The sequence below is a fragment of the Corynebacterium sp. KPL1995 genome, assembly GCF_000477935.1.
Classification (GTDB): Bacteria; Actinomycetota; Actinomycetes; order Mycobacteriales; family Mycobacteriaceae; genus Corynebacterium; species Corynebacterium pseudodiphtheriticum.
Map to the genome: position 1 here is coordinate 754798 of NZ_KI515715.1, position 115343 is coordinate 870140.

Annotated in this window: 92 protein-coding genes, 3 rRNA genes and 7 pseudogenes; 65 read left to right on the plus strand and 37 right to left on the minus strand. The window is 56.1% G+C overall.

From position 1 onward, the window contains the following. The first annotated feature begins 127 nt into the window (after nucleotides 1-127). The 5 genes from dnaB to HMPREF1292_RS03370 all read left to right on the plus strand — a co-directional run bounded on the left by dnaB (nucleotide 128) and on the right by HMPREF1292_RS03370 (nucleotide 5717). Nucleotides 128-1675 carry a replicative DNA helicase gene (dnaB, locus tag HMPREF1292_RS03350; RefSeq protein WP_023018756.1) on the plus strand — a complete coding sequence of 516 codons (1548 nt, stop codon included), beginning with the start codon at nucleotides 128-130 and terminating at the stop codon, nucleotides 1673-1675. Nucleotides 1676-1858: 183 nt separating this feature from the next. After that, entirely contained in the window at nucleotides 1859-2236 is a 378-nt protein-coding gene (gene trxA / locus HMPREF1292_RS03355) for a thioredoxin (protein WP_023018757.1), read from the plus strand. A 340-nt stretch (nucleotides 2237-2576) separates the two neighbouring features. Continuing rightward, a complete protein-coding gene (gene sucC / locus HMPREF1292_RS03360) occupies nucleotides 2577-3755 on the plus strand; it encodes an ADP-forming succinate--CoA ligase subunit beta (RefSeq protein ID WP_024272810.1) in 1179 nt (392 codons plus the stop codon). Between the two features lie 18 nt (nucleotides 3756-3773). Beyond that, nucleotides 3774-4661, plus strand: coding sequence for a succinate--CoA ligase subunit alpha (gene sucD, locus HMPREF1292_RS03365; RefSeq protein ID WP_021353268.1), 888 nt, complete (start codon nucleotides 3774-3776; stop codon nucleotides 4659-4661). A 237-nt stretch (nucleotides 4662-4898) separates the two neighbouring features. Further along, nucleotides 4899-5717, plus strand: coding sequence for a PspA/IM30 family protein (locus HMPREF1292_RS03370; RefSeq protein ID WP_023018758.1), 819 nt, complete (start codon nucleotides 4899-4901; stop codon nucleotides 5715-5717). A gap of 158 nt (nucleotides 5718-5875) precedes the next feature. Here the strand turns inward: HMPREF1292_RS03370 and HMPREF1292_RS11530 are convergent. Both HMPREF1292_RS11530 and HMPREF1292_RS11535 read right to left on the minus strand, forming a co-directional pair. After that, a pseudogene (locus HMPREF1292_RS11530) lies at nucleotides 5876-6214 on the minus strand (NYN domain-containing protein); the annotation flags it as partial. Nucleotides 6215-6973: 759 nt separating this feature from the next. Next, nucleotides 6974-7411, minus strand: a pseudogene (locus HMPREF1292_RS11535) (NYN domain-containing protein); the annotation flags it as partial. A gap of 853 nt (nucleotides 7412-8264) precedes the next feature. On the opposite strand from HMPREF1292_RS11535, the gene HMPREF1292_RS03380 reads away from it, so the two are divergent. The 5 genes from HMPREF1292_RS03380 to crtI all read left to right on the plus strand — a co-directional run bounded on the left by HMPREF1292_RS03380 (nucleotide 8265) and on the right by crtI (nucleotide 16225). Beyond that, nucleotides 8265-9780, plus strand: a 16S ribosomal RNA gene (locus tag HMPREF1292_RS03380). A gap of 375 nt (nucleotides 9781-10155) precedes the next feature. Continuing rightward, nucleotides 10156-13210: ribosomal RNA gene (locus tag HMPREF1292_RS03385) — 23S ribosomal RNA — on the plus strand. A gap of 139 nt (nucleotides 13211-13349) precedes the next feature. After that, nucleotides 13350-13468: ribosomal RNA gene (rrf, locus tag HMPREF1292_RS03390) — 5S ribosomal RNA — on the plus strand. Together the 16S, 23S and 5S rRNA genes form the textbook arrangement of a ribosomal RNA operon. A gap of 124 nt (nucleotides 13469-13592) precedes the next feature. Continuing rightward, entirely contained in the window at nucleotides 13593-14531 is a 939-nt protein-coding gene (locus HMPREF1292_RS03395; protein ID WP_023018760.1) for a squalene/phytoene synthase family protein, read from the plus strand. Next, nucleotides 14528-16225, plus strand: coding sequence for a phytoene desaturase family protein (gene crtI / locus HMPREF1292_RS03400; protein WP_023018761.1), 1698 nt, complete (start codon nucleotides 14528-14530; stop codon nucleotides 16223-16225). Before HMPREF1292_RS03395 ends, crtI begins: the two co-directional genes overlap by 4 nt. A gap of 10 nt (nucleotides 16226-16235) precedes the next feature. Here the strand turns inward: crtI and HMPREF1292_RS03405 are convergent, their stop codons facing one another. Continuing rightward, nucleotides 16236-17240: a pseudouridine synthase gene (locus HMPREF1292_RS03405; RefSeq protein ID WP_023018762.1), complete on the minus strand. Its 1005-nt coding sequence runs from the start codon at nucleotides 17238-17240 to the stop codon at nucleotides 16236-16238. Nucleotides 17241-17258: 18 nt separating this feature from the next. Between HMPREF1292_RS03405 and HMPREF1292_RS11470 the strand changes: the two genes are divergently transcribed. The 4 genes from HMPREF1292_RS11470 to HMPREF1292_RS03420 all read left to right on the plus strand — a co-directional run bounded on the left by HMPREF1292_RS11470 (nucleotide 17259) and on the right by HMPREF1292_RS03420 (nucleotide 19592). Next, nucleotides 17259-17390 carry a hypothetical protein gene (locus tag HMPREF1292_RS11470; RefSeq protein WP_021353439.1) on the plus strand — a complete coding sequence of 44 codons (132 nt, stop codon included), beginning with the start codon at nucleotides 17259-17261 and terminating at the stop codon, nucleotides 17388-17390. Between the two features lie 229 nt (nucleotides 17391-17619). Next, nucleotides 17620-18516 carry a universal stress protein gene (locus HMPREF1292_RS03410; protein ID WP_023018763.1) on the plus strand — a complete coding sequence of 299 codons (897 nt, stop codon included), beginning with the start codon at nucleotides 17620-17622 and terminating at the stop codon, nucleotides 18514-18516. 3 nt (nucleotides 18517-18519) lie between these two features. After that, entirely contained in the window at nucleotides 18520-18777 is a 258-nt protein-coding gene (locus tag HMPREF1292_RS03415) for a GlsB/YeaQ/YmgE family stress response membrane protein (RefSeq protein WP_021353441.1), read from the plus strand. Between the two features lie 188 nt (nucleotides 18778-18965). Further along, a complete protein-coding gene (locus HMPREF1292_RS03420; protein ID WP_021353442.1) occupies nucleotides 18966-19592 on the plus strand; it encodes a TetR/AcrR family transcriptional regulator in 627 nt (208 codons plus the stop codon). Here HMPREF1292_RS03420 and yidC read toward each other — a convergent pair. Further along, nucleotides 19589-20851: a membrane protein insertase YidC gene (gene yidC / locus HMPREF1292_RS03425; protein ID WP_023018764.1), complete on the minus strand. Its 1263-nt coding sequence runs from the start codon at nucleotides 20849-20851 to the stop codon at nucleotides 19589-19591. The genes HMPREF1292_RS03420 and yidC overlap by 4 nt on opposite strands. Before the next feature lie 109 nt (nucleotides 20852-20960). Here yidC and HMPREF1292_RS03430 point away from each other — a divergent pair, with 109 nt between their 5' ends. Continuing rightward, the gene (locus HMPREF1292_RS03430) at nucleotides 20961-22283 is read left to right on the plus strand and encodes a sensor histidine kinase (RefSeq protein WP_021353444.1); all 1323 of its coding nucleotides are present in this window, start codon (nucleotides 20961-20963) and stop codon (nucleotides 22281-22283) included. A 53-nt stretch (nucleotides 22284-22336) separates the two neighbouring features. Beyond that, on the plus strand, nucleotides 22337-22975 hold the full coding sequence (locus HMPREF1292_RS03435; protein WP_021353445.1) for a response regulator transcription factor: 639 nt from the start codon (nucleotides 22337-22339) through the stop codon (nucleotides 22973-22975). A gap of 9 nt (nucleotides 22976-22984) precedes the next feature. Here HMPREF1292_RS03435 and HMPREF1292_RS03440 read toward each other — a convergent pair whose 3' ends face one another. After that, the gene (locus HMPREF1292_RS03440; RefSeq protein ID WP_023018765.1) at nucleotides 22985-23620 is read right to left on the minus strand and encodes a DUF6474 family protein; all 636 of its coding nucleotides are present in this window, start codon (nucleotides 23618-23620) and stop codon (nucleotides 22985-22987) included. An 86-nt stretch (nucleotides 23621-23706) separates the two neighbouring features. Here HMPREF1292_RS03440 and HMPREF1292_RS03445 point away from each other — a divergent pair, with 86 nt between their 5' ends. Further along, nucleotides 23707-25365, plus strand: coding sequence for a TM0106 family RecB-like putative nuclease (locus HMPREF1292_RS03445; protein ID WP_023018766.1), 1659 nt, complete (start codon nucleotides 23707-23709; stop codon nucleotides 25363-25365). Here HMPREF1292_RS03445 and HMPREF1292_RS03450 read toward each other — a convergent pair. After that, nucleotides 25362-26570, minus strand: a complete 1209-nt coding sequence (locus HMPREF1292_RS03450) for an MFS transporter (RefSeq protein ID WP_023018767.1) — start codon at nucleotides 26568-26570, stop codon at nucleotides 25362-25364. The two genes, HMPREF1292_RS03445 and HMPREF1292_RS03450, sit on opposite strands and share 4 nt — an antisense overlap. A 1117-nt stretch (nucleotides 26571-27687) precedes the next feature. Here HMPREF1292_RS03450 and HMPREF1292_RS03460 point away from each other — a divergent pair. The 3 genes from HMPREF1292_RS03460 (at nucleotide 27688) to HMPREF1292_RS03470 (ending at nucleotide 29499) form a co-directional block, all read left to right on the plus strand. After that, the gene (locus tag HMPREF1292_RS03460) at nucleotides 27688-28014 is read left to right on the plus strand and encodes a type II toxin-antitoxin system HicB family antitoxin (RefSeq protein WP_023018771.1); all 327 of its coding nucleotides are present in this window, start codon (nucleotides 27688-27690) and stop codon (nucleotides 28012-28014) included. A 50-nt stretch (nucleotides 28015-28064) separates the two neighbouring features. Next, nucleotides 28065-28772 (plus strand): recombinase family protein, encoded by a 708-nt coding sequence (locus HMPREF1292_RS10670; protein WP_232218005.1) that lies wholly within the window; start codon nucleotides 28065-28067, stop codon nucleotides 28770-28772. Between the two features lie 214 nt (nucleotides 28773-28986). Continuing rightward, complete coding sequence (locus HMPREF1292_RS03470; RefSeq protein ID WP_034645711.1) at nucleotides 28987-29499, plus strand: hypothetical protein; 513 nt, start codon at nucleotides 28987-28989, stop codon at nucleotides 29497-29499. A 254-nt stretch (nucleotides 29500-29753) separates the two neighbouring features. Here HMPREF1292_RS03470 and HMPREF1292_RS10395 read toward each other — a convergent pair whose 3' ends face one another. Then, entirely contained in the window at nucleotides 29754-29933 is a 180-nt protein-coding gene (locus tag HMPREF1292_RS10395) for an integrase core domain-containing protein (RefSeq protein ID WP_084521303.1), read from the minus strand. A gap of 713 nt (nucleotides 29934-30646) precedes the next feature. On the opposite strand from HMPREF1292_RS10395, the gene HMPREF1292_RS11540 reads away from it, so the two are divergent. Both HMPREF1292_RS11540 and HMPREF1292_RS03480 read left to right on the plus strand, forming a co-directional pair. Next, entirely contained in the window at nucleotides 30647-31054 is a 408-nt protein-coding gene (locus HMPREF1292_RS11540) for a phospholipase A2 (protein ID WP_084521305.1), read from the plus strand. A gap of 8 nt (nucleotides 31055-31062) precedes the next feature. After that, a complete protein-coding gene (locus HMPREF1292_RS03480; RefSeq protein WP_034645040.1) occupies nucleotides 31063-31470 on the plus strand; it encodes a hypothetical protein in 408 nt (135 codons plus the stop codon). 141 nt (nucleotides 31471-31611) lie between these two features. On the opposite strand, the gene HMPREF1292_RS03485 is transcribed toward HMPREF1292_RS03480, so the two are convergent. Continuing rightward, a complete protein-coding gene (locus HMPREF1292_RS03485) occupies nucleotides 31612-32214 on the minus strand; it encodes a superoxide dismutase (protein WP_018121637.1) in 603 nt (200 codons plus the stop codon). 188 nt (nucleotides 32215-32402) lie between these two features. On the opposite strand from HMPREF1292_RS03485, the gene msrA reads away from it, so the two are divergent. The 5 genes from msrA (at nucleotide 32403) to HMPREF1292_RS03515 (ending at nucleotide 36928) form a co-directional block, all read left to right on the plus strand. Then, nucleotides 32403-33065 carry a peptide-methionine (S)-S-oxide reductase MsrA gene (gene msrA, locus HMPREF1292_RS03490; protein WP_023018775.1) on the plus strand — a complete coding sequence of 221 codons (663 nt, stop codon included), beginning with the start codon at nucleotides 32403-32405 and terminating at the stop codon, nucleotides 33063-33065. A 35-nt stretch (nucleotides 33066-33100) separates the two neighbouring features. Next, nucleotides 33101-33826, plus strand: a complete 726-nt coding sequence (locus HMPREF1292_RS03495; RefSeq protein WP_023018776.1) for a glycerophosphodiester phosphodiesterase family protein — start codon at nucleotides 33101-33103, stop codon at nucleotides 33824-33826. 397 nt (nucleotides 33827-34223) lie between these two features. Continuing rightward, nucleotides 34224-34877: an ABC transporter ATP-binding protein gene (locus HMPREF1292_RS03505; protein WP_023018777.1), complete on the plus strand. Its 654-nt coding sequence runs from the start codon at nucleotides 34224-34226 to the stop codon at nucleotides 34875-34877. Further along, the gene (locus HMPREF1292_RS03510) at nucleotides 34864-35718 is read left to right on the plus strand and encodes a hypothetical protein (protein WP_023018778.1); all 855 of its coding nucleotides are present in this window, start codon (nucleotides 34864-34866) and stop codon (nucleotides 35716-35718) included. The genes HMPREF1292_RS03505 and HMPREF1292_RS03510 overlap by 14 nt, the downstream gene beginning before the upstream one ends. Next, complete coding sequence (locus HMPREF1292_RS03515; RefSeq protein ID WP_023018779.1) at nucleotides 35699-36928, plus strand: FtsX-like permease family protein; 1230 nt, start codon at nucleotides 35699-35701, stop codon at nucleotides 36926-36928. Before HMPREF1292_RS03510 ends, HMPREF1292_RS03515 begins: the two co-directional genes overlap by 20 nt. A gap of 243 nt (nucleotides 36929-37171) precedes the next feature. Here the strand turns inward: HMPREF1292_RS03515 and HMPREF1292_RS03520 are convergent, their stop codons facing one another. Continuing rightward, nucleotides 37172-37387 carry a transposase gene (locus tag HMPREF1292_RS03520; protein WP_023018780.1) on the minus strand — a complete coding sequence of 72 codons (216 nt, stop codon included), beginning with the start codon at nucleotides 37385-37387 and terminating at the stop codon, nucleotides 37172-37174. Nucleotides 37388-37564: 177 nt separating this feature from the next. On the opposite strand from HMPREF1292_RS03520, the gene HMPREF1292_RS03525 reads away from it, so the two are divergent. Together HMPREF1292_RS03525 and HMPREF1292_RS03530 are read left to right on the plus strand one after the other, a co-directional pair. Next, nucleotides 37565-38485, plus strand: coding sequence for a DUF5926 family protein (locus tag HMPREF1292_RS03525; protein WP_034645049.1), 921 nt, complete (start codon nucleotides 37565-37567; stop codon nucleotides 38483-38485). Between the two features lie 118 nt (nucleotides 38486-38603). Then, a complete protein-coding gene (locus tag HMPREF1292_RS03530) occupies nucleotides 38604-39692 on the plus strand; it encodes an alkene reductase (RefSeq protein ID WP_034645716.1) in 1089 nt (362 codons plus the stop codon). 47 nt (nucleotides 39693-39739) lie between these two features. Here the strand turns inward: HMPREF1292_RS03530 and HMPREF1292_RS03535 are convergent, their stop codons facing one another. Beyond that, complete coding sequence (locus HMPREF1292_RS03535) at nucleotides 39740-41599, minus strand: LCP family protein (RefSeq protein ID WP_023018783.1); 1860 nt, start codon at nucleotides 41597-41599, stop codon at nucleotides 39740-39742. A gap of 60 nt (nucleotides 41600-41659) precedes the next feature. Further along, nucleotides 41660-42784: an amidase gene (locus HMPREF1292_RS03540; protein ID WP_023018784.1), complete on the minus strand. Its 1125-nt coding sequence runs from the start codon at nucleotides 42782-42784 to the stop codon at nucleotides 41660-41662. Between the two features lie 24 nt (nucleotides 42785-42808). Between HMPREF1292_RS03540 and pheA the strand changes: the two genes are divergently transcribed. Beyond that, complete coding sequence (pheA, locus tag HMPREF1292_RS03545; protein ID WP_023018785.1) at nucleotides 42809-43732, plus strand: prephenate dehydratase; 924 nt, start codon at nucleotides 42809-42811, stop codon at nucleotides 43730-43732. Between the two features lie 2 nt (nucleotides 43733-43734). After that, complete coding sequence (locus HMPREF1292_RS03550) at nucleotides 43735-44388, plus strand: histidine phosphatase family protein (RefSeq protein ID WP_023018786.1); 654 nt, start codon at nucleotides 43735-43737, stop codon at nucleotides 44386-44388. Nucleotides 44389-44434: 46 nt separating this feature from the next. Here the strand turns inward: HMPREF1292_RS03550 and HMPREF1292_RS03555 are convergent, their stop codons facing one another. Both HMPREF1292_RS03555 and HMPREF1292_RS03560 read right to left on the minus strand, forming a co-directional pair. Continuing rightward, entirely contained in the window at nucleotides 44435-44782 is a 348-nt protein-coding gene (locus HMPREF1292_RS03555; protein WP_023018787.1) for a metallopeptidase family protein, read from the minus strand. 59 nt (nucleotides 44783-44841) lie between these two features. After that, nucleotides 44842-45864 (minus strand): septum formation family protein, encoded by a 1023-nt coding sequence (locus tag HMPREF1292_RS03560; RefSeq protein WP_034645052.1) that lies wholly within the window; start codon nucleotides 45862-45864, stop codon nucleotides 44842-44844. 44 nt (nucleotides 45865-45908) lie between these two features. On the opposite strand from HMPREF1292_RS03560, the gene serS reads away from it, so the two are divergent. Genes serS through HMPREF1292_RS03580 form a run of 4 tightly spaced genes read left to right on the plus strand, consistent with a single transcriptional unit; the run spans nucleotide 45909 to nucleotide 50476 of the window. Continuing rightward, nucleotides 45909-47159 carry a serine--tRNA ligase gene (serS, locus tag HMPREF1292_RS03565; RefSeq protein WP_024272848.1) on the plus strand — a complete coding sequence of 417 codons (1251 nt, stop codon included), beginning with the start codon at nucleotides 45909-45911 and terminating at the stop codon, nucleotides 47157-47159. Further along, the gene (locus HMPREF1292_RS03570) at nucleotides 47156-48052 is read left to right on the plus strand and encodes a 1-acyl-sn-glycerol-3-phosphate acyltransferase (protein WP_023018790.1); all 897 of its coding nucleotides are present in this window, start codon (nucleotides 47156-47158) and stop codon (nucleotides 48050-48052) included. Before serS ends, HMPREF1292_RS03570 begins: the two co-directional genes overlap by 4 nt. A gap of 17 nt (nucleotides 48053-48069) precedes the next feature. Next, entirely contained in the window at nucleotides 48070-48903 is an 834-nt protein-coding gene (locus tag HMPREF1292_RS03575) for an HAD family hydrolase (RefSeq protein WP_023018791.1), read from the plus strand. Nucleotides 48904-48910: 7 nt separating this feature from the next. Continuing rightward, entirely contained in the window at nucleotides 48911-50476 is a 1566-nt protein-coding gene (locus HMPREF1292_RS03580; protein ID WP_023018792.1) for a glycerol kinase GlpK, read from the plus strand. Here HMPREF1292_RS03580 and HMPREF1292_RS03585 read toward each other — a convergent pair. Then, the gene (locus tag HMPREF1292_RS03585) at nucleotides 50473-52623 is read right to left on the minus strand and encodes an N-acetylmuramoyl-L-alanine amidase (protein WP_023018793.1); all 2151 of its coding nucleotides are present in this window, start codon (nucleotides 52621-52623) and stop codon (nucleotides 50473-50475) included. The two genes, HMPREF1292_RS03580 and HMPREF1292_RS03585, sit on opposite strands and share 4 nt — an antisense overlap. 326 nt (nucleotides 52624-52949) lie before the next feature. Between HMPREF1292_RS03585 and glf the strand changes: the two genes are divergently transcribed. From glf to HMPREF1292_RS03640, 11 genes are all read left to right on the plus strand, one after another. Continuing rightward, nucleotides 52950-54140: a UDP-galactopyranose mutase gene (gene glf, locus HMPREF1292_RS03590; RefSeq protein ID WP_021353469.1), complete on the plus strand. Its 1191-nt coding sequence runs from the start codon at nucleotides 52950-52952 to the stop codon at nucleotides 54138-54140. A 94-nt stretch (nucleotides 54141-54234) separates the two neighbouring features. Continuing rightward, complete coding sequence (locus tag HMPREF1292_RS03595; protein WP_023018794.1) at nucleotides 54235-56169, plus strand: glycosyltransferase; 1935 nt, start codon at nucleotides 54235-54237, stop codon at nucleotides 56167-56169. Further along, nucleotides 56159-56689: a phosphatase PAP2 family protein gene (locus HMPREF1292_RS03600; protein WP_023018795.1), complete on the plus strand. Its 531-nt coding sequence runs from the start codon at nucleotides 56159-56161 to the stop codon at nucleotides 56687-56689. The genes HMPREF1292_RS03595 and HMPREF1292_RS03600 overlap by 11 nt, the downstream gene beginning before the upstream one ends. Beyond that, nucleotides 56690-57673, plus strand: a complete 984-nt coding sequence (locus HMPREF1292_RS03605; protein ID WP_023018796.1) for a decaprenyl-phosphate phosphoribosyltransferase — start codon at nucleotides 56690-56692, stop codon at nucleotides 57671-57673. Nucleotides 57674-57879: 206 nt separating this feature from the next. After that, nucleotides 57880-58902 (plus strand): alpha/beta hydrolase family protein, encoded by a 1023-nt coding sequence (locus tag HMPREF1292_RS03610; RefSeq protein ID WP_021353473.1) that lies wholly within the window; start codon nucleotides 57880-57882, stop codon nucleotides 58900-58902. 326 nt (nucleotides 58903-59228) lie between these two features. Next, nucleotides 59229-61226, plus strand: a complete 1998-nt coding sequence (locus HMPREF1292_RS03615; protein WP_023018797.1) for an alpha/beta hydrolase-fold protein — start codon at nucleotides 59229-59231, stop codon at nucleotides 61224-61226. Continuing rightward, complete coding sequence (locus HMPREF1292_RS03620; RefSeq protein WP_023018798.1) at nucleotides 61226-61852, plus strand: hypothetical protein; 627 nt, start codon at nucleotides 61226-61228, stop codon at nucleotides 61850-61852. Before HMPREF1292_RS03615 ends, HMPREF1292_RS03620 begins: the two co-directional genes overlap by 1 nt. Before the next feature lie 64 nt (nucleotides 61853-61916). After that, nucleotides 61917-62828, plus strand: coding sequence for a cutinase family protein (locus HMPREF1292_RS03625; protein WP_023018799.1), 912 nt, complete (start codon nucleotides 61917-61919; stop codon nucleotides 62826-62828). A gap of 272 nt (nucleotides 62829-63100) precedes the next feature. Beyond that, complete coding sequence (locus HMPREF1292_RS03630) at nucleotides 63101-64945, plus strand: FadD32-like long-chain-fatty-acid--AMP ligase (protein WP_023018800.1); 1845 nt, start codon at nucleotides 63101-63103, stop codon at nucleotides 64943-64945. After that, nucleotides 64946-70009 carry a polyketide synthase Pks13 gene (pks13, locus tag HMPREF1292_RS03635; protein WP_023018801.1) on the plus strand — a complete coding sequence of 1688 codons (5064 nt, stop codon included), beginning with the start codon at nucleotides 64946-64948 and terminating at the stop codon, nucleotides 70007-70009. Then, nucleotides 70010-71554, plus strand: coding sequence for an acyl-CoA carboxylase subunit beta (locus HMPREF1292_RS03640; RefSeq protein ID WP_018121549.1), 1545 nt, complete (start codon nucleotides 70010-70012; stop codon nucleotides 71552-71554). It abuts the gene before it with no gap. Here HMPREF1292_RS03640 and HMPREF1292_RS10680 read toward each other — a convergent pair. Beyond that, nucleotides 71547-71813 (minus strand): hypothetical protein, encoded by a 267-nt coding sequence (locus HMPREF1292_RS10680; protein WP_023018802.1) that lies wholly within the window; start codon nucleotides 71811-71813, stop codon nucleotides 71547-71549. The genes HMPREF1292_RS03640 and HMPREF1292_RS10680 overlap by 8 nt on opposite strands. Nucleotides 71814-72339: 526 nt before the next feature. Here HMPREF1292_RS10680 and rarD point away from each other — a divergent pair. Beyond that, complete coding sequence (gene rarD / locus HMPREF1292_RS03645; RefSeq protein ID WP_018121547.1) at nucleotides 72340-73308, plus strand: EamA family transporter RarD; 969 nt, start codon at nucleotides 72340-72342, stop codon at nucleotides 73306-73308. Here the strand turns inward: rarD and HMPREF1292_RS10685 are convergent. The 5 genes from HMPREF1292_RS10685 to trmB all read right to left on the minus strand — a co-directional run bounded on the left by HMPREF1292_RS10685 (nucleotide 73222) and on the right by trmB (nucleotide 78636). After that, a complete protein-coding gene (locus tag HMPREF1292_RS10685; protein WP_023018803.1) occupies nucleotides 73222-73620 on the minus strand; it encodes a DUF3054 domain-containing protein in 399 nt (132 codons plus the stop codon). The two genes, rarD and HMPREF1292_RS10685, sit on opposite strands and share 87 nt — an antisense overlap. A gap of 5 nt (nucleotides 73621-73625) precedes the next feature. Beyond that, a complete protein-coding gene (locus HMPREF1292_RS03650) occupies nucleotides 73626-74663 on the minus strand; it encodes a YbhN family protein (protein ID WP_023018804.1) in 1038 nt (345 codons plus the stop codon). A gap of 12 nt (nucleotides 74664-74675) precedes the next feature. Further along, entirely contained in the window at nucleotides 74676-77051 is a 2376-nt protein-coding gene (locus HMPREF1292_RS03655) for an MMPL family transporter (protein ID WP_018121544.1), read from the minus strand. Between the two features lie 8 nt (nucleotides 77052-77059). Next, a complete protein-coding gene (locus HMPREF1292_RS03660) occupies nucleotides 77060-77719 on the minus strand; it encodes an NYN domain-containing protein (protein WP_018121543.1) in 660 nt (219 codons plus the stop codon). Between the two features lie 131 nt (nucleotides 77720-77850). Beyond that, nucleotides 77851-78636, minus strand: a complete 786-nt coding sequence (gene trmB, locus HMPREF1292_RS03665; protein WP_026168083.1) for a tRNA (guanosine(46)-N7)-methyltransferase TrmB — start codon at nucleotides 78634-78636, stop codon at nucleotides 77851-77853. A gap of 277 nt (nucleotides 78637-78913) precedes the next feature. Here trmB and HMPREF1292_RS03670 point away from each other — a divergent pair, with 277 nt between their 5' ends. The 3 genes from HMPREF1292_RS03670 to HMPREF1292_RS03680 all read left to right on the plus strand — a co-directional run bounded on the left by HMPREF1292_RS03670 (nucleotide 78914) and on the right by HMPREF1292_RS03680 (nucleotide 81975). Continuing rightward, complete coding sequence (locus HMPREF1292_RS03670; RefSeq protein ID WP_018121541.1) at nucleotides 78914-80746, plus strand: phosphoenolpyruvate carboxykinase (GTP); 1833 nt, start codon at nucleotides 78914-78916, stop codon at nucleotides 80744-80746. A gap of 238 nt (nucleotides 80747-80984) precedes the next feature. Then, nucleotides 80985-81332: a hypothetical protein gene (locus HMPREF1292_RS03675; RefSeq protein ID WP_018121539.1), complete on the plus strand. Its 348-nt coding sequence runs from the start codon at nucleotides 80985-80987 to the stop codon at nucleotides 81330-81332. Between the two features lie 214 nt (nucleotides 81333-81546). Continuing rightward, nucleotides 81547-81975, plus strand: a complete 429-nt coding sequence (locus HMPREF1292_RS03680; protein ID WP_026168082.1) for a hypothetical protein — start codon at nucleotides 81547-81549, stop codon at nucleotides 81973-81975. Nucleotides 81976-81980: 5 nt separating this feature from the next. On the opposite strand, the gene HMPREF1292_RS03685 is transcribed toward HMPREF1292_RS03680, so the two are convergent. Beyond that, nucleotides 81981-82754: a class I SAM-dependent methyltransferase gene (locus HMPREF1292_RS03685; protein ID WP_018121536.1), complete on the minus strand. Its 774-nt coding sequence runs from the start codon at nucleotides 82752-82754 to the stop codon at nucleotides 81981-81983. Between the two features lie 374 nt (nucleotides 82755-83128). Between HMPREF1292_RS03685 and HMPREF1292_RS11010 the strand changes: the two genes are divergently transcribed. After that, a complete protein-coding gene (locus HMPREF1292_RS11010; RefSeq protein ID WP_126844759.1) occupies nucleotides 83129-83569 on the plus strand; it encodes a hypothetical protein in 441 nt (146 codons plus the stop codon). 22 nt (nucleotides 83570-83591) lie between these two features. Here the strand turns inward: HMPREF1292_RS11010 and HMPREF1292_RS03690 are convergent, their stop codons facing one another. The 6 genes from HMPREF1292_RS03690 to HMPREF1292_RS11545 all read right to left on the minus strand — a co-directional run bounded on the left by HMPREF1292_RS03690 (nucleotide 83592) and on the right by HMPREF1292_RS11545 (nucleotide 88310). After that, nucleotides 83592-84302: an IS6-like element IS1628 family transposase gene (locus HMPREF1292_RS03690; RefSeq protein WP_011069225.1), complete on the minus strand. Its 711-nt coding sequence runs from the start codon at nucleotides 84300-84302 to the stop codon at nucleotides 83592-83594. Between the two features lie 138 nt (nucleotides 84303-84440). Next, the gene (locus HMPREF1292_RS11015; RefSeq protein WP_126851384.1) at nucleotides 84441-84659 is read right to left on the minus strand and encodes a hypothetical protein; all 219 of its coding nucleotides are present in this window, start codon (nucleotides 84657-84659) and stop codon (nucleotides 84441-84443) included. 464 nt (nucleotides 84660-85123) lie between these two features. Then, a complete protein-coding gene (locus tag HMPREF1292_RS03700; RefSeq protein WP_001389365.1) occupies nucleotides 85124-85888 on the minus strand; it encodes an IS6-like element IS6100 family transposase in 765 nt (254 codons plus the stop codon). A gap of 182 nt (nucleotides 85889-86070) precedes the next feature. Then, nucleotides 86071-87060 (minus strand): IS481-like element IS5564 family transposase, encoded by a 990-nt coding sequence (locus HMPREF1292_RS03710; protein WP_011113072.1) that lies wholly within the window; start codon nucleotides 87058-87060, stop codon nucleotides 86071-86073. After that, nucleotides 87060-88235: a chloramphenicol efflux MFS transporter Cmx gene (cmx, locus tag HMPREF1292_RS03715; RefSeq protein WP_023018806.1), complete on the minus strand. Its 1176-nt coding sequence runs from the start codon at nucleotides 88233-88235 to the stop codon at nucleotides 87060-87062. The genes HMPREF1292_RS03710 and cmx overlap by 1 nt, the downstream gene beginning before the upstream one ends. A 21-nt stretch (nucleotides 88236-88256) precedes the next feature. Continuing rightward, a complete protein-coding gene (locus tag HMPREF1292_RS11545) occupies nucleotides 88257-88310 on the minus strand; it encodes a chloramphenicol resistance leader peptide (protein WP_011113070.1) in 54 nt (17 codons plus the stop codon). Nucleotides 88311-88480: 170 nt separating this feature from the next. On the opposite strand from HMPREF1292_RS11545, the gene HMPREF1292_RS03720 reads away from it, so the two are divergent. Then, entirely contained in the window at nucleotides 88481-89191 is a 711-nt protein-coding gene (locus HMPREF1292_RS03720; RefSeq protein ID WP_011069225.1) for an IS6-like element IS1628 family transposase, read from the plus strand. 334 nt (nucleotides 89192-89525) lie between these two features. Continuing rightward, nucleotides 89526-90378, plus strand: a pseudogene (locus HMPREF1292_RS10705) (transposase); the annotation flags it as partial. A 100-nt stretch (nucleotides 90379-90478) separates the two neighbouring features. On the opposite strand, the gene HMPREF1292_RS11025 reads toward HMPREF1292_RS10705, so the two are convergent. Beyond that, nucleotides 90479-90733 (minus strand): hypothetical protein, encoded by a 255-nt coding sequence (locus HMPREF1292_RS11025; RefSeq protein ID WP_023018809.1) that lies wholly within the window; start codon nucleotides 90731-90733, stop codon nucleotides 90479-90481. A gap of 848 nt (nucleotides 90734-91581) precedes the next feature. On the opposite strand from HMPREF1292_RS11025, the gene HMPREF1292_RS03735 reads away from it, so the two are divergent. The 8 genes from HMPREF1292_RS03735 to recR all read left to right on the plus strand — a co-directional run bounded on the left by HMPREF1292_RS03735 (nucleotide 91582) and on the right by recR (nucleotide 100497). Next, nucleotides 91582-92772 carry an ABC transporter substrate-binding protein gene (locus tag HMPREF1292_RS03735; RefSeq protein WP_023018810.1) on the plus strand — a complete coding sequence of 397 codons (1191 nt, stop codon included), beginning with the start codon at nucleotides 91582-91584 and terminating at the stop codon, nucleotides 92770-92772. Nucleotides 92773-92781: 9 nt separating this feature from the next. Further along, a complete protein-coding gene (locus tag HMPREF1292_RS03740) occupies nucleotides 92782-93705 on the plus strand; it encodes an ABC transporter permease (RefSeq protein WP_023018811.1) in 924 nt (307 codons plus the stop codon). Then, nucleotides 93698-94522, plus strand: coding sequence for an ABC transporter ATP-binding protein (locus HMPREF1292_RS03745; RefSeq protein WP_023018812.1), 825 nt, complete (start codon nucleotides 93698-93700; stop codon nucleotides 94520-94522). Before HMPREF1292_RS03740 ends, HMPREF1292_RS03745 begins: the two co-directional genes overlap by 8 nt. 151 nt (nucleotides 94523-94673) lie before the next feature. Then, entirely contained in the window at nucleotides 94674-95942 is a 1269-nt protein-coding gene (locus HMPREF1292_RS03750; RefSeq protein ID WP_023018813.1) for an aminotransferase class I/II-fold pyridoxal phosphate-dependent enzyme, read from the plus strand. Further along, nucleotides 95923-96501: a suppressor of fused domain protein gene (locus HMPREF1292_RS03755; RefSeq protein ID WP_034645066.1), complete on the plus strand. Its 579-nt coding sequence runs from the start codon at nucleotides 95923-95925 to the stop codon at nucleotides 96499-96501. The genes HMPREF1292_RS03750 and HMPREF1292_RS03755 overlap by 20 nt, the downstream gene beginning before the upstream one ends. A 78-nt stretch (nucleotides 96502-96579) precedes the next feature. Next, entirely contained in the window at nucleotides 96580-99372 is a 2793-nt protein-coding gene (locus HMPREF1292_RS03760) for a DNA polymerase III subunit gamma and tau (RefSeq protein ID WP_023018815.1), read from the plus strand. Nucleotides 99373-99498: 126 nt separating this feature from the next. After that, entirely contained in the window at nucleotides 99499-99837 is a 339-nt protein-coding gene (locus HMPREF1292_RS03765; protein WP_021353519.1) for a YbaB/EbfC family nucleoid-associated protein, read from the plus strand. Then, nucleotides 99838-100497, plus strand: coding sequence for a recombination mediator RecR (gene recR, locus HMPREF1292_RS03770; RefSeq protein ID WP_021353520.1), 660 nt, complete (start codon nucleotides 99838-99840; stop codon nucleotides 100495-100497). Between the two features lie 56 nt (nucleotides 100498-100553). Here the strand turns inward: recR and HMPREF1292_RS03775 are convergent, their stop codons facing one another. The 5 genes and pseudogenes from HMPREF1292_RS03775 to leuA form a co-directional block, all read right to left on the minus strand. Next, a complete protein-coding gene (locus HMPREF1292_RS03775) occupies nucleotides 100554-101465 on the minus strand; it encodes a siderophore-interacting protein (protein ID WP_198010701.1) in 912 nt (303 codons plus the stop codon). A 55-nt stretch (nucleotides 101466-101520) separates the two neighbouring features. After that, nucleotides 101521-102369 (minus strand): type 1 glutamine amidotransferase, encoded by an 849-nt coding sequence (locus HMPREF1292_RS03780; RefSeq protein WP_232218007.1) that lies wholly within the window; start codon nucleotides 102367-102369, stop codon nucleotides 101521-101523. A gap of 3 nt (nucleotides 102370-102372) precedes the next feature. Then, the gene (locus HMPREF1292_RS03785; protein ID WP_023018818.1) at nucleotides 102373-103809 is read right to left on the minus strand and encodes a Mur ligase family protein; all 1437 of its coding nucleotides are present in this window, start codon (nucleotides 103807-103809) and stop codon (nucleotides 102373-102375) included. Between the two features lie 363 nt (nucleotides 103810-104172). Then, nucleotides 104173-105294: pseudogene (locus HMPREF1292_RS03790) on the minus strand (DNA polymerase III subunit epsilon); the annotation flags it as partial. Between the two features lie 116 nt (nucleotides 105295-105410). Then, nucleotides 105411-107234 carry a 2-isopropylmalate synthase gene (gene leuA, locus HMPREF1292_RS03795; protein ID WP_023018820.1) on the minus strand — a complete coding sequence of 608 codons (1824 nt, stop codon included), beginning with the start codon at nucleotides 107232-107234 and terminating at the stop codon, nucleotides 105411-105413. A gap of 334 nt (nucleotides 107235-107568) precedes the next feature. Here leuA and HMPREF1292_RS03800 point away from each other — a divergent pair, with 334 nt between their 5' ends. The 3 genes from HMPREF1292_RS03800 to HMPREF1292_RS03810 all read left to right on the plus strand — a co-directional run bounded on the left by HMPREF1292_RS03800 (nucleotide 107569) and on the right by HMPREF1292_RS03810 (nucleotide 110736). Beyond that, nucleotides 107569-108834, plus strand: coding sequence for an aspartate kinase (locus HMPREF1292_RS03800; RefSeq protein WP_023018821.1), 1266 nt, complete (start codon nucleotides 107569-107571; stop codon nucleotides 108832-108834). Between the two features lie 44 nt (nucleotides 108835-108878). Further along, complete coding sequence (locus tag HMPREF1292_RS03805; RefSeq protein WP_023018822.1) at nucleotides 108879-109916, plus strand: aspartate-semialdehyde dehydrogenase; 1038 nt, start codon at nucleotides 108879-108881, stop codon at nucleotides 109914-109916. 109 nt (nucleotides 109917-110025) lie between these two features. Next, on the plus strand, nucleotides 110026-110736 hold the full coding sequence (locus HMPREF1292_RS03810) for an IS6-like element IS1628 family transposase (protein ID WP_011069225.1): 711 nt from the start codon (nucleotides 110026-110028) through the stop codon (nucleotides 110734-110736). A 352-nt stretch (nucleotides 110737-111088) separates the two neighbouring features. On the opposite strand, the gene sul1 is transcribed toward HMPREF1292_RS03810, so the two are convergent. Then, entirely contained in the window at nucleotides 111089-111940 is an 852-nt protein-coding gene (gene sul1 / locus HMPREF1292_RS03815; protein WP_000946487.1) for a sulfonamide-resistant dihydropteroate synthase Sul1, read from the minus strand. 101 nt (nucleotides 111941-112041) lie between these two features. Between sul1 and intI1 the strand changes: the two are divergent. Then, nucleotides 112042-112797 (plus strand): annotated as a pseudogene (gene intI1 / locus HMPREF1292_RS03820) (class 1 integron integrase IntI1); the annotation flags it as partial. Between the two features lie 54 nt (nucleotides 112798-112851). Here intI1 and HMPREF1292_RS11035 read toward each other — a convergent pair. From HMPREF1292_RS11035 to HMPREF1292_RS03835, 3 genes and pseudogenes are all read right to left on the minus strand, one after another. Beyond that, nucleotides 112852-113028: pseudogene (locus tag HMPREF1292_RS11035) on the minus strand (IS6 family transposase); the annotation flags it as partial. Between the two features lie 549 nt (nucleotides 113029-113577). Further along, nucleotides 113578-114726 carry a hypothetical protein gene (locus HMPREF1292_RS03830; protein WP_018121658.1) on the minus strand — a complete coding sequence of 383 codons (1149 nt, stop codon included), beginning with the start codon at nucleotides 114724-114726 and terminating at the stop codon, nucleotides 113578-113580. An 81-nt stretch (nucleotides 114727-114807) separates the two neighbouring features. Beyond that, nucleotides 114808-115140: pseudogene (locus tag HMPREF1292_RS03835) on the minus strand (transposase); the annotation flags it as partial. Between the last annotated feature and the right edge of the window lie 203 nt (nucleotides 115141-115343).

A 115343-nucleotide genomic window follows, 5' to 3' on the forward strand; every position in this document is an offset into this window, starting at 1 on the left:
TTTGTGAATGAGTACTCGGAAGGGTGTTTGTATAGTTGGCCTAGATGCTGTTTTGCGAAGCTTGCAGTGTTGGTTGGCTCGTTAGAATGAACTCCACAGAACAATCTGCCATGGGGAGGAGACCCAAATGAGCCCGGAAGCCAACGCAAATTTTTCGGATGATTATCAGCTTCCGGAGCCACCACCGGAAGAACCAAGTTTCGACGTCCCAGATATTCATGATGCTGGATTCAGTGCATCCGATCATGATTTTTCGCGAAATAGCTTTTCCGGGAATGATTCTAAGTATCGTTCCCGGAACAAGGGCGGGCGTGGCAAATTCCAACAAGATCAGCCAGAGGCTTATGGTGATTTCCGGCAGCCTCCGCATGACCGAGAAGCTGAACAAGGCGTCCTTGGCGCGATGCTGATGAGCCCCAATACCGTCATGGAAGTCATCGAGGAGCTTGACCCCGAGGATTTCTACTACCCTGCGCATAGCCTGATCTACGAGGCGATGCTGGATCTTTATGCCAATGGCGAGCAAATTGATCCCGTGATTGTTTCGGGGCGTTTGGACCGGTACAACAATTTAGAACGCACCGGCGGCGCGGTATATTTGCATACCCTCATTTCTTCGGTGCCGACCGCCGCGAATGCTTTGTATTATGCGGAGCTGGTCGCGGAAAAGGCAGTGCTGCGCAAGCTTGTCGACGCCGGCACTCGGGTAGTCCAGCTGGGATTTGCTGGCACGGAGGACGCCGAGGTCACCGACGTGATAGACCGCGCCCAGCAGGAAGTCTTCGCGGTCTCGCAAAAGCGCAAAACCGAAGACTACCGTGCGCTGAGCGACTTAATTAAACCGACAGTAGACGAGCTGGCCGCACTCGAGCGCGTCGGCGGTTTGGAGTCCGGTGTACCAACGGGCTTTATCGACCTGGACAAAGTCACCAATGGGCTGCACCCCGGTCAGATGATTATCGTTGCGGCGCGCCCTGGTGTCGGTAAATCGACGCTGGCGATGGATTTTATGCGCTCCTGTTCCATCGAAAACGGCAAAACTTCGGTGATTTTTTCGTTGGAAATGTCGGCGTCTGAGATCGTTATGCGTCTGCTTTCTGCGGAAGCAGAAATCCAATTGACGGATATGCGGTCCGGCAGGATGGATGAACGCGCCTGGGAAAAGCTCACCGACAAACTTAATACGGTGCAAAATGCTCCGATTTTTATCGACGATTCGCCAAACTTGACGATGATGGAGATCCGTTCAAAGGCCCGCAAGCTGAAGCAACAACATGGTTTAGACCTGCTCGTTTTGGATTATCTCCAGTTGATGAGTTCGGGCAAGCGTGTGGAATCGCGGCAACAGGAAGTTTCTGAGTTCTCGCGTCAGTTGAAGTTGTTGGCGAAAGAACTGGAAGTTCCAGTGGTGGCGATTTCCCAGCTGAACCGTGGGCCGGAAGCCCGTACGGACAAAAAACCTCAGCTGGCTGACCTTCGTGAGTCGGGCTCGTTGGAGCAGGATGCGGATATGGTTATGTTGCTTTACCGCCCCGATTCGCAAGACAGGGAAGATTCGCGTGCTGGTGAAGCGGACATCATTCTGGCTAAACACCGCGGTGGACCAATCGATACAGTTACCGTGGCGCATCGTCTCCGTTTTTCGCGATTCGACAATTACGTGCAGCGGGTTTAGCAGCAGCTTTGGGTACAGGGCTAGTGGCGTGGGAATAGCGTCGGAAAGTTTGTTGTTGTGTCATATGTCAGCTACTTCAGCGGATGCTGCGTGCGCGAAAATCAGCGTCGAAGCGTACCGTGGGAAGTCTGCGAATAATGTACTAACGCACTCAATGAGATTTATTGAAGGAGAAACCCACTCATGGCAACCGTAGACATTACTGAAGACACCTTTGAAAGCACCGTTGCTGATAATGATGTCGTTATCGTCGATGCTTGGGCAGAGTGGTGTGGCCCATGCCGCCAGTTTGCGCCGACTTTTGAGAAATCTTCGGAACAGCACGGTGATATCGTGCATGCGAAATTGGACGTTGATAACAACCAGGGAATCGCCGCTGCTTTAGAGATTCAGTCGATCCCGACATTGATGATTTTCCGGGATTCCATCATGGTTTTCCGGGAAGCTGGCGCATTGCCACCAGCGGCTTTGGAAGACGTTATCCAGCAGGTGAAGAAGCTGGACATGGATGACGTACGTAAGCAGCTGGCTGAGCAGAATGCGCAGCAAGACAACTCTTAACACCCTATAGAGGAGGCTCCGGCAGCGTAGCTGTCCTAGCGACGGTGTCTGGAACTCATGCTATGCAGCCGACGAGCTGAGGAATAAATGGCCTGCACGGTGCGATTGAAGCCGTGTAATGCTTTAGGTTTCCCGGCTCGTCGGTTTGTTTATTCAGTAGGGTTCTCTAGCCCGTGCTCTTATTTAGTGCTGGCTTAGGTCACAGCTTGTGGGGAGACTCGCCACATATGGTCGGCAGGACCTGGCATTTATGCGTTGGGTCACTGAAAAGCCACCAAATTTTCCGTATTATTTTTGGAGTACGGCGATAGACGAAATTCGATTTCGGAATGGAGCAAACGTGGATCTATACGAGTACCAAGCTCGTGACTTGTTCAGCGCACACGATGTCCCTGTGCTGCAGGGCATTGTCGCAACGAACCCAGAGCAGGCAAAGAAGGCTGCAGAAGAGATCAATGCCGATCTTTTCGTTGTGAAAGCGCAGGTGAAAACCGGTGGCCGTGGCAAAGCCGGTGGTGTGAAGCTGGCTAAGAGCCCGGCTGAGGCTGCGGAAAAGGCAGAGGAAATTCTCGGCCTGGATATTAAGGGCCACACCGTTAACACCATCATGGTTGCTGAAGGCGCAGATATCGCTGAAGAGTACTACTTCTCGATTCTGTTGGACCGCACCAAGCGCAGCTACCTGGCTATGTGCTCCAAGGAAGGTGGCGTGGAGATTGAAACGCTCGCCGAAGAGCACCCAGAAAAGCTGGTGCGTAAGAACTTCTCACCACTGGAGGGGCTGACCGAGGATATCGCTCGTGATATCGCCAAGGAAGCCGGTTTCAGCGATGAAGAAACCGAGCAGTTGGTTCCTGTCTTCCGTAAGCTTTACGAAGTTTATGAGAAAGAAGACGCACAGCTGGTCGAGGTTAACCCATTAGTCAAGACCGACGATGGTCGCATCATTGCACTCGACGGCAAGGTTTCTCTCGACGACAACGCAGTGTTCCGTCATGAAGACCACGCGAACCTGGAGGACGCCGCCGCGGCTGATCCTTTGGAGCGTCGCGCCAAGGAATTGGGCCTGAACTACGTCAAACTCGACGGTAGCGTTGGCGTGATTGGTAACGGCGCTGGTCTGGTTATGTCTACGCTGGACGTTACCGCTTACGCCGGTGAAGAATTCGGCTCGAAGCCAAAGCCAGCGAACTTCCTGGACATCGGTGGCGGTGCCAATGCCTCTGTCATGGCTAATGGCCTCGAGGTCATCTTCAGCGATGAACAGGTGAAATCCGTATTCGTTAACGTTTTCGGTGGTATCACCGCTTGTGACGAAGTAGCAAACGGCATTGTGCAGGCCAACAAGATCCTGGCTGATCAGGGCGTGCAGGCGAAGCCAATGGTCGTCCGTTTGGATGGCAACAATGCAGAGTTGGGACGCAAGATCCTCAGCGAAGCTGGCTTGGCACACGTTGAACAGGTAACCACCATGGACGAAGCAGCACGCCGTGCAGCCGAACTGGCTGACCAGGCTTAAGGAAGGGGCATAAAAACAGTGTCTATTTTTCTAGACTCAGATTCGAAGATCATCGTTCAGGGCATGACTGGCTCTGAAGGTATGAAGCACACCCAGCGCATGCTGAATTCCGGAGCCAACATTGTTGGTGGTGTGAACCCGAAGAAAGCCGGCGAACAGGTGGAATTCGAAGGCGGCAAGACTGTCCCTGTCTTCGGTTCTGTCGAAGATGCCAAGAACGAGACCGGAGCTAACGTCTCTGTACTTTTCGTTCCAGCGAAGTTCACCAAGGCAGCTGCTGAAGAAGCTATCGACGCAGAAATGCCACTTGTTGTTGTGATTACCGAAGGCGTTCCGGTCAAGGACACCGCGGAATTCCACGCTGCGGCGAAAAAGAGCGGCAAGACCCGAATTATCGGACCAAACTGCCCTGGTCTGATCTCCCCAGGCAAGTCCAATGCAGGCATCATCCCAGCAGAGACTGCTCCAAACCCAGGCAAGATCGGCTTGGTTTCCAAATCCGGTACCTTGACCTACCAGATGATGTACGAGTTGCGTGACATCGGATTCACCTCTTGCGTTGGTATCGGTGGTGACCCAGTTATTGGTACTACCCATATCGATGCTATCGAGGCATTCGAGAACGATCCTGAGACTGAAGCCATCATTATGATCGGTGAGATCGGTGGCGACGCTGAGGAAAACGCTGCGGAATACATCAAGGAAAACGTCACCAAGCCAGTTGTTGGTTACATTGCTGGCTTCACCGCTCCAGAAGGCAAGACCATGGGCCACGCTGGCGCTATTGTTTCTGGTTCTTCCGGAACCGCAGAAGCTAAGAAGCAAGCTTTGGAAGCTGCTGGTGTTAAGGTCGGCAAGACTCCAACCGATGCTGCCAACCTGATGCGCGAAATCATTGGTGCCTAAACAACAGACAATGTCTAGACAGGAGTTCCTGTAGCTTGCAGGCTCGCAGAAATTGCGAGCGCGTGTAGGACTCGTAGAAATTCCGGCCCGTTTCATCCCGTCGAAGAGGATGGAAGGGCCGGTTTTCTATTTCTATTGGCAGTCTAATTGGCCTGGTTCTTTCCGTATCATGGGCTGCAAGAACCGTAACTAACTAGGCAGGTGCAACTGCACTTGAAACCAAGGAGTGAACTGATTATGGCCAATCCCATCAGTAAGGGCTGGAAGTATCTCATGGCGTCATTCGACAACAAGATTGATGAGCATGCGGATCCGAAGGTACAGATTAAGCAAGCCGCTGAAGCTGCAAAACAGCAGCACCGGGAGATCTCCGAGCAAGCTTCGAAGGTAATAGGCAATAAGAAGCAACTCGAAATGCAATTGAACCGGCTATTACAAAGCCAGGACGAGTATCAGTCCCAAGCTCGTGAGGCCTTGCAGGCTGCAGACCAGGCTGAAGGCAATGGTGATGCCGAGAAGGCACAGCGCTTTAATGAAACAGCAGAATTGATTGCATCCCAGCTTGTGGGAGTGGAAAAAGAGCTTACGCAGACTAAAGAAATGTACAATTCTGCGCAGCAGGCTGCGGAACAAGCCAAAGCAGAGCTGCAAAAATCAGAAGCTCGGTTGGAAGAGCAACTCAATGAAGTTCGTCGTTTAGAGCAGCAGGTCGAGCAAACAAAAATGCAGGAAAAGACCAGCGAAGCAATGAACTCAATGAATTCGCAAATCGGTGGAGATGACTCTACCCCGACTTTGGACGGGGTACGCGACAAGATCGAGCGTCGTTACGCGAATGCATTGGGGGCACAGGAACTTTCCCGTAATTCGGCCAGCGATGCAATGGCTGAAATTTCCGCAAGTACTTCGGCGCGCGATGTGAAAGCCAACGCTAAATTAGATGAAATTCGTGCTTCGATGGCCGCTGGTTCATCTGAGGAGAATAAAGCTATTGGTGCAGGTGAAAGCAGCGATGGTGCTGATAGCAGTGATTCGGCAGAACAGAAAGATTCTTAACCTGCACTGGCCGCTGAACTGATTTATCCCTTCGAAAGCTGCGGGGAAACAGAACCGCCCGCAAACTGCAGGGCGCAACATGACAGCCCGCAAGCTGCAGGGCAAAGTTAAAGCGCGGACCGAGCGGTCCGCGCTTTTGTGTAAGGCGATGCGGCAGTCTAGCTATCGCGCGAAGCGTTGAGTAAAATACCGCGAATTCCGGAATGGAATCCGTCGCGTAATTTCACCCGCTGCGTCTCGCTCAAGGTGTACTCATGCAGGGTCTCGCAGGCGAATTGCAGGAGTGGACGATCCACCTCAGGCGGTAGACCGCCCCCGGAAAGTAGGTGGGCCTGGTCACGTTGCTCAGGGGAGGCCGCATTGTCGTACCACCAGCGAGCATATTGTTGACCGACGTCGAAAGGCGTTTGAAAACCGGCGGATGTCCAGACTTCTTCTGGCAATGGGACGTAGCGTGAGCGCAGTTTGCGACGCGGTGCCATCATCGATGGTGAGGGGCGCGGAGCGCTAGGCTTGGGGCTGGCCGGTGAGCCACCAGGTGCGTTGTCCTCGTTGTTGTCGGAAGCATTGTCCCGGTGGGAGTCGCTGGTAGCTCGGCTGTATGCGCGCAGCTCGGCTTCGACTTCCGACGGGTCCTTGTCGTCGTCAAGCGCCTCGCCCGGAGGGGTCTCAGATTGTGTAGTCGGAGCAGCGGGAGTGATATTTGGCGCCGGTTGGTTGCCCCCGGGTGTTGCCGGAGGAGTGGCTGCGACATCCTCTGGTGCGAGTGGAGCATCCTGGACCTCAGAAGCCTGCGCATGAGGACCGGGCTTGGGGGTGGGGTCGAGTTTCTCGGCGAATTCATCGCTGTCGGGCTTCCGGGGGGATTCGCCGGGCTTTGGGATACGGGATTTTTCCGGACCGTGCGTCTCGGCGGTTGGTTGCGAAGAATCGGCTTTCGCGGTTTCGTAGTCGCCTTCGGAGGTGACTGTTCCGTGCGTCTGGACGCTCGTACTAGGTGCATCAGGCGAGCCGGTTTCCTGGGAGTGCACCACAGAAGATTTGGCACAATCGTCGCCGACGCTAGGTGCGGCCGATTCTTCTCCCTCTGTATCACACACAGGTGATTCTTCGGAGTGGTGGTCGCGTACCGTCGGTGGTAGCGGACCTTCCAGCACCTGGAGTTCCATGGCGCCGGTGAAGTCCTCCCGAGGATCGAGGATGGTCGTTGTATCGCAGGCATGGCGTAGCGCGGCTGACATGGAGTCCCAACCAAAACCGTAGAGGTGTACTCGGATCCCAGCATTGGTTGCTTCCTGGACGCCAGGGATCATGTCGGCGTCGCCAGAAACCAGCACCATGTCAGTGAATTGCTGTTTGCAGGCGGTTGTCACCATATCTGCCACTAAGCGCGTGTCGACGGCTTTTTGTGTGCGCCTTTCGCCCCATTCAATCAATTGCCCGGTTCGTAACTGCACTCCTTCACAAGTACGAAGTGCGCGCTGATAACGATGTGGACCAGTATCTGGGATGCCGTCGTACCAATTCTGGCGATGTACGCGTTGCCCTAATTGGTTGGAAATCATGCCATCCAAGATGGCGACGACCTCAGGTAGATCAATTTCTAATTGTGCACGGGCGCCGATTTCCCATGAGTTATAAAAGCTCGCAAGCAAATACGAGGTATCGACATACACAACTGTGCGTTCAAGCATGACTCCTAAATCCGTTTCTCTAATAGATTTAAATAAGTTTCTCTATCTAGTTTGCCTGAATACGGGCTATGAGTCGATAAATCCCGCACCTTAACAGCCAGACGCTAGGAGAAAGCCAGACTAAACGCCGTTACTGGCCTGTATTTCAGTGACGGCTATGGCGCGAGTGGCTAATCATTCGCAGTAATGAACAGCAGAAGGGAGTGGCGGAATATTAGATCGTGGTTTGGCGAAAGTTCGACACTTATAGCGTCGTTATAGCGCGGTTATCGTGATGGTTGGTTACGGAAGAAAGTGGTCTCTAACCAGGGCAAATGAAACCGTTGAACAATCGATTTGCATTGTGTTTTGTTATCGCTTAAGCTTATCCAAGTCGCCGCGAGGGGCTGACAGAGAAAATAACTTCACAGGATTTTGGTTCTGGTGGTTGTGTTCTTTGTTTGTCTGGTGGTGATGGTGATAATTTTATAGGGCTGATGCTCGCTGGCTTTCGGATGGTTTTTGCTGTTTGTTGTGTTGGTGGGTGGCGCTGGTTGTGGGTGCTTTCTGGTTCCGGTTGTTGTGATGAACGACACAGTGTTCTGGTTTGTGTTTCTACAACGTGGTGTGTAACATCGGTCTGGCTGCTTTACGGAAGGGTGCTCGTTGATAAGGGTGCTTGAGTAGTGGGGTGGTGGTGTTGTGTGAGAACTCAATAGCGTGTCAATGTACTTATTATTTTTGATACTTACTTGATTAGTGGGATGTGGATCCTTTTTGTTTCTGCATTTGATTAATCGTTTTGAGTAAGTGTTGCTCTTTGATTTTTCTTTTGTAGTTTTTTGACTAGGTTATCAGACTCTTTTTCTGATTTTTTATGGAGAGTTTGATCCTGGCTCAGGACGAACGCTGGCGGCGTGCTTAACACATGCAAGTCGAACGGAAAGGCCTCTTCGGAGGTACTCGAGTGGCGAACGGGTGAGTAACACGTGGGTGATCTGCCCTGCACTCTGGGATAAGCCTGGGAAACTGGGTCTAATACCGGATAGGACCATGCTTTAGTGTGTGTGGTGGAAAGTTTTTTCGGTGTAGGATGAGCCCGCGGCCTATCAGCTTGTTGGTGGGGTAATGGCCTACCAAGGCGGCGACGGGTAGCCGGACTGAGAGGTTGGTCGGCCACATTGGGACTGAGATACGGCCCAGACTCCTACGGGAGGCAGCAGTGGGGAATATTGCACAATGGGCGCAAGCCTGATGCAGCGACGCCGCGTGGGGGATGACGGCCTTCGGGTTGTAAACTCCTTTCGCCAGGGACGAAGCGTTTTGTGACGGTACCTGGAGAAGAAGCACCGGCTAACTACGTGCCAGCAGCCGCGGTAATACGTAGGGTGCAAGCGTTGTCCGGAATTACTGGGCGTAAAGAGCTCGTAGGTGGTTTGTCACGTCGTCTGTGAAATTCCACAGCTTAACTGTGGGCGTGCAGGCGATACGGGCTGACTTGAGTACTGTAGGGGTAACTGGAATTCCTGGTGTAGCGGTGAAATGCGCAGATATCAGGAGGAACACCGATGGCGAAGGCAGGTTACTGGGCAGTTACTGACGCTGAGGAGCGAAAGCATGGGTAGCAAACAGGATTAGATACCCTGGTAGTCCATGCCGTAAACGGTGGGCGCTAGGTGTAGGGACCTTTTGGGGTTTCTGTGCCGTAGCTAACGCATTAAGCGCCCCGCCTGGGGAGTACGGCCGCAAGGCTAAAACTCAAAGGAATTGACGGGGGCCCGCACAAGCGGCGGAGCATGTGGATTAATTCGATGCAACGCGAAGAACCTTACCTGGGCTTGACATACACTGGATCGCTGCAGAGATGTAGTTTCCCTTGTGGCTAGTGTACAGGTGGTGCATGGCTGTCGTCAGCTCGTGTCGTGAGATGTTGGGTTAAGTCCCGCAACGAGCGCAACCCTTGTCTTATGTTGCCAGCACGTTATGGTGGGGACTCATGAGAGACTGCCGGGGTTAACTCGGAGGAAGGTGGGGACGACGTCAAGTCATCATGCCCCTTATGTCCAGGGCTTCACACATGCTACAATGGCCGGTACAATGCGCAGCGAGCCTGTGAGGGTGAGCTAATCGCTTAAAGCTGGTCTTAGTTCGGATTGGGGTCTGCAACTCGACCCCATGAAGTCGGAGTCGCTAGTAATCGCAGATCAGCAATGCTGCGGTGAATACGTTCCCGGGCCTTGTACACACCGCCCGTCACGTCATGAAAGTTGGTAACACCCGAAGCCGGTGGCTCAAACTCGTTTAGGGAGCCGTCGAAGGTGGGATCGGCGATTGGGACGAAGTCGTAACAAGGTAGCCGTACCGGAAGGTGCGGCTGGATCACCTCCTTTCTAAGGAGTTTTTATTGTGCACTGATTGTTTCCACAGTTGTGGGTGGTCAGTGTTTTGCTGTGATTGTTGTTCATGCACCTGTATGTGGGTGTGTGGGTTGCAGCGTTATTATTTTTTGTTTGTGGGTTTGCATTCTGTTTTCACTTGGTTGAGTGGGTATCATTTTTTTGTGTGTTGGCACGTTGTTGGGTGTCTCGGGCAGCACTTGTGTGTTGTTCGTTGACCATCATGGCTGTGGGTGAACGTTTGTGTTTGCTTGTGGTTGTGGTTGGTGTGGTGTGTGAGAACTGTATAGTGGACGCGAGCATCTGTGCGCATGATGCAGCTTTTGTTGTGTTGTGTGTGCTGTAATTTTTTTCTTTTGTGTTTATTTTGTTGTGTGTTGTAAGGGCACATGGTGGATGCCTTGGCATGCTAAGCCGATGAAGGACGTGGAAGGCTGCGTTATGCCTCGGGGAGTTGTCAATCGAGCGTTGATCCGAGGATGTCCGAATGGGGAAACCCGGCTGTGGTTATTCGCAGTCACCTGCTGGTGAATTTATAGTCAGTATGGGGGTTACGCGGGGAAGTGAAACATCTCAGTACCCGTAGGAGAAGGAAACAATAGTGATTTCGTTAGTAGCGGCGAGCGAACGCGAATGTTGGCTAAACTGCATGTGTGTGATACCTGGTAGGGGTTGCATGTGTGGGGTTGTTGGGAGCAATTGTTCAGTCACTACCATGGCTGTGCTGGTGCGTGCGTGTTAGGTGAAGTGGTTTGGAATGGCCCACCGGAGTAGGTGAGAGTCCTGTAGTTGAAGGCATGTGCGTGTTGGTTGTTGTTTCCCGAGTAGCGGCGGGCTCGTGGAATCTGCCGTGAATCTGCCGGGACCACCCGGTAAGCCTAAATACTTAGTGTGACCGATAGCGGATAGTACCGTGAGGGAATGGTGAAAAGTACCCCGGGAGGGGAGTGAAATAGTTCCTGAAACCATGTGCTTACAATCCGTCAGAGCACCTTTTGTTGTGTGATGGCGTGCCTTTTGAAGAATGAGCCTGCGAGTCAGCGGCATGTCGCGAGGTTAACCCGTGTGGGGTAGTCGTAGCGAAAGCGAATCCTAATTAGGGTGTTGTAGTGGCATGTCCTGGACCCGAAGCGGGGTGATCTACCCATGGCCAGTGTGAAGCAGCTGTAAGAGGTTGTGGAGGCGCGAACCCACGTAGGTTGAAAACTGCGGGGATGAGCTGTGGGTAGGGGTGAAAGGCCAATCAAACTCCGTGATAGCTGGTTCTCCCCGAAATGCATTTAGGTGCAGCGTCGTAGGTTAGCTTGGTGGAGGTAGAGCTACTGTTTGGTTGAGCGGGACTATCATCTTAGCAACATCAGACAAACTCCGAATGCCATTGAAGTGTTCTACGGCAGTGAGACTGTGGGGGATAAGCTTCATAGTCGAGAGGGAAACAGCCCAGATCGCCGGCTAAGGCCCCTAAGGGTGTACTAAGTGGAAAAGGATGTGGGATCGCGATGACAGCCAGGAGGTTGGCTTAGAAGCAGCCATCCTTGAAAGAGTGCGTAATAGCTCACTGGTCGAGTGGTTCTGCGCCGACAATGTAGTGGGGCTCAAGTACACCGCCGAAGCCGCGGCAACTATTTTTAGTTGGGTAGGGGAGCGTCGTGCATGAGGTGAAGCATGAGTGTGAACACGTGTGGATTGTGTGCGAGTGAGAATGCAGGCATGAGTAACGAATTGTAAGGTGAGAATCCTTACCGCCGGATGACTAAGGGTTCCTGGGTCAAGTTCGTCTTCCCAGGGTGAGTCGGGACCTAAGGCGAGGCCGACAGGCGTAGTCGATGGATAACCAGTTGATATTCTGGTACCCGAGTGTGTGCGTCAATGGTAAAGCAGTGATACTAACCACGTGTGAGACTCATTGATTATGCTCTTTGAGTGTGTTGATGGGTTGAGTTTGTGGGGCCTGATCTGTGGTCCAAGTGATGGGGTGACGCAGTGGGGCAGCCACGCCGCTTATTGGATTGTTGGTGTAAGCGTTGAGGTTGGTGCCATTGGTAAATCCGGGCACTGTTTGCTGAGGCGTGATGCGTAGCCCTTTTTTGGGTGAATGTGGTGTGCTTATGCTGTCGAGAAAAGCCTCTAGCGAGTGCATATTCGGCCCGTACCCTAAACCGACACAGGTAGTCAGGTTGAGAATACTAAGGCGTTCGGGTGAACTGTGGTTAAGGAACTCGGCAAAATGTCCCCGTAACTTCGGGAGAAGGGGAGCCCCACCGGGTTTTGCTTGGTGGGGCCGCAGAGAATAGAGGGGTCCGACTGTTTATCAAAAACACAGGTCCATGCGAAAACGTTAAGTTGATGTATATGGACTGACGCCTGCCCGGTGCTGGAAGGTTAAGAGGACCTGTTAGATCTTTTGGGTCGAAGCGGAGAATTTAAGCCCCAGTAAACGGCGGTGGTAACTATAACCATCCTAAGGTAGCGAAATTCCTTGTCGGGTAAGTTCCGACCTGCACGAATGGCGTAACGAGACCCCTGCTGTCTCAACCACAGGCCCGGTGAAATTGCAGTACGAGTAAAGATGCTCGTTACGCGCGGCAGGACGAAAAGACCCCGGGACCTTCACTATAGCTTGGTATTGGTGTTCGGTTTGGCTTGTGTAGGATAGGTGGGAGACTGTGAGGCATGCACGCTAGTGTGTGTGGAGTCGTTGTTGAAATACCACTCTGGCTTGATCGGATACCTTAACCTTGGCCCATGATCTGGGTTGGGGACAGTGCCTGGTGGGTAGTTTAACTGGGGCGGTTGCCTCCTAAAGAGTAACGGAGGCGCCCAAAGGTTTCCTCAGCCTGGTTGGCAATCAGGTTTTGAGTGTAAGTGCACAAGGAAGCTTGACTGTGAGAGTTACTGCTCGAGCAGGGACGAAAGTCGGGACTAGTGATCCGGCACCTACTTGTGGATGTGGTGTCGCTCAACGGATAAAAGGTACCCCGGGGATAACAGGCTGATCTTCCCCAAGAGTCCATATCGACGGGATGGTTTGGCACCTCGATGTCGGCTCGTCGCATCCTGGGGCTGGAGTAGGTCCCAAGGGTTGGGCTGTTCGCCCATTAAAGCGGCACGCGAGCTGGGTTCAGAACGTCGTGAGACAGTTCGGTCTCTATCCGCCGCGCGCGTAGAAACTTGAAAAAGGCTGTCCCTAGTACGAGAGGACCGGGATGGATACACCTCTAGTGTGCCAGTTGTCACGCCCGTGGCATGGCTGGTTGGCTACGTGTAGAAGGGATAACCGCTGAAAGCATCTAAGCGGGAAGCCTGTTTTGAGATGAGGTTTCGTTATTAGGTGCCCTAGAGACTATGGGGTTGATAGGCCAGATCTGGAAGCGTTGTAAGGCGTGGAGGTGACTGGTACTAATTCACCGAACTACTACAACATGCCGGTTTTTGGCTGGTGTTTTTCGTGAGAGATTAATTTTTGTTGTGCTTTGCGTCCACTATGCAGTGTTTGACACACCACGCCGTGTTTGTGTGGTTGACGGGCACATGATTTGTTTGTGTGTTGTCTGGTTGGTTGTGTCGGTGGTTGATAGCGGCAGGGAAACGCCCGGTCCCATTCCGAACCCGGAAGCTAAGCCTGCGTCGCGCTGATGGTACTGCACTCGGGAGGGTGTGGGAGAGTAGGTTGCTGCCGACACTGTATAATTTCATGTTTGGTTGTTTGTTTGGCCCGTGGTTGGGTGCACCTTGTTGGTGCATTCGACCACGGGCCACAAACATATCCACAGTTAGATTCTTGAATATAGAGAGGCGACGAATGGATGAGCGACAACGTTAGCCATGAATCCCTAAGCCTCTACGATGCTACAGCCGACAAAGCTGCCAGCGCCGTCATAAAACAGTATTCAAGCAGCTTTCATATCGCGACCTGCCTGTATCCGAAACCTATTCGGCGAAACATCCGCAACCTCTACGCGGTAGTCCGGATAGCGGATGAAATAGTTGATGGAACCCTGCGCAAAGCAAACTCTCTCGCGGGCAATACTGAATGCATAAGCAATGCGTTAGCCTCTTATGAACAGACCATCCTTAATGCACCGGACAAGCGTTTTCATACCGACCCGATTGTGCACGCTTACGCCAATACTGCCCGACGGTGTCGATTCCCAGAAGAACACATGCAAGCATTCTTTCGCTCAATGCGCATGGACCTGAGCACTACCAGCTTCGCCGAACCCGAGCTGCAAGAATACATCTATGGTTCCGCGGAAGTCATAGGACTGCTATGCCTCGATATTTTTTACGCCGAGACACCACGCCCAGATTCAGCTACCTGGTCACGGATACAGGAGGGGGCACAACGCCTCGGCGCCGGCTTACAAAAAATCAATTTCCTCAGAGACTACACTGAAGACACTACAGTTCGTCGGCGCGATTATTACCCTCGCTTGTCCGCACCGTCCGCAGAAGAAGCATTCAACAGCATCTTGGCAGAAGCTCGCTCCGATCTGCTAGCAGGCGCACGAACGATCAAATTACTCCCTCCCAAAGTGCAACCGGCGGTAGCCGCGGCATCCGAAATTTACTTGGAATTAGCGGGCAAACTCTGCCGGCACCCGGAAGCGGTTATCGGTGCAGGCACTAACAAACGCAGGCTATCGGTCCCGAAGCCGGTTAAAACCCGGATAGTCAGTCAGGCAATATTTCGTTCCGGTTATGGTGCCGCGCTACACAAACTGACCCGGAAGGCAGGCGCATGAAACGTCAAGTGTTGGTGATAGGCGCAGGTATCAGCGGGCTTGCTACCGCCGGGCTTCTGGCAAGGCGCGGGTTTGCGGTTACGGTCGTCGACAAGAACGAGTCCATTGGTGGCAGAATTGGCGAGATATCCGACTCCGGGTTTCGGTTTGAAACCGGCCCCTCGTGGTATTTGATGCCAGAAGCATACGACCAATTTTTCCGCATCATGGGTACAAGTACCGCTGCGCAGTTATCACTGTCGGTGCTTGATCCGGGTTACCGCGTGTGGACAGACGTCGGCGAATACGTCGATGTGCCCCGTGGGGCAGACAAGGTCACGGAGTTATTTGAATCGATTGAGCCAGGGGCAGGAGCACGCTTGCGTCGTTACCTGGCATCCGCGCACCTGGTTTATTCCGTTGCTCTCAGCAATTTTTTGTACACTACCTTCCGTTCAGCGTCTGCGTTTTTTCAGCCAGAGGTCCTGCGCCGTTCCGGGCATCTGCTCCGGTTTTTGTTGGTTCCCCTACAGCAGTTCGTCGAGAAGCAATTTCACGATCACCGCCTGCGTAAAATTCTGCAATATCCAGCGGTGTTTCTTTCGACCCAACCAAGCACGGCCCCGAGTTTGTACCACTTGATGAGCCACACTGACTTGGAACTGGGGGTGCGATATCCAACCGGTGGTTTCCGGGCTATTGTAGATGCAGTCGCACAATTGGCGCACGAGCATGGTGTCCGCTTCGAATTAGGATCCGAGGTTGTTCGTCTGGATTGCGCGGATCGCAATAACAGCCCACGACGCTCCAGCCAGCAGGACCGCAGCACGTTGTACTCCGGTGCACAGGCGGATAAGGCTCATATCAAGCGCGTCGAGGTGCGGACAGCGGAGGGTAGCCAGACTTATTACCCTGACCTCGTGGTGTCCACGGCAGACCTGCACCACACTGAAACTGTGTTGCTTCCTCGCAAATACCAAAGTTACCCCGAAACGTATTTTGCGAAAAAAGACCCTGGGATCGGCGTCGTACTGGCCATGTTGGGCGTTCGCGGAGCGCTTCCAGAATTAGCTCATCATTCATTGCTGCTGTCCCCGGAGTGGCAGAGGGATTTTTCTGCCGTATTTTCGGCAACCGGCGCGCTTCCCGAAAATAAGAGTTCATTATCGCTGTACGTGTGTAAGCCCTCGGCAACCGATGCGACAGTGGCTCCTGCCGGTTACGAAAATCTTTTTGTACTAGTACCTACAGCGGCCGATCTGGGGATTGGCTACGGTTCTGGCGATCATGCCGACGAACGCAATAATGTTGCTTTTGCGCAGCAGGAATCACCGGCGGTAACAGCTATCGTCGACAAGGCTGTGGCTCGGATTGCCCAAGTGACAGGCGTTAATGATTTGGCGGAGCGAATTGTGGTGCGGCATACGCTCGCGCCAGGAGATTTCGCGAAGGATTTCCATGCTTGGCGCGGTGGTGCTCTGGGCCCGGCGCACACGCTAGGGCAATCTGCGATGTTTCGACCGCAGAATAAGTCGAAAAAACTCTCCAACCTTTACTACGCCGGTGCGACTGTCGCGCCCGGGGTGGGGGTGCCGATGTGCCTGATTTCGGCCGAAAATGTTCTCAAACGTATCGATGGGCGGACAGATTCCCGTCCCATGCTTGCCGACGAAGTGCTGCATGGCAGCCACTGTAAGCGAAATCGCAGCCACTAAAAACGAATCTTTAACTTTGCTGCAAGGTATCGAGCACCCCTAGCTTGGTACGAAAACTGCGCTGCCGGCCGTTTAACGGATCGGTGAAAGAGATTTCCCGGGCGATGAGATGCATGGGCACCGCAAAATCTTCTTCATCCTCTTTATAGATCCGCGGATAAACAGGATCGCCCAAGATGGGTACTCCTGCCGCCCACATATGCAGGCGCAGTTGATGTGTTTTGCCGGTGACCGGGGCCAATCGGTAGCGCGCCAGTGGTGGCTGCGGGCCGTGGATTTTTTCCAGCTCGGTTTGTTCTGCCGGGCTGCACGGAGTGATGGCATCTACATAGGTGATCGCATTGGTTTCGCCTTCCACGAAGCGACCCTGCAATTCGCCAGGGTGTTTTTCCAGCCGGGAACGCCAGCTAAGCCGACCGTCGTGAGCAAGCGAGTCGGCCAACTCTGGATCATAAGCCGCGACGGCCTCGTACACCTTGGATACCTGACGTTGCGCGAACAGGGTTTGATACGGCCCGCGCAGTTCGGAGCGGGTGGTGAACACGACCAACCCGGAGGTTAAACGGTCCAGCCTGTGGGCAGGGGAAATCTCCGGGATACCGGTGAGCTGACGCAACTGCACAGTCGCGGTTTGCACAATGTGGCGAGCCCGCGGCATCGTAGCCATGAACGGTGGCTTGTGGACCACCAGCAAGTCATCGTCGCGGTGGATTATCGTGAGCTGGTAGGGAATTTCGGCTTCCGGGGCAGGGGTTTTGTAGAAGAAGACCTCACAATTTTCGGGTAGCAGCTCGTTGGGGGAAAGCGGGGCGCCGTTGTGGCGCACCACCTCGTGATCGCGAAAGCGTTGGTAAATCGCCTCCCAATTATCGTCTGGGTGGCGATGTCTCTGGGAAAAAATTACCTCGGCGACGGCATCGACAGCTCGAATTCCGGATGGTGGGGCGCCTTGAATGCGGATGCGCGTGGGGTTCAGACCATCTTTGATGGGTAACGGGGTGGACTTTCGGCGCATGTCGTTTATTATATCGTTATGGATTTAAACGCATTCTTAGAACCAATCACCAACTTCTTTGCCTCTGAAATTGGCGCCACCATCTCACGTGTACTGCACAGTATTTTCCAGCTTCTTTACCCAGCTAACTCGGAAGCTGCACACAAGTAAAAGTTTTCCCACTCCTCCCACGCCTTGTCGCTTTACAAGGCTTTGGTTTTGGACGCGATGAAGAGCACGAAACAGCCGTGGTGTGCATTGTAAATCTACGGACAGTATCGGTGATCGCGGTTATACTGGGTGGTGGAAGGGATATTTTCGCCGGATTTGCTCATATCAGGTTCGGTCAGAGGTATTCACCAGTTATGGCTGAAAACGACCTGGAGAAAGGGCGGTCACAATGTCCAAAGAAGATATCATTGTAGTAGCAGTAGACGGATCCGATGCTTCCAACGAGGCTGTCCGTTGGGCAGCAAATGCAGCGGCAAAGCGTGGGGTTCCTCTACGTCTGGCTTCTAGCTACACGATGCCACAGTTTTTGTATGCAGAAGGCATGGCTCCGCCGAAAGAGCTTTATGACGAGCTGCAAGGCGAAACTTTAGACAAGATTGAAGCCGCGCGGAAGCTGGCTTTAGAAGTGGCTCCTGAAATTAAGATCGGTCACACGGTGGCCGAGGGCTCTCCGATTGACATGCTATTGGAGATCTCCAATGACGTCACCATGATTGTTTTGGGCTCCCGCGGTCTGGGCGGTTTGTCTGGCATGGTTATGGGCTCTGTTTCTGCTGCGGTAGTTTCCCACTCCACCTGCCCAGTCGTGGTGGTTCGGGAAGATTCCGGAGTTACCGAATCCTCCAAGTATGGCCCAGTCGTCGTCGGTGTGGATGGTTCTGAAGTTTCCCAAAAAGCTACTGAATACGCCTTTGCCGAAGCGCACGCCCGTGGCTCTGAGCTGATTGCGATCAACACCTGGATGGATATGCAGGTGCAGGCATCGCTGGCAGGCTTGACGGCTGCGCAGAAGGAATGGGAACAAACTGAAAAAGAACAAAAGCAGATGATGGATGAGCGCTTGTCTGCTTTAGTGAAGAAGTACCCAGAGGTACCGGTGAAGAAGGTCGTGACCCGGGATCGTCCGGTGCGAGCATTGGCGGAAAACGCGGAAGACGCTCAGCTGCTGGTGACCGGTTCACATGGCCGCGGCGGATTCAAAGGAATGCTGCTAGGATCGACTTCTCGTGCACTGTTGCAATCCGCGCCGTGCCCAATGATGGTTGTTCGCCCAGAATCGGAGTAAAAAATGGAAACCCTTAGCTTGGGAATTATCGCCTGGATTATTATCGGTGGTTTGGCAGGTTGGATCGCCGGTAAAATTAAAGATTCTAGCCAGGGTTTCTTCGGAAACATCCTTGTCGGCATCGTCGGCGGTCTACTCGGTGGTTGGCTACTGAGCCTGCTCGGCTTCGATGCTGCTGGCGGTGGTTTCTGGTTCAGCCTGCTCACAGCCATTCTTGGTTCAGTGATCCTGCTGTCTATCCTGAATGCGATTAAGAAATAATGCTGCGAAAGTAGCTGCACTAAGCCAGTCGGTTTCTACCGGCTGGCTTTTTTAGTGACCAGAATCTGAATACAAAAAGTCTTACTAGTGCGCGCGAACTGAACCGGGTGGTCTATATTGTATGAAGACCGACTAGTGCAGGTGCGTGGTCTGATCGCGCATACGGCTGAGAACAGGAAGGAGCCGGAGTGAGCACCGCCAAGAAGAAGACGACGGCTAGCCGTCGCCAGAACCGCCCGAGTCCCCGCACTCGGTTGCTCAACTCTGCCACCAAACTTTTCGACACTGAAGGCATCCGTGTGATCGGTATTGACCGGATTTTACGCGATGCAGATGTTGCCAAAGCCTCGCTATATTCGTTGTTTGGTTCCAAAGACGCGCTGGTGACTGCCTATATCGAGAAACTTGATGAGGACTTTCGGGAAGATTGGCAGCAGCGCACGGCAGAACTCACCAATGTGGAAGACAAGCTTTTGGCTTTCTTCGATAAAGCCATCGACGATGAACCAAAAAAGGATTTTCGCGGCTCGCACTTTCTCAACGCAGCTAACGAATATCCAAAGCCAGAGACTGACTCTGAACGGCAAATCATTTCTGCGTGCATGAACCACCGTAGCTGGGTGCATGACACCATGACCACGCTGTTAAACGAGAAAAATGGCTACCCGTCCGCAACCCAGGCCTCGCAGTTGCTTATTTTCCTCGATGGCGGGCTTGCCGGGGCACGCCTGACCCGCAGCATCAACCCGCTGGTGACAGCACGAGACCTGGCGCGCCAGATGTTAGCGGCGCCACCAGCGGACTATTCGATTTAGTCGCGCCTACCTTCCCCTGGGGTATCGCTCGCGTCGCTAGAGGTATTTTCGGTAGTGGTATCCTGCGGAGCGTCGGCATTTGTAGATTTAGCCTGGGCAGCCTTCTTTTCGGCCTTTTCCGCCCGGCGCTGACGCGAAATCTCTAGTCGTGCTTGCTGCTGCTTTTTCCGCAGCTCCTTTTTCTCGGCGCGCTCCTGCTCTGCAGCGCGTTGCTTTTCTGCGCGGGTGGCGGCGAGTTCTTTTGCATACTCCGGATCTTTTCGCGCACGCTTATTTTCTTGTTTGCGTTCCCGTTTGCTCTGCTTACGGTCCTTTTTCCGCTGCCGGAATAATTGATGTGACTTACGTCGAGCCTCGTGATGCTCTTCTCGCAGTGGGTAGCGCACACGTACCAGCACAATGAACAATAGTGATTGCACCAAGGTCCACAAGTTATTAATGAACCAATAAATGATAATGGCCCAAGGGATCGGCAGGTTAAAAGCGACAAAGAACAGCATGATCGGCACAAATACCGACATCACGATCAAGAATTTGAATAACCGGCGCGCGATAGCATTCGACCATTCAGTGGTATAGAACGCGCGGAAGGTACTGATCACCAAGTTGATTGTGGTAAATGCAATAGCCAGTAGCAGCGCGGGCATCATCCCAGAAATGACTTCCGCGGTGCTAATACCAAAGGCCTGCTCTAGGTCTGGGCCCATCGAGGCGAATGCCGGAAGCGGAATGCCTAAAAATTCTGTGTGACGGAAATCGCTGACCTCCGCGGCAGTTAATAAGCCGATTGATTCTGCCGGCGCAATGCCCGTTTCTGCGCCAGAGCTGCCCGCAGCGCCTGCCTGTCCGGAACCGCCTTCTAGCGGGTTCGCCATTAATAACAGCAGCCGATACAGGCCGATGAAAACCGGAATCATGATCAATGGCGGGATACACCCCATCACTGGGCTGTAACGGTATTCGTCGTAAAGCGCTTGTTTTTTCTTTTGATATTCGCGAATCTCGTCGGTGCTGGTTACTTCCGCGTATTGTTCCTCAAGAGCGTTTAGGCGCGGACGAAGTAATGCGATGACGCGCCCAGAACGGGCGGAATACCAGGTCAATGGTGCGATCAGCCCGCGGACAGTGACGATGAGAAATGGAATGGAGACCAGCCATGACACGGAGTCTTCTAGCCCAAAGATATTTTGAAAGATCAGGTGCCATAGTTTCATGACCGCCGAAACTGGGTACATGAACAAGTCATATAAAGCTTCCATAGAAAGAGCGCGCTTCCTTCCGACGAGGATCGTTTCTGCCGGGGATTAGGCAGAAAAATACCGGCCGTTTAAAGTCTAGCCGTACGGCTGCACTGGGTAAGCTGTGGGCATGAGCAGCCCGGATCTTGTTGCAAAAAACGGTGATACTGACGTTGTGTCCGAATCCGATTTACGTGTGCCGCGTTCGGTAGCGGTGACGCCTGATTCCGCAGCAGAGGCAGAGGCCGCGATTGCCGATGTAGTAGCTGATCGTGATGTGCTGGGTGATGGCATTCATGTGCTCACCGCCGTGTTGTTAGTGGTTGGTGTGGTCGGTTCATTGCGTATGCCGTTGCCCGAAGCCAGCTTGAACCTCATTTTGTACACTGCTTTTGCCGCAATCTATTTTGCCGGTTCGGTGTATCTGGATGAGAAAGAAGAAAGCGTCCAGCTATTTTGGCTTTTCGGTCTCCTGGCAGTGTGGATGGCGATTATGTTCGTCACCCCAATGGGGGCCTACCTGGCGTTTACTATTTTCTTTTTGTTTCTGCGGGTGCTCGATGGGGTACGTGGGATTGTCTCCGTCATGTTTGCCACCAGCATCACGGTGATCATGCAGATTCCCTCTGGACTCACCTTGGGCGGCATCATGGGGCCGACGGTCTCTGCTATTGTTACCGTCGCAATCTATTTCGCCTTCACGACGCTGTCCCACATCAGCCGCCAACGCGCCCAGCTGATCCATGAGTTAATGGAGACTCGTGAGCAGCTAGCGGAATCCGAACGCGAAGCCGGAATTAATGCCGAACGCCAGCGTATCGCCCACGAAATTCACGACACCCTGGCGCAGGGGTTGTCCTCCATTCAAATGTTGCTGCACGCGGCGGACCGGGGCTTAGATCGTATCGACGCCGCGCATGAGGGCGATGAGGCAGTGGATTCGTCTCAACCGCGCCACCACATTGAACTTGCTCGCACCGTGGCCGCTGATAACTTGCAAGAGGCCCGGGCTATGATCGCCGCGTTGCAGCCGGCCACATTGGCGGAGACTTCCTTGCAACAAGCCTTGGAACGTGTTGCGCAGAATTGGGCAGACACCAGCGAGATCGTCATTGACGTAGAGGTGGACGGTACAGCGCGGCAGCTGCCGATGAAAACCGAGGCCGCGTTGTTGCGTATCGCGCAGGGGGCAACCGGCAACGTCGTCAAGCATGCTGGGGCTAGCCGGGCGCGCATTACCCTGACTTACGACGAGGACATAGTGCGTTTGGACGTGGTGGATAATGGAGCTGGTTTTGATCTTGCCGACGTCGACAAGCGCCCTAGTGGGTTGGGGCATGTGGGTTTGGCAGCTATGCGGCAGCGGGCCGCCGAGCAAGGCGGACAGATGGAAATTGAAACCGAACCTGGGCGCGGGACCGCGGTATCGGTGACGATGCCGTGCACGGAATAGCCGGGGAGTAAGATAAAGCTAAGTAACCGTCAGAAAAGGGGTAGTTGTCCACCATGATCAGAGTCTTGCTGGCAGACGACCACGAGATCGTACGCCTTGGGCTGCGCGCAATTTTGGATGATGCGGAAGACATCGAAGTTGTTGGCGAAGTTGCCACCGCCGAGGCCGCGATTTCTGCCGCGCATGCTGGTGGCATTGACGTGCTGTTGATGGATCTTCGATTTGGCGCTGGCGCGGAAGGTCACCGGGTAACGGGTGGGGCAGAAGCCACGCGCACGATTAAAACTTCAGTGCCACACCCACCAAAAGTACTGGTGGTGACGAATTATGACACGGACGCAGACATCCTCGGCGCAATTGAGGCCGGGGCAGTGGGCTATTTGTTGAAAGATTCCCCGCCGGCGGAATTGTTGGCTGCGGTGCGTTCGGCAGCAGAAGGTGATTCTGCGCTGTCGCCGGTGGTTGCGGATCGTTTGATGACACGCGTACGCACCCCGCGCAGCTCGCTGACCCCGCGTGAGCTGGAGGTGCTGAAGCTGGTGGCCTCGGGTTCGTCGAACCGTGACATCGGCACCGAGCTGATGTTGTCGGAAGCCACCGTGAAGTCTCACTTGGTGCACATCTATGACAAGTTGGGTGTGCGCTCCCGGACCTCGGCGGTAGCCGCTGCCCGGGAGCAGGGAGTGCTTTAACGGCGCGCGTTACCCTTCAGCGATATTGCGCTGAATATCCTCGGTGATTAAGTCAATATCGTTGCTGACGCTGCGGTGCGCGCGACGACGCTGCTGGTCGGTCATGAACTCCGCGTTGTCGACGGCTGCCTTCAGCTCGTCCAAGCGCTCGTTAATATCGCGCTTGTACCCTGGCTTCACGCTGGTGTCCTGCAGCGAATTGCGGATTCCCTGGATACGCGCCTTCAAATCCGCACCGTGCCCGCTAAACTGCGCCATCTGTTCTGGGGTGACACCAGAGCGCTGTGCGGTGCGTTTGCTGAACTGATCCTGCGCAGCAGTAATACCACGGTAAATTAACGGCAGCGCCAGCGGCAGCAGCACGCGGGAAGCACCGGCGAAACGCTTGACGTTATCGGCGTTGAATTTGCCGGTCTGCAGCTTATCCAGCTCCATCTTCGCCATTTTTTCCTGGTGCTTGCGTTTGGATTTCAAGCCCTTGTTTTCGTCTTTAATAATCGCGCGTTTTTGCTTTGCCAGTAGTTTTTCGCGGCGGGCGCGTGCCTTCGAATCAGCTTTGATCTCTGCTTTCGCGCGGGCCTTGGCAGCTTTAACGGCGGCTTTGGCATCGCTACGGCGCTTACGGAGTGACTTCATCAAGCCCATGGTGTGCTCACCTTTGCTGAAAATTGTGTATTCTTACCAGTTGCTGATTCAACAATACCTGGTGGTCTCGACTAGGCTGACCACCTGTGATCGGCTGTCGGGATTTTGTGGAAGCGCATGACCTCGTCGGCTGCCATTATCGCCTGGTGCAAGCCCGCCGTTACCCCGAGACCCCGGCGACGGAATCTTCCCAAGAACGTGCGTTGCGCAGCGCCGATGCCCGGGCAGAGGTGGCTGCCTTATTGCCGGTAGCCCCCGCGCTTGGCGACGGCCGCCGCCGGAATTTCCGGCGAATAGATTTAGGTCCGCTGCCTGCTGGTGATGCTGCGGCGGTGGAATGCCGGGAGTTTGACACCTTAGAAGCCCTTGCTTGGCAGCCAGATCTGATTACCGGCGCGGTGCTGGCGGGAACCACGGGTAATCCTGAAACCGGGGACACCGCCGGAAGCATGGGTACGCCTGGCGGGGCTGATACTCCGCACAACGGGCAGGCTGGCAACGATGGCAACACGCCTGTGGAGTGGAAAGTCTCCGTCGACGCTTTGGTGCGCACAGGGGACAACGCCTACCTGCCGGTGATGGTCAGCAACCATCGCGTGGCGCGAGAAAAAGCCGGTGGTGCGGTGGCTGTTCTTCCCACTCACCGCGCCGGGCTGGGCCGACCCATCACCGAGGAATTTGCGCTGCGCCAGCATTCCGTTGACGGTTATCGGTTGGGCCTGGCAGCACGTGCGCTCGACGAACTCGGGCTGGCTACCGGTCGTGGTGGTTTGATCGGGCAGGATCGTCGCCGGATTTTCCTGATGGATACCCAGCGGTTCCAGCGCGGGTTGTCTAATGCGCTTGCTGCTGTGCAGCCGGAGGAATTACCGCAGGGGCCGCGGCGTCGAAAAGAATGCGCGAGCTGTCGGTTTTGGGTCTATTGCGAGCAAGAATTGCAGGACACCGACGATATCAGCCTGTTTTTATCCGGTGACCGGGCTGATCATCTGCGTGAACGCGGGATCACTACCGTGGAGGCGCTGCGTCGGGCAGATCCCGCTGTGGCCGGTGATTATGCCCAATTGGCGGATGCGTGGCGGCGTGGAATCACCTTTTTAGCCCGCAGGCCAGCAGAAGAGATGCGGATACCGCGTGCCGACGTCGAGCTGGACATCGACATGGAAGCCTACCTCGACCAAGGCGCGTACTTGTGGGGTGTGTGGGATGGCGCGAACTACCACCCGTTTGTCACCTGGGACGAGCTCGGTGGGGCGGCAGAAGCGCGTAATTTCGCGAAGTTCTGGGAATATCTGTGCCAGCGGCGTCGGCAAGCAGAATCGGTGGGCCTTAGCTTTCGGGCATATTGCTACTCTGCGCATGGGGAAAATCATTGGATGCGCATGTCAGCGCGACGTTTTGCAGGCCAGCCAGGTATTCCGAGCATGGAAGAGGTCAGCGCGTTTATTGCCTCCGAGCAGTGGGTGGATGTGTTCCGCTATGCCAAGCAGTTTTTGGCCGATACCGCGGGCATGGGGCTGAAACAGGTGGCGGCGACGGCAGGGCATCGTTGGCCAGATGATGACGTGGATGGCGAACAGTCGGTGAATGCGCGCCGCAAAGCCGTGGGCGATGGGCCGGAGGCAACCCGCTCCCGGGAGCAGCTTTTGGGATATAACCAGGGCGATTGCCAGGCCACGCGGGTGGTGCGGGATTGGTTGTGCGCGGGTGCGCCGGGCGTGCCACGGATGCGGAGTGTTCGCTAGTCAGCGTTAGGTGTTTCCTTGGCGTGCGCGAAAATCCCGAGCGCCAGCATCGCACCGGCCAACAGCGCAAGCGTGCCGACGAAGCCCCACCACGGTAGGGCGGTAAAAACCAAGCCGGATAGCGCGCCGACGACCGACGAGCCCAGGTAGTAGCACAGCACGTACATGCTGGATGCTTCGGCGCGGTTGTGTTCTGCGATGGCGCCCACCCAGCCAGAAGCGATGGAATGGGCGGCGAAGAAGGAAGCGGTAAAAATCAGCAAGCCGGTCAGGGTCAGCCACAGCCACGGGGTGGCAGTAAGTAGCAACCCGATGATGAATGCGGTGGTGGAAAATACCAGCACTGTGCCGCGGGAGAATCTTTCCGCCAGTACACCTGCCCGGGCAGCGGAATAAGTGCCGCTGAGGTAAGCCAAAAATGCCAGTGCGACGATGCCTGGGGACAGCTCGAAATAGCCGATCAAGCGGAATGCCAGGAAGTTATACAAAGAAACGAACACGCCCATGGCCAGAAATGCAATGAGAAACATGGCTGCCAGCGATGGCGTTTTCCAGTGCGTGACCATGGATTCGTATTCGGTGCGAAACCGCAGGGCTTTCGGCTGGAAGAACTGCTGGCGCGGCAGAGTGAGCGCCACGATGATGGCGAAGCCGAGAGCTAGGAGGGATGCACACAGGATTGCTACGCGCCAGTCGGTGACTTCCAGCAGCATTGACGGGATCAGGCGGCCGGTGAGCCCACCGACGGAATTGCCAGCGACGTAGACGCCCATGGCGCGGGCCAGGAAGCGGTGGTCGAGTTCTTCAGCCAGCCAAGCCATGGTCACCGCGGGCGTACCAGCGATGAAAGCACCGTGCAGCAAACGCAAGGCGATGAGCTGGTGGATGGTGTGTGCGAGCGGAAGCGTCAGCCCGATAAGCGAGGCCGCGATGGCGGAGATGATCAACACCCGGTTGCGGCCAAAGCGCTCCGAGAGGATGGAGGCCGGAACCACGCAGATTGCCAGCATTCCCGTGGCGACGGAGACTGTCAGCGCTGCGACGGTTGGTGTGGTGTCGAAGGCGTCGACAAGCGCAGGCAGCATAGCCTGGGTGACATACAGCCCATTGAATACGGCCAGCCCCGCTGCCAAGACCGCGACGGTGGCTAGCCGGTAGTTGCGTTCTCCCCGTTGTAGGCCGCGTGCGGGTACTGTTTGTGCCATATATTACATGGTGTCACGTTTTTCACTGCGCGGTGCTGGTTTTCCGTTTCTTGTTGGCGCATTATTTCTTCTGGCCACCGCTATCTCGGTTGTGCTTATCGGGATAAATATTTCACTCTGGAGCCACAAGCGGGCGCGGTATCGTTCATCCGCGATAGGAAAAATCGGCGCGTGGATAATTACCACCGGAATTGTTGTGGACTGAGCAGAAACGCTACATGTTGTTGACAAGCCTAGAGCACACCAAGGCGTTGATCACAACCAATGTCATCGACGCCGACACCACCACCCCGGCAGGCAAGGAGATTGTAGCCTAATGACCAACCACACCCCGGCCCGTGTGCCGGACCCGATCCTTGCTAACAGATCACTGACGATTCGAAAGAACTCATATACCACCTACGCGGACTTGACCCGCCACTGGTGATCCGTTGCTTGAAAAGCTTGAAATGGTCGGGGTCAATTTGCTCGATATCCATCGGATATGATGCTGACGTCTCTGTTTGTTTCGGAGACTGGTCGCTGGTCACTGACGTATTGAACAAACTGGTCATATTGCTCGTTTTGGAGGGCATTTGAGAGAACTCGGGTTCCTACTGGTGCGGCGGCTAAACATGCTAATGCTGTAGCCAGTGCGATTAGCTTCTTTTCATTGATTTCTCCTGGTGTGCTGCGTCGTTTTCAGTTGAGCTCTTGTGCTTTACTTGCAAGCTCTCCCCTGGAGGGGCGTAAGGCGACCGTCAAACGCTGGTTTGTGCCGTTGCTGAAAAACCACGAAGTTCCACTAGGCAGGCCGGCGTTTGTCTCTGGCGCAAAATATGGCGACTTAGGAGCCCTAACTGGCCACTTTTTCTGCGTACCGTCAGGACGGCGTGGCCAAAATTTCAGGTAGTACCATATATGGTACTATTACGTTGTGGGAAAAAGTCTGCGATCACTACTTTGAAAGACGCAATACGAAGAGGACGTCGCATCGCACCTACAAGACCCCGTGGCTGGGTGATCCTCGTGTCAATATTCAAAACGCGAAGGGCAAGGCCAAGCCGTATCAGGTCCATCAAGTTCTAGAAGTGATTGAGAAATTGGGCGCACAGAAGAAGGAATCGGAGTAGTCAGCATGGACATTAACAAGTACACCTATCAAGTCTCCTGGTCGGAAGAAGATCAAGAGTTTGTGGCGACCGTGGCTGAGTTTCCCTCATTGTCGTGGCCGGATGCAGACCGGCAGCAGGCCGAGCGTGGTTTGCTTGAGCTTGTTGCTGAGGTTGCTGAGGACATGGAGGCCTCCGGCGAGGCGGTTCCTGCTCCGTTGGGCAGTCGTAGCTACTCGGGGAAGTTCAACGTGCGTACGTCTCCGTCGTTGCATCGGCGGTTGGCTATTGTTGCCAAGACGGAGGGCATTTCTTTGAACGCCTTGGTCAATCAAAAACTCGCGTCCGTCTAGTCAGCGGCACTGTGAAGAAGGGGGTGTGTCATGCCATTGGGTATGCGCGTGTGTCTACGGAGAAGCAGGATTTACAGGTTCAGCGTGAGAAGTTGGCCGCTTATGGTGTGGACGCGGAGCGTATCTATTTTGATCATGGCCGCTCTGGTCGCAACATCGAGCGCGCCGGCCTTGGGCAGGTGATTGTGGCGTGCCGTGCGGGGGACACGCTTGTTGTGACGAAGCTGGATCGGCTGGCTCGTAGTGTCCACGATGCCTCTGGCATTGCGCAGGACTTGCAGCAGTGCGGAGTCGCGCTGCAGATAGGCCGTGATGTCTATGATCCGGATAATCCCACGGGGCGCTTGCTGTTTAATGTCTTGACAATGGTTGCCGAGTTTGAATCTGACCTTTCCCACACATTGTCTGGATCTAATCCACGTAGAGGGGCAAACGTCCACAGCAAAGACGCGGCAGGCGCGATCAGGTCAACCCGATCGGCATACAACAACGAGCTTCGAACAAAGCGGAGTTCATTGTGCAAGGCAACCGCACCACTAGCACTCCGACTTGTGGGAGCGGCCCCCACCGTGAGCGTAAAACCGCGGTCTAACCGCTGCTGTTTCCGGCGAGTATGGCGCGAGGGCCGACCTGGCTTCTTTCCCATGGAATCATTATCTCACCGCGGTAGCCCCCACCCGTCCTCGCTTCGAAAACAACAGGGCCGCTTTGCTTGGTGCCATCTCGTCACGGAACGGCTACAGCCGAAAAGCGGCTAGTGTCCTGGCGGTAAAAGCACCTTCTTCTCCTTATGCACGGATAGCAGCTGTCTAATTCCGCGGTGGCTGTTTCCTGGCCGCAGCTCTCGTGGTTTGCACCCCACCATCATGGACGTTGGGTGTGAACACTGGCTACAATTTCAGGGTGGAATCCCAGCTAGTCGCCTACATCGATGAGTCCTCCGCCCTCAGGCCCCCAGACCGGCAGGAGTACATGGTGTGTGCGGCCATCATCGACGCTCAAGACCTGGAACGAGTACGCGAGGAGCTGCGTCCACTGCGCCTTCCCGGCCAGGTCAAACTTCACTGGACCGACGAACGCAATAGCCGACGCCGGAAAATCGTGGAAACACTTTCTGGAATCGACTCTATGCACGCGATCATCACCCACCAGAGCGAAGTAAGCAAGAAGACGGAGAGACACCGCAGGAAATGCTTGGAGCAGATGTACTTCGAGCTCTCCGAGATGCACGTCCATAACGTCACTTTGGAAAGCCGGCAAGAGGCACAAAACAAGCGAGACCTCGCCCATATCGTTGCTTTGCAGGGCCAGGGGCAAAGTGCTGGCATCCGGCTACGACACGTACGTGGTGGCGATGATCCACTGCTCTGGATTCCAGATGCCGTTCTCGGAGCACTTAACTCCGTTCATCTGGGCGAGGAACAGTACTGGGAGAAGCTGCATGAGAAAGTGGTCCTCAACCGTCCCACCCCCGGATTCCTCTAGAGACAGGCGAAGGCCCTGGGTCCAGTCGTCCGGCTGGGGTCCCAGGGTCTTCTTCCGATCCTGTCGTAACAGGTGGCAATAACCCTAGGTTAGCACCCTTTGTCACCCTTTGTCACTGCCATACAGAACCAGCTCGTCGTCGCTTACCTGGACCGGCGGCCTCATCCTGATTTTCTGACCGCACTGAAGTGCCCCGGGTTTTGTTCCTAGGCATCTGCCTTGATTTCCATTATTTCTCGACTGGGGTGGTGTTCTCAAAATTCGGCTTCGACTTCAGCCGGGGTGCGGTAGCCCAGACTTTGGTGGAGCCGTGATTCGTTCCACCAATTGCCCCACTCGAACGTGGCGATTTCCACATCCACAACATCGCTCCACCTGCGGGCATGGATCAGTTCGTTCTTGTGAGGGGTCGTTGACATTCTCAGCCAAAGCATTGTCGTAGGAGTCGCCCACCGTCCCGGTAGACGCACTAATTCCGTGTTCTTCCAAGCGCTGGTTGTAGACAATGCTCACATACTGCCAACCGTGATCTCAGTGGTGAATCAGACTCGTCGTTTCCTTCTACTCAAACGGAACAAAACCTGGGACACTTCAGGTGCTGGTTTTCCGACCTTAGATTAGGAGTGGGGCAGGCATCGACGGATCTTAGTATTAGTCGCTAACCCTAGGGTAAATAACGTGGATCATTATAGGTTAAACAAGGGGGTCTTGACTTTGTGGCCCTTTTCGGTATTCTCCGCTTAAGTGATTAGAGTCACTTAAGCAAGATTTGTTAATCAAGGAAAGAGGTAAGGTCTCATAATCGAACGTTTGAAAGGTTTGGTTATTTTTCATGCTTGATGAATGTGTCGAAGTCCGGATTTTGGGACGTTTTTCGTGTGAACTGACTGCGGAAATTGCTGCATGAGGTTTATCAGTTGGAAATGGTCCGTCAAGGGATTCAACGCCTTGCGGGGCTGAAGTGGTGAGCCTTAAAGTCCACCAATAAGGAATTTTTAGTTATGTTTAGTAAGGTATCGAAAAAATATCGTTAATTATTATTAGCCGGGGAGTTGCTCTCTCTTGGGCGCAAGCTGCATCAGCTGAAACTTCTAAGGTTTTGCCGACGAGGTCTGCTGTAATTGAGGAAAACTATACATCACTGAGTATGTTCTTCTCGGACGATGGGCTTAGCGCCTTGGATGAAATTTCAACGACTATCGAAATCGAACAACTTGTGGCTGTCATTGAGGATCCTGAAGTAGTTGGGCAAAATAAAATTGCTACACGTGCTGTAGCCACTCGACAAAATGGTTGCTCGTTTACGCCAGATCGGTGGGGAAGTGCCAATTTTAAACCAATTTGTGACCGGCATGATATTTGTTATGGCCCTTCGAGTAGGACAAACCGTATCGACTGTGATAAACGATTTCGTGCGGGGCTGATAGCTGAATGCGTCCGGGCGTATGGATCGGGAGTTCGATCAGGGGCCTGTAAAGGAGTGGCTGAGGCTTATTATCGCGGCGTTCGTGCAGCCGGCTCGAGATTTTATAAGGGGCGAGGGCTCAACAATTAGGGAGTGGAATGAACATGCTGAAACCTCTGGAAAGCATCACAATTCTTTCGGTACTCGTGGCCCTCGCGCTCTATGTATTGATTAGCATTATTGCTGCCTCGGGTGACGGATTTCCGTTTCTTGTTGGCGCATTATTTCTTCTGGCCGCCGCTATCGCGGTTGTGCTTATCGGGATAAATATTTCGCTCTGGAGCCATAAGCGGGCACGGTATTGTACATCCGCGATAGGAAAAATCGGCGCGTGGATAATTACCGCCGGAATTGTTATTGCAGTTGCTGCCGTTATTACTCAGCTGTTTCGTGCCGGTGGTTTTTGGGAACCGCTGTTTAGTGAGCTTTTATGGGTAATAACTGCAGCTACCGGACTATTGTGGCTGGGGTTTATTCTACTTATGGTTTCCGGGAGAACTCGCTAAGCCAGAACGGTTGCCTGCGAGATAAAACCATCGAAGATAAAAACTGCCACTAAAAACCGCGATGAAAAAACGCCGTGCCCGGCACGTAAAGTGCGCGGGCACGGCGTTCGCGTAAGCCGCAGCGATGCTGCGGCGGAAGGTTTACTTCTTCGCTGCTGCGAAACGCTCTGCAACGTCGTCCCAGTTGAAGACGTTCCAGACAGCCTTGACGTAATCAGGCTTGACGTTCTTGTACTGCAGGTAGAAAGCGTGCTCCCACATATCCAGCATCAGCAGTGGGGTGAAGTTCACGGAAGTGTTGCCCTGCTGATCGGTCAGCTGCTCAACGAGCAGGCGACCAGCAATGTGGTCGTAACCCAGCACGGCCCAGCCGGAACCCTGCAGGCCGAGTGCTGCTGCGGAGAAGTGCGCCTTGAACTTCTCGAAGGAACCAAAGTCGCGGTCGATAGCCTCCGCGAGCTCACCGGTTGGCTCGCCGCCACCGTTAGGGCTCAGGTTCTTCCAGAAGATGGAGTGGTTGGTGTGGCCACCCAGGTTGAAAGCCAAGTTCTTGGACAGCGCACGGATGCGGTCTGGGTTGGCTTCGCCGTTGCGCTCTTCTTCCAGGGCGTCCAAAGCTGCGTTAGCACCCTGTACGTAAGTGTTGTGGTGCTTGGAGTGGTGCAGCTCCATGATTTCGCCGGAGATGTGTGGCTCCAAAGCGTTGTAGTCATATTCGAGTTCTGGGAGTTCGTAAACAGCCATTATCGCTAAATCCTTTCGTTGGGTACCCCGCCCATAATAGGCACGTATAAGAATTTCGCAACATTTTTATGACATAAAACTATTCACGCGACACCAAGCATCAGAGGATGCTCTTATAAACAAATACACAGCTGCACGCGAGCTCCTTTCACAGTATTTAGCGAGCTACGCGGGCGTAGAATATCGGCATGTGGATGTTTGGAAATAACCCAGAACTCGTCGCCGAAGAAGACGCCCTGCATGGCGGAAAGCACCCGGTCCTAGAAAACCCACGCCCGCATGCCGTGTTGGGTACGCCAATTACTGGCATCTGGGAAGACGGCCAGGCCAGCCTGATTGTGGGCTTGGGGTGTTTCTGGGGCGTGGAAAAGCTTTATTGGAACCTCGACGGCGTGGTGTCTACGTCGGCTGGTTATGCCGGTGGCGTGACGCCGAACCCGACGTACCGGGAGGTGTGCACGGGGCGCACCAATCACGTGGAAGTTGTGCGCGTGGTTTATGATCCTTCCCAGATTTCCCTCGAGGAGCTGGTGCGCGTCGGGCTCGAAGCACACGATCCGACTCAGGGCTATCGCCAAGGCAACGACGTGGGCACGCAGTACCGCTCGGCGTTTTATACCGAAGGCCCAAACGCGGCGGAAGAAAAACAGGCCGTCGACAAGCTTGTCGACGCCTACGGTAAGAAATTACAGGCCAACGGCTACGGTGAAGTCACCACGGAGATCGCTACGCTGGCCGAGACCCCGGCGGGCGAATACTATTTGGCTGAGGACGAGCATCAGCAGTACCTGGAGAAAAACCCACAAGGCTATTGCCCGCACCACGGCACGGGCATTGCCTGCAGCATCTAGAGTTGTTCGCGCACACTAGCGCAGGCGCAAATACTATGTTGACCGGCTGTCATATCGTTGCCCACCGTGGCTATTCCGGGAAGTACCCGGAAAATTCGCCCGAGGCGTTTCAACAAGCCTTGCAACTGCCTATCCATGGCCTGGAATGCGATATTCGCGCCAGCCGCGATGGGCAGGCGGTGGTGATCCATGATCCCAGCGTGGACCGCACCAGCACTGGCACGGGCATGGTCGCGCGCATGATGTGGCCCGAGCTCCAGCGGCTAAATATCGGTACCGAGGATACGCCGCAGAAACTCATGCTTGTCGACGATTTGCTGCGCATGCTCGGGAATAACCCGCACCACCTTTATATTGAGACCAAACCGCTGGTGCGGCAGGGCGCGGCGCTGGAAAAAGCTCTGGCGCGGGCGTTGCATCGTACCGGGATGGTTGCGGATCCCCGCGTGCACATTATTTCTTTTTCGCATGCCTCGTTGCGCAGGCTCGCGAGTCTCGTGCCGCAGGTGGACCGGATTTATTTGCGCCGCGGTTGGGAACGGCGGTGGAACAGCCGCGATTTGATGCTGTCACGCCCGCATGCGCTGGGGCTTTCTCTGGACCACGGCAAAGCCAACCCGGCTGCGATTGGTGTGGGAGGCCGTCGGACGTACATGTGGACCGTCGATAAACCGGAAGATATGCGCTGGGCGCGCGATCACGGGGTGAACCTCTTGGCGACGAATTGGCCGGAGCTTGCGCTTAAAGCGCTGCGGGAATGAGAAGGGGCTAAAGCGGGTGGTCTCTTTCGTATACCGAAGGGACATCACTATTGTCTCTTAAGTCATCGGTAACTAAATTTAGGTTTAGCACAGCAAAAATCTAGTGGTGCTGTTCACTGTTTCTCTCAGAAAGGGGAAAACATGCCTAGCTTCGTTCTTCGAACCGTGTCCACCGAATCCACTCGTAATCTGAATCTGCATGCAATCACTGCGCCTGCAGAATGTTGCGGGTGCCCATTGGAAAGCCGTTGTGCGGCCTATTGTCGCGATAATTACGGCTCTCGAGGCGGCTATTGTGAGGGCTTTCTCGATCTTCGTTGCGTCTGCATTTAAGAAAAACAACGGGTGATGCGTTTTCGATGCGTAGCGCATTATCTTTTGGAGGAGAGTAGTTTGCATGCTTGAAATCAGTGGTATTAAAAAAGTAATTGCAGGAAAACAAATTTTACACGATGTGCATTTTCGTGTACGGCCAGGACAACTTGCAGCTGTGATAGGCCCTTCCGGGAGCGGTAAGACTACTCTGCTTAAATGCATAACCGGTATTGCTACTCCCGATGCAGGTCAAATTTCTTTGGGGTCGGAAGTTTACTCAGAATATTCAGAACGGCAGCGACGGAATTTTCGGCTTCGTAAAATCGGCGTGGTTGATCAGGAGAATCGATTAGTTGAGGATCTCACGTGCCGTGACAACATCAGATTGATTGCTGAATTAGCACTGAAAAACAAACGGAAGAGTCATGAACTAGCAGACGATATTCTTGTGCGATTAAATATGGAATCACACAAGAATTGTTATCCTGGCTCGCTCTCCGGTGGGGAGCGACAAAGGATAAGTATCGGATGTGCACTCGCCAACTCGCCGTCATTAATTGCAGCAGATGAACCAACTTCCAATCTTGATGACGCATCTGCCGATAATGTAATAAGTATTTTTATAGAACTTGCTCAGTACATGCAGATTCCCGTGGTGGTAGTAACTCATGATTCGAGGGTAATTAAACGAGCAGATTTCGCTTACAAGATTAGTGGTAACAATGATCCTAGTTAATATTGCAAAACGAAATTTAAGCGAAGCGTTTGTCACCGGATTCTTTAATCTTGGTTCATTGGCTGTTATATTGCTTCCTCTTATCGGGGTATTGATGCTGTGGAACTCAGATGAGCGTGTGGGCTGGCGTGAATCTGCTGAAGCACAAGAGAAGCTGTCTAATTGGTCGATAAATTCGGGTGATGGCGTGATTGAGTTTTCACTTGCTTCTCCGGGCTATCTGAAAGAAATTCCAGTGCAAGGCGACGGCGAGATTGTAAATTGTGCAGTCGGTATTGGCCGTGATGCGCCCGAAAGATTTGTTCGTTACGCTGAATCATTACGGTGTAATGTGACGCTTAAGGATAGCTCAGTGACAGATGATAAAACTGTCAATATTGTCTTTGTGGCTGATGATCTAGATAGTCAAAACAAGAATACAACAACAGAAGAATACCGTTCCTCTATCGATGCAACAGTCATATACTTGCTCTTGGTCTATCTGATTGTGATTATCGTGCCATGTCTTATTTGTTTTTGGAATATATCTAAAATCTTCGATATGAAATGGAAATCGACGGCCCAAACACTTTTGGTTCGTGGGGTTCCGAATAGAAAGCTGATGGCTTTGTTATGTGCTGGCGCCTGGGCAGGGCTCATAATTAGCTGCATCGTGTCTTTTGTTCCCCTCTATTTTGTATCTCGGGCGCTGGAAAACGTGGTATGGGAAGGGACTAGATTTCTGCCGCAAGACTCTCTCGTCGGTTACTTTGGTGCACTTATAATTGCCGGCTTCATCACACTTACCGTCGCGGTAGTAATTTATTTAAGAAGGATGCGTTATGTTGCAGAAATACTCTAAATGGAGAGTGTTGGGTTTTCCGCTCGGCATAGTCGTAGCGATGGTTATGGCCGTAGCCTCAGAAATCTTTGCCGTCCCCATTTTAACTCCGTTAGCATTCCTTCCAGTCATCATTGGACTAATCGCACTCGCTCCGCTTCTATCGGTGGGAGCAGGAAAGTGTTATGAAACAATATTTAAAGGAGGCATTCAAGGGACGATTATTGCCGCTTCGCTTCGGTACCGTGCATCGTCGATTGGCTTGAGCGTGGTCTTATTATTTTGTGTTTGCACAGTTTCGACTGTAACCGTCGGGTTAGCAAATGCAGGATTAGGCCAAGTTACTGAAGGACAAAGCTTTTGGCGGCCTGGAATTCACTGGGGCAGTATACGTGATGATGCGAATGTAAAAGAGATTTATAGAGGCGTACTTATGCCGGGAGTGCTAGGGACTTTTGGGCAGGGGCGCATTGTGTCTGAGGAGAAAGGTACGAGCACTAACGCGTTTATTATGAGCTGCAAAGAGTACTCGCTAATATCGGCGGACGCTCCTGTTTGCCCATTAGATGAAACTGACTCAATCATGATCCCCGAAGGAAGTGATTCCACAAAGATTTCAAATGTTTTCTATTCGCCGGTTGATGATAAAGAAATTCAATTGCCGTCGCTGAGTGTCAAAGAAGTAAGCGGCTTAACGGAAATTATAATTTCTACTTCTGATGATGAGCTAAATAAACTAGGGCAATACGTATACGCGGATCTCAATAAAATCCCTATCGAGTTACTATATCCTATCGTAACGAATACCTACAATGGTCTTACATCGCAAGAACGAATAGATGGCATCAATGCTGAGACAGTATCAGGTTATAGAATAGCTGCTTTGACCCTGGTGCTAAGTATAGTGTTGTTTGGCCTTGCATCTATTATCGGTATTGTCATTGCGGCTCTACGAGACCGGCGAGATTTAATGGAGACTCTGACAATTCGAGGTATTGAGAAAGCCGTCGCGAAGAAATTAATTCGCATTGAAACTGTAAGCCTTACCCTGCCATTTGTAGTGTTTGGCTGTGCTGCAGGCGTGATCTTAGCTGCGGTGATTGCGAAGGCATCAAGCTTAGAACCGAGTGACACCATTACTCCATATATATTATTGATTCTGTTTCTTTACCTGGTCTCCGTCCCCGTCACCACTGAAGTGTGGCTTTACAGGATGAGTCGAAAAAAATGATGAATCCTTCATGGTTAGTCCAAGCAGTAGGCCTTCGCGCTGTAAGTAAAAACCGAATGACCCACAAATGGATAAGAGCACAAAACCCAGGGCACTTCAGCACATCCGTGTGAGCCGAATACTCGGTTCGGTGGTCATAGACAAACTGGAAGCGGTTCACCAGTGAGTCTGCTTTAGGCAAAGTACTGCACAGCCTTACGCAGAATATCGCGTTCTTCGCGCAGCTTAGAGACTTCTTTTGTCTCACTGCCGGATGCGTTCGGAATCATTCGCGACGTGGGCTTTATAGTGTAAGGCTTTCGTACGGAAGCGTTTGCCGGTGCCGTGCTTTTTGCCCCATGAATGTAGCGATGCCTGGTTGATACCGAGCTCTGTTGATGCTGACTTCAGCGAGAGGTCCTCATTGTTTTCGCACAGGGCCACGGCATCGCGTTTAAATTCATTGGAATACCTGGACATGGTGGTAGATTGCCTTTCTTCCCGGCCCAAACGGAGTGGGGTGGGTGGCCATCAAACAGGGGCCAGGTTCGGTTGATTGTCTAAGATTCTTAGCCATAGGGACGACGCGAAATTAGCGATCGGAAAGTTACGGCGCTATGGAAAATGAGCAGGCAGCTATGTCGTAAACTGGCGCGCATGGCGAAGAAGAAAAAGAAGCAAGAAGACCTCCCCGAGGGAATGTCGCGTCGACAAGCAAAACTTGCAGCCCGGGCTGCGGAACGTGCCAAGCTGGAAAAAGATCCACGCCCTTTCGCTGGGTTTGCGTGCGAAGCCGAACTAATTGCACTGCAAGAATTTGTGCCCTCCGGTTACGCGAAAGCGGATATCGCAGGCATCGATCGCACCGTGTGGCTGTGTAGTGTTTTGCCGGGAGCATCCGCAGCGATGATCCGCGATGAGCAATACGGCGGAGATGCCTTTGTCGCACTGCAGGTGCAAGCCCACGGCGTGAACCCGCACCATGACCTGGCCTACGCCCTGAACTGGGTGAAAGAGCATTCGGCTGGCGAATCGCTGGTGTCCACGGCAGCCGACGGCAACCAGCCAGAACTCACGGAACTGCTGCCGCACGACACCACGCTGGACATCCAGCTCGAGCAAGACTTTTCCTGGTGGATGCCAGAAGGCTCGCCCATGCCGGAACAGGTTGCGCAGTCGATGCAAATGGCCAACGATTCCGTCATCGAAACCCACGCGATCGATGCCGACGCGCAGGGTGCTTTGTGGTGGTCGGATACCGGCAGCGGTAAGGCGCACATCCGCTGGGTACGCCCGGTGGACAACGAAAATGATTTCCTGAACGCCCTGGCACGCGTGGCCGCCCGCGGTGACCTGCACGTGGGGGAAGACACCAAGTTTGCTGGTGTATTCCGCACTCACGGCGTGATTGCCCCAGTTTTTGATGTCACTCCGGAGCCAGCCGCGGATTCCTACCGAGAGCAGCTGGAGCGTGTGAACCAGGCTTTGGAAGAAGAAATCTCCAACGATGCACAGCTTTCTGCCGATGAGCGCAAGCAGCTACAAAACATTAAATCGCGGCAGGTAACCATCCGCTAGTGCCGCGGGGCAGCGGCTGCAGCCTCAGAGCGGCAGGTCGCAGCCGCAGTGATCTGCGGTTTAGCGGCCTGCCGGAAGTGCGTGGAACAAAGACGTGCCAAAGATGGTTGTAGTTGACATGACATCATTATTTACGACTCTGGAACTTGGCTGCTTTAGATTGAAAAACCGCATGACCATGGCCGCGCTGACGCGTCAGCGCGCAGGCCATAGCGGGGTGCCGAGCGATATGCATGTTCGGTACTATTCTCAGCGTGCTAGCGCAGGTCTCGTAGTCACAGAGGGCACCTTCCCCGCATGGACAAATCGCGCGTTTCCGGGCCAAGCAGGTATCGCAGATGATGAACAGGCGGCCGGTTGGCGCGAGGTAGCTAACGAAGTGCACAACAGTGGCGGTGTCATTTTCATGCAGCTCATGCACGGTGGCCGCACAAGCCACCCGGATCTTATCGATGGAGCCCAAGCAGAAGCACCCAGTGCACTGGATTGGGGCGGAGAAGTCCGTGGGTTTTCCGGCAAAATGGACGCGCCGATGCCACGTGCACTGGAGACCAAAGAAATCCCACGCATCGTCGAAGAATTCCGCGCTGCTGCACGTCGCGCCGTAGATGCTGGAGTTGATGGCGTGGAGATTCACAACGCCAACGGATACCTGTTGCATGAGTTTTTGGCACCATCCGCCAACCAGCGTGACGATGAATTCGGTGGTAGCCCCGAAAACCGATGGCGATTGCCTGAAATGGTCATTCGCGCGGTTGTTGATGAAATCGGGGCTGACCGCGTCGGAGTGCGCTTTTCCCCAGGGCACAACGTGCAAGGAGTCATCGAAGAAGACGAAGCAGACATGGTGGCTACATATGGCGGACTCATAGATGCCATCACGCCACTAAACCTGGCTTATGTTTCCTTCCTGCACGCGGAGCCGGAAGGTGAGCTGATGTCGACCTTAGCGAACAAAGCGCGCGCTAACGGTGTGACCAAAGTACTGATGAATGATGGGTTTGGCACCGTTACTACAAAGGAAGATGCCCAGCGGGAGCTGGAATTAGACTACGTAGATGCTGTTGTAGTCGGGCGACAGTTTATTGCGAACCCAGACTTGGTGCGGCGGTGGCACGAAGATTTGGTGCTGAACGAACCAGATCAAGCCACGTTCTATATGGGCGGCGAACGTGGCTATACAGACTACGAGACAATCGCGGATTAACCACTAGCTCTGTAACCGATGAATGCGCCCCTGCACTAAGCAGGGGATTAGCGCAGTGAGTTCCAGAGGTTTTCTGCCTCAATCTCGTCCCATAGCACCACGTTTCCGACGTCGGTATCAGCAAAACCACCGACCGGTACCGTCTTGGTTTCCACCCCGGTACCCATCGACAATGCCAGGCGGGCCAGGTGCCATACGTGATCGCTTTCGCCGACGGTAAACGACTTTGATACCGAGCTGATCATCGGGAATACGTCAAAAGGGTTGAGCAGCGTCGACGGGTTCGTAGCCTCGTGCATCAGCGCAGAGAAAAACTCACGCTGGCGTTCTACACGGTCCAAATCACCCATCGCGGTGGCACGGGTACGCACATAGCCCAGTGCGTTGGCACCGTCCATTTCTTGGCATCCTGCGCCAACATTGAGATTGGCCAACGGATCGTCGATCGGTTCGGAAGGACACAATTCCACCCCGCCGATAGCGTCGACAATATTGGCCAAACCGCCCATGCCCACTTCGGCGTAGTGATCAATGCTGACTCCGGTGTTGGCCTCCACGGTTTGCGTCAATAGCTGTGGGCCGCCATAAGTAAATGCCGCGTTGATTTTGTCTTGCCCAAAACCAGGCACGTCGACGTAGCTGTCGCGAGGAATGGAAATCAGCTGTGCACTGGTGCCTTCCAGGTGCAGCAACATGATCGCGTCGGTGCGGCCGGTTCCAATATCGCCACCGGTGCCTAGCCGGGCAATATCTTCTTCGCTTAAGCCCACGCGCGAATCCGAACCAACCAGCAGCCAGTTCGTGCCCTTGGTGGATCCGATAGGTTGCTCCGGTTCCGAGGCCACGCGGGTGAGCTGGGCATCCGCCCAAAAAGCAATAACCAGCAGCAGAACTATGAGCACTGCCAACGGCCAGCCCAAGCATCCAACACAGCCGAATTTCGGGCGGCGCAGCTTCGAGCGCAACCCGGCCGCACTAAACTTTCCGAAACCACGGCCACCGTGCGCGCCGGGGTGTGGATTGCGTACATCGGCGTAAGCTTGCTGGTACTGCTGGCTCGGTTGCCCATACCCACCGGGTTGTGGATAGTACTGTCCAGGTTGTTGGGCATAAGGTTGCCCCACATAATTTTGTGGCGGCCGTTGCTGTGGTGGCCGTTGCTGTTGTGGAGGCTGCTGATACGGAGATTGCTGCCCAGGAGGCTGTTGCCCTGGCTGCTGTGGAAATTGCTGTGCGGAACGAGACGGCACTTCACCGTGACGGTCCTGCCCTGCCGCGCGGCCCTGCGCGTACCCTGCCGCGGCACCACCGACAGCACCGCCCGCTACTGGTCCGCCCAAGTCCATGCGGGTCGGCTCCGAAGGGATCCGCTGTTGGTTGCGCGACTGGTGCAGTTGCTCGCGGTTGACCGGACGAGCACCCGGGTGGTTGTGCCCGGAGACCGAACGTGCACCATGCCCAGCATCGTGATTTGTGCTCTGCCGAGCAGAATTAGCCCGTTGCGCATCATAAATAGCGCGTTCACGGCGCAGCTTTTCCCGGTCAATCGGCGGGCGGTTCGCCCGCGAATCTTGCCGGTTGGTGCGCACCGGGTGTTCAGAGCGCGCAGAGTGTGCAGAACGCTCGGAGCGTTTAGGCCGCTCAGGCCGTTCGGAACGCGGCGGACGTGCAGCACGCGGGGCACGCGAAGCTTCCTGCGGAGCTTCCGGCTTGGCATGCCGCCCGCCGCCAGCGGAATGCCGGCCACTTTCCCGTGCACGATCGGGCGCCGTGCGTGGACGCCGTCGTACTGGCCGACCGTAGCGATCCAGCAGCGGCTTACCGTCGCGCCCCAGGACGACGTCGCCTTCTGCAGGCCCGTGGGATCCCCCGTGCCGTCCAGCTGGCCGTTCTCCGCGATCTGTCATGGCAGATATTTTACCTATCCTTGCTTGTGCAGTGCCCGCTTAGTGTCCTTTAGTAAGTAATCACGCATGCACATCAAGCGCGAGCCCGAGCAGCTCGTCGTCGGCAAGCGTGATGGACCCCAAATGAACCCCAACTGGTGGGCGTCCAGGCAAAGCCCAAGGAATCGAAATAGCGGGCCTTCCCGTCATGTTAAATAGCGAACACCATGGTGACCAGCGGGTTTGCTCGGCAAAACAACGTGAGTGCTCCATCGCGGCAAAATGGCCCACCGGCGGCGGATCATGGGTGAGCGTGGGCGATAACACCACGTCAACATTCCAAAAAGAATGCAACAGACCATTCAGTGCCGCGGCGTGTTTTTTCGCTGCCTGCACCTCCGCTGGTGCTTGCCGACGCCCGAGCTGCCCCACCCAGTGCGGGTAGCCGGCGATGCCTGAGCCCGACGCTAGCGTGTCGTCGGCAAGCGCGGTGGCGAGCGCGGAGCTAAAAATCGTGCGGAAGGCGTCTAGGGTACGCTCACCGGGAAACGCAGTGATCGGGATAATCTGGTGGCCCGCGGAATCAAGCGCTTCGGCGGCTAGCTCTGTGGCCTGCAACATGGGATCGGCAATCTCGGCGTCTGTCAAAATTGGGTCCGTCAACAGGCCGACGCGCATACGAGAAACGCTGGGGTTGAGCGCGTGCAAGAAAGCGGAATCAGCCACCGTGGTGGTGACAAATCCCTGCACCGCCAACGCCCCGTTCTGCATCCCCGGTGGCCGCGGGGTGGTGGGTTTGAAGCCGACAAGCCCGCAGGCCGCAGCCGGAACACGGATCGAACCACCGCCGTCCGAGGCATGCGCGGCGCGCACAGTACCGAGTGCGACCTGTTCTGCAGCACCGCCAGAAGAGCCACCCGGGGTAGCTCCCGGCCACAGGGGATTTGTCGGGGCGGGCAGGCCTACCGGCTCGCAATCAATGCGTAAGCCCAGCTCAGATGACGCGGTTTTCGACTCTATGCGCGCGCCCTGGGCCTGCAGATGCGCCAGAAACGGCTCGGTGCGCTGGGCAATATATCTGCGGGAGATATTGCCCAAGGTGGTGGGAAGCCCGGCGACGTCGTAAAGATCCTTTGCTGGGATCGACCAACCCGCCAGCCGCTCGGGGTTGGGGAGGTGCGCGTGTTGCGCCCGCGGAAAGACCATGCAGATCAGGGTAATCTAGCGGGCATGAGCACCGTGGCATACCTGGGACCCGCCGGAACTTTCACCGAGGCTGCACTGCACAAGCTACAGCGCGCCGGGGTGTTTGCTGGGGCGGGACACGATGCAGAGGCTGGTGTTACCGCTGTTCCGGTGGCTTCGCCGGGTGACGCTTTACGACGCGTCAGCACAGGCAAGGCCGACTATGCCGTTGTAGCCGCAGAAAGCTCCGTCGAAGGCGCAGTGACTGCCACGCACGACGCGTTGGTGGAAAACCCCGGGTTACAGATTTTTGCTGAGGTTACGCTGGATATTCAATTCAGCATCCTGACTGCTACCGAAGAAATCGCGGCGAAGCCGCAAGCGATTACCAGCATTGCCACGCACCCGGTGGCGTATCAGCAGATCCGCACCTGGGTAGAAAACCACCTGCCGAATGCCGAGTTCATCCCGGCCTCATCCAACGGGGAAGCCGCACGCATGGTCGCGCAAGGCCGCGTTGATACCGCTGCCGCCCCGGATAATGCTGCGGATCTGCATGGGCTTGCGCGGCTAGCACAAGGGGTGGCGGATGTTTCCGGCGCCCAGACTCGTTTTATTGCACTTACTGCGGTTTCCACGGATCCTGTGGACGCTGGGGCTGCTGCGGACACCACCGCCTTGCAGCGAAGCGCTGCACCCCGCACGGGCAACGATCGCACCGGAATCATTTTTCACGTGCACAACGAACCCGGCGCACTGGCTGGCGTGTTGCAGGAAATCGCTGGGCACGGGGTAGATTTGTCCCGCATTGAATCCCGCCCGACGCGCACCGGACTAGGGACTTACCGCTTTCATATCGACATGCATGGCCACATCGATGACTTACCGGTGGCCGCGGCGCTTGCGGCACTTGAACGGCGCTGCGAGAAAGTGCAATTCCTCGGCTCCTGGCCCAAGGCAGGGGTTTAAGCATGGGAAAAATCATTTTGCTCCGCCACGGGCAAACACACTCCAATATCCACGGCTACCTGGATACCCGCCCGCCGGGAGCAGAACTCAGTGAGCTGGGGCGTCGACAAGCCCACGCTGTTGGTGAGGAATTCGCCCGTGATCTGGGAGAAATCCCGCAGTGGTGGTCGTCGATGGCCATCCGCACGCAGCAAACCTCTGAGATCGCTGCCCGTGCCTTCGAACAATTCCGTGGGCTCGAGCCCTACACCATCCCAGTGCAGGTGACCCCGGGGCTGTTTGAGGTATTCGCTGGTGACTACGAAATGAGCCAAAACATGGGGAAAATCGCCGAATACCATCAGTGTTTGCTGCGGTGGCTCGAAGGCGACGAACAAGCAGCAACCCCTGGCGGTGAAACCTACCCCGAGATTCTGGCGCGCTATTTACCAGTGATGGAACAAGCCGCAGCCAGCGACAACACCACGGTCATTGCCAGTCACGGCACCGTTATCAGAGTCGTGGCGCGCTACCTCACGGGCCTGGACCCGAGGCAAGCATTTGAATGGTATCTGCCCAACTGCCGCTACATCGTGCTAAACCCGGCAGGGCGGGAGTTTGGGCAGTGGAAGCTCGAGCGCTGGGGCGACTATGATCTGGGGGTCCTGCATACCTGAGCCGTGCTGCTTACGGCAGCCGAAAGAGCCGGGCGGTGCGGAAATTTTAGCCAAAACCAGCGGCATGCAGCTGCTCTTCGTCCATACCGAAATAATGCCCGACCTCATGAAACACAGTCACCTCGACTTCGTCGGCAAGCTGCTGGATACTGCTGCAATATCGCTTCAGGGCTTCGCGGTACACAAAAATCGCATCCGGCAGAAAACCTGTGTGGTGGTGGGTGCGCTCCACCAAGGACACGCCCTCATACAGGCCTAAAATCTCGGGGTTTTCCGGGTGAAAATCCTCAATCAAAATGGCAACATTACGCAGGCGATACGCGAAATCATCCGGGATTTTATCCAGCGCATCTAGCACTAGCTCCTCGAAATCCTCGTCGCTAATTTCAACCATTGCCCACCACCTTTGCACCTTTGCCGGAAGCGGAATGATTTCCGCTGTCATCGCAGTTGTTAGCGCCTTGGATTACGCTCTGGACGTTCCTCTGGTGGGCCACCGTCGATAGTCAACGCCCCACGGCCTTCGCGTGCTGTGCCTTCAATGGTGGAAAAACCGCCGCCATCGCGGGCGTGCACCAGCGTGCAATTCACGGAATAGGAACCATTACGCCAGGAATCCTCGCTAATCGCACCCCAGTATGGTTGCAGCGTGGACTGGTACAGGTTTTCCTCGCCGCCTAAATAATCCTCGCCTGCGCGGGTGCAGACGTCGGCAAGAAATTCATCCTGGGCTTCGCCGGCCGGGTATCCATCCGGGAAATTCTCCCGCAAATTGACCGTTGAGGTGACCTCCATGTGGTGCGGTTCGCCGCAGGCGACCTCGGTCAGGGTTTGTGATTCCTCGATGCGTAGGCAGGATTGTGCGCTATAAACCCGGGCTTGATCGCGCTCCGAAACCTTGCCGGTGGTCAGCTGCGGCACACCACGCGCATCTGTGGTTTGCAGGCCGCACAGCATGGTGCGATCGCCATTCTCCCAGGCAGGAGCCGGCGGGAGGATAGGGGCGATGGAATATTTGCCGGTCGGATCAAAACGACCATCTAAGTAGCGCAGGGTGGGTGCGCGGCAGAGCTCTTCGCGTAGCTGGGCTTGGCGTGCGGTGCCGGGAACCCCCGCTTCCAGGCCGAACTCGGCAGTAGGATAAGCACTCAAATCCTCGCGCGCGGAAACTTCAAAACGGTGTTCTTCCGCGCAGTCGGCTTGTTCGAAATTGGTGATTTTCCCCTCCGGGGTAATATCCCAGCTCAGACAGGCGCCAGCATCAGCGGTGGTGAACGATGCCACCTTTGGCTTTGGTTTCTGCGTCGATTCGGTCGCAGGGCTGGCGTTGACGGTGGTGTCGTTTGCTTGACCAGTGCTGCTGGAACCGGAATCCGAAAACAGCCCATAGCCGGTTAATGCCGTTGCGCTGGCAAGGGCAGTCACCAGTGCCGTGCGCACTGCTGCTGCTGATCGCCATGGTGACTGAGTACTCATCGGCAGCTAGTTTACCTTGTCGTTTCACGCTAGACTCTGGAGGCGTGATTGATCTGAAGCTTTTGCGCGAAAACCCTGACCTTGTCCGACAGTCGCAGCGCACCCGCGGCGAGGACCCGCAGCTTGTCGACGAGCTGCTGGCTGCAGACGAAAAGCGCCGTCGCGCTATTGCCACCGCAGATGATCTGCGTGCGGAACAAAAAGCATTCGGTAAAAAGATCGGTCAGGCTTCCGCAGAAGAACGCCCAGCGCTGCTGGAGGGATCTTCCGAGCTGAAACTAAAGGTCAAGCAGGCGCAGGAAGAGCAAAAGGCCGCCGAGGATGAAGTAGCCGCCATCCAGTACCGTTTGTCGAACATCGTGGAGGGCGCACCTGCCGGTGGCGAGGAAAACTTCATTGAAATCGAACGCGTCGGAGAAATCCCTAGCTTCGATTTCGAACCGAAAGACCACCTGGAGCTTGGGGAAAAGCTCGGGCTTATCGACATGACTCGCGGTTCGAAGGTCGGCGGCGCACGTTTTTATTACCTCACCGGTGATGGTGCTTTCTTACAACTGGGCATGATGATGCTCGCTGCGCAAAAAGCGCGCGAAGCCGGATTCCAGCTGATGGTGCCTCCGGTTTTGGTGCGCCCAGAGATCATGTCTGGCACGGGCTTTTTGGGTGAACACTCCGACGAAATTTATTACCTGGAACGCGATGACATGTATCTGGTCGGTACCTCGGAGGTGGCGTTGGCGGGCTATCACAAAGACGAGATCATCGATCTTGCCGACGGCCCAATCCGCTATGCCGGCTGGTCTTCGTGCTTCCGTCGGGAAGCCGGTTCGCACGGTAAAGACACCCGCGGTATTTTGCGTGTGCACCAGTTCGACAAGGTAGAGATGTTCAGCTACTGCAAACCGGAGGATGCAGCAGCGGAACACCAGGCTTTGCTGAACCTGGAAAAAGACATGCTTGCCGCCATCGAGGTTCCATACCGCACCATCGACGTTGCCGGGGGCGATTTGGGCAGCTCCGCAGCACGCAAATTCGATAACGAGGCCTGGGTGCCATCTCAGCAGACTTTCCGTGAGCTGACTTCCACCTCGAACTGCACTACCTTCCAAGCCCGACGCTTGTCGACGCGTTACCGCGATGAACAGGGCAAAACCCAGACTGCTGCGACGCTCAACGGCACGCTAGCCACCACTCGTTGGCTGGTTGCGATCCTGGAAAATCACCAGCAGGCCGACGGCACCGTGGTAGTCCCAGAAGCCCTACGCCCATTCGTCGGCAAGGAGATTTTGGAGTGACCGAATACCGCAGCCGTGCCGGGCTACGCGTGCCAGAAAACCTGCCGAAACTGAGAAAGCACCCATCTGAAGCCCGCGAAATTCCCTATGGCACCCCGGTGGTGCCGCTGGCTCGCTGGCTGATGTTTCTGCAGGGCATCGAAGTGACCGTGGACGGTGCCGAAAATATCCCTGCTGATGGTGGCGCGCTTCTGGCGATCAACCACACTGGCTATTACGACTTCATCCTGGGCGGATACCCTGCGTACCTGCGGGGGCGTCGCATCGTGCGCATGATGGCGAAAAAGGCGATTTTTGATACGCCGATTGTCGGTACTGTGCTGCGAATGATGGGCCACATCAGCGTGGACCGTTCTGCAGGAAAAGGTGCTGCATCCAAGGACGCAGCGGTGCAGAAATTGCGTGAGGGCAAACTGGTGGGGATTTTCCCAGAGGCTACGATCTCACGCGCATTTGAAATCAAAGACCTGAAAACCGGTGCTGTGCGCATCGCAGATGAAGCAGATGCGCCGTTGCTTCCGGTGATTATTTGGGGATCGCAGCGCATCTGGACCAAAGACCTGCCCAAAAACCTCTGGCGTGCCAATGCGCCGGTGCGGGTAGCCGTCGGCAAGCCCATCGAACTCAGCGGTTCCGTAGAAGAAGATACTGCAGCGCTGAAAAAAGCGATGGAAAAGCTGCTAGAAACCACCCGGGAGAAATACGCCGAGCGTCATGGGCCATTCGAACCTGGCTTACCGTGGATGCCTGCTTCTTTGGGCGGGAGCGCTCCAACCCTGGAACAAGCCGCTGAAATTGATGCTGCCGCGCGTGCCGAACGCGCACGTAAAAAAGCTGCGAAGGCGGAAAAAGCTGCAAAGGCAGCGAAGGCGGAAAAGAAAGACCGCAAGTGAGCCAGGCAGATGATGCAATGGCCATCGGGCCCGCCCCGCGACTAATCGTCAGCGATATTGACGGTACCTTCATTAATTCGGCCGATCGTGTGCCGCCGCGGGTACGCGATGCCATACATAAGGCAACCGCGCAGGGGATGCATTTTGCTTTAGCGACTGGGCGCCCTTTCCGCTGGTTGCAGCCGGTATTAGAACAAATAGCAGCCCGGCCAGTGTGTGTCACTTCCAATGGAGCGGTGATTTACGACTGTGCTGCCGATGAGGTGCTCACCGCCGCAGAGATCTCGCCGGAATTGATGGAAGAGGTCTATCACACTGCACAAGAAATTTTTGCCCCCTACGGCGGGGTAAGTATCGCTGCAGAATACGCAGGCTATTCCGTACGGCAAGACCCAACCGAGCTGTTTGTGGCCGCGGATAATTACGCACACACTTGGGCAGATTCGCAATTTATTTCTAAACCGACAGAACAAGTCTGGCAAAAGCCCGCCGTGAAGTTTTTATTGCGCAATCCGGCGATGTCCGCGAACCAGATGTATGAGCTGTTGGCTGAACATATTGATAGCCGACGCGCACACGTTACGTATTCGATTGATGCGGGATTGCTGGAAGTCGCGGCACCGGGGGTAAACAAGGCCGCTGGCCTGGAATTCCTTGCCAACCACTTGGGAGTGGCGGCTGCGGACGTCATCGCCTTCGGTGATATGCCAAATGACATTGAGATGCTGCGCTGGGCCGGGCGTGGGGTAGCAGTAGAAAATGCGCACCCGGCGGTGCGCCAGGCAGCTGATATGGTAACTGGGTCTAATGACGATGCCGGGATAGCCCAGATCATAGAACGGTGGCTGTAGAACAACCATGTTTATTGCTGCACTCGACCAAGGCACCACGTCCACGCGGTGCCTTATTTTTGACCGCGACGGAAACGTGGTCTCGCAGGCTCAGTTGGAACACCAGCAAATTATGCCGCGCAAAGGTTGGGTGGAGCATGACCCGAACGAGATTTGGGCCAACACGCGCCGGGTAATTTCTTCGGCAATGGTGGAACTGGATATCACCGCCCGTGATGTGCAAGCTTTGGGGGTGACCAACCAGCGCGAGACTGCCGTTGTCTGGGAAAAAGCTACTGGTGAACCAATCTATAACGCAATCGTTTGGCAAGACACCCGCACTGGTGGCGAATTCGACGATGCTACGGCGTGGCAAGCAAAAACCGGGTTATTGGCCAATTCCTACCCTGCTGGTCCGAAGATCGCCTGGATTTTGGATCACGTTGATGGTGCTCGTGAGCGCGCCGAACGCGGCGAATTACTAGCCGGAACCATTGATTCCTGGTTGGTGTGGAACTTAAGCGGCGGTGCGGAACAGGGAGAAAACGCCGATGAGGCAGATGGCGCTGCCGCTGCTGAGGAAAATACCCCTGGAAACAGTAGCGATGCCACCTACCAAGCGCAGCATATTACGGACGTGACCAATGCATCGCGTACCCTCCTGTTGGATTTACACACGCTGGATTGGGACGACGAACTTTGTGAGGCGCTGCGGGTGCCGAAGAAAATCTTGCCGACGATCGTCCCATCGATTGGTGCACTCGGTGAGGTGCGCCACCGCGGTTCACTCACCGGGGTGCAGATAACCGGCATTTTGGGAGACCAGCAGGCCGCCATGTTTGGGCAGCGGTGTTTCCGGCCCGGGGATGCGAAAAATACCTACGGCACCGGATTGTTTTTGCTGCTCAATACCGGAACGGAACCGAAGTTTTCCGAGCATGGTTTGCTGACCACCATCGCCTACCAACAACAAGGCGAAAAGCCGGTGTATGCGCTAGAAGGATCAGTCGCGGTTGGTGGATCGTTGATCCAATGGCTGCGGGATCAATTGGGAATTATTCCGGATGCGGCTTCCAGTGAGTCGATTGCTGCCGAAGATAACGGCGGGGTTTATATCGTCCCAGCATTCTCTGGGCTTTTTGCTCCACGTTGGCGCCCGGATGCAGCTGGCGTGATCGTGGGCTTGACCCGTTATGCAGATCGCAGCCATATTACGCGCGCGGCGTTGGAAGCGACCTGCTTTCAAACCCGCGAGGTTGTCGAAGCAATGCAGAAAGATGCCGGCCGGGAATTATCGGGCCTCTGCGTCGACGGTGGCATGGTGGCCAACGATCTGTTGATGCAGATGCAAGCGGATATCCTCGGCTCGTCTGTGCAGCGCCCGGAGATGATCGAAACGACTGTCTGGGGCGCGGCACTTGCGGCGGGTATCGGAATTGGCTGGTGGGATTTTTCGGACGATGACTACGTCGCTGACCACGTCTGGGAGCCAAAAATGCCCGAAGCCCAGCGTGAGCAGCTCTATCGCATGTGGAATCAAGCAGTAGAACGCACGCTGGGCTGGGAAGATGCTGGCCGGGGTGAAGCCGACTAGCCCTCGGTGATTTCTATTTGTCCAGTGGAAGGATCGAAGGTGATATTGCCACCCTGGAAATTCACACGGATTTTCTGACCATGCTGGTATTGCTCACTGGTTGGTAGCCCCAATTTTTCGAAGCCGCCGTTGGCCCAGGCTCGAGCGATTTCTCCCCAAAGCGCCTGGGTGCCAGTTGCCGCGGAATCAACGATGACTCCGTTGTCGAACAAGGCAAAGTCGACATCATCGGAGGCGCGCACGATACCAGTGGCTGGCGACCCCAGGACCGGGCCAATCAGCTTATTGATCCGCGCCCAGGTTTGTTCGATATCGCTGTTGCCCGTCAGTTTCACGACTTGCGTGATCATCGCGGGAACATCGCCCAGTTCGATACCGGAAGACGTCGCCAAGCGCTTAATCGTTGCCTCGGGGGACTCATTCGGAGCTTTCTCGGCAGCGCTGCTGGTCTGCTGCAGAATTGCCATGACTAGCGGCGCGATGATGCCGATTGCCTTGATTGCAGTTTGCAGAGGCCCTTGTGAGTTGGTATTGGTAGACGCATTTTGCGTATTGCTCTGTGTCTTGCTTTGGGGAGTGCTCTGCGGGGCTGCTTGGGTGTTGGTGGTGCTGTTGGAATTTGTGGTTCCGGATTGGTTGCCCGACTGCGACTGGCTGGTTGCGTTGCCCGCGAGCAGGCCAGCAACCTGCTGATATTTTTTGTTCGTGGCGTTGCGGATATCGCTCCACCGTGCCACGGCGTGGCTACCTGGGCATGTCGTGGCGCCAACGTCGCGGTGGCCGTGGAAACGCTGGAAGGTACGTGTATCACCGGCAGGATATTTTGCGTAGCTGCTGCCACCGGATGTCATCTGGATGGTGCCTGCTGGGTCAAAACCAGACTGCGCAGCGCGCCATCCAGCGATCTGGCCGACGGATTGGATGATGGCTTCGTTAATCGGTGCAATTTCGTAGTTACCGACCATGGAGATGCCGAAGGTTCCGTGGTTATAGCCGCCTGCGTGCGCGCCCATGACACCTTCACTGAGTCCGCCACGACGGCCCTCGTAAATGGTTCCGAACTTGTCGACGAGTGCGTGGTATCCGATATCGCACCAGCCCAGGGTCTGGGTGTGGTACTGGTAGGCGCCGCGAACCTGTGCGGCAGCGCTGGCAGCGTCGTAGTTATTGGAGCCTGCCGTGTGGTGCAGAGTCAGGGCGTTGTAGTCCATGCCGGTTGCGCCGCAATTGCCACGGTAGGACTCGTTCGCGCCCCAGCCTTGGCGAGTGACTAGGGTCGGCATGCCGACGGATAGGTTTGCGGTGTGCTCAATGGTGTTTTCTGCTTGGGCTGCGCCAGCTGCGGCGTTGCCGTTGACGAAAACTGCACTTAGATCATCAGCGCTGGTTGCGCCACCCGCTGCACCAGAATTAGCTGTAGTGGCAGTGGTGCTGTCGGCGTTGTCGGTGAGGTCGACGTCATCAGCGACGGGCTGGATAAGCCCAGCGGAGGTCTCCAAACCGGCTTTTGGCAGGGAGTTGGCTGTTCCGGGCGCTGCGTCGGTTGCGTTTTCGGTTGATTGCGCATCAGGTTCCGTATCGGATTGTGCGCCAGGTTGCGCATCAGCCTGTGTACCGCTGGTTTCGGTGGTGCCCGCAGTGGCTTCGTCGCCAGTGAACAGATCTAATCCGGCAACTGACACCTGCACGGTGTGAGTTGGTTCGACGTAGATCAGTTCGGTGCCTTGCTGCGTGGCTTCTTCTGGGTTGGGTAGCGCGTCGGCTTCGAACCATTCCGTCCAGCTACCGTCGGCACGCTTGGAACGGAAGTGCGCATTGATGTCGCGTTCACCGCTCCAAGTTAGGGCGAAGGAGTCGAATTCTTCGTCCTTAGTAAATTCTTGCACCGCGCGGGACGGGGCGGGGCCGTCGCCTTGGGTGGCCACGGCTGGATCATCCACAACGGTGGCGGTGCCGCTACTGAAGCTGGCGGTGCTGATGCTGGCTTCGGCCTGATCAGAACCAGCATTTTGGGTTTGCAATACCTGGTGGCCTCCGAATGCTGCGGTGACCACGAGGGCCGCCGTCGCGGTGACAGCGACGACTGGGCTGGCACTAGCCCAGCTTCGCAGCGACCCGGAGGTGCTAATACGGCGACGTAAGTGCATGAATACTCCTGTTTCTTTGAATGATTCAGCGAATCAATCAGCAACACACCCCTGAAACATGCACGCGTGTGTAAGCCGTGTGTCAGAGGTGAAGATACATATGCGAAGTTACATATGGGAAAAATGTTAATCATGTTGCGACACGCGTATCGGGAAGCATTATTCGGGATGGGTTGGCCCCATCCTGGCCACAAGTTTTTCGCAGAATACTGCGTACGTTTTTTGCAGAATACTGCGTACGCGGACAGCGTTTCTCCGGGGAAAAGTTGCCCACCCAACTTGGTTGCTCCCACTAGTGCGGGTGGTGCTCCACTAGTCTGTAATGCATGACTGCATATGACCTCATCATTGTCGGATCCGGATTTTTCGGCCTCACCATCGCAGAACGCGCGGCCAATGAGTTGGGCAAGAAAGTGCTCATCGTCGAAAAGCGCTCCCATCTTGGTGGAAACTGCTACACCGAAACCGATGAAGAAACCGGCATTGAGGTGCATAAATACGGTGCTCACCTGTTCCACACCTCCAATAAGCGGGTGTGGGATTACGTCAACAAATTTACCGATTTCACTGATTACCAGCACCGGGTATTCGCTATGCACGACGGCACCGCCTACCAATTCCCGATGGGGCTGGGCCTGATTAACCAATTCTTTGGGCGCTATTACAGCCCGGAAGAAGCCAAACAACTCATCGCTGAGCAAGCTTCGGAATTCGACTCGGATAAAGCCGAAAACCTAGAGGAAAAAGCCATTTCGCTGATCGGGCGCCCGCTTTACGAGGCATTTGTGAAAGGCTATACCGCTAAACAGTGGCAAACTGACCCGAAAAACCTCCCAGCTGGCAATATCACTCGACTGCCAGTGCGCTATACCTTCAACAACCGCTACTTCAATGACACCTACGAAGGACTGCCGGTCAACGGGTATACCGCCTGGCTAGAGAATATGGCGGCTTCGGACAACATCGATGTCCGATTGGACACGGATTGGTTCGAAGTTCGGGATGACATCCGGGCGCAGTCACCGGATGCTCCTGTGGTCTACACCGGCCCGTTGGACCGCTATTTCGACTACTGCGAGGGCCGTTTGGGCTGGCGTACCGTGGACTTCGACAAAGAGGTCCATGATGTGGAAGATTTCCAGGGCACCGCGGTCATGAATTACAACGACCAGGATGTGGACTACACTCGCATCCTGGAATTCCGCCACTTCCACCCAGAGCGCAATTACCAGCGCAACAAGACAGTGATTTTCAAAGAATATTCACGTTTCGCTGGTGCCGATGACGAACCGTATTACCCGATCAACACCCCGGAAGATCGCGAAAAACTCGCTGCTTACCGCAAGCATGCGGCAAAAGAAGTTACAGACAACAATGTGCTCTTTGGCGGCCGTCTAGGCACCTACCAGTACCTGGACATGCACATGGCCATTGGTGCGGCGCTGTCCATGTTCGACAATAAACTGGTGCCGTATTTCCAGGATGGGAAGCCGTTGGAACAAGAACGTGGCCACTAAGAAATAACCGCTGGACTAGCACGCTGGACCCAGCGCCCTGAACTAAGCACTCTGCACTCATTACCGTGAATCAACTTCTGTGAACTGGAGAACCGTGAACCATCGCGAAGCCCTGCAACGCATCCTTTTGCCGAAACGTGGCGAACCTTTCGATGTCTGCATGCTGTATCTCATCGAATCCACGCAAAACAAAGAACGCTTGAGCTGGAATACCCGCACTGATGTCACCGTGCCGGCTGGTGCGGAAGCTAGCTTCGAAACCTACTTCAATGCCTTCCCAGCATCGTATTGGCGCCGCTGGTCACAGTTGGACTCCGTCGTATTGACCATGAAGGTCACCGGTACCGCCAATATCGCTGTGTATCGCTCCAAAGTCGATGGCACCCGAGTTGGGGTGAGCAACCATTTGATTGCCGATGACACTCTGGACATCGAGCTGCCACTGAAGAACTTTGAAGACGGTGGCTGGTACTGGTTTGATGTCACCGCAGAAACGGACACCATTATTAGCGAAGCCGCCTGGTGTGCTCCACACGCGCCGAAGCCACAAACGCTTCCCGACGGGTCCACCATCGAGCCTGCCGCGAAAAAAGTCGCTGTCGGCATCCCGACGTTCAACCGCCCAGCCGACGCCGTTGCCGCGCTGCAGGCGCTGGGGGAGGATCCTGTCGTCGAACAAGCTATTTCTCACGTGCTCATGCCGGACCAGGGCAACCAGCACCCAGCTGACGAGCCCGGTTATGACGACGCGGTAGCTGTATTCGGCGAACGCTTCCGTGAATTCCGGCAGGGCAACTTGGGTGGTTCCGGTGGTTATTCGCGCATCATGTACGAGTTTGTGGAAAACACTGATGCGCCGTTCGTGTTGTTCATGGACGACGATATTGCCATCGAACCAGATTCCATTTTGCGTGCCGTGCAGGCTGCCCGTTTTGCGGCCAGCCCGATTGTCGTTGGTGGACAAATGTTGAACCTGCAACAGCGCGCACAATTGCGTACCACAGGCGAAATGATCCAAGGCCACGACTTTATGTGGGGGCCAGCCCCATATGGTGTGTACGATCACGACTTTTCTGAATACCCGTTGGGCTACACGCTCACCGAAGAACAACAGCGCAACCCGCACGCGAAAAGCAGTGCAGACTTACACCGGCGTGTCGATGTTACCTATAACGGCTGGTGGATGTGCTTGTTCCCACGCGTGGTTGCCGAAACCGTCGGCCAGCCATTGCCGCTGTTTATCAAGTGGGATGATACAGAATATTCCTTGCGTGCTGCCGAGTTCGGCTTTCCGACGGTCACCTGGCCGGGTGCCGCAATCTGGCACATGGCCTGGGCAGATAAGGACGATGCGATCGACTGGCAGGCGTATTTCCACCTGCGTAATCGTCTGATCACTGCTGCTATGTATCATCGCGGCAGCTTCAAGGGCGTGGCACGCTCGATCATGAAATCAAGCTACAAGCATGCGCTGTGCATGGAGTATTCCACCATGGCCATTCAAATTGAAGCCATGCGGGATTTCCTGTCTGGCCCAGCGCAACTCTTTGATGTCTTAGAATCGTCGCTGCCACGCATCCAGAAGATCCGACAGAACTACGATGATGCTGTTATATACGAGTCGGCGGCAGATCTGCCAGCGCCGACCGGTGCCAATGTGCCTTTACGCAACGTTGGTGGTCGTTTGGGTAAGGTGAAAAAGATTCCGTGGCTGTTGAAAACCCTGCGCCACATGTCGCGGGAAGCTGACCCGGCGCACTATGAAGCACCACAGATCAACCTAAATCCAAAGGATGCGCGGTGGTATAACCTGTCGCGAGTTGATTCGGCGACTGTGACCACCGCTGGTGGTACCGGGGTGGCCTTCCGCAAACGCGATAAGCAGTTAACCAGTGAGTTGCTCTCACAAACCCGGCAGCTATTGAAAGATATTGACGCTCGTTTCGATGAGCTGCAGGAAACTTATCGAAGCGCGCGCCCGCAATTGACCGCACGTGAATCGTGGAAGAAGGTGTTTGATGCCCAATAAACCCAGCAAAAACGAACCCAATCAACTGAGCCGGGCAGAATCTCGGGTTCTGCAGCGTATTCAGGCGGTGGCTTTCGATGCGCCGGGTGTGCTGTCGGCTGCTCGTGGGCTATCGCATTTCGGTGAACATGCTGCAGGCTGGGTTGCCAGCGCAGGAGTAGGTGCTGCCGTCGACAAGCAGCGTCGTGGCCAGTGGGTACGAGTTGGTGCCTCGGCATTGACCGCGCATGCCGCATCGGTGGTGCTGAAACGCATCGTGCGTCGGCGTCGTCCGGATTATCCGTATGTGCGCGTGGGGGTGTCTACGCCATCGAAGTTGTCGTTTCCGTCGTCACATTCGACGTCCACAGCGGCGTTTTGTACTGGGATTTCAGAATTGACGGGTACAAAAATACCGTTGGCAGGTATCCCGGTAATGATGGCATCGCGTATGGTGTTGGGGGTTCATTACCCGACAGATACTCTGCTGGGTGCAATGATTGGTTATGCGACCGCTAAGCGAATGATGAGGCAAGGCTAGATGGAAAACGACGGTCACCAAAGCGTGTTTCATTCGGAACCGCATACCTCCGGCGTGGATACCGGCCGGAAGCGGCAACCTCCGAAAAACTTGCTTGATGGCATGATCAAGGCGCTGCGTCCGAAGCAGTGGGTAAAAAACAGCCTGGTTATCGCGGCGCCGGCTGCTGCCGGTGCGGGTGTCTTGTTGGATGGGCGCACGCTTGCCGACGTCGCCTTGGCTTTTATCGTCTTCTGCATGGGTGCGTCCTCGATCTACTTGGTCAATGATGCCCGCGATGTCGCTTCTGACCGCGAGCACCCGACTAAGCGCTTCCGCCCGATTGCCGCTGGGGTGCTGCCGGTCGGCCTGGCCTATGCCATGGCTGTCGGGCTCATTATTGCCGCCGTTGGCCTGTCCTTCTTGGCCTCTGATGGGGTGGGTCTGGCCTCGGTGATTGCGGTGTATATCGCCTTGCAGCTGGGCTATTGCTTTGGCTGGAAGCACATGCCGGTGATTGATATCGGCTTGGTGTCTTCTGGGTTCATGCTGCGTGCGATGGCAGGTGGTGTAGCTGCCGGTATCGAACTTTCACAATGGTTCCTGCTGGTGGCGGCATTCGGTTCCTTGTTTATGGCTTCCGGTAAGCGTTATGCGGAGCTGCTGCTCTCGGAACGCACGGGTGCTAAGATCCGCAAGGCATTGGAGGGCTACACGCCGACGTACCTGCGCTTCGTTTGGACTTTGGCTGCTACCGCCGTCGTTATGTCCTATGCGCTGTGGGGATTTGAACTCTCGCAGGCTACTGAGGGCTTGACGTCGATCATGTACCAGGTTTCCCTGGTGCCGTTTACCATTGCTATTTTGCGCTATGCCTCCAATGTGGACCGGGGTGAAGGTGGAGCTCCGGATGAGATTGCGTTGGAAGATCGCGCGCTGCAGGTGCTGGCGTTGCTGTGGATCGCTTGCATCGTGCTGGCTGTGTACATCGTTCCTGCAATTTAAAATCATTTTCAAGTAGCGATTATTTTTGCCTCCCCCTAGACTGATTTTTAGCTGTGTAACGAAATTGTCTCGGTTTTCGATACACTTACTAGAATCTGCTGCCGCTCTGGTTTTTGGCTGATCACCGCATACGGTTGCTTGCTAGCGTTCGATCGAAAAGCTTGGAGCATAAAGGCAGCTTGGAAAAATTTCCGTGAAGGGGAGCAATGACGTCGATCGTGAATATGCGTCGTGCGGTGGTCGCTGCGGTGGCTGCTGTGGCGGTGGCGCTCGGAATGATGGCTAGCCCATCGGTGGCGACCGCACAAGACAACCGGGGCTGGTTGCGCCCGGATGCTACGGGTACCTGTGATTGGGACCCGCATGTAGCTTATTTTGTGCAACGCTGTGACGTATATTCGCCAGCAATGGGGCGTAATATTCCCGTGCAGATCCAGCCTGCTTCTCGTGGTGGCAACGCAGGCCTATATCTTCTAGATGGTTTGCGGGCGAACAACCAACAAAATGGTTGGAATCGCGAGGGCAACGCCCACAAGAAATTTGTGGACAACAACATCACCCTGGTAATGCCGGTCGGTGGCGAGGCATCGTTCTACGCAGACTGGAAAGGCACCCCGAAGTACTTCCCGGGTGAAGAAGACGGCAGTTACAAGTGGGAGACTTTCCTGACTGCTGAGCTTCCTGGCTATCTGCAGCAGCACTTCGGTGTTGCTCCGAACAACAACTCGATTGCCGGACTGTCGATGGGGGCGACTGCCGCGATGAACCTGGCTGGCAAGCACCCAAACCAATTCCGTCAGGCCCTGTCTTATTCCGGTTACCTTTTCACCACTGCACCGGGAATGCAGACCATGATGCGGGTGGCGTTGCTTGATGCAGGTGGCTACAACATCAACGCGATGTACGGCACGATCATTAACCCAGCTCGTTTCCAGAACGACCCATTCCACTTGGTGGGCAACTTGCGTAATACCGACGTTTACGTTTCTGCCGCTTCCGGTATTCCTGGGCCAGCGGATCATAACTTGGCGCCGCAGCACCAGACTCCGGGCATCGTTTTGGAATTCATGTCCATGATCGGCACCCGGGCCTTTGAAGCGAATGCTCGCTTGAATGGTGTCCCTATCACCACCGATTACCCAGGCGTTGGTCTGCACAACTGGTACCAGTTCAACTACCAGTTGGATCGCACTTATGACCGCATCTTGGATGTTATGGGAGCTCGTTAAAAACTAGCCTGAGCTCGCAACCGGACTGGTGTCGCAACACAGCGACACCAGTCCGGTTTTTGTTTCTAGCGTGTTGTCTGCTGCTGAAATATTGCTGGAGCTGAATAATTTAATGATTTCTAGGGCTGAATCATTTCTGGGCTAATGATCTTTGTGTATTTTTCTGCGAAGTACCGGAGTGTCTTACCAACCATCGCCAAGTTAAACCTAAACTTTAGACTTGATAACTACGCGAGTAGGCCAGCCGCATCCCGGAAGCGGGGAACTTCCGGGGTGGGGGCGGGCCTGAATTTTGCCTACCCTGTACACACTTTCAAGGAATCATTATGCGACTAGACTCGTCTCGTTCCCCGCACGTTCAATCACAGGCTGCCGGTCAGTCACGCGGTACTCGCGGTCGTGCCTGGTTTAAGGCCTTGGCTGTGCCTACCGCCGTTGCTACCGGCTTGGCTGTCGTACCTATTACGACGCAGGCGCCGGTGGCGCAAGCCCAAAGCTCGCTACCAGGAAGCTCGAACCTACTGCCAAAAAACGATGGCCTGACTGACTCGATTCTTCCGGGCGAAGCTCCACAGCGCAGCACCATCGAAACGGAATACCCGAGCTCCGATGGGCTGCCAGCAGGCGTGGAAATTGATCGTGTGGAATACAAATCGCCCCGCCACGCCTTCGTATACGTGAAGTCCGCTGCCATGCCAGACCAGGAAATGAAGTTCCAGATTCTGCTGGCCCGTGACTATTACGCTAAGCCGAACCAGCAGTTCCCGGAATTGTGGTTGATGGACGGTTTGCGTGCCCGTGAAACCGAATCCGGCTGGACCATCGCGACTGATGTCGAGCAGTATTTCGCCGACAAGAATGTCAACGTCGTGTTGCCAGTCGGTGGTGAGTCGTCGTTCTATTCTGACTGGCAGAAACCAGACAATGGCAAGCACTATAAGTGGGAATCTTTCCTGACCAAGGAAGTCATCCCAATCATGGATAACAAGTTCCGCTCCAACAAGCAGCGGGCAGTCGCTGGTCTGTCCATGGGCGCAACTTCTGCTATCAACATGGCAGAGCGGAACCCACACCTGTTTAATTTCGCAGGTTCGTTCTCCGGATACTTGGATACGACTAGCAAGGGTATGCCGGAAGCGATTCAGATGGCGCTTTCCGACGGTGGCGGCTACAACGCTGAAGCAATGTGGGGCCCGCTGTACAGCCAGGGCTGGATCGACCATGATCCGAAGCTTGGTATCGAGCAATTGCGCGATATGACAGTCTATGTTTCTTCCGGTAGCGGACAGCCGGACTTTGGCGACCCGAACTCCGTCGCCAAGCACGGCCCAAGCTTGCCAGGTGTGGGCCTGGAAGTTATTTCGCGCATGTCGACGCAAACCTTCGTGGACCGTGCCAAGGCCCAAAACGTGGATGTCGTCGCGAAGTTCCGCCCAACCGGTATTCACACTTGGGAATACTGGGAATTTGAGCTGAAGCAGGCCTGGCCGTACATCGCGAACTCTCTGAGCATCCCACAAGAAGGCCGCGCGGCGGAGTGCGAAGTTAAGGGAGCCATTGGAGCCAGCGTTGCTGGCCAGGCGCACTTCGAAGAATGCTTGACCAACGAATACCAGGTGGGCGAGACCAGTGGTGTGGCGCAGGATTTCACCGGCGGTACTGCTTATTGGTCGCCAGAAACCGGTGCGCATGGGGTTTACGGCGCGATCAACGCGCGTTATGCGCAGCTGGGTGGAGCAACCTCGTGGTTGGGCTTCCCGAAGTCCACTGAACTGGGTACGCCAGACGGCAAGGGCCGGTTTGTACAGTTCGAAAACGGCAACATTTATTGGCACCCAGATACTGGTGCTTGGGAAGTTCCGAATGATTTGTTGGAAGGCTGGAAAGAATACGACTACGAGCGTGGCCGCTCCGGGTACCCTACCGGCAAGGATGAACACATCAATGGCGGCAAGCTACAGCCGATGCAAGGTGGCTTCCTAGCGCGTAACCGCGAGGGCAAGACCCACCTGGTCTTCGGCGCAATCGCTAAGAAGTATGCGACCGTGGACAAGGCTGACTTGGGTCTGCCGATCAGCAATGAGTACAAGATCGATGGCGGTTGGTTCCAGCAATTCGAAAACGGCAATATTTACTTCTCGCCAGAATCCGGCGCCCAGGTGATCAAGTACGGAAAGATCTTCGACGAATGGGGTAAGCACGGTTACGAGAAAGGCAAATTCGGCTGGCCTACCGCGGACTTCGAGTCGAAGCCGGGCGTGAATGAGCAGAAGTTCCAGAACGGAACCCTGCAAGAGATCAACGGTGGCGTACGGGAGAAGTAATGCGATTTACTCGAAGCACAGGTATTCGTAGCGTTGAAGCTTTTCGCAACACTGGGGTGCGGCGTCGGAAAGCGTCGTTGGTAGCGGCGTTGACCACCGGTGCCCTGGTTTTGGCCGCCTGTGGTTCAGCGACCGTAGAAGACGAAGCACCAGAAACCCTGAGCAAATCCTCGACACAGACTACGAAATCCACCGCAGCCAGTTCTACAACGTCGCCGGGGGCTGGTAAGGACGACAAAGACGGTAAGGACGGCAAAAAATCCAGCGAGGGTTCTACGACGGCTAAGTCTGGTTCCGGGCAGAATAGTGCCGGGAATAATAACGCTGAGCCGGCGCCGCAAACTGCCGGTGGCCGTGACCGTGGCGCGCAGGAAATCGACGAAATTCCTGAGACGAACCCTTTCGAGGGTGAGAACGCCGCCTTCCTCGATGATGTTCGTGCTCTCGGAGTTGATGTTGCAGGTGTCGAAGGTCAGGTGGTTTCTGCTGGCTATCTGGTTTGTGATGAGCAGACCGCTATCTTACAGGCAGTGGCTGGGCAGCTGATCGGGCAGCAGCGCACTGACAGAGAATTTGAAGATTTGGTTGATAAATTGACGGAATCCGCGCGCGGGCGCTTTTGCTAGTGCTAGTGCGGTAGTTATGTGCTAGAAAATTCCGCAGTCGTGCTCAATCAAGAAATGTGAAGCTATGAGAAAAGTGCTCACGGTTGTCGCCGTGATCGTCCTGATCGTTCTGATCGGTGCCGGGGTAGTGCAATACCTGAACGGTGATGATCCGATGGCCCCGGACGACCAGGCTCGTCCTGCCGAAGAAGCTGAAGGGCCAGTGCAACCGGAATGGTGCCCGCGCGTGGAGTTTATTGCTGCACCGGGCACATGGGAATCTGCTGCGGATGATGACCCGTTCAATCCACAGGCGAACCCGCATTCATTCTTGCTGAATGTCACCCGCCCGCTGCAGGAGCGTTACGCTCCGGACGATGTGCGTGTATGGACTTTGCCGTATTCTGCGCAGTTTGCCAACGTGCAGAATCAGGATCAACTGACTTATGACGAATCTCGTGAAGAAGGTACGCAGAAGGTGCGTGAGCGCTTGCTTTCCACTCACGGGGAATGTCCGTTAACTGACTTTGCCATGACTGGGTTTTCCCAAGGCGCGGTAATTTTGGGCGATATCGTCAATGAGATCGGTAATCATCGTGGCCCGATCCCTCCCGAGCGGGTTCGTGGTGTTGCTTTGCTTGCCGACGGCCGTCGTACTGCGGATCAGGGCATCAACCCTGGCAACCCCGTTGGCGGAGTTGGTGCCGAGGTGTCGCTGAAACCGGTCGAGGGGCTGGTGCAAAATGTCACTCCGGGGGCATCAATGCGGGGTGCGCGTGATGGTTTTGGTGCGTTGCAGGATCGTACTTTCCAGATCTGTGCTTCGAGTGACCCGATCTGCGCTGCACCGGAAAGCGTGATTGATGGTTTAGGACGGGCTTTGGAGCTGGCGAATAATTCGCACGCGCAATACGGCACTAATACGGACGTTGTTCCCGGAACAACTGCGGATCAGTGGATTAAGAATTGGGCTATCGAGACCATCGATCATGGTTAGCGAGATAGGTTTGCTCGAAATGTGAACCTCACCAGCACCGCCATGTTGAAAGTCTTTCGGCGTGGCGGTTTTTCGGCGTGGCGAATCGTGATTGTGAATTAGAACTCATATCATTTGGTGTATATGTTATAGATGTTAACGTTTCTTATTTTGTTTCCGATAGCACCTGGTAGTTGCATGACTTCTGCGCCAAAGTAGGCTGGAATCTTAGATAAACAAACATTTTCGACCGGTACTACTTGCACCGGTGTTAGTTCAAAGAAGGAATCACCATGGATCTTAAAGCAGCAATGAGTCAGTTTTACGACGGCCAGGGCAACCTGAAACTCGCCCCGCAATTGTCCCTAGTCGGGCTGGCGGAATTGCTCTATCAGGGTGATCTACACACCGGTGGAGCAGACCGGCATTGCCTGCGCTTCTGGGATTACTCCCAGTCTCGCGAAGGCACTGCGGTTGATTTCACTCGACAAGAGATCAACATTCGCATCAAATCTGTGGCTGCGCGTTTGCAACAGGTTGCCAAGATGGGCGACCGGGTCGCGATTTTGATGGGAAATTCTCCGGAATACATTTTCGGCTTTGTGGGCGCGATGTATGCCGGTATGGTTCCGGTGCCTCTTTACGACCCGAATGAACCAGGCCATGAAGGGCACCTGACGGCGGTCTTCGCTGATTGCAGCCCGAAGTTGGTGCTTACCAACCGCCCTTCGGCAGCGGCGGTGCGTGATCACTTCAAAAAACTCCCGGCTCGTGAACGCCCCCGTATCTTGGCGGTAGATTCGCTGCCGGATTCCTTGGCTGATTCCTACATCAACCCACAACAAACCATCGAAGGCCAGCAGCGCATGGCTTCGTCGACGGTGATGCCCATCGACGAACCGGCTTTCTTGCAGTACACCTCTGGCTCTACGCGCACCCCGGCTGGTGTGGAACTGACGAACCGTTCGATTCTGACCAACGTATTGCAGATCTTCGAAGCAGCTCGCCTGCGCCTGCCGTTGCGTTTGGTGTCGTGGTTGCCGCTGCACCACGACATGGGAATTATTCTGAGCTTGTTCGCCACGATCATGGGGCTGCGCAATGAGATGATGTCGCCGAAAGATTTCATCCAGCAACCAGCACGTTGGACGCGCATGATCTCAGCTCGCGAAGGCGACGACAGCAATGGTGTCTATACTGTGATTCCGAACTTCGCATTGGATCTCGCAGTTCGTTATGGCAATGAAGACGGCCTGGATTTCTCGAATATCAACGGAATCATCATTGGGTCGGAGCCGGTGACGGTGAAAGCGCTGAACTCATTCCTGGATGCTTTTGAGCCGAAGGGCTTGACTCGTCGCATGCTGCGTCCGTCGTATGGTCTGGCAGAGGCCTCGCTGATGGTGACCACCCCGCAGACCGAGGATCGCCCAAAGGTGAAGTACTTTGAGCGCGACGAAATTGCGCAGGGCAAGGCCGTGGAGACTGCTAGCGAAGATGGTGTGGCGTTTATTTCCAACGGCGAAGTGGTGCGTCCACAATTTCTGACCATCGTGGACCCAGAAACTAAAGCCGAATTGCCAGATTCCACCGTCGGAGAGGTGTGGTGCCACGGTGACAACATGGCTGCGGGCTACCTGAACCGTCCGGAAGAAACTGCGGCTACTTTCCACAACACCATTGGTGAGCGGCTGGAGGACTCCCGCGTGGCTGATGCTCCGGCGGATAAGTGGATGGCTACCGGTGACCTGGGCGTGCTTATCGACGGCGAGTTGTTTATCACTGGTCGTTTGAAAGATATGATCATCATTGCTGGTCGCAACCATTACCCGCAGGATATTGAGCACACCGTGATGACCGCCAGCGAGCACGTGCGTAGCGATTCCGTGGCTGCCTTTGCGGTCTCCGCAGAAAACACCGAGGAACTCGTGCTGCTGGTAGAACGTGCCGACCAAGCCGAAGAATCCGGAGACGAACAGGCAATTTCCGCCATCCGCGCGGAAGTTACCGCACGCCATGGTGTGCGCCCGTATGATATTCAGTTCCTGGCTCCTGGCGAGCTCTCCCGCTCGTCGGCAGGCAAGATTGCGCGGCAGGTAGCAAAGAAGAAGTATGAGGGATCTGAGGGAGAAGCCTAAATGACAGTTGAGCAGCTGAAGAGCTGGCTGACCGAGTGGGTAGTGAAGGTCACTGATCTTCCCGTTGAAGAGGTATCGGAAAACAAGCCGCTGGAAGCCCTGGGGCTTTCTTCGCGCGATGCAGTGATCCTGTCGGGTGAATTAGAAACCCTGCTGGATACTCGGCTGGATCCGACTATCGCTTACGAATACCCCACTATCGCCTCGCTGGCTCAACGGCTGGTCGACGGTCCGGCGGAAGATAGCGCGCGGGCCGGGGCTGCCCAGCAGTCTTACGAGCGTGCCGACGTCGCTGGTGCCGGAAACGGTGCGCATGGCGGCGCCGGTGCCTACGGTGGTGATATCGCGATCGTCGGTATGTCCGCCCGATTCCCGCAGGCAGATGGCTTGGACGAGTACTGGAAGCTGCTCGCAGAAGGCCGCACTGCCACAGGCGAGCTGCCACTGGGGCGTTGGAGTGAGTACCAGTCCGACCCAGTGATGTCGGAAAAGATGGGCAAGATCAATCTCACCGGTGGCTACCTGGACGATATCGCCAGTTTTGACCCGGAATTTTTTGGCCTTTCTCCCATTGAGGCCACCAACATGGATCCGCAGCAGCGCATCATGCTGGAGCTGACCTGGCACGCGCTGGAAAACGCACACCTGCCGGCCAATGAACTCAAGGGCAAGCCCGTCGGCGTGTTTATGGGTAGTTCGAATAATGACTACGGCATGCTGATTGCCGCTGATCCAGCCGAGGCCCACCCATACGCGCTGACGGGCACCTCTTCGGCCGTGATCCCGAACCGCATCAGTTATGCCTTCGATTTCCGCGGCCCGTCGTTGAACGTGGACACCGCGTGTTCCTCGTCGCTCGTTTCGGTGCACCAAGCGGTGCGCGAGCTGCGCTATGGCTCGTGCGACGTAGCTATCGCCGGTGGCGTGAACATCCTGGCGTCGCCGTTTGTTTCCACTGCCTTTGGCGAGCTCGGCGTGATTTCCCCGTCGGGCGCTATCCATGCGTTTTCCGATGATGCCGACGGCTTCGTGCGTGCCGACGGCGCCGGTGTAGTGGTGCTGAAGCGGCTTGCCGACGCCGAAGCCGCTGGCGATGAGATCTTGGCGGTGATTAAGGGCAGCGCGACCAACTCCGACGGACACTCGAATGGTTTGACCGCGCCGAACCCAGAAGCACAGATTGACGTGCTGCGCCGGGCTTATGCTGATGCCGGGATTGATCCCGCGACCGTCGATTACGTGGAAACACACGGCACCGGCACGATCCTCGGTGATCCGATTGAAGCCAGCGCATTGGGCGCGGTGCTTGGCCCGCGCCGGGAAACAGACACCTTAATTGGCTCGGTGAAGTCGAATATCGGCCATTCGGAATCTGCTGCCGGTATTGCCAGCTTGATCAAGGTAGTGCTGTCGATCCAGAACGACACTGTGCCGCCGTCGGTGAACTTCTCGGAACCGAACCGTTATATCGACTTCGAGAAAGAACGCCTGGAAGTTGTCGAAGACCCACGAGAATGGCCTTCGGAAAACAAGATTGCCGGTATTTCTGGCTTCGGTTTTGGTGGGACAAACGCGCACGTCGTGGTGCAAAAATACGACGAGGTTCGGGCGTCCCAGAATGTTGCAGCGCAGAAGGCCGCGGTGCAGGACGCGTTGGCGCACGATGGCGCTGCGGGCGTGGCTGTGGCTAGGGAAGCCCAGCCGCGCCTGAATAGCGATCACGTGGTGTTGCCGATTTCCGGCCTGGTGCCATCGCGGCGTCGGCAAGCAGCTGGTGATTTGGCTGATTATTTGGAAGACGCCCAGAGCAACAAGGATTTTGATCTGCAGGCCGTCGCCCGCACCCTGGCCAAGCGTAACCATGGCCGCTCGCGGGCTGCCATTGTTGCCGCGGACGCTGGTGAAGCTGTGAAGCGCCTGCGTAAGCTCGCCGAGGGCAAGGCTGCGACGTCTGCGTTTAGCGGAGACGCACCGGAAAGCCCGGGCCCGGTATTTGTGTACTCTGGCTTTGGTTCCCAGCACCGGAAAATGGTGAAGGACCTGCTGGAACAGTCGCCGTTTTTTGCCGCGCGAATGGCGGAGCTCGACGAGATCGTGGACTTTGAGGGCGGCTGGTCTGTGCTGGAATTGGTTCGGGACGATGAGCAGACCTATAACACCGAAACCGCGCAGGTAGCGATCACCGCAATCCAGATCGCGTTGACGGATTTGCTGGCGCAGTGCGGTGCACGCCCGGCAGCCGTGATTGGCATGTCCATGGGCGAGATCGCGGCAGCCTATGCTGCTGGTGGTTTGCGCGCTGAGGATGCCATGTTGATCGCCTGCCACCGTGCCCGGCTGATGGGCGAAGGCGAAAATGCTCTGACTGGCGACGCACAAGGTGCGATGGCCGTCGTGGAGCTGTCTGCACAGCAGATTTCGGACTACGCCGAGCAAGAAGAATTCGCTGGTGTGGAACCCGCCGTGTACGCCGGTCCGGGAATGACGACGGTTGGTGGCCCGCGAGCCGCGATTCTGCGCTTGGTAGAAAAGCTGGAAGAAGAGGGCAAGTTTGCCCGCGCGCTGGACGTAAAAGGTGCCGGCCACACTTCCATGGTGGAACCACTGCTCGGTGAGTTGGAAGGTGCCATCGCAGGCATCGAACCTGCTCCGCTGCACACCCCGTTGTTCTCTTCAGTGGACAAAATCCACCACCAGCGTGGTGCGGTGGTGCATAACGAGGATTATTGGCTGGAAATGACACGCCAGCCGGTGTACTTCCAAGATGTTGTCACCAGTGCTTTTGCCCATGGCCACAACACGATGGTGGAAATTAGCCCGAACCCGGTTGCGCTGATGGGCATGATGAACACTGCTTTTAGCGTCGACAAGGCTAATGCGAAGCTGCTGAAGACGCTGAAGCGCAAGGAAGATTCCGCAAACAACCTGGTGGATCTGCTGGCGCAGCTTTATGTTTTGGGCCAACCGGTGGATTTCTCGCAGCTGTATGGCAGCGGTGAGTATGCTGCGGTGCCCAACACACGCTTTAAGAAGCAACGGTATTGGACGAATGCCCGCCCGAGTCCCGGTGCTGCCGGGTTGCCGGGCACCCGGGTGAATTTGCCGGATGGGCGCACCGTGTTTTCTGTGGATGCTGATCAGGTGCCTTCGGCGCTGGCGTTGCTGGAAGCAGCTGCCGAGGCGATGCAGCCGGGCGCGCAGCTGGTGGCGGTGGAAGAACCGCGCACGTTGCCGGCCCAGGGTGAGTTGACGACGATCGCCCAGCGCAATGTTGGTGGTGTGGCGTTGACTGTGCACGATATGACCGCGGGCGTTGTGGTTGCGGAAGGTTTTGCTACTACGTTGGCGCTTGCCGACGGCGGTGTTGGTGCACACGCGCAATCGCAGAATTTGGGTGTGGCGCCGATTCCAGAATCACCGCTGGCTGCTGGTGTACCCGATGCCGAAGGTGCAGCCGGTGCCGCCGCGGCCGGAAACAACCTGGGCATGCCTGTCGCGGATTCGGGGGTGCGTTGGGATCCGGAGGCCGAAACCGTCGAGGAGCGCCTGCGCTTAATTGTTTCTGAGTCCATGGGCTACGACGCAGAAGACCTGCCTGGTGAGTTGCCGCTGATTGACCTGGGGTTGGATTCGCTGATGGGCATGCGGATTAAAAACCGCGTGGAAAACGATTTCCAAATTCCGCCGCTGCAGGTGCAGGCTTTGCGTGATGCGTCGGTGGCGGATGTCGTGGCGATGGTCAACCAGGCCGTTGCGGAGAAGCATGGCTCTGCTGGCCCAACACCGGAAAACGGTGCTGCAGTGCGGGATGACCAGAGCTCCTCTGCGAAGAGCTCCGCCGAGCAAAGCTCTGCTGATCAGCCTGGCCGGCCCGATCAGCCAGAGCAGGCCCAGCAGCCCGAACAGTCCTATGCCACGCAGACAGAAGGCGTCGGCGTGGCGCCACGTGATGCCGCTGAGCGCCTGGTGTTTGCTACCTGGGCTAGCTTGACTGGTCACGCGGCCACTGGTGTTACCAGCACGTTGCCGGAAATCAGCGGCGAAGTTGCCGACAAAATCGCCGAGCGCTTGAGTGAGCGCAGTGGCATGAACATCGGGGCCGAGCTCGTCGGCAAGGCAGAAAACCTGGAAGAAATCGCCAACGTGGTGCGCGAAGGCCTGGAAACCGACGTCGAAGGCAATATTCGGGTGCTGCGTGAGGGCAGCGCCGAAGCGCCGGTGGTGTTCATGTTCCACCCGGCCGGTGGTAGTTCGGTGGTGTACCAGCCGCTGGCGCGCCGCTTGCCGCAGGAGGTTTCGGTCTATGGCGTGGAGCGGCGTGAAGGTAGCTTGGAAGAGCGCGTGGCGGATTACCTGGGCGATATCCGCAAGTATGCGAAGGGACGCCCTGTCATCCTGGGCGGCTGGTCCTTTGGTGGAGCGTTGGCGTATGAGGCGGCTTCGCAGTTGCTTGCCGACGCTGGTAACGCTGTCAATGCTGATAACGCCGACAACTCCACCCACGGCATTGACCTCGCCTATATTGCGTTGTTGGATACCACCCAGCCGTCTGAGCCGATTCCGGACACCTTGGATGAGACCAAGGCCCGCTGGGAGCGCTACGCCGCATTCGCGGAGCGCACCTATGGCTTGGACTTTCCGGTACCGTACGAGCTGCTCGAAACGGCCGGCGAGGAAGCCTTGATGCAGATGCTGGAGCAGTTCCTGGCTAGCTCCGATGCTTCTGAGCACGGGCTATCCGCGGGAGTTTTGGAACACCAGCGCGCCAGCTTCGTGGACAACATGATCCTGGGCAAGCTCGATTTTGCGCGCTGGGCTGATGTGGACCTGCCGGTGCTGTTGTTCCGCGCGGAACGTATGCATGATGGTGCAATTGAATTGGAGCCACGCTACGCCGATATTGATCCGGATGGCGGCTGGGGTGCTATCGTCGATGAGTTAGAGATCGTTCAGCTGCCGGGTGATCACCTGGCGGTGCCGGATGAGCCAGCGATTGGCATCGTCGCAGAGCACATGGACCGTTGGATGAAGAGCAAGATCCCCGCTGCACGGGAGGAGCACTAGGTGACTAATACCGCCGAGAAACTCGCTGACCTGCGTCGTCGTTTAGAAAAGGCGCAGGATCCTGGTTCGGAGCGGGCGCGGGCAAAGCGCGATGAGGCCGGGCGTACCACTCCCCGGCAGCGCATTAATGCTTTGCTTGACGACGGCTCCTTCATGGAGGTTGGCGCGCTGGGTAAAACCCCGGGCGATGACGATGCGGTGTACTCGGATGGTGTGGTCACTGGGTATGGGCGCATCGGCGGCCGCCCGGTGTGTATCTATGCGCACGATAAGACGGTCTATGGCGGTTCCGTTGGTGTGACGTTTGGCCAGAAAGTCACGCAGGTGATGGATATGGCTGCCCGCATCGGCTGCCCGGTGATTGGTATTCAGGATTCTGGTGGTGCGCGCATTCAGGATGCGGTGACGTCGCTGGCGATGTATTCCGAGATCGCACGTCGGCAGATGCCGCTGTCGGGGTATGCGCCGCAGATTTCCATCATGTTGGGTAAATCCGCTGGTGGTGCGGTGTATGCCCCGGTGACCACGGACTTTGTCATCGCGGTGGATGGTGAGGCCGAAATGTATGTCACCGGCCCGGCTGTGATCAAAGAAGTCACCGGCGAGGAAGTCAGCTCCGCGGAACTCGGTGGTGCGCGCCAGCAGGAGCGCAACGGTAACGTGCAGGCCGTTGTTGACAGCGAAGAAGATGCCTTTGAGCTGGTGCGTGATCTTTTGGATCACCTGCCGTTGACGTGTCATGATCCGGCGCCGTCGTTTTTGGCGCCTAGTGACGAGGAAGTCGCGTACACCCCAGAGCTCGACGAATTCATGCCGGATGACACGAATGCCGGTTACGACATCATTGATGTGCTGAAGTTGTTGGGTGACGACGATCAGCTGATTGAGTTGCAGGCGAACTTTGCGCCGAATATGGTAACCGCTTTTGGGCGTATTGATGGTCAGGCGGTGGGGTTTGTAGCAAATAACCCGATGCACTTTGCCGGTTGTATCGATGCCGATGCTGCTGATAAGGGCGCGCGGTTTATCCGTATTTGCGATGCCTACAACATCCCGCTGATCTTCGTTGCCGATACCCCTGGGTATTTGCCGGGTGTGGAGCAAGAAAAGGCCGGGTTGATTCACCGTGGCGCTGGTTTTGCTTTTGCTTTGGTGGAGGCCACCGTGCCGAAGATTTCGTTGGTGGTGCGCAAAGCCTATGGCGGTGCGTATGCGGTGATGGGGTCGAAGAACTTGTCTGGTGATATCAACTTTGCATGGCCGACCGCGCAGATTGCGGTGATGGGTGCGGCCGCGGCCGTCGTCATGATCCAGGGTAAACAGTTGGAGCAAACCCCGCCGGAACAGCGTGGGTACATGAAGAAACTGTTTATGGACTTTTACGACGAGAATATGACCTCGCCGTATGTAGCTGCTGAGCGCGGCTATATTGATGCCATGATCCAGCCTTCGGAGACCCGGTTGAAGCTGCGGCAAGCGCTACGCCAGTTGGCGACTAAGCACGTGGAAGACTTGCCGAAAAAGCACCCGATCGCGCCTATGTAGGTGGACCGGAGAAAAAGAAGCCGAGTGCGATAGTAATGATAAGAACTGGTGATAGTGCTGACAGCAATGCAGCGATATACAAGTCGTATTTCTTTGTTTTATGTGCGAGATAACAGTTAAGCGCGCAAATTGCGGCTATCGCTGTACCGGTAATAGCCACTGAGGGCCACCACCAGTCTTGACCAATGGTCCATAGCAAATAGCTACCGACAAAGGCGGCAATTGTTGCACCCCAGCCTAGTAAACGCGCAGGTTTCACTTGTGACACCTCCCGGTGATTGACTTAGTAAAACTTTTCCTAGCTTTGCTCATCAATCGAGATGATAATATTCCTACAGAACCTGCCAGCATAATTAGTGCGCTGGTGAATCCTTTCGTGTGTCCGGTTGCTATAGAAACTACGACAATCAAAAAGGATACGCAGCATAGGCCTAGCATTGCCCATGTTGCACCATGAGTTTTGTTCTGTTTATCCACATCAGTACTCATGATCATCACCTTGGTCTAATCTGGGGGCCTGTGAGTCTGCACCTTTGTCTAGCGTAAGTCTCGCAGAACCTCCGTTCTCTAGCAATATCACCTGAGTTTGAATCTCGTCTTTGCGTCAGAATAGCAATTTTTGAATGGATGTATTCGGATTTATTGTTAAAATTTTTTATTTCCGAAGAGTGCAGTGCATAAAGAAGATGAAAGGCTGTGGATTGCCTCTGGGGATGAAATCGGATTGGTGGCAGTCTTCGTTCAGCTAGTCGTCGGCACGGTCGATTCCCGGCTACGGTAGTGGAATGCAATATATCGTCGCCGCCTATGTGCTGTGGGGTGTGTTTCCCGCGTTCTTCCCACTGTTGGATCCTGCCAGCCCGCTTGAGATTCTGGCGCACCGCATCATCTGGACTGCGGTCTTGATGGTGGGAATTTTGCTGGTAACCGGCCGGTGGCGCGAAATCTATGAGGTGCGCGCGGCTACCTGGTGGCGTTTGGCCGCCGCTGGCGTGGTGATCACCGTGAACTGGGGTACTTATGTCTTGGCGGTGATGAATGATCACGTCGCTGATGCCTCACTGGGCTATTACATGAACCCGTTGGTTTCGGTGGCGCTCGGCGTGTTGATTTTGCGCGAGCACCTACGCCGCTGGCAGATGGTGGCCGTGGCTATCGCGGCCGTAGCCGTGGTGTATCTGACGTTCCTGAGCGGCCAGCCACCAGTGATCGCGCTGGCGTTGGCATTCAGCTTTGGTACCTATGGCCTGCTGAAAAAGAAAGTCGCCGTGTCCGCGTTTTTCTCCGTCGGGGCAGAAACGATGATTATGCTGCCATTCGCGCTGGGCTATGTGGCATATATCAGCGTGAACCCAGAGCAACAATCCACTTTCACCAGTGAAGGCTGGGGACACACCCTGCTGATGATGTCGTGTGGTCTGGTCACCGCCACCCCTCTGCTGTTTTATGCCCGCGGTGCACACATGCTGCCGCTGTCGACGATCGGCATGTTGCAGTACCTTACCCCAACGATTCTGATGTTGTGGGCGCTGTTTATTACGCAAGAACCGATGTCGCAGCAGCGCTGGATCGGCTTCATCATCATTTGGGTCGCGGTGGCGGTGTATGTCGCTGATTTGGTGCGGATGCGTCGACACAGCAGGCGGGAGCAGCGCCGACAAACGGTATCATTTGCGGGAACCGGCCAGCGCGAAGGCAGCGCGCCAACCGAACATGAACAGTGCGGACGTCGCACTGGCGACCAACACGAATGACCAGTGCGGCACCGCCCCATTACGCAACGCCCAGATGACCAGCCCGACGATGACGGTGCACAACCACACGATGGCCGCTCCGCGGCCGTTGCGCGCACCGCTAACCATCGTCAGCGCCGTCGCGCGGGAAAGCAATAGCCAGCCGAAACCCAGCCCAATAAGGAATGGCCACAGCGTGGATAACCAGCCCACGAAAGACAGTGGCATGTCCGCAGACTGGTGGGCAATACGTGCAAGTAAGGCGAAAACTGCCAGCGCGATGGCATCGAAGATGATCGGACGGGCAGGTGTGTGGCGGGTAGGCGTCGACATGCCAGTTATTTTACGTCGCTGGTTTCTTCCGAATCAGTCTGGCGCAGCGCGGCGTAGGACATACCCTTGCGTGCGTAGTAGGCGAAGTAGATGACCCAGCCGATTGCGCTGTAGAAAACGAAGGTGATCAGCCGGTAGACCAACACCGTACCGGTGGCATCGACGGCCGTCATGCCGGTAGCCACTAGCGCGGTGATAATCGCGATTTCCACGGTGCCGACGCCCGCCGGGGTGATCTGCGCGGAACCCGCCAGCTTGGCGGTAATAAACGCGACGCTAATGCCCATGATGGTGGTGTGGTCGTCGGCAGGCCAGAACGACGGCATATTACCGGTCACGGCCCAGGCACAAGCCCACAGAGCAACGGCATCGAAGGCTCGGTTGAAAAACGCCATCAACGTCACCCAGGAAAATTGGCCCAAGTTCAACGACACTTGGTCGAGCTTGTTGACGTGTTTGACGAGCTTGTCGGTCTTTTTCCACGGCAGGTTTTTAATCCACCGCCCCACGGTCCGGGTATTGCAGGAAGCCCAGTACAGGCCTCCGCACAGACCCAACATCAACGCCAGGGATACTACTAATGACCACAACGCCACATCCGCGCCCCAGAAAAATACGCCGGTAAAACCGATCAACACGACCCACAGCGTGGAAATCGCAGAAGAAAGCACAAAAAACCAGCCGCACAGCACCACGGAAGCCCCCCAAGCGCGCTGCACTTTATACGTCAAGATCGCGGCGAACGCGGGACCGCCGGGAAGCGTCGTCGACCAGGCATTGGAGGCGAAGACAATGTTGTTGCACTCTTTGAACGAGACGGGCACACCACCGGAGACAAACAATTTGCGCATCACCTCGGCCATCGCCAATAGGGAAAACGCAAAGGTGATAAACACGACGACGATGGGCCAAGGTTGCGCGTGACGAAGGGTGCGGAAACCATCGCTCAAGAAATCTAGCTCGTCACGGAAGAAAATACCCATGACGACGAGTACTGCTAGGGGCAGTATCCACCGCAGCCATTTGCCTACTGTGCTCTTCATCGCGGCAACTACCTACTTGTCATTTTCTAAGCGTTTCATGAGCTCCGAGAACGGAATCAGGTCACTGTCTTGGTCGGTGGTGCGTCCGCTCCGAATGGCTTTGGTATCGGCGACGACTTCCGACTCATGCAGCTCGCGCGGTTCATCCAGCTCGTACCGTTCCTCGTACTGCTCATAGTCACCGTCCGGGGCAAGGTCGTTTTCCGGGGCAAGGTCGTACTGTTCATGGTCACCGTCAGGGCCGGAAGTATCCGCCATCCGCCCAGCCGGGACCACGGTTTCTTCGTATGCACCGTGCCCCATGCGTTCATAAATTCGGTGCACGAAGGCCGGTGCCCACCAGTTGTCTTCGCGCAGCAGGTGCATCACGGCTGGTACGAGGAACATGCGCACGATAGTGGCGTCGAGGAAGAGCGCGAAGATCATGCCGAAGGCGATGTATTTCATCATCACGATATCGGAGAAGCCGAACGCGCCAGCCACCACAATCATGATCAGCGCGGCTGCCGTAATGATGTGGCCGGTGTGCGCGGTGCCGTAGTTGATGGCGTCGTCGGTTGACGCTCCACGCTTGCGGGCTTCCACCATGCGCGAAACCAAAAAGACCTCGTAGTCCGTCGACAAGCCATAAATGATGGCGATGATCAGCACCAGGATCGGGCTCATCAGTGGGCCTGGCGAGAAATCCAACAGTCCGGAACCAGCGCCGAGGACAAACATGCCGGTCAAAATACCCAGGGTGGCGCCTAAGGTCAGCACCGTCATGATGATGGCTTTTGCCGGGATGATCAGCGAGCCGAACACCGCGGCCATCAGCAAGAACGTGGCGACAATAACGTACAGCGCCATCCACGGCAGTTTCTCAAACAGCGCTTCGAGTGATTCGACTTCCATCGCCGGGGTACCGCCGACGTAAAGTTCCACGCCTTCCGGTGCTGTAATCGCGCGCAGTTGTTCGATAACTTCGGCGTTATCTTCGCGGTCTGCAATACCGGCGCTCAACACAGTGGTGCCGTCTATGGTCTGGCTGGACGGCGCCATGGGGGAGGTCAGCCCTTCGATCTCACGGGCTTGCAAGACGACGTCGACAAGCTGCTGGTTATCGGCCCCCTTGACTACAAGTTTGATGGGCTCGGTGCGGTGTTCCGGGAATTGCTCGTTGAAACGATCCTGTGCCTGGCGGGTTTCGTGGCTCGGTGGCAGATAGGTCTCGTTGATGCCGCCGAAGCTGACACCCAACAGCGGGATGGTCAGTGCGAGCAGCAGGGCGGTGATGCCGACGGTAAACCAGCGAGCTTTGCTCATGGCCCAGCGTGGCACGCGGTACCAGAAGGTTTCCTCGATTGGGCGGGAGCGTTTGGTCTTGCGTACCGTCCACTTGTCGATGTTGTGGCCGAGCATGCCGAAAATAGCTGGCAGCACCGTCACCGAAAGCAGCGCCGCTAGGCCGACGGCGGAAATCGCGCCATAAGCAACGGATTTCAAAAACGCCTGCGGGAAAATCAGCAGGCTGGAAATGGCCACGGCCACCATGAGTGCGGAAAAGACCACCGTTTGCCCAGCGGTGGCGGTGGTAATCGCGACAGCTGTGCGGGTATCACGGCCTTTATCTAGTTCTTCGCGGAAGCGCGAGACCATAAATAGCCCGTAGTCGATGGCCAGGCCTAGGCCCAGCAGCGTGACGACGGCCTGTGAAAACACGTTGACCTGGATAAACCCGGCCAATACCGAGAGAATGCCGATGGAGCCCATGATCGACAGTGCGCCGACGATCAACGGCATAAACGCGGCGACGACGGAACCGAAGACGAACAGCAACAGCAAGCCCACCAGCGGTAGCGCTGCGCGTTCGGCAACCGAGATATCGTGCGCCATGCCGTCGTCCAAAGCATCAGCAACGGCGGTGGCTCCGGCAACCTCGATATCTAGGCCCTGGGCGGTTGCGGCGCCGGTGAGATCATCCTGGATGGTGCGGAAATCACGCAGAGTTTGCTCGTCGTCACCTGCTAAACCGATGGCCGCGAACGCTACCGAGCCGTCGTCGGACAGCAAGTTTGGATTGCGCGTATCGAAATAGCTGGTGACTTGCGCGATCTGGTCTGGGTACTGTTCTTGCAGGTAATTCAGGTGGGCGCGCGCAGCCTCTAAGTTTTCTTGCGGGTTGTCGAACAGCAAGATGACATCGCCGTTGCGGTCCCGCCCGAAGGTCTCGGCCTCAATCTCAGCAGCGGTGGTCGATGCCGCGCGGGGGTCTTCCCACCCTTCCTGGCTGAGGCGATCGTCGAGCTTGGTGCCAAAAACCGTGAAGACCACGGCGATAGCCGCGATGATTAGCAGTGGAATGATCCTGCGATGGGCATAGGAAAACTGCCCCCACCTGAAAAACATGCCGGTTCCTAACGGTTAGACAACAGTGACGACAGCGGGCGGAAGGGTGCCAACCAGGCGCCTTCTTCCGGCAGCGCATCCAGACTAACCCGCGGCAGTGGTTCGAGGAAGACCCCCTCGATATCTTCCAGGTCCACAAAACCGATATCTTCGTGGCTCACAGCCCACGAGCAGTGCTCCTGGAAACCCAACACGGTGGCGGGAATGCCGGCATTGATGAGTTCTTCGAGCAGCTCCTGGAAGTTTTGGCCGTCGGCAGAGGCGACGACGATCTCGCTTAAGCTGCCTTCCTCGAACCGCTGCCGGATATGGGCGACCATGTCAGGGTCCACATCAGATTCTTCGGTGATTTTTGGTTTTGCGAATACGGCATAGCCGACGTTGCGCAGTGCTTCTACCCATGGGCGAATGACCTCCGCGCCGCCGGGTGAGACATTGGTGAACACGCAGGCTTCTGGGGTGAGGTTTTCTTCTTCAGAGATTTCCAGAATCCAGCGGCCGATGGCGTCGAAACGCGGACGGGAATTAGCGGTGGGGCGGCCACCCAGGATGGAGCCCAGCCCCATGTCCAGGTTTGGTGCGTCCCAGATCATCAGCAGAGTGTTGTTGTGCGCTGAACTAGTGTGCGCAGAATGATTCTGCGCGGTGTGTGCGGTATGTGCGTCCATATTTTCGGTATATCCAGTATTTCTCGTATTTTTTCGGGTTTTATGCGGCCACGGGGTGTGCAGCCGTACGTGCTGTATGTGCCGCACAGCTGCTACGGATCCTGCGGGTTCATGGGGCGGGGCATTTCTGCCTAGCGCTTCACCCACAAGTATTCATTAATAATGTGGTCTTTTTCTAGGCCTTTGCCTTCGAATTTGGTGATCAGTTGGCGGTCGGTCAGCTGCGGGCATTCCGGCCATGGCCAGCCTTTGTATTCTAGTTGCGGCTCGACCTCGACCAACTCGTTAATCCATTCGGCATAGTCCGCGTGGTCGGTGGCCACATGCAGCACTCCGCCGGGTTTTAGGCGAGAGGCAAAAAGGTTCAACGGCCCGGATTGGATGATGCGGCGCTTGTGGTGCTTGGCTTTCGGCCATGGGTCCGGGAAAAACACGCGGATGCCATCGAGCGATTCTGGTGCGAACATGCGCATGAGTACTTCCATGCCGTCGCCGCGGATCATGCGGATATTCGGGATGTCTTCGCGTACTACCTGCCCAAGTAGCTTCGCCAGGCCGGGCTTGTACAACTCGACGGCAATAATATTGGTATCTGCTTCTTTTGGTGCCATTGCCGCGGTTGAAGTACCTGTGCCGGAGCCGATTTCCACGATCGTGGGTGCGCCGCTGCGGCCAAACCACTTGTCGACGTCGACGTGTTCGTCGGCAAGCATCGCGCCGAGTTCTGGCCAGTGCTTTTCGAAGGTCGCCAGCTGGTTGTCGCTGAGCGAGCCGCGGCGAAAAGTCACGGTGCCTAGCCGCGGGTAGTCGAGGTCATTGTTGAAAACCTCGTTGAAATCGGTCTGTGGGGGCCGACCGGCAGGAAATTCGCCGATGCCGCGGGATTGCTGGTTATTGTGTGTATTGACTGTATTCATTGCGTTATTCATTATTGCCTATTGTTCCCTGTCAAAAATAGTAGAACAATTCGGGGGCTTTCACTGTGGGCACAGGTGTTTTCGGGTGATCCAAACCTGCGCGATATTACCCCTGTATGAGGGTGGCAAGTGCACATTTTGCAGAATCAAAATGTGGATAAGCAGGGGTAGTGGCAGTGCGTGCATACACGCTTATACGTGGTTATTACCTTTCACCCCTGGTAGTCGCTACCCTGGGGCATGTCCAACCTGCTGTAGTGACCGATCAGGAGTCTAAATGAGCGCCCCAATCACGGGACTTGTTGGTGAAGCGCCAACGCAGAACAAAGAATTGATCAACTGGATCAACGACGCCGTTGCTATGTTTCAACCAGAAGACGTTGTGTTCGTCGATGGTTCGCAACAAGAATGGGATCGGCTTGCAGCCGAACTTGTCGACGCAGGAACCCTCATCAAGCTCAATGAGGAAAAGCGTCCAAACAGCTACCTAGCACGCTCGAACCCATCGGACGTCGCTCGTGTGGAATCGCGCACTTTCATCTGTACAGAAGACCAGGAAGGTGCCGGCCCAACCAATAACTGGGCCCCGCCGCAGGCCATGAAAGAGGAAATGGTCGACGTCTACACCGGCGCCATGAAAGGCCGCCGCATGTACGTCGTACCTTTTTGCATGGGTCCGATCAATGATCCAGACCCAAAACTGGGCATCCAGCTGACGGACTCGGCGTACGTCGTCATGTCCATGCGCACCATGACCCGCATGGGCACGGAAGTCCTGGATAAGCTTGGCGACGAAGGCTCCTTCGTGCGCTGTTTACACTCCGTGGGTGCCCCGCTGGAACCAGGCGAGGAAGATGTTGCCTGGCCATGCAATGAAACGAAGTACATCACCCAGTTCCCGAAGAGCAAAGAAATCTGGTCCTATGGCTCCGGCTACGGTGGTAACGCCATTTTGGCGAAGAAGTGCTACGCGCTGCGCATCGCCTCGGTCATGGCGAAAGAAGAAGGCTGGATGGCTGAGCACATGCTCATCCTGAAGCTGACCAGCCCAGAAGGCAAAAACTACAACGTTGCTGCGGCATTCCCATCCGCTTGTGGCAAGACCAACCTGGCCATGATCACCCCAACGCTGGATGGCTGGTCCGCAGAGGTAGTCGGTGACGATATTGCGTGGATGCACCTGCGCGAAGACGGCCTGTATGCCGTGAACCCAGAAAACGGCTTCTTCGGCGTCGCGCCGGGCACCAACTATGCATCCAACCCTATTGCGATGCGCACTATCGAACCAGGCAATACCTTGTTCACTAACGTTGCGCTGACCGACGACGGCGACGTCTGGTGGGAAGGCATGGATGGGGAAGCCCCAGAGCACCTGATTGACTGGAAGGGTAATGACTGGACCCCGGATTCTGCGGAGAAGGCTGCGCACCCGAACTCCCGTTACTGCGTGCCAATTTCCCAGTGCCCTGTCGCTGCCCCGGAATACGACGACTGGCGCGGTGTGAAGATCGACGCCATCCTGTTCGGTGGACGTCGTGCCGACACCATCCCGCTGGTTACCGAGGCTTTCGATTGGGAACACGGCACCATGATCGGTTCGCTGCTGGCTTCCGGCCAGACTGCCGCTGCCGAGGGAACCGTCGGTGCGCTGCGCCACGACCCAATGGCGATGCTGCCGTTCATGGGCTACAACGCTGGTGAATACCTGCAGCACTGGATTGACATGGGCAAGAAGGGCGGCGACCTGATGCCGTCGATCTTCCTGGTTAACTGGTTCCGCAAGAACGACGACGGCAAGATCATCTGGCCTGGCTTCGGTGAAAACTCCCGCGTATTGAAGTGGATCACCGAGCGTGTTGATGGCAAGGTCGGCGCAGAAAAGACCATCGTGGGTAATACCGCGCGTGCTGAGGATTTGGACCTGACCGGTCTGGAAATCAGCTTGGACGAGGTCAAAGAAGTCCTTGCTGTGGATCCTGCAGAGTGGGCTAGCGATGTCGACGACAACGCTGAGTACCTCAACTTCTTGGGCTCACGGGTCCCAGATGAGGTTCTGGAGCAGTTCGAGGCTTTGAAGTCCCGCATCGAGGAAGCTTCTGCAACGAAGTAAATCTGGCATTCTGCTCTGTTGCCGGTTCAGGTTTAGGGCAGGAAAGCGCTGAGATAAGACTTCCTGCCTGGGGCCTGGTGTTTGAGCGCAAACGGAAAGATCATTCCGTTTGCGCTTTTTGCATGCGAAAACGGCGTGACGAAGAACATTATCGGAAGGATCTTTCCGTCCTGATGCCTGGCCCTCACGTTGGAGCTGGACATTCGGTAATGGAAAGTCTGAAACGAGGAGGTAAGCAATGCTTATGTCTAGCTTGATGAAGGGAATAGCTAGTGCCAGTATTTTCTCGCTTGCTGGGTTTGCTTTAGGATTCTTCGACCATATTTGGCTGAGTGCTCTGATGATCTTGGTAACTATGCTGATATCTTTCTGGTTGCGCTTGAAGATTTTACGCAATGAAATGCATTCCCATATTGTCCTGGGGGTGTCAGTAGCGAGCGCTATTTCGGTGTTATTTTCGTGGCGTATATCTTCCGACGATCGGGCAGGCTTAGTTTTTGGTCTGGTGGTAATTACAGCGCTGTGGGCCGGTGCTTATCTTTTGTTGCGGCGTGCCGGTGCCCTGCGTGGTGCTAACACCCTATAAACGTCAAGTAAACATAAACGGTGGGATCTTTCCGGTCTTATGTCTGAAGTGTCCCAGGTTTTGTTCCGTTTGAGTAGATGGGAAAATCTGGAACAGACACTCTCGGCTAAACAGCGTGGCGATACCCGGATTGTAGGGTTATTCGAGCAAAAGCAAAAGGTCACGAATCAAGAAGCTGGATTTCGTGGATCAGGAAAGGTGCAGTTTGGATAATGTGAAAATTTTCGCCAGCCTCATTGCGAGGATAGTTTTCCTCATTCTTATTGTGGCCAGTCCATTTGTAGTCGCATTGGGAACCGTGCATATCCTAGGTGGGCTCGCAACCGCTAGCTTGGCCTCCATGTTGCAATGGGGAATTATTGCACTATTGGTGGGAATTTCACTTGATGGGTTGGTGCGCACCGTAGCACGTGCTGCTTATTTTTTATCTGGTCTAGAGATATTTCATAAGCAGGCCATTGAAAATATCATTGCTCTAGTCCTATTGGTATTTTTGTATTTCTTCGTAGCCGAAAGCATCTGGTTTGCCTTGCTTGCGGCCCTGGTCAATGTCGTCGTGGCAGCAGCAATAGGCAAGATCATCCCGGGCGGGAGTGAAACCAATTCCAGGGCCGATTTGCTGGCAAACCGAATGAAACTTTGAATGCGTTAGCTCCGCGTCTTATCCACCACAATCATCAGGTTTGAAGTGCCCAACTCCCGCAACCCGGGTATCTTCGTAATCCACCAGGCCCAGCTGGGGTGATAGCGCGGGAAGCAGTAGGTATGGTAGCCGCATTCGGCTGCCCAGCCGAGGCCTTCGTGGGCGGAGACGTCGAAAAGCGAATGCCCCCAGATATTTTTTGGCGGATGCCCGTGCTTGCGTTCGTAACGACGCCGGGCGAAATCCCCACCGATATAATGTGGCCACAACCCTGTTTCGTGCCCGCCGAAAGGCCCGAGCCACACCGTGTAACTGATGACCGCCAAGTTGCGTGCAACCCGCACCATTTCCTCGGCCATCTCCCAGGGGCGCGCGATGTGTTCGGCCACGTTGGAGGAATAGACGATGTCGACGCTGTTATCCCGAAAAGGCAGCGCTGTGCCGGAAGCACGAACCGCGGTATCCAAGGTGATTCCGGCTGCAGTCATTTCTGAAACGTCTGGTTCCAAGCCAATATAGTGCGCGCCGTGCTCGGCGAAAGCCGCCGAAAAATACCCGGGGCCACCGCCGACATCCAGCACCGATAGCTTGTCCAGCCCCGTGCCGTGCACATCCTGGTGGATTGCTGCCAGTTGTTGCGCGGTATCACGGGCCAGCGGTTCATAAAATTTGCGTGGCTGGGATTGCTCGTAATCGAAAGAACGCAGCAGGCGAATCGACCGGGCTAAGCTGGCATGGCGGCGTGTGTGGTGCAGGGGATGGCGCAGTTCGGGACGCATAGGTTCCCAGGATATAGCGTGTTGGAGGTTGTAGTTGGGAAGCCCAGTTTTTATTGATCGATCTTCGCTGAAACTCTTGCTTTTTGGGCTGGAAACTATATTATGAGGGTAATCATTCCAACTGGATAAAGTGATATAAACCATGTTGAGGGTTTTTCGGCGAAGAACCGTTCCGAGTGTGTGGTGCGATCTGTGCCCAGTATGAGAGGATGGGTGGTCCGCGGTGTTTTGACGTGGCTGCGGGCAGGCCCTTGTGCTCGAATACGGGATAGTTACACAATCGGAGTTAAAGGGTTTGATTGGGTAACTATTTAAAATAATGTGAAAAAGGGTTGGAGCGAAGAGAATCGTAATTTTTTAAAGAATAGGTCATTGTGGATAATTTTAATGTCCCGATTTTTCTAAACTTGCTGTTATTGTTCAGCGTTGTTCCTTCGACGATAATCGGAGGCGTCATTTGGCTCAGCTATTTGTTTTCGCGGAGGAAAGTTCTGCGTGAAGAGCAATCGGCGTCGAACCCTAAGATGCAGCGGAGGATAGACCAGCCTCAGCGTTCTTATCCGGTTTGGTTATTGCTGATGTGTGGTGCGGCAGCCGGTGTATTTGCCCCGATTGTTTGGTTGACATGGGCGCCTAGTTATGGGGCGCAGCATGTACCTGAACCACCTGGTGACTACCCTCTATGGCAAATATTAGGTTGTGTAGTAACTGTTGCTGCCTGCTCTATTTTTGTCAGTATGAAGTTGCGCAATACTTTTCGGGGTGCTGTTGCAACTTGGGGCGGGAGCCAAGAAAGCTCCGTTTTTATTGTGTGATCAACGCTATGTGCCTGTGTTGTCAGGCCGTCTCGAATACCCGGCTAACAATCACTGCATCCGGATTCGGGTGACCATAGGCAAACATCGTGCCCTGCCCCTTCCGCAATGAGTGCATCGCTTCCATCCCTTTCAACGTCCGGTAGGCAGACGTTTGGTTTTTGAATGCTCCTTTCGGCCCCAGGATCCGCTTTAACCGGCCATGATCGCCTTCAATGACGTTGTTGAGGTATTTCACCCGACGATGCTCGACCGTCGATGGACAGACGCCTTCCGCCTTCAGCTCAGAGATTGCCCTGGCGAGTGAGGGGGCCTTGTCGGTGCTGATCACCCGCGGATAGCCTGCCGATTTATTCGACCGCAGCGTCTTCGCCAGGAAACGCTTCGCTGCCGCGACGTTGCGTTTTGGTGAGAGGTAGAAGTCCAGGGTCTGGCCACCTGCGGTGATTGCCCGATAGAGGTAGCACCACTTTCCCCCGACCCGGATATAGGTCTCATCCACCCGCCAGGACCTGGCCTGCCAGTCAGGAACTTGCCGATACCACCGGGTCTTCTTATCCAGCTCAGGAGCATATTTCTGGACCCAGCGGTAGATCGTGGTGTGATCGACCGGCACTCCCCGCTCGGTCATCATCTCTTCGAGGTCGCGATAGCTCACGCCGTAGCGGCAGTACCACCGCACCGCCCACAGGATGATTTCACGAGGGAACTGCCGACCGGAGAAGATGCCCATGGACCTGATTATTCCACGCCGGTCTTCCTACTGCCCCAACTTTGCAACAGCACCGGTCCCGGGGAGCTCTCTCCCCTACTCGCGAGGCAGAACTGCACTCCGGCCCACCAGCGTGAGCAGCGAGACTGCAATCTTCAGCTAGCCTTCATCGCCATTTAGTCGTGAGACCACGACATTGGCGTCGACATCCTCAGGAACAGCCATCTGTAGGGACTCTCCCTGAAGACTGCCCTGCACCCTGACTGCGGAGAGAATGTCGCCGTCGCTCTTCGTCACCAGGCGCGCGCTTTCGCCAGCTTCGGACGCTTCTGTCGAGAGCTTCTGCACGACTTCAGCTCCATCGCTATCAAGCGTCACGTCAATCATCCTGGGCCCTGACGACGCTGCAGAGTCAACACCCACTCGCTCGAAATCTGCCGGATTGATCAGAATGTTCTCGCCTTGGAACAAGACACACTGCGAGCTCGAATCGTCTGCACAGGTCTCCGAGACGGCCATCTCCAATACGGCCGCCGACTCGCCAGAGGCATTCTCAGAGGCCGCTGGTGCCCCTTCGTCGGCGGTACTTCCGCCGTCCGTGCAAGCCGCTAGGGCCAGTAACAGGGGCGCGACAGCAGCAAGTTTCCACATAGAAGTGGACCCTACCTAACGCCGCTTCCCGTCGCGGCAGCATTGTTGGCTCTGTTAACAGCCACAAGCAGATCCACCCCAGACCAGCCTTAACCTGTCAATCCGAATCATGCCCGCCACTCGACCGTTGGCTGCATGGCTCTGTTGCAAAGATTGGCGGCAGTCAGAGGTAGGCTGTCGCTCTGCGCCGATCAGGCGGCTGCTGCGAAATGGTGGTTGAGCATGCCCATGGCCTCCGTCAGCGCCGAGGGCCCAATGCCAAAAGCTCTCTCCACAAGGCGCACCTCGCCCCTGATGCCGGGCTGCAGGCACCAGGGGCGAGCCTGTCCTTTGCGCAGGGCTCGCATGACTTCGAATCCCTTGATCGTGGCATAGGCCGTGGGGATCGATTTGAAACCGCGCACCGGCTTGATCAGTATCTTGAGCTTTCCGTGATCGGCCTCGATCACGTTATTGAGATACTTCACCTGCCGGTGGGCCGTCTCCCGGTCCAGCTTTCCTTCGCGCTTCAATTCGGTGATCGCTGCACCATAGCTCGGCGCTTTGTCGGTATTGAGCGTGGCAGGCTTTTCCCAGTGCTTCAGGCCTCGCAGGGCCTTGCCCAGGAACCGCTTCGCTGCCTTGGCGCTGCGGGTCGGCGACAGGTAGAAATCGATCGTGTCGCCCCGCTTGTCGACTGCCCGGTACAGGTAGGTCCACTTGCCCCGCACCTTGACGTAGGTTTCATCCAGGCGCCAGCTCGGATCAAAGCCACGCCGCCAGAACCAGCGCAGCCGCTTCTCCATCTCCGGGGCGTAGCACTGGACCCAGCGATAGATCGTCGTATGGTCGACCGAAATGCCGCGTTCCGCCAGCATTTCCTCAAGGTCGCGATAGCTGATCGGATAGCGACAATACCAGCGCACCGCCCACAGGATCACATCACCCTGGAAATGGCGCCACTTGAAATCCGTCATCGTTCCGTCCGTCCAATCTCCGCCAAGCATGCTCAAGCTTCACGATTTTTGCAACAGAGCCATATCGACAACCTCTCGCGCAACCAAGACATCGCGGTCGGACTGCAAGTGATCTTGAAGCCACGGGCCCGTCCCACCCCGACATGGACCTCGATGCCCGAACGGACGTTAGATTTCGAGTTCTAGGTGTGATGTCCAGGGACGTTGTTGAGTCGGTCGAAGGGTACGCCGCCAATCGCAGAGTGGTGTCGGTGGTGGTTGTAGAAGTGGAGCCAGCCGGGCAGCGCCAGGCGTCGTTCGGCCTCTGAACCGTAAAACCTGGCATAGGCCCAGCCGTCCCCGAGCGTGCGGTGGAATCGCTCGATCTTCCCGTTCGTCTGCGGCCGGTAGGGGCGTGTCCGCTTGTGTCGGATGCCGAGCCGAGCGCAGAAGTCCCTCCATGCGTGGGATCTGTATGCCGACCCGTTGTCGGATAGGACTCGCTCGACGGTCACGCCTCGTTCGGCGAACCAGGCCACGGCGCGTTCGAGAACTCCCACCGCTGTGCTCGCCTGCTCATCCGACCAGATTTCTGCGTATGCGACGCGGGAGTGGTCATCGATGACTGTGTGAACGAACGCCGTCCCGGTGCGCGGCTTGTGATCTTTTCCTCGTGGTAATCCCGGAGTCGCGAGCTTGTTCCGTGCGCCTTGCTGCCGACCTACGTAACGATGTCCACCGCCGTCGGGGATGTTGCCGAACTTCGTGACATCGACATGAATCAACGATCCCGGATGAGGATGCTCATATCGCCGCAATGGCTCGCCAGTGACACGATCGATATGCGAGAGGCGGTTCACGCGGCAACGGACGAGGACCGCGTGAACAGTCGACGTCGAGAGACCAAGTCGCGCAGCGATCTGGGCTGGCCCCAGTCGAAGCCGCCAGCGCAGGTTGATGATCTTCTTCTTGACATGCTCGGGCGTCCTGCCTGGGATCCGGTGCGGCTTGCTGGAGCGATCCTGCATCCCAAACTCACCCTCTTCCCGGTAGCGGCCTGCCCATTTCCGGGCAGTGATCGGGGAGACCATGAACATCTTTGCGGCGATCGTGGCCGGATAGCCGTCTTCGACAATCAGCCGAGCTAACCGGAGACGGGCACGAGGAGTGAGAAGAGCGTTCGGATGGGTCATCAATTGGCCTCCGCCGCGGTCTTCGTAAGCGCGCGTCTGGTGAGAAGCATGATGACGAGAGTGATCGCTGTCAGCACCGAAGCGACCCAAACCGGCGCGAGCAGCCCCAGCCCGGTCGCGAGCCCGAGCGCACCAAGCACGGGCCCCGCTGCAGCTCCGATATTCAATGCTGCGGTTGCGTACGAACCGCCCATCGTTGGCGCACCCGATGCTGCATACAGCACACGCGTGATCAGAGTACTGCCGACGCCGAACGACAGGAATCCCTGAACGAGGACGAGGACGATAAGCGCAACGGGATGAGATGCGACCACTGCCAACACGATCCAGCCTGTCAGCAATAGCGGTCCGCCGACTGCGAGCACGAGGCCAGGTCGTTGATCTGATAGTCGTCCTGCGATCGTGACGCCAAGGAACGATCCGATGCCGAACATCACCAGCGCGACGGACACCCACGCTTCGGCCAAGCCCGCGGTCTCGGTCACGATGGGTGCCAGGAAGGTGAATGCCGCAAAGGTCCCTCCGTTGATCAGCGCTCCGAGTGCCATGGCCAGGATGAGCCGCGGCGTCGCCAACTGGCTGAGCTCGACACGGAGCCTTGGTGAGGTCGCGCTAGTCTCGCTCCGACCAACATTGTTCGTGACGCCACGAATGACTCCAACGGCCGCGGGAATACAGAGGATGGCGATCGCCCAGAACGTCGTTCGCCAGCCCAGCGCTGTGCCGAGCAGTGCCCCGGCGGGGACGCCCACGACGGTTGCGATCGTCGTGCCGGAGAGCAGGATCGACAGTGCACGCCCCTTCTGGTTCGCTGGCACGAGGGTAGTGGCCGTGCTCAGTGCTACGGCGAGGAATCCTGCGTTTGCGAGAGCGCTGAGCACCCGGGTGATGAGCAGGAGAGAGAACACTGGTGTCATCGCTCCGATGACGTGGCTTCCCGCGAACACGAGAAGGCAAACGATCAATGTGAGCCGCGGTGGCCAACGGCGAGCGAATGCCGCCATCACTGGCGCGCCGACGACCATACCGACTGCGAATGCGGAGGTCAGCAGGCCCGCAGTGCCGACCGAGACGTCAAGTTCGGTCGCGATCGCGGGGAGCAATCCCGCGAGCATGAATTCTGAAGTGCCCATGACGAAGACCGCCAGGGCAAGCATGTAAAGGGCAAAAGGCATCGAGTACTCCGAGGTGTGAGATCAAGAAATGGTTCTTCTTGTCACCACGGCCAGCGCCCCGGGTACGCCAGACATACGCCCACACAGATCGTGGGCGTCGTAACTAGTGGTTCAAGGGGCTGGCGGTGTGACCGACAACCCCTGACCTGTCTGATTCGGGACTCGACATGCCCCAAACTCTAACATGCCTTGGTGCTGTTGCAAAGTTGGGGCAGTAGGAAGACCGGCGTGGAATAATCAGGTCCATGGGCATCTTCTCCGGTCGGCAGTTCCCTCGTGAAATCATCCTGTGGGCGGTGCGGTGGTACTGCCGCTACGGCGTGAGCTATCGCGACCTCGAAGAGATGATGACCGAGCGGGGAGTGCCGGTCGATCACACCACGATCTACCGCTGGGTCCAGAAATATGCTCCTGAGCTGGATAAGAAGACCCGGTGGTATCGGCAAGTTCCTGACTGGCAGGCCAGGTCCTGGCGGGTGGATGAGACCTATATCCGGGTCGGGGGAAAGTGGTGCTACCTCTATCGGGCAATCACCGCAGGTGGCCAGACCCTGGACTTCTACCTCTCACCAAAACGCAACGTCGCGGCAGCGAAGCGTTTCCTGGCGAAGACGCTGCGGTCGAATAAATCGGCAGGCTATCCGCGGGTGATCAGCACCGACAAGGCCCCCTCACTCGCCAGGGCAATCTCTGAGCTGAAGGCGGAAGGCGTCTGTCCATCGACGGTCGAGCATCGTCGGGTGAAATACCTCAACAACGTCATTGAAGGCGATCATGGCCGGTTAAAGCGGATCCTGGGGCCGAAAGGAGCATTCAAAAACCAAACGTCTGCCTACCGGACGTTGAAAGGGATGGAAGCGATGCACTCATTGCGGAAGGGGCAGGGCACGATGTTTGCCTATGGTCACCCGAATCCGGATGCAGTGATTGTTAGCCGGGTATTCGAGACGGCCTGACAACACAGGCACATAGCGTTGATCACACAATAAAAACGGAGCTTTCTTGGCTCCCGCCCCAAGTTGCAACAGCACCGTTCACACCGTCCGAAAGGACAGTGGAACTAGTCGCTGGCTTCGGTATGGCTTATTCCTGTCCCTGTCTGACAATGATCCAGGGGGTGATGTCGTCGAAGACAGTGACATATTCAAACTGCTAATAGGAACCTGACCCAGCCCAGGTGGTATGAGGTCTCACAGTAATGTGGATGCCAGTGCCAAGTATGTCCGACCAACCCCAGCGATGAAGCTTAAATAATCCAACTTCTAATTCATCGCTAGCAGGCACACACCCATGGCTTATGACTTCGTCATTGGCATGGACGTCGGCAAATACTTCCACCACGCCTGCGTCCTCGCCCATGCCGGTCTTCACCTTCCGGATACCCTGCGCAACCTCGACCGCGTTGAGGAAGTCTTCTGCCAGCTGAAAGTTCTCAACGGTATCGACGAAGACCTTGCCCGGGCCTACACACGCCTGATTAACCAGATGCGATCCGCGCTCGTGAGAACCTATCCTGCATTCGAACAAGTCCTGCGCGGACAGATGATTCACCGAAAATGGATCCTCCACCTACTTGCGAAATACGGTGGCCCCACCAAGATTCGACGCGTCGGTAAAGCACGCCTTAAAGCCTTTGCGCGCAGTCACAGAGCGCAATCCTGAGCCTGTCATCGATGCCATGCTTGCTGCCATCGATGGGCAGACCGTGTCCATTGCCGGCGCAGAATACGCCGAACTTGGCGTAGCAATGTCCGCCACAGATGCACTGGCCAAACTAGGCCATCGTAAGGAAATCGAGGCGCAGGTACTTGAACTTATTCAGGACATTCCGCAGACCGAGATTCTTTTATCCATGCCCGGTATCGGCCCGCGTAGCACCGCGCAGATCCTCATGACTGTTGGCGATATGTCCGACTTCCCCGATGCAGCGCACTTAGCGTCCTATGCAGGCCTATCACCGCGGACGAATCAGTCGACAACGTCCATTATGTCGAATTCGCCTAACCAGGCTGGCAACAAAAAATTAAAGAACGCCCTATGGCAATCGTCTTTTGCATCGATCAGATTCCACGAGCGTTCCCGGCAATTCTATGAACGAAAACGCAAAGAAGGCAAAGGACACAACGCCGCCGTCGTCGAACTCACCCACGGAGTTGACAACCTATATAGGAATCCCCCCCCCCTGTTAGAGGGGCACAAAGCCGGCAAGGGGTTGCAGGTCTTAGTGAATTTAGCTGAATCCGCTAGAAGCGGCCGGTTATGCCGTATGCTTCGGCTGAGGGGCGGGTTTTGATCAGGGCGTCGAGCATATCCACCGCCAATCTGATGGATTGTAGTGCGTCTATGCCGCCGACTGACAGGTTTCCGGCGTCCAGGCCTTCTGTGAAGATTTCACAGATCCAATCGTTTCCATCTTGGTAGGGGGCGCGTAGCCCCACGGTGAATTCTCCTTCATCATCGCGGTAGGTTCTTTGGGCGATGACCCTATGTTCGCTCATCGGCGGCAGTTTGCGTATTGAACGGCTGCGGCAGATCCCATACTGCTGATGAGAGAGCCGACGATTGCGGCGCTGATGATTAGTTTTTTAGTGGAGAGGTGTTTGGACATCTCGGTTCTTTCTAGTTGTGGGATGTGAGCCGGGCTGGTTGAAGTGTCCCAGTTTTTGTTCCGTTTGAGTAGATGAGCATCTCTTCAATTACGCCAATGAAATGTGACCACGAGGCAAAGACAACGTGCCCTGCGTTGTTGATGACTATATCCCGGCAGAAGACTTGTCGATCCAAGCCGCGCTCGCTGTCAACCATTCGTGGATAACGGGTGTGTGGACTCCGCGGCCCTGAGGCATGGCTACTCAACTCAGCCATGGTGCATTTTTGCAAATAGGGCCGCTGAAAATGGCCTTTTTTAGTCCCTATTTGCAAAAGTGCACCATCTGCGAATACAAAGCGCCGAAAGGACGGCGAAAAGAGGTTTCCCTGGGGTAAGGAAGACGGTTAAGGGGGGGGGCAAAGTGAGAGTCAACGGACCAACAAAGCTTCCGGCACCGCGCAAAGCCGCAAACACCCCCGGTGCACACTTTTTGTCGCATATCCCGCATAACCCTTCCCATGTTGGGGCTAGGTATGGATCCTTGGGGCTTTGCCAGATTGACACTTGGATAGACAATCTTGTCTATTGATCTTCCATAGCTGACGCAGCGTTACTGAATGGACTGAAAAGTTACGTTAACTGCACTTGTGCTCAATACCGGTTGTATAGCTATGAATTTAGAAATTGACTCTGCCATGTGTTCTGGCTTACGTTTAAACCCTTACTGAACCGATTGGTCTACTTAAGGAAGAACGCATGGTCTATAACCGCATTCTGTCTCGGCGACAGTTGCTGCGTACAGCAGTAGTCATGGGCGGGGTAGCCCTGGGAGGCGGCATGCTTTCTGCCTGTTCTACGCAGTCAGAAACACGACAGCCGCAAACAAGTGCTTCCGGGCCCGCATCTTCTGCTAGCTCTGCTTCCCAGGAAGAACTGGTCATCGGTTTTGTACCCATTGCGTGTGCCTCACCACTGGTTGCCGCAGACGCGCTCGGCGCATTTGAAAAACAGGGACTCCACGTAAAATTACGGAAATACGCCGGATGGGCTGATCTTTGGACGGCATATGCAACCGGAACCCTCGACGTTGCACACATGCTCTCACCAATGCCACTGGCAATTGATGCTGGTGCGACGAACGCATCCCGGCCCACAGAATTGGCTTTTACCCAAAACACCAATGGCCAAGCGCTTACCTTGTCTACCTCTCTCTTGGGCGCGGTCTCGCAACCGACAGATCTTGCGGGGATGGTGCTAGGAATCCCCTTTGAGTATTCGGTGCATGCATTACTTTTGCGCGATTATTTGGTCGCCGGTGGTCTCGACCCAGTTTCAGATGTGGAATTGCGGCTCTTGCGGCCACCGGACATGGTGGCGCAATTGGCGGTCGGCGCCGTCGACGGTTTTATTGGCCCCGAACCGTTCAACCAAAGAGCACTAACCACAGGATCAGGCCGCGCGTTCATTCCTACCCGGCAGATGTGGGAGAACCACCCCTGCTGCTCGGTTGCTATAGCCAAAGAAATTGACCGCGGGGTGCGCGATCGTGTGGTCACGGCGCTGCGCGAAGGTGCCCAATTTGTCGACAGCCCGCACCACGTACACGAATCGGCGTCGATGTTGGCAGCAGAAAAATACCTGAACCAGAAAGAAGAGTTGATCTCGCCTGCTTTAGCCGGATCCTATACCACCTGGGATGGCACCGATGTGGTGGATCCGGACATGATCAATTTCGGCGGACAGACTTCAGCTACCGCGATCACCTGGATGGCTGCGCAAATCGCGCGCTGGGACCTCGGCGGTACGGCCTTGACGATGGACGACGACGTGCTCTTAGCAGCCACAGAATCAGTCTTGCCGCCTGAGGCAGACCGCAGCACGGACCCGGTTGACATCAATGGCCGGATATTTGATCCGCTAAAGCCCACGGCTGGATACCAGCGTTAAGGACCCACTATGTCTCGAACTCACACGCCTACTACTCAAACTTCCACCGGCCGAACTTCCGCTAGCCGAACGTCTACCAGCCAAGCGTCCACCGGCCGAACTTCCACCGGCCGAACGCTGCCAAGGGAAAAGTCCGGCCCGTGGAAACCCGTTGCCCTCGGCGTCGGCCTGTTTCTCGCTTTCCTTCTTGTATGGCAATTAATAGCGGCTGCGGGGTGGCTGTCGGATATCGCGCCGACGCCTGCTCGCACCTTCAGCCGCGGTGCTGAAATCTTGGCTGATCCTTTTTACCGGGATGGTCCAGCTTCCGTCGGCATATTCTGGCACATGGTGACATCCCTGCGCCGTGTGCTGCTCGGTTTTATCATCGCGATGCTCATCGCCATTCCGCTGGGCTTCTGGTTAGGATCGTCCACCACCTTCCGCCGGGCGACGGACCCCTTTGTGCAAATTCTGCGGCCGGTATCCCCGCTGGCGTGGCTGCCGTTGGGGCTTGCGCTGCTGCGCGATGCGGAAAATACCGCGGTCTTCGTCATTATTCTCTCCGCTTTGTGGCCCACCCTGCTCAACACCATTGAGGCCGTACGTGGCGTGCATCCGTCGTACAAAAACCTCGGCGCCACATTGGGCACCAGCCGTGTGGACCGGCTGCTCTACATCACAGGGCCTGCCGCGCTGCCTGGCATCATCACGGGCATGCGCCAATCGCTGTCTACCGCGTGGCTGGTGATTGTGGCTGCGGAGATGCTTGTCGGCGGGCAGGGCGTCGGCTTTTTCGTGTGGAATATGTGGAATCGCCTGGATATTGATGCCATCGTCGTGGTCATCGTTCTCATCGGTGCCATCGTCGTGGTCATCGTTCTCATCGGTGCCATCGGCTTGGCCCTGGATTACCTGGTTGCTTCATTGCAGAAAGTGGTGCGTTATGACTAATACCTCAACCGATACTGTGCCAAATACCGTCGATGTGCCTAGCACCAGTGGTACGGGCACCCCGCATATCGAATTTAAAAATATTACAAAAAGCTATGGGCCGACGACGATCATCGGCGAGACTTCCGTATCTATTAAGGAAGGCGAGTTTGTCTCCTTGCTTGGGCCTTCCGGCTCAGGCAAATCCACGATGCTGAACATGATTGCTGGCTTGGCGACGCCGTCGACAGGCGAGGTCCGTGCCCGCGACGAGGTGATCACCGGCCCGGGGCCAGACCGAGGAGTGGTTTTTCAAAATCACGCCCTGCTGCCATGGATGACAGCACGCGGCAATATCGAATTCGGGCTGCGCTCTGCACGGCCGGACTTGTCGAAAGCACAGCGTAAGACAATCACACAGGATTTCTTGGATGAAGTCAGTTTGGGACATGCGGCTGACCGTCGTCCCGCGCGGCTTTCCGGTGGCATGCAGCAACGGGTGGGTTTGGCGCGTGCGTTTGCCATTGGTTCGGATATTTTGCTGCTGGATGAACCTTTTGGTGCGCTGGATGCGCTGACCCGGAGGCAATTACAGACCTTGTTGCTCAGCGTTTGGGAAGAAAACCGACGCACGGTGGTAATGGTGACCCACGATGTTGACGAAGCGATCTTGCTGTCCGACCGCATCTTGGTTATGTCGCCGGGGCCGGAGGCAACCATCGTGGAAGATTTACGAGTTGGCCTTGCCCGCCCGCGTAACGGTGATGCGGACCCAGCCGTCGGCAAGCGCAAAAATGAGCTGCGCCAGCACCTGTTGTCGCTGCTGGAGCACAAATAACGGCAAATTGGGTGTGCTGCGTACCCGACTGTCGGCGGAAAGCATCGCGTTCGGCCGAAAGCTTTGCTTTTGGGTAGGCAACACAGATCTCACACAAACTCGCTACCATGGCAAGCAGCATAGATGCAATGGAAGGTAGGCGAGTACCCCAATGTCACTCCTCGACTTAGATACTGAGCAATTCAACGAACTAGCCCAGCAGGTGCGCCGGGATTACCAGGACTTGCAGGCGAAGAACCTGAACCTGAACCTGACGCGCGGTAAACCGTCGAACGAACAGCTCGATTTTTCTCATGACCTGCTTACCCTGCCTGGCGATGATCCGATCGACGCTGATGGGGTAGACGTGCGCAACTACGGCGGATTGCTGGGAATTAAGCAGCTGCGCGAAATCTGGGCGAATGCCCTGGGACGCTCGGTGGACAACACCATCGCAGCTGATTCTTCTTCGCTGAACATTACTTTTGACCTGCTGCTGTGGTCTTATACCTTCGGCAACAATGATTCCGTACGCCCGTGGAGCCAGGAAGAAAAGATCCGCTGGATCTGCCCGGTGCCGGGTTACGATCGCCACTTCACCATCACCGAAAAACTCGGCATCGAGATGGTGTCCATTCCTATGCTTGACGACGGCCCGGATATGGATGCCGTCGCAAAGCTGGCCCAAGACCCGCAGGTGAAGGGCATGTGGGCCGTGCCGGTGTTCTCCAACCCAACCGGGGTGAGCTTCTCTAAGGAAGTCTGCGAAAAGCTGGCGGCTATGGACACTGCCGCGCCAGATTTCCGCATTGTGTGGGACAACGCGTATGCTCTGCACACGCTAACCGACGAATTCCCGGAAAATTACAACGTGCATGAGATGGCGGCAGCCGCCGGTAACCCGAACCGCTTTTGGGAAATGTCATCGACTTCCAAGGTCACGCACGCTGGCTCAGGTGTCGGCTTTTTCACCTCCTCGGAAGAAAATCTTGCGTGGTATTCCTCCATCGCCAGTGCCCGCGGCATCGGCCCAAACAAGGTCAACCAACTGGCGCATGCGCGTTTCTTCGGAGACGAAGAAGGCCTAAAAGCCCTGATGCGCAAGCACTCCGGGTCGTTGGCACCGAAGTTCGACGCCGTCCGGGATCTGTTGGAAAAGAAACTGGGTGGATATGACGTTGCTAGTTGGTCGCACCCAGAAGGCGGCTATTTCATTGACCTTAACGTCATCGATGGCACCGCAACACGTGTATGGGAGCTGGCGAAAGAAGCCGGTATTGAACTGACCAAGGCCGGTGCCTCCTTCCCGTATGGCGAAGATCCGCGCAACCGCAATATCCGCCTGGCGCCATCAATGCCAGCGGCCGATGACGTCGCTGTCGCCATGGATGGTGTGGCCACCTGCGTGCTGCTGGCTGCGATTGAGAAGAAGGAGGCTTAAGGCCCTGCAATTCGAAGAAACCGGCTATTGGCTCAGCCAACTCGTCCCGGCCAAGCTGGAATTTCGGAAACTCGATGAGTGGCGTATTGCCAGCGCACAGATAGACGAGCAACAAGCGCTGGCGGCAACCGCTAACTTTGGCGAGGTTGATACCGGGCTGACCAGTGACGAATCTGGCCAATCCGTGCGCTGCGAGCTGCTCGCCGTGGCGCAAGCCGAACAGCCCGCCATCGCGACTGCCGTACTGGCCGCTGCAGAACTGTTACGTTCGGCAAACGGAGTGCTGCCAGCACAGCCAGGCGTGCTGCTGCCGGACATTGGCCAGAAATTCGCTGAGCTGGAACAAAATCATCTCACCGTGCGTCACGGGCTGCTGGCCGTGCCGTATTTGTGGTCTGGGAAGACGCCACGCCTGGAAGAAGACGACCGGCTCACGCTGATTTGCCAGCTGATCATGCTCACCGATGCGGAATATGAATTCGCGGTGGAACATGGCGTCGGCAAGCTGCAAGACAAGTTATCGACCGAAGGTATTGATCCGGGTAACTGGGGTCGGTAGTGGGGCTGGAAATGGTAGCCAGCAATGATTCGCACCGGTGACTGTTGGGTCGGTTGGGGATATCGGTAAAGTAGTGGCGTGGCTCTTTACCGGAAATATCGCCCCGCAAGCTTTGCTGAGGTCATCGGACAATCGCAGGTCACTGAGCCTTTGTCAGTGGCACTCGATGCTCACCGCATCAACCATGCCTACCTTTTTTCGGGCCCGCGTGGGTGCGGCAAGACCTCCTCGGCGCGCATCCTTGCGCGCTCACTGAACTGCGTTGAAGGGCCGACCTCGACGCCATGCGGGAAGTGCGATAGTTGCCGTGCACTCGCCCCCGGTGGTCCCGGCAACCTGGATGTTACGGAGCTCGACGCGGCTTCGCACAACGGTGTAGAAGACATGCGTGAGCTGCGCGACCGCGGCCACTACGCGCCGGCGGAATCGCGCTACCGCATTTTCATCATTGACGAGGCGCACATGATCTCGCAGCAGGGTTTCAACGCTCTGCTGAAGATCGTCGAAGAACCGCCTGAGCACCTAATTTTTATTTTCGCGACCACCGAGCCGGAAAAAGTCATTGGCACGATCCGCTCGCGTACCCATAACTACCCGTTCCGTCTACTGACGCCACCGGATATGAAAGCACTGCTGCAGCACGTGGTGGAAGAAGAAAACGTGCAGGTAGAAGATGCGGTCTACCCCTTGGTGATGCAGGCTGGTGGCGGTTCGCCACGCGATACTCTCTCGTTACTGGACCAGTTGTTGGCCGGTGCGAAAGACGGGCAGTTGACTTACCAACAGGCGGCGCCGCTGCTGGGCGTGACCGATTTGGCTCTGATTGACCGCGTGATTGCCGCGCTTGCCGACGACGAAAAAGGCGAATTATTCCGCATCGTCAACGACGTCATCAACGCCGGGCACGAGCCCCGCCGTTTTGTGGAAGACTTGCTGGACCGCCTGCGGGACCTGTTGATTATCCAGGCTGTGCCTGAAGCTTTTACCGAGGGGCTAGTTTCCGCCCCGCAGGATCGCGTGGCGGTTCTGAAGGAACAAGCCGGATGGTTTAGCCCGGAGGCGCTGACGCATTACGCGGATGTGGTTAATGAGCGCTTGCCGCAAATGCGTGGTGCGACTTCACCGCAATTGTTGCTGGAGATTTTGTGTGCGCACTTGTTGGCGCGGCCATACGTTGCAGCGGCGGGTAACGCAGCTGGTGCTGGGGCTGGGCCAGGCATCAGTGTTGGCGCGGGGGCCGGTGCCGGTCAATCGGGCCAGTCTGGTCGGGCGGGTCAGGGGGCTGCAGCCCAGGAGAGTGGTCAGCACAGCAGTCAGGGTGGTCCGCGTGGTGCGGCGGCCGCGCTGGCTGCTGTGGCGGCGATGGGGTCGGCGAAACCGCAGACAAAATCGATGCCGTCGCACGGTCCGGCGCCTAAGGCACAGCCTGGTGAACAGGTTGCTGAGCAGCACAAGGCAGCATCTGCGAGTGAGCACAACCCAGAGACGTCTACGCCTGAGCACAAAAATGAGGTTGGTGCTGTTGCCGATGCAGAAACCAAGCCCGAGGCGGCAAGCATGTCGGAAGCAGTAAGAACGTCGGAAGCAGTAAGAACCTCCGATGCAGTAAGCGCTGCCGATTCCGCGGACTCTGCGTCGGCTAACGATGCTGCCCGCGCGCAACGCACCGACGAATCTGCGCAGTCAGACCATGCTGAGGAGCCAAACGGTCCTGAACAGCAGCGTGCCGAGCAGCCTAGTGAACAGCAGCCTAATGAACAGCCAGGTGATGCGCTCGAGATCATCCGCAGCCAGTGGACGAATATTCGCTCAAAGGTAGGGCAGAAAAATCGCGTCGCGGAAGTCATGCTCACCGAAGCAAAAGTTTTGGGCATCGACGGTGACACCGTCGTGCTGGGGCACAACACCGGTGCTTTGGCTGAGCGCATTAATTCTGAGCGCAACAATGCCGTGATTGTCGAAGCGGTAAGCGCCGTCGTTGACCAGAAATTACAGGTCAAATGCATCGTCGGCACGAAAGTTCCACCTGAACTTACGGCGCAATCACGTATGACGCCGCAACCACAGAAACCCGCGCAGCAGAATAACCAGTCGCGCCAGAATTCGCAGCCACAGCAGAATAACCAGCCGCCGCAGCAGGATCAATCACAGGCAGCAACGCGCCCACAACAGGAGGCTCAACACACAAGAAGTGACAGTGTCTGGCCAGAAACCAGCCGTGATGTTAATACCGGGGTGGGCTCAACGGACACTACGGTGCATGAGAGCAACGAGGGTTCTGGGCAATCCCACAGGCAGCAACCGGAGCCACAGCGGGCGCAATCAGTCCGGTCAGAATCAAAGCCCTCGAAGCCACATGAGAAACCACTCGCCAGCCCAAAGAACCAGGACTGGCGCGAGGTAGCTAACCAGGCAAAAAACCGTGCACGTGAGCGCGCAGCACAATCTAGCCGCGACACCTTTGGCGACGGTGTCCCGCTGCCACCTGAACCGGCCGCGGAAGAGTCTGCACCGGACGAGCCGCCGCAAACGCAGCCAGCACAATCGTCGGCAAGCCACACACAGAACGCACAGAACGCACATGGCGCGCATGGCGCACATGGCGCGCCGGGCAGCGCCGAAACCAGTAGTGCCGAAAGAAACAACGCCGAAAACAGCAATGCCCAAAACAGCAATGCGCAAAACGGCAACGCTGAAAGAAACAATGCCGAAAACAGCAACACGCAAAACGGCGGGGACGACACAGGAACCAGCACCAGCACAAACACGGACACCAATGCCAACACCAGCCCCGGCGAACGCAGCCCAGAAGAAATTCATGCTGCCGCGCGCAAGCTGCTAGAAACCGAGCTGGGAGCGCGTTCGCTGTAGTCTGTGCCAGTCCGTTGTAAACTAGGGCCGTTGTGCGTGCAGATTCGCACAGAAGACTAGCTACCGGGCCAAAACCCAAAGCTATAAACAAAACGCACCAAAACAACAAAACAAGGAGCATCGACAATGACGCAGCCACAAGACATGCAGCAGCTGATCGCCCAAGCCGCCGAAATGCAGGCCAACCTGCAGCGCGCCCAGGAAGAAATCCTGGCCACCTCGGTCACCGGTAAAGCAGCTAACGGCCTGGTTGAGGTCACCATGACTGGCGGTGCTGAAGTCACCGATATCAAGATTGACCCGCAGGTTGTTGATGCTGATGACGTCGACACGCTGCAGGATCTGATCCTGGGCGCATTCCAGGACGGTCACCGCCAGGCCGGTGAGCTGGCCAAGGAAAAGATGGGCCCGCTGTCACAGGGCATGGGCGATGGCGACATCAACAACCTCATGGGTGGAATGTAAGTGTTCGAAGGTCCTTTACAAGACCTCATCGACGAATTCTCGCGCCTGCCTGGGATTGGGCCGAAAAGTGCCCAGCGGATCGCCTTCCACGTTTTGCACACAGAACCGGAAGATATCGACCGCCTCCAGCAGGCGCTTGCTGGTGTCCGCGACGGGGTAACGTTTTGCCGCATTTGCTGCAATATTTCCCGTGAAAGCGTGTGCCGCATCTGCCACGATTCCGGGCGCGACCGCTCGATGATCTGCGTGGTAGAAGAACCCAAAGACATCCAATCCATCGAGCGTACTGGCGAATTCACTGGCCGTTATCACGTGCTCGGGGGTGCGTTGGATCCATTGGCGAATATTGGTCCGAAAGACCTGAATATTAGTCAGTTGTTGCAGCGCATCGGTGGCGTGGTGCAGGACCGTGAGCTGGCAGATTCCACACCGGAAAAACCGCTTTACGACGACGCCCCAGAGATCACCGAGGTGATTCTCGCGATGGATCCGAACACCGAAGGCGAGGCAACAGCGTCCTACCTGGTGCGCTTGTTGCGAGATTTTCCTGATTTGAAAATTTCACGGCTGGCCTCCGGTATGCCCCTGGGTGGCGATTTAGAATTCGTCGACGAGCTCACGCTATCCCGCGCGTTGTCAGGACGCCTGCCCGTGCGCTAGTTGCGGCAATGAGCTGGCGCCAAGAGGGGTGCGGCTAGCGCTGAGCTGGTGGCAGACTACGGCCGTGCTTTACCCGCGATCCAATACACGCACCACTGGATCGCTGCGGAATCCAAACCGAAGATCTCCATTCCCAGCTTGCGCGCGGTTTTGGCCATTCCCATTTCCCCACTGGCCCACAGATACTCTGGACGAAACTCTGGGTGCTGGTGGGCCAGTTTTTCAATTTGCATAGTTAAAAGTTCCTGGTGTCGCGTATAAGGTCCCTTGACGACGTCCAGCCCGGCCAGCGTCTCTTCCCACTGGTGGAGCGCGGGAACCTCAATATCCGCATCGGTTTCCGCGAGTGCAATCACACGGATGGTGCGTAGCGTGTTTGGGTGGAAACTCTGACAATAATCCAGAATGGCCCACACTGAAGGCAGCGCCGAAGGGTCTGCGATGAGCAGCTGTTGGCTGCTGGGGTGGTGCCACAGCCCACGCGAGGTGTACACCGCGCATTCATCACCTGCTTGTGCGCGCAGTACCCAGTTCACCCCCGGGGCCGGTAAGGCCTCGGGGGTGTCCTTTGTGTTATCCGACCGGCGGCGTTTGCCATGTGTGGCCACATCAAAACAAGCAGTTGCGTTTTCGCGGTTCAGTGAGCGGAAGGTGTACCAGCGTAGCTCCGGGCGCCATGCGGAATCGCAGGAAGCAATGACTGCGCGCAGGTTCGTGCGGTCACCGGTGGCAAGCCTATCCGCTAAACCGTCCAGACTGGCATCGGAGGTAGGCATGATCAGCCCGAAAAATTCGTCTGGGCCAGTCAGGCGCAGATCTGCGAATGCTGGAGAATGCAGATGCACGCGCACGAGTTCTTCAGCAAGCACCTCTATAGATTCCACCCGGCAGCGCAAGAAATCGTGACGTGCATCGCCGGGTGGGGTGGACAATCTGGTATCGAGAAAAGTGGAGTGGTTGGCAGCCATACCCATATTTTAGGGCAAAGATCAGCCTAACCTAGTGTGGGCTGGTGTTGCCTGGTTAGCGCAGGCGTTCTTTGCGTAGTTGCTCGATCGCAGGGATCTCCAGTGGCGCTAGCTCATCCAACTGGCACCCTAAAGCCATGGACAGCACCAGATCCGCTAACTGCGGATTGCGCGCGAGCGCAGGGCCGTGCATATACGTAGCGATGACCGATCCTTGCACCGCTCCTTCCGCGCGGGTTTGGGAATCGATGTTTTCTGCTTCCCCGGCACGGGCGGCATCGGCATCACAGTTACCAACACCAGTGGTAATTGCCCCTAAAGGTCGCGCATCTGGGCCGAGCAAGCTGGCACCCATATGGTTTTCAAAGCCAGTTAACGGGGCAGTGAGGCTACTGGTAACACCTGCTTGCGTGGGTTGCGAGGCTACTTCACCAATCGCGCGCTTTTGCAACGTGACAGTCCGGGCATCAACCAGGCCGAGGCCCTCGATCTCGCGTCCCGCGGCACGGAAAGTTTCACCAACCAGCTGAAATCCTGCACAAATCGCGAAAATAGGTGCACCAGCTTGGGCGGCTTTGTGCAAGCCACCGTCGGCAAGCAAATGCTCCACCGCCAAGATCTGCGCGCTGTCTTCACCACCGCCCAAGGTATAGGCGTCGAGTTGGCTAGGCACCGGCTCACCCAACTTAATTGGGTGGATCTGCGCCGAAATGCCACGCATGCGCGCACGCTGGCGTAACACCAGCGCGTTGCCGTCATCGCCATAGGTGCCCAAAACATCCGGTAGAACCAAGCCGATATTCAACTCTGCATTCTTAGCAGCCTGGTTGGCTTCGGCAGTGCTCGCAGCCGCGGATTTGTTAGCCGCAGCGCTGTGCTCATCGTGTGCCATATTTGCTGCCATCTCCTAAGCTTCCGCAGAATCTGCGGTGGAATTTTTCGTGGTCGAATTACTTGAGGCCGAGTTTGGTCTGGTGGAACGCTGCAACTGCGAAGGTTCGCCACGCTCCAGAGCCTTCTTCAGATCACGGAATGCGGTGTAGTTGGCCAGCACCTCAATGCGCCCGGCTGGGCACGCATCGATGGCTTTGAGCGGATCAGCGATCAATTCGTGGCGGATATCGGCATACACCAGACGCACAGCGAGGTCCGTGCCGCGCTCACCGGCGGCCTTGACGGACTGCTCGGCGAAATCCTCAAAAGTGACATCCCACAGCCAGGACAAATCCTCACCGTCGGCAACCTGGCCGTTGACCGCGATCACCAAACCTTCGGCGCTGCGATCAACCATGGACAATGCTTCTTGCCAGCCGGCCGGGTTCTTGGCCAATAACAGGCGGATTTCGTGTTCGCCGCGGGTGATTGTGGAATAGCGACCGGCGACATCATCAACCTGCTCAGTGGCAGAAACAGCCTGCTCGAAGCCGACGCCAAAAGCTTCCACCGCAGCGGCGATAGCCTGGGTAGCGTTGCCGCGGTTGGCCCGGCCCGGCAGTGCCAGGTTCAGCGGGTGCGCGGCGTCGTCCAGCGATGAGCTGCGCGTAATGCCCTCGCCCGTGATCGTCCAATCTGGGGTAGGGCGTTCGAAGGTCGAGCCGTCGGCAAGCTTCTTCGCCGCATACCAATGCTCACCGTCGCGCACGATCGCGCCGCCGGTGCGCGGACAAGTGGTGGACTCACCGAGCCAGCCGCCACCAGCAGCCACCCACACCACATTCGGAGCATCGTAGGCGACGGAAGAAATCAATACATCATCACAGTTAGCGATGACCATCATTTCTGGGTGCGCTTCAATGGCCCCGCGCAAGGTGCGCTCAATCTTGTTGATCTCGCCGACACGGTCCAGCTGATCGCGTGACAGATTAAGCAGAACCAGTGCCTGTGGGTTGATCTTGTTCGCCACCTGCGGCACGTGCAGCTCGTCGACCTCCAAGGCGAGGACCTCGGCACTACGTCCGGCCAGCAGTGCAGAGATGATTCCAGCATCCATATTGTCGCCGCCCTCATTCGTGGCGACGGAATACTCGCTGCGCAGCGCATTTGCCAACATGCGGGTGGTAGTGGATTTACCGTTGGTGCCGGTGACCAGCACCGCGGGGCGTCCGTCGGCAAGATTATGCATGACGTGTGGGTCGATTTTGTCCGCGAGCAGCCCACCAATCATGCCACCCGCACCCCGGCCGGTTGCGCGTGAAGCCACCGTCGCCAAACGAGCAACGGAAGTAGCAACCTGCGTGCGGGCGCGCGACAGTAGGGAAAGGGCAGACGATTTCGCAGAAGAGGAATCTGCAGGCGACGGCTTGGAAGACGACGGCTCAGAAGATGACACAGAAGGCTTAGTCATAGGAACCTAGGATAGTAAAAGGTTGGACGGCTAGTCGGCCTGGGGCTGTGCGCTGGCCCGGCGGGAGCGGCTCCGGCGACGTTTATTCGTCTTGTTGGGGCGGCCGGACTTGGCGTTAGGTTGTGCGCCGGACTTGGCGTTAGTTTGTGTACCGGACTGTGCCCCGGTTTGTTTTGCAGGGTGCTTTCCGGTCTTCGCGCCAGATTTTCCGCTGGTTTTTGCGGCAGGTTTGTTCGGGGACTTCGTCCCAGATTTAAGCGCAGATTTTTTCCCGGGTTTGGAGCTGGCCTTCAGCCCCGATGATCCGCCCAAGACACCGCGGGGGTGGGTGGATTGCTCGACTGGCGCATCCGGATCTGGGTGTGGCTTGACGCGGGTCAGTGCATCTAAAAATGCGGTATCACCCAACAAGGGGATACCTTTGCGTACCGCATGCATCGCCTTGCCACGTAGATCGGTAGTTTTGTTGCAGACGACTACCGACACCCCTCGATGCAGGTGCTCGCGATACACCAGCCCCGCTTCGAGCAAAGCGTCGATGATGGTATCCGGACTGTAGCCAATCTCATCAGCCACTACCACTTCCATGCCTTCGATCAGGGATCGCCCCGGAACATATTTCCCAGGGTTTGCCAGGCTGAGCTCGGCTTCGGCGGCCTGCACCCGGACATGGCTGCGCTGTAAACCAAACCGGTCCGCGCGCAGATCACCCGGATGGTAGCTGGCGATTAGCTCATGATCTGTGATTAAGGAGTTTTCTGCGGCTCGTTGCTGATGTTGGTAAATATCCCAGACCAACTGTGTAGTCTCGCGTGAGGTTTCTTCCTGGCTACGGCCAGCACGAACGACAGAAGCCACTGGACTGACAGCAGACAAGCCACTGGCGCGCGCCACGCCAGCGGGTCGGATATCGCTAAAAGGTATTTCTTGTCGACGCGCAGTCGCCAGCGTATCCACGATGCGTGCAGGCTGCGGAATATGACCGACACGCTGCCGTTTGCGGTTGCCCTTGCGGGAGCGTTTCCGGTTTGCGCGGGCGGCAGCGCTCATCGCGCGCTTTGCTTCTGAAACCAGAAAGCCCCATGTCAACGGCAAATCGTGGACGATTAGTGTGCGGTCGTCGATAAGCCGATCCAGCGGTTTCAAGATTTTTGCAAAGCGTTGGCCGTTGTCCACTTCTTCGCGGGAAAGCCCGTGGTAGTGGCGCGGCCCTGGATCTTCTCCGGGGTTGAGTACAGCGTGGAAAGTCTCGCTAGTCTCGCCCGCATCATTAAAAGTAACGGCGTCGACGGCAACCAGACGCGCTGTTGAAGGGTGAATACCGGAAGTTTGCACAGTCAGCGCAAGATACGGAAATTCCGCAACAGCCTCGCGACGAGCTACTTCCTTTGGGTGCAGCTCGCCGGAGGCTTCTTTGTTCTTCGTGCCGTTGTCGTTGCGCTCGCTGGTTGCGGCGCGGTCATCGGTATCGGTATGCGAGGTCATTAGTACAGCAGTCTAGTTCACCGATTTAGCTTGCGGATAGTTCAGCAACGCCAACGTGGCACAGAAAACCATCCGCTGCTGCGGTATAAAACTAATCGCAGTTCCTCGTGCCAATGCTAAAGATTGGCGTGTGCGCGGTTGGCAGCGGAGACCATGGCCTTCAACGAAGCATACGTCGTAGAGCCGGCAATGCCGACGCCCCAGACGCTAGAGCCGTTGACTGTCGCCAAGATATAACAAGCAGCTTCGGCATCTTCCCCGGCGCTGCGGGCGTGCTGGGAGTATTCCAGAACCTCGATGTCTATGCCCAGATTCCCCAGAGCGTCAGCATATGCAGCGATTGGGCCGTTACCGTTGCCTTCGATGCTGCGCTCTTCGCCATCGTGGATAACCTTGGCGGTTACCGTAGCGTCTTTGTCCTCGGTTTCTGCATTCTGCACACTCACCGAAAGTTGTTCGACGGGGGACTTCGTCTCCAAATACTCATTGGTGAAGATATCCCACATGGTCTTCGAATCAACCTCGCCGCCTTCGGCATCCGTGACGGTCTGTACCACCCGGGAGAAATCAACCTGCATGGCGCGAGGCATGGCGATGCCGTGGTCAGTTTTCATGATGTAAGCCACCCCGCCCTTGCCAGATTGGGAGTTTACTCGGATGACGGCTTCGTAATCACGGCCGATGTCTTTCGGGTCAATAGGCAGGTATGGAACCTCCCATGTGGTTTCGCGCAATTCTTCCCAAGCCACATCGGAGCTGCTGGCCTGTGGATGCACGTTGGCGGCCATCGCGTCCAAGCCTTTGTTAATGGCATCTTGGTGGGAACCGGAAAAAGCGGTGAACACCAGCTCGCCACCGTAGGGAGAGCGTTCGTGTACGCGCAGCTGGTTACAGTATTCGACGGTGCGACGAATCTGTGAGATATCGGAAAAATCAATCTGTGGGTCTACGCCCTGGGTCAGCATGTTTAAGCCTAAAGTCACCAGATCGACGTTGCCTGTGCGCTCGCCGTTACCGAATAAACAACCTTCGATACGGTCAGCGCCGGCCAGGTAGCCCAACTCGGCGGCTGCTACGCCTTCGCCGCGGTCATTGTGCGGGTGCAGCGAGATGATTAATGACTCACGGTTGTTTAAATTGCGGTGCATCCACTCAATCGAGTCAGCGTAAATATTCGGCGTGATCATCTCGACGGTGGAAGGAAGGTTAATGATCAGCGGATTTTCTGGGGTCGGTTCCATGATTTCTGCGACGGCATCGCAGACTTCTTTGGCGAAATCCAGTTCGGTGCCGGTGAAAGATTCCGGGGAGTATTCCCAGCGCCAATTGGTATCCGGGTAATCCTGGGCGATGGTTTTGATCAGCTGTGCGGCATCCGTGGCTAAGGCCTTGATGGCTGGGCGGTCTTTACGGAACACGACGCGGCGCTGCAGCTTCGAAGTGGAATTGTAGAAGTGCACGATCACATTCTTTGCTCCTGCGCAGGCCTCGAAAGTCCGGCGAATCAGGTGTTCACGTGCCTGGACCAACACCTGGATAGTGACGTCGTCTGGGATTAGATCCTGCTCAATGATTTCGCGGACGAAGTCAAAATCTGTCTGCGATGCCGACGGGAAACCTACCTCGATTTCCTTGTATCCCATGGTCACCAGAAGATCGAACATGCGGCGCTTCCGTTCTGGGCTCATGGGGTCAATCAGTGCCTGATTGCCGTCACGCAGATCGACTGCACACCATTGTGGGGCGGTGGTGATTTTTTTATCTGGCCAGGTGCGGTCCGGCAGTTGAATATCTTCAACTTCTTTGGCGAACGGTAAATAACGATCCACCGGCATAGTAGAGCCTTTTTGTTTATTCCAGGCCGGTTGATTTTCATTGCGTGGGCCGTTGGGCTTGTTCAGTTGGCGGGGCGCGGAAATAAAAGCGTCGTTAGGAGACATGATGATTCCTTGTGTTTATGGGTTTAGCACTGTGTGTTCGGTCGGCGATTAGTGCGTGCCGGGGCGAGAAGCAAAAGCTACGCGAATTACCGCGACGGGGTGCCGACCAAACTGTTGCCGTTGGCTCTAAAACCCGCCGCGGCTGCTAAGGAGAAGAAAACGCGCCCCGGAAATCATGTGGTATAGACTACACAATTTCTGGGGTTGGTGTGAAACTTGGGCTGCATTTAAGTCTGGGTGACAGGGCACATACTATGGTATGAATAAGCATTAACCTGCGTTTTTGAGCCGCAAAGACAGCAGAAACGGACGATCAGGAAAGGCAGCTGGCCTCATGGCACTAGTTGTGCAGAAATACGGGGGTTCATCCCTAGAAAGCGCGGAGCGGATCCGGGCGGTAGCAGACCGTATTGTTGCGACGAAAAAGGCTGGCAATGACGTCGTCGTTGTGTGTTCGGCGATGGGTGATACTACCGACGAGTTGCTGGATCTGGCAGCTTCCGTGAACCCAGTTCCACCGCAGCGCGAACTCGATATGTTGCTCACCGCCGGCGAGCGAATCTCCAATGCACTGGTTGCGATGGCCGTGAATTCACTAGGTGCGCAGGCGCAATCGTTTACTGGTTCGCAGGCCGGTGTGCTGACTACCGAACGCCACGGTAATGCTCGCATTCTTAACGTCACTCCCGGACGTCTGCAGGAATCACTGGACGAAGGCAAGATTTGCATCGTCGCTGGTTTTCAGGGCGTCAATAAAGACACCCGGGATGTCACTACCCTGGGCCGAGGCGGCTCAGACACCACTGCAGTGGCGCTTGCTGCGGCACTGAACGCGGATGTGTGTGAAATTTATTCTGACGTCGACGGCGTGTACACCGCCGATCCGCGTATTGTGCCCAATGCCCGCAAGCTAGAGCAGCTGTCTTTTGAAGAAATGTTGGAAATGGCAGCCGTCGGCTCCAAAATTTTGGTGCTGCGCAGCGTCGAATATGCCCGTGCCCACAACGTCGCTTTGCGCGTACGTTCGTCTTATAGCAATGACCCCGGCACTTTGGTGTCCGGTTCAATGGAGGATATCCCAATGGAAGATGCAGTATTGACTGGTGTTGCCACCGACAAGTCCGAAGCCAAGGTAACCGTGCTGGGAATTCCCGATAAGCCGGGCGAGGCCGCGAAGGTCTTCCGTGCCATTGCGGATGCAGAGATCAACATCGATATGGTGCTGCAGAATATCTCAACCGTGGAAAATGGCATCACCGATATCACCTTCACCTGCCCACGCGAAGATGGCCCACGAGCAGTTGAAATCTTGTCGAAGCTGAGCCGCGAAGGCAACTGGGCACAGGTGCTGTATGACGATCAGGTGGGCAAGGTTTCTCTGGTTGGTGCGGGAATGAAATCGCACCCAGGTGTTACCGCGGATTTCACCGAGGCATTGCGTGATGCTGGCGTGAACATGGAGCTGATCTCGACTTCTGAGATCCGGATTTCCGTACTTTTGCGTGAATCGGATTTGGAAAAAGCTACCCGTGCGCTGCACGATCGCTTTGATCTTGGCGGTGACGAAGATGTCACCGTCTATGCTGGAACTGGACGCTAATTACCAGCTTGACCGCTCAACCGCTCTGGGAGGAGACCACAACTATGACCACACTCGCCGTCGTTGGTGCTACCGGCCAAGTAGGCCAGGTGATGCGCCAAATTCTGGAGGAGCGCGAGTTCCCTGCAGACAAGGTGCGCTTTTTTGCTTCTCCGCGTTCGGCTGGCACTGAACTGGATTACCGCGGCGAGCGCATCACAGTAGAAGATTTGTCGCAGGTGACTGTTGAGTCTGTCTCCGACGTCGACATTGCGCTGTTTTCTGCCGGTGGCGCTACCTCGAAGCAATGGTCGCCGGTGTTTGCAGAAGCTGGTGCAACTGTGGTTGATAACTCTTCGGCATTCCGTAAGGATCCTGAGGTTCCGTTGGTGGTTTCCGAAGTCAACCCGGAGGCTGTGAAAGAGGTGCCGAAGGGAATCATCGCGAATCCGAATTGCACCACCATGGCTGCGATGCCGGTGATTAAGGCACTGCACGATATTGCAGAGTTGAAACGCTTGAATGTTTCTTCTTACCAGGCGGTTTCTGGTTCTGGCTTGGCAGGCGTACAAGCGTTGGCGGCCCAGATTTATGAGGCAGGCGAACACGCGGTTGACCTGACTTATGACGGCCGCAAGCTCGACGGTTTGGAGACTGCCCCTTATGTAGCTCCGATCGCCTATAACGCGTTGCCACTAGCAGGAAACCTTGTCGACGATGGTTCTTTAGAAACTGATGAGGAACAGAAGCTGCGTAATGAATCGCGCCGGATTCTTGGTTTGCCAGAACTACGCGTTTCTGGAACCTGCGTGCGTGTGCCGGTTTTCAGCGGCCACACCATGACGATCCACGCTGAGTTTGGCCAGGACATTACTCCAGACCAAGCTGTGGAAGCACTCGAGCAGGCTCCTGGCGTGCAGGTTGTCGATGTACCAACCCCGTTGGCTGCTACGGGTATTGATGATTGCCTGGTGGGGCGTATTCGTCAGGATCAGTCGTTGGAGGGTAACAACGGCTTGGTATTGGTAGTTTCTGGTGACAACCTGCGGAAAGGCGCTGCGCTGAACACGATTCAGATCGCTGAATTGCTGTTAGAGAAATAAAATAGGCTAGGCACCCAACCGATTTCCCGGTGGGTGCCTTTTTCGTATCTTTCCGGGTGCTGTTGCAAAGTTGGGGCAGTAGGAAGACCGGCGTGGAATAATCAGGTCCATGGGCATCTTCTCCGGTCGGCAGTTCCCTCGTGAAATCATCCTGTGGGCGGTGCGGTGGTACTGCCGCTACGGCGTGAGCTATCGCGACCTCGAAGAGATGATGACCGAGCGGGGAGTGCCGGTCGATCACACCACGATCTACCGCTGGGTGCAGAAATATGCTCCTGAGCTGGATAAGAAGACCCGGTGGTATCGGCAAGTTCCTGACTGGCAGGCCAGGTCCTGGCGGGTGGATGAGACCTATATCCGGGTCGGGGGAAAGTGGTGCTACCTCTATCGGGCAATCACCGCAGGTGGCCAGACCCTGGACTTCTACCTCTCACCAAAACGCAACGTCGCGGCAGCGAAGCGTTTCCTGGCGAAGACGCTGCGGTCGAATAAATCGGCAGGCTATCCGCGGGTGATCAGCACCGACAAGGCCCCCTCACTCGCCAGGGCAATCTCTGAGCTGAAGGCGGAAGGCGTCTGTCCATCGACGGTCGAGCATCGTCGGGTGAAATACCTCAACAACGTCATTGAAGGCGATCATGGCCGGTTAAAGCGGATCCTGGGGCCGAAAGGAGCATTCAAAAACCAAACGTCTGCCTACCGGACGTTGAAAGGGATGGAAGCGATGCACTCATTGCGGAAGGGGCAGGGCACGATGTTTGCCTATGGTCACCCGAATCCGGATGCAGTGATTGTTAGCCGGGTATTCGAGACGGCCTGACAACACAGGCACATAGCGTTGATCACACAATAAAAACGGAGCTTTCTTGGCTCCCGCCCCAAGTTGCAACAGCACCTCCGCGAATGTCCGGTCGATCCGCGCGACGTCCCAGGCGGGCGTTCCCTTGGCGGACATCCACGCCGCAGCGTCGTGCATCAGCCGCACAACCTCGTCGATATCACCCGAGCAGGCGACCCGAACGTTCGGAGGCTCCTCGCTGTCCATTCGCTCCCCTGGCGCGGTATGAACCGCCGCCTCATAGTGCAGTTTGATCCTGACGAGCCCAGCATGTCTGCGCCCACCTTCGCGGAACCTGACCAGGGTCCGCTAGCGGGCGGCCGGAAGGTGAATGCTAGGCATGATCTAACCCTCGGTCTCTGGCGTCGCGACTGCGAAATTTCGCGAGGGTTTCCGAGAAGGTGATTGCGCTTCGCAGATCTCCAGGCGCGTGGGTGCGGACGTAGTCAGCGCCATTGCCGATCGCGTGAAGTTCCGCCGCAAGGCTCGCTGGACCCAGATCCTTTACAGGAAGGCCAACGGTGGCGCCCAAGAAGGATTTCCGCGACACCGAGACCAATAGCGGAAGCCCCAACGCCGACTTCAGCTTTTGAAGGTTCGACAGCACGTGCAGCGATGTTTCCGGTGCGGGGCTCAAGAAAAATCCCATCCCCGGATCGAGGATGAGCCGGTCGGCAGCGACCCCGCTCCGTCGCAAGGCGGAAACCCGCGCCTCGAAGAACCGCACAATCTCGTCGAGCGCGTCTTCGGGTCGAAGGTGACCGGTGCGGGTGGCGATGCCATCCCGCTGCGCTGAGTGCATAACCACCAGCCTGCAGTCCGCCTCAGCAATATCGGGATAGAGCGCAGGGTCAGGAAATCCTTGGATATCGTTCAGGTAGCCCACGCCGCGCTTGAGCGCATAGCGCTGGGTTTCCGGTTGGAAGCTGTCGATTGAAACACGGTGCATCTGATCGGACAGGGCGTCTAAGAGCGGCGCAATACGTCTGATCTCATCGGCCGGCGATACAGGCCTCGCGTCCGGATGGCTGGCGGCCGGTCCGACATCCACGACGTCTGATCCGACTCGCAGCATTTCGATCGCCGCGGTGACAGCGCCGGCGGGGTCTAGCCGCCGGCTCTCATCGAAGAAGGAGTCCTCGGTGAGATTCAGAATGCCGAACACCGTCACCCTGCTGCGTAACATCGTTGCTGCTCCATAACATCAAACATCGACCCACGGCGTAACGCGCTTGCTGCTTGGATGCCCGAGGCATAGACTGTACAAAAAAACAGTCATAACAAGCCATGAAAACCGCCACTGCGCCGTTACCACCGCTGCGTTCGGTCAAGGTTCTGGACCAGTTGCGTGAGCGCATACGCTACTTGCATTATAGCTTACGAACCGAACAGGCTTATGTCCACTGGGTTCGTGCCTTCATCCGTTTCCACGGTGTGCGTCACCCGGCAACCTTGGGCAGCAGCGAAGTCGAGGCATTTCTGTCCTGGCTGGCGAACGAGCGCAAGGTTTCGGTCTCCACGCATCGTCAGGCATTGGCGGCCTTGCTGTTCTTCTACGGCAAGGTGCTGTGCACGGATCTGCCCTGGCTTCAGGAGATCGGAAGACCTCGGCCGTCGCGGCGCTTGCCGGTGGTGCTGACCCCGGATGAAGTGGTTCGCATCCTCGGTTTTCTGGAAGGCGAGCATCGTTTGTTCGCCCAGCTTCTGTATGGAACGGGCATGCGGATCAGTGAGGGTTTGCAACTGCGGGTCAAGGATCTGGATTTCGATCACGGCACGATCATCGTGCGGGAGGGCAAGGGCTCCAAGGATCGGGCCTTGATGTTACCCGAGAGCTTGGCACCCAGCCTGCGCGAGCAGCTGTCGCGTGCACGGGCATGGTGGCTGAAGGACCAGGCCGAGGGCCGCAGCGGCGTTGCGCTTCCCGACGCCCTTGAGCGGAAGTATCCGCGCGCCGGGCATTCCTGGCCGTGGTTCTGGGTTTTTGCGCAGCACACGCATTCGACCGATCCACGGAGCGGTGTCGTGCGTCGCCATCACATGGGCTCTGTTGCAAAGATTGGCGGCAGTCAGAGGTAGGCTGTCGCTCTGCGCCGATCAGGCGGCTGCTGCGAAATGGTGGTTGAGCATGCCCATGGCCTCCGTCAGCGCCGAGGGCCCAATGCCAAAAGCTCTCTCCACAAGGCGCACCTCGCCCCTGATGCCGGGCTGCAGGCACCAGGGGCGAGCCTGTCCTTTGCGCAGGGCTCGCATGACTTCGAATCCCTCGATTGTGTACACTGAGTGCTTCGGCAGGTCTTTTGGCTCTGAAATTACAGCCACGGGATGTCCGAAATAGTGTGCCATTATTGTGACTGTTTCACAATTAGCGAATTGACGATTGTGGACAGCGGGGGTTAGTTTTTCCAGACGATTTTGACTCGCGTGGGGTCGAATCGTTTGTTTCCGGCCGTTCCGGGAAGGATGTGGATCTCCATCATCAGCTGCGCAAGCCGTCACTTATCCTCCACCGAGGCTTTATTCCACCCCTGGCGGAAGTCCACATCCTCGTTGGGTAACGAGCACATCGCCTACTGCTGGCGGGAGATTAAAAAGGCGCGGTCAGCGGGCATGGAGGTGCGGGTCCATTGGGTTCGCAGCCACAGCGACCATGTTCTCAACGCGTTTGCGGACCACGCGGCGGTTAATGCTCGACGCTGCAAGCAGTGGGGGATACGAAAAAGCGTCTAAGCAAGTTCCGGTGGCGGATTCAAAAGGACCTGCGCGCGGCGCCCGAAGACATGGACGTGTGAAGTTTTGGTATGCCCTGACTGCCAAAGTGCTTTAAGAACGCCACTTATCAGCTGGACGATCTAGGAGTTGCGTGGCTTTTAGTCGTTTCACTCGGTCTGGGTTGATAGCGAGAAAATTTCCGGCCATCTTGAGATTTGGGCTGTATCCCTTGAATGAAAGTTTGCTCGAGGACTCCAGCTCTGGCCACATTCCGGCGGATTGAACGATAAGTTCGGGGTTCGCGCGTCGTTTACTCCAAAGCTCATTGGCATAGCGGAGAACTGAATGACAATACTGTGCGGTAGATTCAGTCAATCCGCTCAGGATCGTGTGAGCTGGTTGCATAAGGAGGAGGTCTTGGATTCCTTTTCGGGCAGTTCGGTACATCGATTCGCTTTCTGCCCACCCTGGTTGTAGATAAAAGGGTCGAATGACTGATTCACCCGGATTTTGATGGGGACCTTTCGTATGAGCGGTCCAGTTGACGAATGGGGCGCGGTGAACAATTGTGCTGCGATATTGCCTAAGCCAGGGGAGCCAATCTTCTGGACCATGCCTTTGCCAGTCTAGGAATAGTCCTAAGAGGTTGTTTTGTTCTTGTCTCCCGGCAGTTCCGACGTCGGCAAAAATTCCTGGGCGAAGTGTGTTGCCGGATTTCCCGTTTTTGTGAGCTTTGGCTGCGATATCTAAGATTCTGCCGCAGTCGGTATGGAGGAGTTTTTCTTTGAACCCGCCGACTGCGACTGTGACTGCTGCGAGCCGGTCTAGTGCTTGTGCGAGTGAGATGAGTGAATGGTCTTTAAATACGTGGAGCAGCTCGTTGTTTGGTGAATGAAAGACCGTGCTCAACTCTGGCGGAATTGGATCCCTCGCGCTACGGTCAGAGTTCTGGACATGGGCAATTTTCATATTCTGAGAGAGTTCGAGTTCTCTGAATTTTTCATTGCACAATGCGCTGGTGGACAGTGCTGTTTCGACACCGCTGATTGATGATAGGAGATACTCGCCGATTAGCGCGGAGTGCTTCCAATTGATTTGATCGGTCATCCATCCGATACCTGCCTTGTCCTCGTCGAGGTCGTTGAGGACGCTGTTGTACAACACTTGAGAGGCTCTTTTGGCGGCTTCGATGTGTGGTTTAGTCATGTTTCTATCAAACATCATTAGTTGAAGACGCGTCGCAGAAACGATGTCCTGCATAGACCTTAGGTCAAGTCCTGGGAAGTGGTGTATCTGGCTTTCGAGTATGTGGTTAGTTTCGGGGGCGGGGTTGGGTAAGCATTAGGCGGCGATCTCCTTGTCGTCGGTGGGAGTGTCGTCGACGAGGTTGGCAGCGATGATCTTCTTGGTCTGGGTCAGGCTTGTTAGCGATATGTAGCGTTTTTGCTGGATCCACTCATCGTGTTGTTTCGCAAGGACGGCCCCGACCGGCCGGATGACGGCTTCACGGTGTGGGAAGATCCCGACGACGTCGGTGCGACGTCGGATTTCTCGGTTGAGCCGTTCGGTGGGGTTATTGGACCAGGTCTTGGTCCATACCGGTTTCGGTGCGGTAGTAAAAGCTAACAGCTCATCGAGTGATTCCTCTAGGTAGTCGGCCACGTGAGGAAGCTTCTGCCCACAGAACTCTACATGCGGTATGGCAAACCTGCCTCAAGATGACGCGGGTGAAGTTGATCGGTGGTGGAAACTCAGACAAATGCGCAGGTAATTGAATGATTTGTTTTGTACCGGTTGGAGCCGGTAATCTATAAAAGCCCATGACGGGCCACGCTTTGACGTGAAGGTACACAACCCACACAGGGTTACTGATTTGA

Coding starts and splice junctions, on each gene's coding strand:
- HMPREF1292_RS03555 (WP_023018787.1), bottom strand. CDS start 44,782: ATGGTTGAAATTAGCGACGAGGATTTCGAGGAGCTAGTGCTAGATGCG.
- HMPREF1292_RS03805 (WP_023018822.1), top strand. CDS start 108,879: ATGACCACACTCGCCGTCGTTGGTGCTACCGGCCAAGTAGGCCAGGTG.
- HMPREF1292_RS11025 (WP_023018809.1), bottom strand. CDS start 90,733: ATGAGCGAACATAGGGTCATCGCCCAAAGAACCTACCGCGATGATGAA.
- HMPREF1292_RS03605 (WP_023018796.1), top strand. CDS start 56,690: ATGGAAAACGACGGTCACCAAAGCGTGTTTCATTCGGAACCGCATACC.
- trxA (WP_023018757.1), top strand. CDS start 1,859: ATGGCAACCGTAGACATTACTGAAGACACCTTTGAAAGCACCGTTGCT.
- HMPREF1292_RS03650 (WP_023018804.1), bottom strand. CDS start 74,663: ATGAAGAGCACAGTAGGCAAATGGCTGCGGTGGATACTGCCCCTAGCA.
- HMPREF1292_RS03530 (WP_034645716.1), top strand. CDS start 38,604: ATGACATCATTATTTACGACTCTGGAACTTGGCTGCTTTAGATTGAAA.
- HMPREF1292_RS03525 (WP_034645049.1), top strand. CDS start 37,565: ATGGCGAAGAAGAAAAAGAAGCAAGAAGACCTCCCCGAGGGAATGTCG.
- HMPREF1292_RS03395 (WP_023018760.1), top strand. CDS start 13,593: ATGAGCGACAACGTTAGCCATGAATCCCTAAGCCTCTACGATGCTACA.
- HMPREF1292_RS03450 (WP_023018767.1), bottom strand. CDS start 26,570: ATGGCACAAACAGTACCCGCACGCGGCCTACAACGGGGAGAACGCAAC.
- HMPREF1292_RS03405 (WP_023018762.1), bottom strand. CDS start 17,240: ATGCGCCGAAAGTCCACCCCGTTACCCATCAAAGATGGTCTGAACCCC.
- leuA (WP_023018820.1), bottom strand. CDS start 107,234: ATGTCTCCTAACGACGCTTTTATTTCCGCGCCCCGCCAACTGAACAAG.
- HMPREF1292_RS03515 (WP_023018779.1), top strand. CDS start 35,699: ATGTTGCAGAAATACTCTAAATGGAGAGTGTTGGGTTTTCCGCTCGGC.
- HMPREF1292_RS03655 (WP_018121544.1), bottom strand. CDS start 77,051: ATGTTTTTCAGGTGGGGGCAGTTTTCCTATGCCCATCGCAGGATCATT.
- HMPREF1292_RS03690 (WP_011069225.1), bottom strand. CDS start 84,302: ATGGGCATCTTCTCCGGTCGGCAGTTCCCTCGTGAAATCATCCTGTGG.
- pheA (WP_023018785.1), top strand. CDS start 42,809: ATGAGCACCGTGGCATACCTGGGACCCGCCGGAACTTTCACCGAGGCT.
- HMPREF1292_RS03800 (WP_023018821.1), top strand. CDS start 107,569: ATGGCACTAGTTGTGCAGAAATACGGGGGTTCATCCCTAGAAAGCGCG.
- cmx (WP_023018806.1), bottom strand. CDS start 88,235: ATGCCTTTTGCCCTTTACATGCTTGCCCTGGCGGTCTTCGTCATGGGC.
- pks13 (WP_023018801.1), top strand. CDS start 64,946: ATGACAGTTGAGCAGCTGAAGAGCTGGCTGACCGAGTGGGTAGTGAAG.
- sul1 (WP_000946487.1), bottom strand. CDS start 111,940: ATGTTACGCAGCAGGGTGACGGTGTTCGGCATTCTGAATCTCACCGAG.
- HMPREF1292_RS03470 (WP_034645711.1), top strand. CDS start 28,987: ATGGTGTGTGCGGCCATCATCGACGCTCAAGACCTGGAACGAGTACGC.
- rarD (WP_018121547.1), top strand. CDS start 72,340: ATGCAATATATCGTCGCCGCCTATGTGCTGTGGGGTGTGTTTCCCGCG.
- crtI (WP_023018761.1), top strand. CDS start 14,528: ATGAAACGTCAAGTGTTGGTGATAGGCGCAGGTATCAGCGGGCTTGCT.
- HMPREF1292_RS03685 (WP_018121536.1), bottom strand. CDS start 82,754: ATGCGTCCCGAACTGCGCCATCCCCTGCACCACACACGCCGCCATGCC.
- HMPREF1292_RS03410 (WP_023018763.1), top strand. CDS start 17,620: ATGTCCAAAGAAGATATCATTGTAGTAGCAGTAGACGGATCCGATGCT.
- HMPREF1292_RS03830 (WP_018121658.1), bottom strand. CDS start 114,726: ATGCAGGACATCGTTTCTGCGACGCGTCTTCAACTAATGATGTTTGAT.
- HMPREF1292_RS03615 (WP_023018797.1), top strand. CDS start 59,229: ATGCGACTAGACTCGTCTCGTTCCCCGCACGTTCAATCACAGGCTGCC.
- HMPREF1292_RS11540 (WP_084521305.1), top strand. CDS start 30,647: ATGTTCTTCTCGGACGATGGGCTTAGCGCCTTGGATGAAATTTCAACG.
- HMPREF1292_RS03735 (WP_023018810.1), top strand. CDS start 91,582: ATGGTCTATAACCGCATTCTGTCTCGGCGACAGTTGCTGCGTACAGCA.
- msrA (WP_023018775.1), top strand. CDS start 32,403: ATGTGGATGTTTGGAAATAACCCAGAACTCGTCGCCGAAGAAGACGCC.
- HMPREF1292_RS03535 (WP_023018783.1), bottom strand. CDS start 41,599: ATGACAGATCGCGGAGAACGGCCAGCTGGACGGCACGGGGGATCCCAC.
- HMPREF1292_RS03775 (WP_198010701.1), bottom strand. CDS start 101,465: ATGGCTGCCAACCACTCCACTTTTCTCGATACCAGATTGTCCACCCCA.
- glf (WP_021353469.1), top strand. CDS start 52,950: ATGACTGCATATGACCTCATCATTGTCGGATCCGGATTTTTCGGCCTC.
- HMPREF1292_RS03485 (WP_018121637.1), bottom strand. CDS start 32,214: ATGGCTGTTTACGAACTCCCAGAACTCGAATATGACTACAACGCTTTG.
- HMPREF1292_RS03675 (WP_018121539.1), top strand. CDS start 80,985: ATGCTTATGTCTAGCTTGATGAAGGGAATAGCTAGTGCCAGTATTTTC.
- HMPREF1292_RS03480 (WP_034645040.1), top strand. CDS start 31,063: ATGAACATGCTGAAACCTCTGGAAAGCATCACAATTCTTTCGGTACTC.
- HMPREF1292_RS03780 (WP_232218007.1), bottom strand. CDS start 102,369: ATGGCAGCAAATATGGCACACGATGAGCACAGCGCTGCGGCTAACAAA.
- HMPREF1292_RS03540 (WP_023018784.1), bottom strand. CDS start 42,784: ATGGTCTTTCCGCGGGCGCAACACGCGCACCTCCCCAACCCCGAGCGG.
- trmB (WP_026168083.1), bottom strand. CDS start 78,636: ATGAATACAGTCAATACACACAATAACCAGCAATCCCGCGGCATCGGC.
- HMPREF1292_RS03440 (WP_023018765.1), bottom strand. CDS start 23,620: ATGGGCTTGATGAAGTCACTCCGTAAGCGCCGTAGCGATGCCAAAGCC.
- HMPREF1292_RS03575 (WP_023018791.1), top strand. CDS start 48,070: ATGGCCATCGGGCCCGCCCCGCGACTAATCGTCAGCGATATTGACGGT.
- HMPREF1292_RS03610 (WP_021353473.1), top strand. CDS start 57,880: ATGACGTCGATCGTGAATATGCGTCGTGCGGTGGTCGCTGCGGTGGCT.
- HMPREF1292_RS03495 (WP_023018776.1), top strand. CDS start 33,101: ATGTTGACCGGCTGTCATATCGTTGCCCACCGTGGCTATTCCGGGAAG.
- HMPREF1292_RS03745 (WP_023018812.1), top strand. CDS start 93,698: ATGACTAATACCTCAACCGATACTGTGCCAAATACCGTCGATGTGCCT.
- HMPREF1292_RS03560 (WP_034645052.1), bottom strand. CDS start 45,864: ATGAGTACTCAGTCACCATGGCGATCAGCAGCAGCAGTGCGCACGGCA.
- HMPREF1292_RS03670 (WP_018121541.1), top strand. CDS start 78,914: ATGAGCGCCCCAATCACGGGACTTGTTGGTGAAGCGCCAACGCAGAAC.
- HMPREF1292_RS03630 (WP_023018800.1), top strand. CDS start 63,101: ATGGATCTTAAAGCAGCAATGAGTCAGTTTTACGACGGCCAGGGCAAC.
- HMPREF1292_RS03710 (WP_011113072.1), bottom strand. CDS start 87,060: ATGACCCATCCGAACGCTCTTCTCACTCCTCGTGCCCGTCTCCGGTTA.
- HMPREF1292_RS03550 (WP_023018786.1), top strand. CDS start 43,735: ATGGGAAAAATCATTTTGCTCCGCCACGGGCAAACACACTCCAATATC.
- HMPREF1292_RS03460 (WP_023018771.1), top strand. CDS start 27,688: ATGGACATTAACAAGTACACCTATCAAGTCTCCTGGTCGGAAGAAGAT.
- HMPREF1292_RS03700 (WP_001389365.1), bottom strand. CDS start 85,888: ATGACGGATTTCAAGTGGCGCCATTTCCAGGGTGATGTGATCCTGTGG.
- HMPREF1292_RS03740 (WP_023018811.1), top strand. CDS start 92,782: ATGTCTCGAACTCACACGCCTACTACTCAAACTTCCACCGGCCGAACT.
- HMPREF1292_RS03505 (WP_023018777.1), top strand. CDS start 34,224: ATGCTTGAAATCAGTGGTATTAAAAAAGTAATTGCAGGAAAACAAATT.
- HMPREF1292_RS03415 (WP_021353441.1), top strand. CDS start 18,520: ATGGAAACCCTTAGCTTGGGAATTATCGCCTGGATTATTATCGGTGGT.
- HMPREF1292_RS03435 (WP_021353445.1), top strand. CDS start 22,337: ATGATCAGAGTCTTGCTGGCAGACGACCACGAGATCGTACGCCTTGGG.
- HMPREF1292_RS03810 (WP_011069225.1), top strand. CDS start 110,026: ATGGGCATCTTCTCCGGTCGGCAGTTCCCTCGTGAAATCATCCTGTGG.
- HMPREF1292_RS03520 (WP_023018780.1), bottom strand. CDS start 37,387: ATGTCCAGGTATTCCAATGAATTTAAACGCGATGCCGTGGCCCTGTGC.
- HMPREF1292_RS03580 (WP_023018792.1), top strand. CDS start 48,911: ATGTTTATTGCTGCACTCGACCAAGGCACCACGTCCACGCGGTGCCTT.
- HMPREF1292_RS03765 (WP_021353519.1), top strand. CDS start 99,499: ATGACGCAGCCACAAGACATGCAGCAGCTGATCGCCCAAGCCGCCGAA.
- HMPREF1292_RS03620 (WP_023018798.1), top strand. CDS start 61,226: ATGCGATTTACTCGAAGCACAGGTATTCGTAGCGTTGAAGCTTTTCGC.
- HMPREF1292_RS03660 (WP_018121543.1), bottom strand. CDS start 77,719: ATGGACGCACATACCGCACACACCGCGCAGAATCATTCTGCGCACACT.
- HMPREF1292_RS03625 (WP_023018799.1), top strand. CDS start 61,917: ATGAGAAAAGTGCTCACGGTTGTCGCCGTGATCGTCCTGATCGTTCTG.
- dnaB (WP_023018756.1), top strand. CDS start 128: ATGAGCCCGGAAGCCAACGCAAATTTTTCGGATGATTATCAGCTTCCG.
- HMPREF1292_RS03430 (WP_021353444.1), top strand. CDS start 20,961: ATGAGCAGCCCGGATCTTGTTGCAAAAAACGGTGATACTGACGTTGTG.
- HMPREF1292_RS03585 (WP_023018793.1), bottom strand. CDS start 52,623: ATGCACTTACGTCGCCGTATTAGCACCTCCGGGTCGCTGCGAAGCTGG.
- HMPREF1292_RS03720 (WP_011069225.1), top strand. CDS start 88,481: ATGGGCATCTTCTCCGGTCGGCAGTTCCCTCGTGAAATCATCCTGTGG.
- HMPREF1292_RS10395 (WP_084521303.1), bottom strand. CDS start 29,933: ATGCTTTGGCTGAGAATGTCAACGACCCCTCACAAGAACGAACTGATC.
- HMPREF1292_RS03785 (WP_023018818.1), bottom strand. CDS start 103,809: ATGACTAAGCCTTCTGTGTCATCTTCTGAGCCGTCGTCTTCCAAGCCG.
- HMPREF1292_RS03510 (WP_023018778.1), top strand. CDS start 34,864: ATGATCCTAGTTAATATTGCAAAACGAAATTTAAGCGAAGCGTTTGTC.
- HMPREF1292_RS03370 (WP_023018758.1), top strand. CDS start 4,899: ATGGCCAATCCCATCAGTAAGGGCTGGAAGTATCTCATGGCGTCATTC.
- yidC (WP_023018764.1), bottom strand. CDS start 20,851: ATGGAAGCTTTATATGACTTGTTCATGTACCCAGTTTCGGCGGTCATG.
- HMPREF1292_RS03750 (WP_023018813.1), top strand. CDS start 94,674: ATGTCACTCCTCGACTTAGATACTGAGCAATTCAACGAACTAGCCCAG.
- HMPREF1292_RS10685 (WP_023018803.1), bottom strand. CDS start 73,620: ATGTCGACGCCTACCCGCCACACACCTGCCCGTCCGATCATCTTCGAT.
- HMPREF1292_RS03600 (WP_023018795.1), top strand. CDS start 56,159: ATGCCCAATAAACCCAGCAAAAACGAACCCAATCAACTGAGCCGGGCA.
- HMPREF1292_RS11470 (WP_021353439.1), top strand. CDS start 17,259: ATGGATTTAAACGCATTCTTAGAACCAATCACCAACTTCTTTGCCTCT.